76 protein-coding genes and 2 tRNA genes (1 of these 78 cut by a window edge) are annotated in these 81,600 nt (G+C 66.8%); 46 read left to right on the top strand and 32 right to left on the bottom strand.

What is annotated here, in order from left to right; all coding sequences use genetic code 11:
• Window positions 1-421: 421 nt before the first annotated feature.
• The 4 genes from rpmH to yidC all read left to right on the top strand — a co-directional run bounded on the left by rpmH (window position 422) and on the right by yidC (window position 3,048).
• The gene (gene rpmH, locus CFB47_RS18045) at window positions 422-556 is read left to right on the top strand and encodes a 50S ribosomal protein L34 (protein WP_004198824.1); all 135 of its coding nucleotides are present in this window, start codon (window positions 422-424) and stop codon (window positions 554-556) included.
• Window positions 557-571: 15 nt separating this feature from the next.
• Window positions 572-1,033, top strand: a complete 462-nt coding sequence (gene rnpA, locus CFB47_RS18040; RefSeq protein ID WP_039364627.1) for a ribonuclease P protein component — start codon at window positions 572-574, stop codon at window positions 1,031-1,033.
• A 75-nt stretch (window positions 1,034-1,108) separates the two neighbouring features.
• Window positions 1,109-1,375 (top strand): membrane protein insertion efficiency factor YidD, encoded by a 267-nt coding sequence (gene yidD, locus CFB47_RS18035; protein ID WP_006750110.1) that lies wholly within the window; start codon window positions 1,109-1,111, stop codon window positions 1,373-1,375.
• A gap of 8 nt (window positions 1,376-1,383) precedes the next feature.
• Window positions 1,384-3,048: a membrane protein insertase YidC gene (yidC, locus tag CFB47_RS18030; protein WP_089461808.1), complete on the top strand. Its 1,665-nt coding sequence runs from the start codon at window positions 1,384-1,386 to the stop codon at window positions 3,046-3,048.
• Between the two features lie 105 nt (window positions 3,049-3,153).
• On the opposite strand, the gene CFB47_RS18025 is transcribed toward yidC, so the two are convergent.
• Window positions 3,154-3,585 (bottom strand): helix-turn-helix domain-containing protein, encoded by a 432-nt coding sequence (locus tag CFB47_RS18025; RefSeq protein ID WP_089461807.1) that lies wholly within the window; start codon window positions 3,583-3,585, stop codon window positions 3,154-3,156.
• A 345-nt stretch (window positions 3,586-3,930) separates the two neighbouring features.
• Here CFB47_RS18025 and mnmE point away from each other — a divergent pair, with 345 nt between their 5' ends.
• From mnmE to CFB47_RS18010, 3 genes are all read left to right on the top strand, one after another.
• Window positions 3,931-5,325, top strand: coding sequence for a tRNA uridine-5-carboxymethylaminomethyl(34) synthesis GTPase MnmE (gene mnmE / locus CFB47_RS18020; RefSeq protein WP_089461848.1), 1,395 nt, complete (start codon window positions 3,931-3,933; stop codon window positions 5,323-5,325).
• Between the two features lie 171 nt (window positions 5,326-5,496).
• Entirely contained in the window at window positions 5,497-6,198 is a 702-nt protein-coding gene (locus tag CFB47_RS18015; RefSeq protein WP_089461806.1) for a hypothetical protein, read from the top strand.
• 186 nt (window positions 6,199-6,384) lie between these two features.
• Window positions 6,385-7,161, top strand: coding sequence for a hypothetical protein (locus CFB47_RS18010; protein ID WP_256946700.1), 777 nt, complete (start codon window positions 6,385-6,387; stop codon window positions 7,159-7,161).
• Window positions 7,162-7,256: 95 nt separating this feature from the next.
• Here CFB47_RS18010 and CFB47_RS41765 read toward each other — a convergent pair whose 3' ends face one another.
• The 4 genes from CFB47_RS41765 to CFB47_RS41220 form a co-directional block, all read right to left on the bottom strand.
• A complete protein-coding gene (locus CFB47_RS41765; protein ID WP_256946705.1) occupies window positions 7,257-7,385 on the bottom strand; it encodes a hypothetical protein in 129 nt (42 codons plus the stop codon).
• 162 nt (window positions 7,386-7,547) lie between these two features.
• Window positions 7,548-8,906 carry a diguanylate cyclase gene (locus tag CFB47_RS18005; RefSeq protein ID WP_089461804.1) on the bottom strand — a complete coding sequence of 453 codons (1,359 nt, stop codon included), beginning with the start codon at window positions 8,904-8,906 and terminating at the stop codon, window positions 7,548-7,550.
• Between the two features lie 109 nt (window positions 8,907-9,015).
• Entirely contained in the window at window positions 9,016-9,264 is a 249-nt protein-coding gene (locus tag CFB47_RS18000) for a DUF2795 domain-containing protein (RefSeq protein WP_089461803.1), read from the bottom strand.
• A gap of 135 nt (window positions 9,265-9,399) precedes the next feature.
• Window positions 9,400-9,570, bottom strand: a complete 171-nt coding sequence (locus CFB47_RS41220; protein ID WP_039364617.1) for a hypothetical protein — start codon at window positions 9,568-9,570, stop codon at window positions 9,400-9,402.
• 139 nt (window positions 9,571-9,709) lie between these two features.
• Here CFB47_RS41220 and speG point away from each other — a divergent pair, with 139 nt between their 5' ends.
• The 3 genes from speG (at window position 9,710) to CFB47_RS17985 (ending at window position 11,846) form a co-directional block, all read left to right on the top strand.
• Complete coding sequence (gene speG / locus CFB47_RS17995) at window positions 9,710-10,267, top strand: spermidine N1-acetyltransferase (protein ID WP_089426678.1); 558 nt, start codon at window positions 9,710-9,712, stop codon at window positions 10,265-10,267.
• Window positions 10,268-10,754: 487 nt separating this feature from the next.
• Window positions 10,755-11,102: a surface attachment protein Sap1 gene (sap1, locus tag CFB47_RS17990; RefSeq protein ID WP_011353606.1), complete on the top strand. Its 348-nt coding sequence runs from the start codon at window positions 10,755-10,757 to the stop codon at window positions 11,100-11,102.
• A gap of 189 nt (window positions 11,103-11,291) precedes the next feature.
• Complete coding sequence (locus CFB47_RS17985; RefSeq protein ID WP_089461802.1) at window positions 11,292-11,846, top strand: YaeQ family protein; 555 nt, start codon at window positions 11,292-11,294, stop codon at window positions 11,844-11,846.
• 21 nt (window positions 11,847-11,867) lie between these two features.
• Here CFB47_RS17985 and CFB47_RS17980 read toward each other — a convergent pair whose 3' ends face one another.
• Window positions 11,868-12,281 carry a VOC family protein gene (locus tag CFB47_RS17980; protein WP_089461801.1) on the bottom strand — a complete coding sequence of 138 codons (414 nt, stop codon included), beginning with the start codon at window positions 12,279-12,281 and terminating at the stop codon, window positions 11,868-11,870.
• Window positions 12,282-12,714: 433 nt separating this feature from the next.
• Here CFB47_RS17980 and ada point away from each other — a divergent pair, with 433 nt between their 5' ends.
• The 3 genes from ada (at window position 12,715) to gshA (ending at window position 16,902) form a co-directional block, all read left to right on the top strand.
• Window positions 12,715-13,806, top strand: a complete 1,092-nt coding sequence (ada, locus tag CFB47_RS17970; protein ID WP_089461799.1) for a bifunctional DNA-binding transcriptional regulator/O6-methylguanine-DNA methyltransferase Ada — start codon at window positions 12,715-12,717, stop codon at window positions 13,804-13,806.
• Window positions 13,803-14,762: a DNA-3-methyladenine glycosylase gene (locus tag CFB47_RS17965; protein ID WP_089461798.1), complete on the top strand. Its 960-nt coding sequence runs from the start codon at window positions 13,803-13,805 to the stop codon at window positions 14,760-14,762. The genes ada and CFB47_RS17965 overlap by 4 nt, the downstream gene beginning before the upstream one ends.
• A 526-nt stretch (window positions 14,763-15,288) precedes the next feature.
• The gene (gene gshA, locus CFB47_RS17955) at window positions 15,289-16,902 is read left to right on the top strand and encodes a glutamate--cysteine ligase (RefSeq protein ID WP_179258957.1); all 1,614 of its coding nucleotides are present in this window, start codon (window positions 15,289-15,291) and stop codon (window positions 16,900-16,902) included.
• Window positions 16,903-17,004: 102 nt separating this feature from the next.
• Here gshA and CFB47_RS17950 read toward each other — a convergent pair whose 3' ends face one another.
• Window positions 17,005-17,316 carry a DUF4148 domain-containing protein gene (locus CFB47_RS17950; RefSeq protein WP_089461847.1) on the bottom strand — a complete coding sequence of 104 codons (312 nt, stop codon included), beginning with the start codon at window positions 17,314-17,316 and terminating at the stop codon, window positions 17,005-17,007.
• A 495-nt stretch (window positions 17,317-17,811) separates the two neighbouring features.
• Between CFB47_RS17950 and CFB47_RS17945 the strand changes: the two genes are divergently transcribed.
• A complete protein-coding gene (locus CFB47_RS17945; protein WP_089461795.1) occupies window positions 17,812-19,452 on the top strand; it encodes an L-lactate permease in 1,641 nt (546 codons plus the stop codon).
• 95 nt (window positions 19,453-19,547) lie between these two features.
• On the opposite strand, the gene CFB47_RS17940 is transcribed toward CFB47_RS17945, so the two are convergent.
• On the bottom strand, window positions 19,548-20,465 hold the full coding sequence (locus tag CFB47_RS17940; RefSeq protein WP_089461794.1) for a LysR family transcriptional regulator: 918 nt from the start codon (window positions 20,463-20,465) through the stop codon (window positions 19,548-19,550).
• A 228-nt stretch (window positions 20,466-20,693) separates the two neighbouring features.
• Between CFB47_RS17940 and CFB47_RS17935 the strand changes: the two genes are divergently transcribed.
• Both CFB47_RS17935 and CFB47_RS17930 read left to right on the top strand, forming a co-directional pair.
• Window positions 20,694-22,868, top strand: a complete 2,175-nt coding sequence (locus tag CFB47_RS17935; RefSeq protein ID WP_089461793.1) for a phosphocholine-specific phospholipase C — start codon at window positions 20,694-20,696, stop codon at window positions 22,866-22,868.
• A 206-nt stretch (window positions 22,869-23,074) separates the two neighbouring features.
• Complete coding sequence (locus CFB47_RS17930; RefSeq protein ID WP_089461792.1) at window positions 23,075-23,803, top strand: phosphonate utilization associated transcriptional regulator; 729 nt, start codon at window positions 23,075-23,077, stop codon at window positions 23,801-23,803.
• 124 nt (window positions 23,804-23,927) lie between these two features.
• On the opposite strand, the gene CFB47_RS17925 is transcribed toward CFB47_RS17930, so the two are convergent.
• From CFB47_RS17925 to CFB47_RS17905, 5 genes are all read right to left on the bottom strand, one after another.
• Window positions 23,928-25,316, bottom strand: a complete 1,389-nt coding sequence (locus CFB47_RS17925) for an FAD-dependent oxidoreductase (protein WP_089461791.1) — start codon at window positions 25,314-25,316, stop codon at window positions 23,928-23,930.
• 92 nt (window positions 25,317-25,408) lie between these two features.
• Window positions 25,409-26,539 carry a 2-aminoethylphosphonate--pyruvate transaminase gene (locus tag CFB47_RS17920; RefSeq protein WP_089461790.1) on the bottom strand — a complete coding sequence of 377 codons (1,131 nt, stop codon included), beginning with the start codon at window positions 26,537-26,539 and terminating at the stop codon, window positions 25,409-25,411.
• A gap of 48 nt (window positions 26,540-26,587) precedes the next feature.
• On the bottom strand, window positions 26,588-28,315 hold the full coding sequence (locus CFB47_RS17915; RefSeq protein ID WP_089457143.1) for a putative 2-aminoethylphosphonate ABC transporter permease subunit: 1,728 nt from the start codon (window positions 28,313-28,315) through the stop codon (window positions 26,588-26,590).
• Window positions 28,312-29,403: a putative 2-aminoethylphosphonate ABC transporter ATP-binding protein gene (locus CFB47_RS17910; protein WP_089461846.1), complete on the bottom strand. Its 1,092-nt coding sequence runs from the start codon at window positions 29,401-29,403 to the stop codon at window positions 28,312-28,314. The genes CFB47_RS17915 and CFB47_RS17910 overlap by 4 nt, the downstream gene beginning before the upstream one ends.
• Window positions 29,404-29,500: 97 nt before the next feature.
• A complete protein-coding gene (locus CFB47_RS17905) occupies window positions 29,501-30,556 on the bottom strand; it encodes a putative 2-aminoethylphosphonate ABC transporter substrate-binding protein (protein WP_089461789.1) in 1,056 nt (351 codons plus the stop codon).
• 208 nt (window positions 30,557-30,764) lie between these two features.
• Between CFB47_RS17905 and phnA the strand changes: the two genes are divergently transcribed.
• The 5 genes from phnA to CFB47_RS17880 all read left to right on the top strand — a co-directional run bounded on the left by phnA (window position 30,765) and on the right by CFB47_RS17880 (window position 35,899).
• Window positions 30,765-32,003, top strand: coding sequence for a phosphonoacetate hydrolase (gene phnA, locus CFB47_RS17900; RefSeq protein WP_089461845.1), 1,239 nt, complete (start codon window positions 30,765-30,767; stop codon window positions 32,001-32,003).
• Between the two features lie 29 nt (window positions 32,004-32,032).
• On the top strand, window positions 32,033-33,487 hold the full coding sequence (phnY, locus tag CFB47_RS17895; protein ID WP_089461788.1) for a phosphonoacetaldehyde dehydrogenase: 1,455 nt from the start codon (window positions 32,033-32,035) through the stop codon (window positions 33,485-33,487).
• A 179-nt stretch (window positions 33,488-33,666) separates the two neighbouring features.
• A complete protein-coding gene (locus CFB47_RS17890; protein WP_089441346.1) occupies window positions 33,667-34,449 on the top strand; it encodes an amino acid ABC transporter substrate-binding protein in 783 nt (260 codons plus the stop codon).
• Window positions 34,450-34,463: 14 nt separating this feature from the next.
• Window positions 34,464-35,144, top strand: coding sequence for an amino acid ABC transporter permease (locus tag CFB47_RS17885; protein ID WP_071335259.1), 681 nt, complete (start codon window positions 34,464-34,466; stop codon window positions 35,142-35,144).
• On the top strand, window positions 35,141-35,899 hold the full coding sequence (locus CFB47_RS17880) for an amino acid ABC transporter ATP-binding protein (protein ID WP_089441285.1): 759 nt from the start codon (window positions 35,141-35,143) through the stop codon (window positions 35,897-35,899). The genes CFB47_RS17885 and CFB47_RS17880 overlap by 4 nt, the downstream gene beginning before the upstream one ends.
• A gap of 37 nt (window positions 35,900-35,936) precedes the next feature.
• Here the strand turns inward: CFB47_RS17880 and CFB47_RS17875 are convergent, their stop codons facing one another.
• The gene (locus CFB47_RS17875; RefSeq protein WP_089461844.1) at window positions 35,937-36,752 is read right to left on the bottom strand and encodes an alpha/beta fold hydrolase; all 816 of its coding nucleotides are present in this window, start codon (window positions 36,750-36,752) and stop codon (window positions 35,937-35,939) included.
• Window positions 36,753-36,833: 81 nt separating this feature from the next.
• On the opposite strand from CFB47_RS17875, the gene CFB47_RS17870 reads away from it, so the two are divergent.
• On the top strand, window positions 36,834-37,448 hold the full coding sequence (locus CFB47_RS17870) for a CGNR zinc finger domain-containing protein (RefSeq protein ID WP_089461787.1): 615 nt from the start codon (window positions 36,834-36,836) through the stop codon (window positions 37,446-37,448).
• 54 nt (window positions 37,449-37,502) lie between these two features.
• On the opposite strand, the gene CFB47_RS17865 is transcribed toward CFB47_RS17870, so the two are convergent.
• Together CFB47_RS17865 and CFB47_RS17860 are read right to left on the bottom strand one after the other, a co-directional pair.
• Window positions 37,503-38,552, bottom strand: coding sequence for a DUF3592 domain-containing protein (locus CFB47_RS17865; protein ID WP_089461786.1), 1,050 nt, complete (start codon window positions 38,550-38,552; stop codon window positions 37,503-37,505).
• 187 nt (window positions 38,553-38,739) lie between these two features.
• Window positions 38,740-38,815: transfer RNA gene (locus tag CFB47_RS17860), tRNA-Lys, on the bottom strand.
• A gap of 190 nt (window positions 38,816-39,005) precedes the next feature.
• Between CFB47_RS17860 and CFB47_RS17855 the strand changes: the two genes are divergently transcribed.
• Together CFB47_RS17855 and CFB47_RS17850 are read left to right on the top strand one after the other, a co-directional pair.
• Window positions 39,006-39,410 carry a PaaI family thioesterase gene (locus tag CFB47_RS17855; RefSeq protein ID WP_006477449.1) on the top strand — a complete coding sequence of 135 codons (405 nt, stop codon included), beginning with the start codon at window positions 39,006-39,008 and terminating at the stop codon, window positions 39,408-39,410.
• 8 nt (window positions 39,411-39,418) lie between these two features.
• Window positions 39,419-40,285, top strand: a complete 867-nt coding sequence (locus CFB47_RS17850; RefSeq protein ID WP_089441282.1) for a patatin-like phospholipase family protein — start codon at window positions 39,419-39,421, stop codon at window positions 40,283-40,285.
• Between the two features lie 49 nt (window positions 40,286-40,334).
• Here CFB47_RS17850 and CFB47_RS17845 read toward each other — a convergent pair whose 3' ends face one another.
• On the bottom strand, window positions 40,335-41,348 hold the full coding sequence (locus tag CFB47_RS17845; RefSeq protein ID WP_089461785.1) for a D-2-hydroxyacid dehydrogenase family protein: 1,014 nt from the start codon (window positions 41,346-41,348) through the stop codon (window positions 40,335-40,337).
• A gap of 425 nt (window positions 41,349-41,773) precedes the next feature.
• Between CFB47_RS17845 and CFB47_RS17840 the strand changes: the two genes are divergently transcribed.
• Window positions 41,774-42,823: a LysR family transcriptional regulator gene (locus CFB47_RS17840; RefSeq protein WP_089457125.1), complete on the top strand. Its 1,050-nt coding sequence runs from the start codon at window positions 41,774-41,776 to the stop codon at window positions 42,821-42,823.
• A gap of 136 nt (window positions 42,824-42,959) precedes the next feature.
• Here the strand turns inward: CFB47_RS17840 and CFB47_RS17835 are convergent, their stop codons facing one another.
• The 3 genes from CFB47_RS17835 to dprA all read right to left on the bottom strand — a co-directional run bounded on the left by CFB47_RS17835 (window position 42,960) and on the right by dprA (window position 47,513).
• Entirely contained in the window at window positions 42,960-45,557 is a 2,598-nt protein-coding gene (locus CFB47_RS17835; RefSeq protein WP_089461784.1) for a DNA topoisomerase III, read from the bottom strand.
• A gap of 192 nt (window positions 45,558-45,749) precedes the next feature.
• Window positions 45,750-46,130, bottom strand: a complete 381-nt coding sequence (locus CFB47_RS17830) for a thioredoxin family protein (protein ID WP_039353754.1) — start codon at window positions 46,128-46,130, stop codon at window positions 45,750-45,752.
• A 36-nt stretch (window positions 46,131-46,166) separates the two neighbouring features.
• Window positions 46,167-47,513, bottom strand: coding sequence for a DNA-processing protein DprA (dprA, locus tag CFB47_RS17825; RefSeq protein ID WP_089461783.1), 1,347 nt, complete (start codon window positions 47,511-47,513; stop codon window positions 46,167-46,169).
• A gap of 185 nt (window positions 47,514-47,698) precedes the next feature.
• On the opposite strand from dprA, the gene def reads away from it, so the two are divergent.
• The 14 genes from def to CFB47_RS17755 all read left to right on the top strand — a co-directional run bounded on the left by def (window position 47,699) and on the right by CFB47_RS17755 (window position 60,530).
• Window positions 47,699-48,202, top strand: coding sequence for a peptide deformylase (def, locus tag CFB47_RS17820; protein WP_006477461.1), 504 nt, complete (start codon window positions 47,699-47,701; stop codon window positions 48,200-48,202).
• A gap of 34 nt (window positions 48,203-48,236) precedes the next feature.
• Window positions 48,237-49,220: a methionyl-tRNA formyltransferase gene (gene fmt / locus CFB47_RS17815; RefSeq protein ID WP_089461782.1), complete on the top strand. Its 984-nt coding sequence runs from the start codon at window positions 48,237-48,239 to the stop codon at window positions 49,218-49,220.
• Window positions 49,221-49,340: 120 nt separating this feature from the next.
• Complete coding sequence (locus CFB47_RS17810) at window positions 49,341-49,976, top strand: LysE family translocator (protein ID WP_089441278.1); 636 nt, start codon at window positions 49,341-49,343, stop codon at window positions 49,974-49,976.
• A gap of 102 nt (window positions 49,977-50,078) precedes the next feature.
• On the top strand, window positions 50,079-50,936 hold the full coding sequence (htpX, locus tag CFB47_RS17805) for a zinc metalloprotease HtpX (protein WP_011353570.1): 858 nt from the start codon (window positions 50,079-50,081) through the stop codon (window positions 50,934-50,936).
• A 232-nt stretch (window positions 50,937-51,168) separates the two neighbouring features.
• Window positions 51,169-52,560 (top strand): 16S rRNA (cytosine(967)-C(5))-methyltransferase RsmB, encoded by a 1,392-nt coding sequence (gene rsmB, locus CFB47_RS17800; protein WP_089461781.1) that lies wholly within the window; start codon window positions 51,169-51,171, stop codon window positions 52,558-52,560.
• Window positions 52,557-53,147, top strand: coding sequence for a DUF4390 domain-containing protein (locus tag CFB47_RS17795; protein WP_039353770.1), 591 nt, complete (start codon window positions 52,557-52,559; stop codon window positions 53,145-53,147). The genes rsmB and CFB47_RS17795 overlap by 4 nt, the downstream gene beginning before the upstream one ends.
• Window positions 53,137-55,551 carry a sensor histidine kinase EsaS gene (gene esaS, locus CFB47_RS17790; RefSeq protein WP_089441276.1) on the top strand — a complete coding sequence of 805 codons (2,415 nt, stop codon included), beginning with the start codon at window positions 53,137-53,139 and terminating at the stop codon, window positions 55,549-55,551. Before CFB47_RS17795 ends, esaS begins: the two co-directional genes overlap by 11 nt.
• Window positions 55,552-56,253: a response regulator transcription factor EsaR gene (esaR, locus tag CFB47_RS17785; RefSeq protein ID WP_089441275.1), complete on the top strand. Its 702-nt coding sequence runs from the start codon at window positions 55,552-55,554 to the stop codon at window positions 56,251-56,253.
• 61 nt (window positions 56,254-56,314) lie between these two features.
• Window positions 56,315-56,390, top strand: a tRNA-Phe gene (locus tag CFB47_RS17780).
• 358 nt (window positions 56,391-56,748) lie between these two features.
• Window positions 56,749-57,483 carry a 7-cyano-7-deazaguanine synthase QueC gene (gene queC, locus CFB47_RS17775; RefSeq protein ID WP_089461780.1) on the top strand — a complete coding sequence of 245 codons (735 nt, stop codon included), beginning with the start codon at window positions 56,749-56,751 and terminating at the stop codon, window positions 57,481-57,483.
• Between the two features lie 75 nt (window positions 57,484-57,558).
• Window positions 57,559-58,191, top strand: coding sequence for a 7-carboxy-7-deazaguanine synthase (queE, locus tag CFB47_RS17770; protein WP_011353564.1), 633 nt, complete (start codon window positions 57,559-57,561; stop codon window positions 58,189-58,191).
• A gap of 18 nt (window positions 58,192-58,209) precedes the next feature.
• On the top strand, window positions 58,210-58,662 hold the full coding sequence (gene queD / locus CFB47_RS17765) for a 6-carboxytetrahydropterin synthase QueD (RefSeq protein WP_011353563.1): 453 nt from the start codon (window positions 58,210-58,212) through the stop codon (window positions 58,660-58,662).
• 309 nt (window positions 58,663-58,971) lie between these two features.
• Window positions 58,972-59,757, top strand: a complete 786-nt coding sequence (locus CFB47_RS17760) for an HpcH/HpaI aldolase/citrate lyase family protein (RefSeq protein ID WP_089457119.1) — start codon at window positions 58,972-58,974, stop codon at window positions 59,755-59,757.
• Window positions 59,754-60,530 (top strand): tetratricopeptide repeat protein, encoded by a 777-nt coding sequence (locus CFB47_RS17755; protein ID WP_089457118.1) that lies wholly within the window; start codon window positions 59,754-59,756, stop codon window positions 60,528-60,530. The genes CFB47_RS17760 and CFB47_RS17755 overlap by 4 nt, the downstream gene beginning before the upstream one ends.
• Before the next feature lie 104 nt (window positions 60,531-60,634).
• Here CFB47_RS17755 and rodA read toward each other — a convergent pair whose 3' ends face one another.
• The 5 genes from rodA to CFB47_RS17730 form a co-directional block, all read right to left on the bottom strand.
• The gene (gene rodA / locus CFB47_RS17750; RefSeq protein ID WP_089461779.1) at window positions 60,635-61,783 is read right to left on the bottom strand and encodes a rod shape-determining protein RodA; all 1,149 of its coding nucleotides are present in this window, start codon (window positions 61,781-61,783) and stop codon (window positions 60,635-60,637) included.
• A gap of 11 nt (window positions 61,784-61,794) precedes the next feature.
• The gene (gene mrdA, locus CFB47_RS17745; RefSeq protein ID WP_089441270.1) at window positions 61,795-64,080 is read right to left on the bottom strand and encodes a penicillin-binding protein 2; all 2,286 of its coding nucleotides are present in this window, start codon (window positions 64,078-64,080) and stop codon (window positions 61,795-61,797) included.
• 112 nt (window positions 64,081-64,192) lie between these two features.
• The gene (gene mreD, locus CFB47_RS17740; RefSeq protein WP_009687274.1) at window positions 64,193-64,705 is read right to left on the bottom strand and encodes a rod shape-determining protein MreD; all 513 of its coding nucleotides are present in this window, start codon (window positions 64,703-64,705) and stop codon (window positions 64,193-64,195) included.
• Window positions 64,702-65,778, bottom strand: coding sequence for a rod shape-determining protein MreC (mreC, locus tag CFB47_RS17735; RefSeq protein ID WP_089461778.1), 1,077 nt, complete (start codon window positions 65,776-65,778; stop codon window positions 64,702-64,704). The genes mreD and mreC overlap by 4 nt, the downstream gene beginning before the upstream one ends.
• A 125-nt stretch (window positions 65,779-65,903) precedes the next feature.
• Window positions 65,904-66,947: a rod shape-determining protein gene (locus CFB47_RS17730; protein WP_004189550.1), complete on the bottom strand. Its 1,044-nt coding sequence runs from the start codon at window positions 66,945-66,947 to the stop codon at window positions 65,904-65,906.
• 367 nt (window positions 66,948-67,314) lie between these two features.
• Here CFB47_RS17730 and gatC point away from each other — a divergent pair, with 367 nt between their 5' ends.
• The 5 genes from gatC to CFB47_RS17705 all read left to right on the top strand — a co-directional run bounded on the left by gatC (window position 67,315) and on the right by CFB47_RS17705 (window position 72,426).
• A complete protein-coding gene (gene gatC, locus CFB47_RS17725; RefSeq protein ID WP_089426585.1) occupies window positions 67,315-67,614 on the top strand; it encodes an Asp-tRNA(Asn)/Glu-tRNA(Gln) amidotransferase subunit GatC in 300 nt (99 codons plus the stop codon).
• 69 nt (window positions 67,615-67,683) lie between these two features.
• A complete protein-coding gene (gene gatA, locus CFB47_RS17720; RefSeq protein WP_089461777.1) occupies window positions 67,684-69,174 on the top strand; it encodes an Asp-tRNA(Asn)/Glu-tRNA(Gln) amidotransferase subunit GatA in 1,491 nt (496 codons plus the stop codon).
• A gap of 4 nt (window positions 69,175-69,178) precedes the next feature.
• The gene (gatB, locus tag CFB47_RS17715) at window positions 69,179-70,654 is read left to right on the top strand and encodes an Asp-tRNA(Asn)/Glu-tRNA(Gln) amidotransferase subunit GatB (RefSeq protein WP_089461776.1); all 1,476 of its coding nucleotides are present in this window, start codon (window positions 69,179-69,181) and stop codon (window positions 70,652-70,654) included.
• Window positions 70,655-70,773: 119 nt separating this feature from the next.
• Complete coding sequence (locus tag CFB47_RS17710; RefSeq protein ID WP_089457114.1) at window positions 70,774-71,613, top strand: polyphosphate kinase 2 family protein; 840 nt, start codon at window positions 70,774-70,776, stop codon at window positions 71,611-71,613.
• A gap of 39 nt (window positions 71,614-71,652) precedes the next feature.
• Complete coding sequence (locus CFB47_RS17705) at window positions 71,653-72,426, top strand: exodeoxyribonuclease III (RefSeq protein WP_089457113.1); 774 nt, start codon at window positions 71,653-71,655, stop codon at window positions 72,424-72,426.
• Between the two features lie 109 nt (window positions 72,427-72,535).
• On the opposite strand, the gene CFB47_RS17700 is transcribed toward CFB47_RS17705, so the two are convergent.
• Window positions 72,536-73,588, bottom strand: coding sequence for an NAD(P)-dependent alcohol dehydrogenase (locus tag CFB47_RS17700; RefSeq protein ID WP_089461775.1), 1,053 nt, complete (start codon window positions 73,586-73,588; stop codon window positions 72,536-72,538).
• Between the two features lie 227 nt (window positions 73,589-73,815).
• On the opposite strand from CFB47_RS17700, the gene CFB47_RS17695 reads away from it, so the two are divergent.
• The gene (locus tag CFB47_RS17695; protein WP_089461774.1) at window positions 73,816-74,760 is read left to right on the top strand and encodes an AraC family transcriptional regulator; all 945 of its coding nucleotides are present in this window, start codon (window positions 73,816-73,818) and stop codon (window positions 74,758-74,760) included.
• 30 nt (window positions 74,761-74,790) lie between these two features.
• On the opposite strand, the gene CFB47_RS17690 is transcribed toward CFB47_RS17695, so the two are convergent.
• The 3 genes from CFB47_RS17690 to metW all read right to left on the bottom strand — a co-directional run bounded on the left by CFB47_RS17690 (window position 74,791) and on the right by metW (window position 77,977).
• Entirely contained in the window at window positions 74,791-75,849 is a 1,059-nt protein-coding gene (locus tag CFB47_RS17690) for a M48 family metallopeptidase (RefSeq protein ID WP_373453144.1), read from the bottom strand.
• Window positions 75,824-77,245 (bottom strand): AmpG family muropeptide MFS transporter, encoded by a 1,422-nt coding sequence (locus CFB47_RS17685; RefSeq protein ID WP_089457110.1) that lies wholly within the window; start codon window positions 77,243-77,245, stop codon window positions 75,824-75,826. The genes CFB47_RS17690 and CFB47_RS17685 overlap by 26 nt, the downstream gene beginning before the upstream one ends.
• A 123-nt stretch (window positions 77,246-77,368) precedes the next feature.
• The gene (metW, locus tag CFB47_RS17680; protein ID WP_006755281.1) at window positions 77,369-77,977 is read right to left on the bottom strand and encodes a methionine biosynthesis protein MetW; all 609 of its coding nucleotides are present in this window, start codon (window positions 77,975-77,977) and stop codon (window positions 77,369-77,371) included.
• A gap of 86 nt (window positions 77,978-78,063) precedes the next feature.
• On the opposite strand from metW, the gene CFB47_RS17675 reads away from it, so the two are divergent.
• Window positions 78,064-79,116: an RNA-guided endonuclease TnpB family protein gene (locus CFB47_RS17675; RefSeq protein ID WP_089461773.1), complete on the top strand. Its 1,053-nt coding sequence runs from the start codon at window positions 78,064-78,066 to the stop codon at window positions 79,114-79,116.
• Between the two features lie 13 nt (window positions 79,117-79,129).
• Here the strand turns inward: CFB47_RS17675 and CFB47_RS17670 are convergent, their stop codons facing one another.
• From CFB47_RS17670 to CFB47_RS17655, 3 genes are all read right to left on the bottom strand, one after another.
• Window positions 79,130-80,275 carry a homoserine O-acetyltransferase gene (locus CFB47_RS17670; protein ID WP_089457109.1) on the bottom strand — a complete coding sequence of 382 codons (1,146 nt, stop codon included), beginning with the start codon at window positions 80,273-80,275 and terminating at the stop codon, window positions 79,130-79,132.
• 266 nt (window positions 80,276-80,541) lie between these two features.
• Window positions 80,542-81,207, bottom strand: coding sequence for a nucleoid occlusion factor SlmA (gene slmA, locus CFB47_RS17660; RefSeq protein ID WP_089441258.1), 666 nt, complete (start codon window positions 81,205-81,207; stop codon window positions 80,542-80,544).
• Window positions 81,174-81,600 carry the 3' portion of a pyrimidine 5'-nucleotidase gene (locus CFB47_RS17655; protein WP_089461772.1) on the bottom strand. 365 nt of this gene lie beyond the right edge of the window, so 427 of the gene's 792 nt are visible here — the last part of the coding sequence; its start codon lies beyond the right edge, outside the window; it ends in the stop codon at window positions 81,174-81,176. The genes slmA and CFB47_RS17655 overlap by 34 nt, the downstream gene beginning before the upstream one ends.

Genomic DNA, 81,600 nt, shown 5'->3' with positions numbered 1-81,600 from the left:
CAAGTAACTGTCGTTTTTTGCGTGCACAGCGCGGCTCGCCGGCGCCCTTGTCGCGGTAGCGCAACAAGGCCCGAAGCGGTCGTGCGAGCGTGCCTCGGACGCCTGCGTCACAGTGTTGGAGGGGCAGGCGCGAGCCGAAGCGGCGTGCGGGATTCTTGGAGATAAGGCGAGATTCTACCGCCAAACGCGGCCACAGCGCGAGTTATCCACAGGCCGGTTGTGTGGGGCGCGGGGGCGGATCGCGCGGGGCGGGCACAGGCGATCGACTCCTAAAGTATTGACCGTCAACGGAAAAACGGTTTAAATAGCGGGTTCCGCGAAAACCAATCCTGTATTCCCGGCGATTGCGTTCGCCCGAATGCCTCCGGTTAAGGGCACGCGGTCCCCTGAATTTCGACATTCTCGAACAAGTGAGAACATCATGAAACGTACTTACCAACCGTCCGTGACGCGCCGCAAGCGCACCCATGGCTTCCGTGTCCGCATGAAGACGGCAGGTGGCCGCAAGGTCATCAACGCTCGCCGCGCGAAGGGCCGCAAGCGCCTCGCCATCTAAGGCAGGTTGCGCGCTGTGTCCGCCGTCCGCAGTCCTGCGGAAGGTGCCGTCGAGCCGGGTGCGAATCCGTCGCAGACGAAAGCCGCCTTCCCGAAAGCTGCGCGACTTCTGAAAACGGATGAATTTTCATCCGTTTTTCGTTTGCGCCCCTGGCGGCGCTCCGCGCACTTCGTGATTTACGGCAAGCCGACCGGTCAGCCCGCGCGTCTGGGGCTCGTCGTCGGCAAGAAGTATGCGCCGCGTGCAGTAACACGTAACCTCGTGAAGCGGCTGGCGCGCGATCAGTTTCGCCTGCGCCGGGCCGAATTCGCCGGTTACGACCTGCTGCTGCGGCAGCACACGCGCTTCGACAAGAAAGCGCTGCCGAGCGCGGCTTCCGCCCCGCTCGCGGCGATGTGCGCGGCCGAGATTCGCGAACTGCTCGACAGGGCAGTCCGGGAGATCGCCCGCCGTGCGTCGAAGCCCGCGTCCGAGTGACGCATCCGTGCCCGGTGCGGCGTTCGCGCCTGCCCGGCCGGTTTTGACGCGGCGCCGAACGGCGTCGCCCAAGGTATGGAAACGGTATTGATCGCCTTGCTGCGCTTCTACAAGGTTGCCGTGAGCCCGATGCTCGGCAACCGTTGCCGTTTTTATCCTTCCTGTTCGGATTACGCGCGCGAGGCAATCCAGTATCATGGCGCCGCGCGCGGCACGTATCTCGCCGTCAGGCGCGTGTGCCGATGCCATCCGTTTTCCGCGGGCGGCATCGACCTCGTCCCGCCGCCCAACTCCGACACTCGCGCTCGCGGCGAAGCCGACGCGCGGTCCCATCGACTCTGAGACAACGCATGGATATCAAACGCACCGTCCTATGGGTGATCTTCTTCATGTCAGCTGTCATGCTGTACGACAACTGGCAGCGGGACCATGGACGCCCGTCGATGTTCTTCCCGAGCGCCACGCAGACGGCCCCCGCGGCCGCTGCCGGCGGTGCATCGGGCACGGGCGCGACGACGACCGCAGGTGAAGTGCCTGCCGCCGCAGCCGGCGCCGCACCGTCGACGACGGCACCGGCCGCCCAGGCGCAGCTCGTGAAGTTCTCGACCGACGTGTACGACGGCGAAATCGACACGCGCGGCGGCACGCTCGCGAAGCTGACGCTGAAGAAGCAGGGCGACGGCAAGCAGCCCGACCTGTACATCACGCTGTTCGACCACACGGCCGGCCACACGTATCTCGCACGCTCGGGCCTGCTCGGCGGCGATTTCCCGAACCACAACGACGTCTACACGCAGCAGAATCCGGGCACGACGTCGCTGACGGGTGACCAGAACGCGCTGAAGCTGTCGTTCGAATCGCCGGTGAAGGGCGGCGTGAAGGTCGTGAAGACCTACACGTTCACGCGCGGCAGCTACGTGATCGGCGTCGACACCAAGATCGACAACGTCGGCACGGCACCGGTCACGCCGACGGTCTACATGGAACTGGTGCGCGACAACACGGCCGTCGAAACGCCGATGTTCTCGCATACGTTCCTCGGGCCGGCGGTCTACACGGATGCGAAGCACTTCCAGAAGATCAACTTCAGCGACCTCGACAAGAACAAGGCCGACTACGTGACCTCCGCCGACAACGGTTGGGTCGCGATGGTGCAGCACTACTTCGCGTCGGCCTGGATTCCGCAGCAGGGCGTGAAGCGCGACATCTACGCTGAAAAGATCGATCCGACGCTGTACCGCGTCGGTGTGAAGCAGCCGGTCGCCGCGATTGCGCCGGGCCAGTCGGCCGACGTGCAGGCCCGCCTGTTCGCCGGTCCGGAAGAAGAGCGCATGCTCGAAGGCATCGCGCCGGGCCTGGAACTCGTGAAGGACTACGGCTGGGTGACGATCATCGCGAAGCCGCTGTTCTGGCTGCTCGAGAAGATCCACGGCTACATCGGCAACTGGGGCTGGTCGATCGTGCTGCTGACGATCCTGATCAAGGCCGTGTTCTTCCCGCTGTCGGCGGCGAGCTACAAGTCGATGGCGCGGATGAAGGAAATCACGCCGCGCATGCAGGCGCTGCGCGAACGCTTCAAGAGCGATCCGCAGAAGATGAACGCCGCGCTGATGGAGCTTTACAAGACCGAGAAGGTCAATCCGTTCGGCGGCTGCCTGCCGGTCGTGATCCAGATCCCGGTGTTCATCTCGCTGTACTGGGTGCTGCTCGCGTCGGTCGAAATGCGCGGTGCGCCGTGGGTGCTGTGGATTCACGACCTGTCGCAGCGCGATCCGTTCTTCATCCTGCCGGTGCTGATGGCTGTCTCGATGTACGTGCAGACGAGCTTGAACCCGACGCCGCCGGACCCGGTCCAGGCGAAGATGATGAAGTTCATGCCGATCGCGTTCTCGGTGATGTTCTTCTTCTTCCCGGCCGGCCTCGTGCTGTACTACGTCGTGAACAACGTGCTGTCGATCGCACAGCAGTACTACATCACGCGCAAGCTCGGCGGGGCCAAGAAGAAACCGGCCTGACGCCCGTTGCACACGCGGGGCGGCGCGTTCGCCCCGCGATGCACGAAAAAAAGCCGCATGGTTCGCCCATGCGGCTTTTTTGCTTTTTGCGGATCCGGTGCGGGCTCAGCCCTTCTTCGCTTCGCTCGCGTCGCCGTAGAACTGCTCGACCAGTTCCTGCACGAGGTAGCGATGATGCGGCGACAACGCTTCGATCTTCGACGCGAGTTCGATCGTCTCGGGCGTCGGCGGATAGCGCTCGTCGCGTGGCAGCGGTTGCGGCGTCGGGTGTTCGATCACGCTCGGCGACGGGCCGTAATGCAGCCAGTGGACTTCGACGCGCAGCCATTCGGCGAGCGTGACGAGTTTGTCCGACGTCGGGATCGTGCGGCCCGTCAGCCATTTGTGCGCGGTTTGCGGCGAAACGGGCTGCGCTCCGCGGTGGCGCAGATTGAATCGGTTCGCCAGCTCCGTCGCACCGGTGACCTTCTCCGGGCTGCGCCGCAGGGCGAATTTCAGGCGTTCCGAGAACGCGGCTTTTTCTTCGGATGTCGGCATGGGAGAGATTGTGCAATTCCACCGTCGTGTCCCAGACAACCATTCAGGATAAACATAACTCGTTCAGACGAATCCCGGTCTTGATCGAGGTGGGTGCTGGAATTAAGGGCCGCAGCGTTAGGCCGCTCCAGCAGGCATACTCGTCCGAAATGGTGGCTGCGACATGGCGCCTGGATGATACCTGGCTTATCCCCGGCGGGATAAATTCGAGCGTGTCCGAATCCTGAGCGGCGGCCGGTGACGGGTGTGCCGGCACGCTACAATGCCGGCGTTCCGATGCCCGAACTGTTGCGCGGGCGCACCATATTCACCGATTACCTGATTCATCCAATTCATCCGATTCCCATGCTTGCTACCGATTCCGATCCGATCGTCGCCATTGCCACTGCTGCCGGCCGGGGGGGCATCGGGGTCGTCCGCGTGTCGTTCGGGCGCGGCGGCGAGGCGGCCGCGTTGCCGCTGATCGACGCGTTGTGCGGGCAGAAGCTCGCGCCGCGCCATGCGAGCTATGTGCCGTTCCTCGACGAGCACGGCGCGCCGCTCGACCGCGGGATCGCGCTGTACTTTCCGGCACCGCATTCGTACACGGGCGAGCACGTGCTCGAGCTGCAGGGGCACGGCGGGCCGATCGTGATGCAACTCCTGTTGCAGCGCTGCCTCGATGCGGGGCGCGGTTTCGGGCTGAGGCTTGCGGAGCCCGGCGAATTCACGCGACGCGCGTTCCTGAACGACAAGCTCGACCTCGCGCAGGCCGAGGCCGTTGCCGACCTGATCGAGGCGAGCACCGAAGCCGCCGCGCGTTCGGCCGGGCGCTCGCTCGACGGCGCGTTCTCGCGGCAGATCCATGCGCTTGTCGACGACGTGATCACGCTGCGGATGCTGGTCGAGGCGACGCTCGATTTTCCGGAAGAAGAGATCGATTTCCTAGAGGCGGCCGACGCGCGCGGCAAGCTCGCGAAGATCCGCACGCAGCTCGCGCACGTGCTGGGTGATGCGCGGCAGGGGGCGTTGCTGCGCGAAGGGTTGTCGGTCGTGCTCGCCGGGCAGCCGAACGTCGGCAAGTCGTCGTTGCTGAATGCGCTGGCCGGCGCGGAGCTGGCGATCGTCACACCGATCGCGGGCACGACGCGCGACAAGGTTGCGCAGACGATCCAGGTCGAAGGGATTCCGCTGCACATCATCGATACGGCCGGGCTGCGCGAGACGGAGGACGAGGTCGAGCGGATCGGTATCGCGCGCACGTGGAGCGAGATCGAGCGGGCGGATGTCGTGCTGCATCTGCTGGATTCGCGCACGGGGATGACGCCGGATGACGAGACGATCGCAGCGCGGTTCCCGGGCGGCGTGCCGGTGGTGCGCGTGCTGAACAAGACGGATCTGACCGGTGTGGCGGCGTGTGTGGAGCATCCGGCGGCGGAGGGCGATCTGACCGAGGTGCATCTGTCGGCGAAGCGCGGCGACGGGATCGACATGCTGCGTGCGGAGTTGCTGCGGATTGCAGGGTGGCAGGCGGGGGCCGAGGGCGTTTATCTTGCGCGCGAGCGGCATCTGATCGCGCTGCGGGCCGCGCAGGAGCATCTCGCGCAGGCAGCGGATCATGCGGAGCAAAGGGCGCAGTCGCTCGATCTGTTTGCCGAGGAATTGCGACTCGCGCAGGAACAGCTCAACGCGATTACCGGGGAATTCACTTCGGATGATCTGCTGGGGGTGATTTTCAGCAGGTTTTGTATTGGGAAGTAACGCGTGGGCATGTGAAGTTCGACGCATCCCGCGCGGCGCGTCATTCGTTTTTAACCGAAACATCCGATCACGATCGCTCTCCCGTTCGCCTCACCCGGCCTGTCGTAAAATCGTCCGGCCGGGCAATCTCGACATAACAAATCCCGGCGTCAAAACAAAGAGAGGGCATGTATGGGATTCGGATTCGGAAAGCGCCGCGAGTCATCCGGCAACTCGACCGTCGACCTGACGAAAAACCAGCACTCGCGAGCGAATGACCGCTTCGCCGTGGATCTCGCGTTACGTCGCGCGTTGGCAGTCTTCGAGTGTTGCGCATCGCACGGCGCTTATATTGAGCTCAACGATGCCAACGTCGGGTGGGACTATCTAAAAGAAAAAGGCCTGATTTCGACCGATCTGGATGTCGAATGGAACGAATTGGAGCGCATCCTGCTGGCCTACTACAACGCTGGCGTTCTCACCGCATCGGATAAAGACCGCGTCCGACACCTGGTGGACGTCATCGAGGCACAACTCCGGGCCGTGCGTGGCGAGGTGGTGGGCGTCGTGGATGCCGTTTCCGCACTCAATCTCGCGCAGCTCAAATATCCGTCGAAGAGCTGGATTGGCGATGGCATATTCGCTGCCGTGTTCGGCGCGATGGGCGGCGCGATCATCGGTACCGCGGCTGGCAGGTTCGCAGACGATACGACGGCCGTGACCAATGTCGTCTTCGTCCTCGTGATCCTCGGTTCGATTCTCTTCGCGCGCTACCGCCACCAGAAGCGCATTGTCGCGGCCGACGCGAAAATCGCGGCGGCACGAGCCGAGGTCGATCGGCTCGTCGTCCGGAATCTGTCTCCTTCGGCGGAAGTCTCGTCCGTCGCCGCCTGACAGTCTTGCCAGAGGGCTCGCCATCGCACCGGATGCGACATTGCGCCGGGCCGAACGAGCCGACACCCGACGCGGTCGCGCTTGCCTGGCGAGTGCATCCGCGCCGCGCGATCGCCATCGGGCGACGTGCGGTGCCGAGCGTCGTAGCAAGCCGACCGATCCTGCTTTCTCGCACGACCGCCAACCATGCCCCTGTCTCGCCGCCATTTCCTTGCCACCCTTCCCATGCTGCTGGGACTGGCTGCCCGCGCGGCATCGGGTGCGCCCACCCCGCCGCGATCGATCGACCGCAACGCGATCATCCGCGCTGTCTTCGCCGAGGGTGCGGCACGTCCCGACCTGGCCGCGCGTCACGTCGCGCTGATGAACCGGCTTCGCGTGATGTGGGTGCCCGTCGAATCCGGTGCGCCCGGTATCGATCCGTCGCAGCCGCTGATCGGCGAAGGGCCGCCGATCGCGCTGGCCAAGGCGGCACTCAAAACCGACGACGAGGCGCTCGCCATTCGCACGCTGGCCGAACTGGGTCAGCTCGTGCCGCAGTTCGTGGCGAAGGCCGGCTCGCTTGCACCGGGGCAATACACGATCCCGCCGGCGCTGCGCAAACTGTTTGCATTCAAGGAAAGCGGTGTCGACGCGTCGGGCCGTTTCCAGTTTCGCGCCGCGCATCTCGCCGTGCTGAGGGGCGCCAACTGGAGGGCGGTCGATTCGGATGCGATCGAGGATGTGCTGGGCGAAGGGGATTTCTGGCCGATGCCCTACATTGACGGCAAGCGGCCGTATGGCGACCGTACCTACTATCAGTTCGACATGGCCGAGCTACTGGGCGAGCCATACAAGCGGGATGGGCGAGGCAATCTGGTCGCGGAAGCGAAAAAGGATGCGCGGCTCGAACGTCTGCACTACGAAACGCTCGCTGCGCTGCAGGTATTTCTGATGCACGCCAGGTTGACCCGCCCGGCCTGATCATGTTGCGGTTAAGAGTGTCGATGCAGGCGAATCGCCCGCTCGCGACGACGCTTCAGCCATCCGTCTGCTGAAGCGTGCCGCGCTTCACGGCATCAATCCCAGTCCCAATGATGATGGTGGTAGTAGCCGCCACCACCGTAATACCCGCCACCATCCGGCACCACGATACAGCCGCTCAACAGCACGGCGACACCGGCAATCAGCAAAAGGGTCTTCTTCATCGCGTTCACCTGCATGGGTTCAATATGAAACCCAGCATAGCGAGCGCCCGCGACACCGGCTGTAAGCGATCGTTTCCCTGGTCAGCAATCCGTAACGGCGGATTATTCCGGTCACAATGACCGTAACAAATCCCCGAAGAACCCCTGAAACCGCAGACGTTTTCAGGCGGTGACGACCCTGTTTCGCCCCGTATCCTTCGCACGATACAGCGCGGCATCGGCGGCTTCGATCAACGCATCGGGTGTCGACAGATCGTCGGGCGACACGGTCGCGCAGCCGACGCTCACGCTCACGCGTCCGGCGGGTGCGGTCGGCATCGCGAGATCGAGCCGTAGCACCGCTTCACGCGCTTCCTCGGCGACCAGCCGCGCACCGCGCGCGCCTGTGTTCGGCAGCACGATCGCGAACTCCTCGCCGCCGTAACGCGCGACCATGTCCGCCGGCCGCCGCACCGCGCCGGCCAGCGCATTCGCGACCGCGATCAGGCACGCGTCGCCCTTCACGTGGCCGAACGCGTCGTTGTACGCCTTGAAGCGATCGACGTCGACCATCAGCAGCGACAGCGGTTCGCCTTGCCGTCGCGCCTGCAGGAACAGCGTGTGGAAATGATCGTTGAAGTGCATGCGGTTGAACGCGCCCGTCAGGCCGTCGCGGGCGGACGAATGGATCAGTGTCGCGTGCGCCTCGAACAGCCGCTGGTACAGCATCGTCACTTCCCACGCGAGCACGCATACGAGCACGCCCGGCGTGAACATGCTGAACACGCGCGCGAGGTACCAGCCGACCGTGAAGCGATGGGTGCTCATCAGGTTCAGCGTCGTGTCGGTGAGGCATGCGAGCACCGCGATCGCGAGCCACAGGTCAAGCGTCGTACGCAGCCGGCCGGTGGCCAGCACGGCCACGAGCGCCAGCGCATTGAGCAGCCACACGATCAACGCGACGGTGTTGACGGGCAGCAGGGCCGCGTCGCCGGGCGGATGAAACGCGGGCGGCAGCGACACGTTCAGCGCGAACAGGCACAGCAGCCCGGCGACGACCGCCGGCCCGCCGATCAGCACGACCGTCCACCAGCGTGTCTGCTGCGCGCCGATCGGGGCGCGCGCCAGCCGCTCGCGCGCGAGCAGCGCGACCATCACGAATCCCGGGAAGCCGGCATGCCAGAAGATCCACATCCACGCGGCGCTTTGCGGTTGCGCGCCGAATAACCCGTGCGGCGCGAACACGCCGGGAAAGGTGAGCAGCTGTAATGCGACGGCGAGCGCGGTAAACGCGTAGGCGCCGCCGAGCGCGCCGAGCACCGGCTGGCGCGTCACGGTGAACTGAGCTCCGAGAAAGAACGCCGCGATGCTCGCGGTGGTGAACACGGTGAGCGCGCACATCGGCATGAACGGCTCGACGGCCGGCAGCTCGACGTTCGCGTGCGGCGCGGCGATCCCGAGCGCGAGCACGATGACGAGCGCCGTCAGTGCGCCGAACCAGAGCTGACGGCGTGTCGTGTGCTGGATCAGGATGCCTTCCATGGAATTCCCCGGGCACGTAGGCGGAAACACCCGGTCTTGCGCCGGGCGACAGGCAGCCGGCCGCTGCGCGACCGGTGCGGCCTGATCCTATCGCGTTATGGGGGCGCGCTCAAACCCCGAGGCCGGGGCCGAAGTTGCCGGCGACCCATTGCGTGACGGCGTTGACGTCCGCGTAGTCCTGTTCGGGCAGGCCGTCGAGCATCGCGAGCACTTCGTTGCTGGCGCCGGCGTCGCGCGCGGCATCGACGATCGCATCCTTGTTGGCCGGGTAGCGGATGGCTGCCAGCACGTCGGCGATCTGCAGGTCGATCGTTTCGCTGGGAATGTCGTGCGGAGGTTGGGCGGGCTGGTCGTTCACGGCGGCGTCTCGCGGAGTGAGCGGATCAAGTGGGAATCGGATCGAGGCGAAATTCGGGGGCTTAACAGGGTGCGTCACGCGTTCGCGTGCCAAGGCGGCCGGGCCGGCACGCCTCGCGGATGAACGGCAATCGACTCAATGCCCGCGTCGCACGCGGCGCCACGGATGCTTCCAGTCGATGTGCGGTGCGTTTTCGTCGCGCGGATGCTGGCGCCGATGTTCCTGCCAAAGTTCGTCGGAAAACAGTGCCGCGACGATCACGAGCGGCAGCACGAGGAATATTCCGAGTATGACTTGCTCGAACACGATAGCCTCCTTGCGGTGGCAGGAACCCTTGCTCCCATTCTAGGCTCTGAACGTCGCCCGCGTTCAATTTCTTACAGTGCGAAACAGGCCCGGATGCGGCCTTGCCGCACGTACGCCGGCATCAAAAAAGGACATGAACATGCAACTCCAGAACGATACCAACACGCTCGCGCTGCGGCCGCTGGAGCGCCAGGACCTGCGCTTCGTCCACGAGCTGAACAACGACGCGAAGATCATGCGCTACTGGTTCGAGGAGCCGTACGAAACCTTCTCGGAACTGTCACAACTGTACGACCGCCACGTGCACGACCAGCGCGAGCGCCGTTTCGTCGCGGTCGATGCGCAAGACGAACTGGTCGGCCTCGTCGAGCTGATCGAGCTCGACTACATCCATCGACGCGGCGAGTTCCAGATCATCATCGCGCCGCAACGCCAGGGGCGCGGCTATGCGGGCCAGGCGACGCGCCTTGCGATCGAGTACGCGTTCAAGGTGCTGAACATGCGCAAGCTGTACCTGATCGTCGATACGTCGAATGCGGCGGCGATTCACGTGTACGAGAAATGTGGATTCCAGCACGAGGCGGAATTGAAGGAAGAATTTTTCGGAAACGGCGCGTATCACAACGCTTATCGCATGTGCATTTTTCAGCGCGATTATTTCGAGCGCCAGCAAGCTACCCAGAATAAGGCAGGGTAAACACGCTGGCGAAAGGCGCTTGCGGCGGGGCTTCGCGGGCGCTGAAACCATGCGGAGGACTACGGATAAATACGGATTCGCTTATACCTGGCATTTTTCTTGTATCAGGTAAATGCGATTCCGCGTTGCGGTAAAGTCGAATCGTTTCGGATGACTTTATGTGCGGCGCATCAAAATGATCCGGATAGCGAAATGGATTATCCAAACCGTTCAATCGCCGCATTGTAACTTTGATGAAAGTCTTGCTGAGTAACGCTTTCCGCCCGGCGGCGCGAGCCGGTTCGTCGGGCGGTGCGCGTCGTCGTGTCTGCGCAGGGTGACAAAACCAGGCTGCGCACGGGGTGCGACAATCCGCCGCTATTGCGGTCGCACAACAAATGTGCTTGCTATCGCTTGCCGGTCTTCTAAAGTGAAAAACGCGGGTTCACGATCACCTTTAAACACATAGCTAACCCAAGCCTGGTGCCCGCAAGCCTGGAGACAGAACATGATGAAACGTACCGGTATCCTTTTTGCCCTCGTCGGCGCATTTTGCGCGGTGTCGATTGCCCAAGCCGGCGGCGATTCGGCCGTCAAGCCGAAGCAGGAAATCCAGTTGACGAAGAACGCATGGGGCTGCCTGTCGAAAGACAATCTGGACTCCGTACTGAGTCATGAGCGTGACGGCAAGTCGCAGGCGAAGCAGCAATACTTCGACGATTACCGGTGCCTGTCGGTACCGGAAGGCCAGCGTTTCCGCGTGGTGTCGGTCGACCAGGGCGACGTGCAGTTCGTCAGCGCCGACAACAGCGACCAGCAAGGTCTCTGGACCGATTCGCGCTTCGTCAAGCAATAACCGTCCACTCACCGCGCCGTCACACGACGCGCGAGCGCGCCGGCCCGATGAGCCGGCGGCGCGAACCGAACACGGCCCGGCCCATGCCGGGCCGTTGCGCTGTGGGTGGCGCATGACACGCGCCGGACGGCCCGCATTCGGTATCATCACGGCCCGACCGAACCGAATGCCCGCCCGGGCTGACTCCGCATGGCGCTGAAATCCACGATCTACAAAGCCGAACTGCAAATCGCCGACATGGATCGGCATTACTACGCCGATCACGCGCTGACGGTGGCGCGCCATCCGTCCGAAACCGACGACCGGATGATGGTGCGCATCGTCGCGTTCGCGCTGTTCGCGCACGAGCGGCTCGAATTCTGCAAGGGGCTGTCGGACGTCGACGAGCCCGATCTGTGGCAGAAGGACCTGACCGGCGCGATCGACGTCTGGATCGAAGCCGGCCAGCCCGACGAGCGGCGCATCTCGAAGGCGGCCGGCCGCGCCGGGCAGGTCACGGTGATCGCATATGGCGGCAAGACGTCGGATATCTGGTGGCAGGGCGTGCGCAGCAAGGTCGAGCGGCTGCGCAACGTGCAGGTGCTGTCGCTGAACGACGGTGTCGCGGCCGCGCTCGGGAAACTCGCGGAGCGCACGATGCGTCTGCAATGCACGGTGCAGGACGGCGCCGCGTGGATCTCAAGCGCCGACCACGATCCGGTGGCGGTCGAGTGGACGGTGCTGAAGCCGCGCGCGGACGCGTGACGGCCCGCGTGCCGGCCGCGTTCAGCCGATCGCGGCCGGCGGCCCCTTGAATTCGAGCATGTTGCCTTCCGGGTCGAACAGGTAGATCGACGGCCCGTAGCCGCCGGCGCCGTAGCGTTCCGCGGGCGCGCCCGGCCGCGCGCCATGCGTGGCGAAATGGGCGGTCAATGCGTCGGGATCGAACGGCTCGACGCGCAGGCACAGGTGATCGAGATTGCGTCCCGTGCCGGGCGGGCCGCTGTCGGGACGGTCGATCGGGCCGCCGACCGACAGCAGGTCGATCAGCGCGTCGCCGGCGCGCAGTTGCACGAGGCCCAGATCGGGCTGTTCCTTCTCCACATGGCAGCCGACGGCGTCGCAGTAAAAGCGTGTCATCGCGGCCATGTCGGTCACGCGCAGCACGATGTGATCGATCGCGCGGATGGTCGGTTTCATGGGCAAGGCTCTCCTTCGCAGTCCACGAGCATCGAGTGTAGACGCATCGCGCCTGCGCCGCCCGCCGGAACGCGGCACAATCGACGGACGAAAAAAAGCCCGTTCACGCAGAGCGGAACGGGCTTAATCCATATCAGGAGGAGACATGGAGGAGACAGTTCCAACTATACACACGGCGATGGTGCGACGCAATATTCCCAATGCAAAAAAACGTCAGGACGGCGATTTGTCGCATCCGCACTGCAGCAAAAGGGTGACGGAATGATGACGAAAACCGCGCCGGAACAGCCGGCGCGCGTGTTTTGTCGGATTTATTTTCAGGCGATGCGCCCCCGATTATCGGAGCCCGAATCACAGAGCAAGATTCAGGGCGCGACGGCACGTGCCGATGTCTAGAGTAGGCACCATCTACACTAGAGAGTGCGAGGTTCAGATGAAAACCGCCTATCCGACCGATGATGCCCGCTGGGGCGCCGTCACCGAGCGCGATCCGCATGCGGACGGCGCGTTCTTCTACGCCGTGAGCACGACCGGCGTGTTCTGCCGCCCGACCTGCGCGTCGCGGCTGCCGCGTCGCGAAAATGTGTCCTTCTTCGCCGATACGGCCGCCGCGCGTGCGGCCGGCTTCCGGCCCTGCAAGCGCTGCCAGCCGGAAGGGCTGCCGCGCGAGCTCGAGATCGTCAACCGCGCGTGCGCGGTGCTCGACGCGCAGGCCGAGCGGCTCACGCTGCAGCAACTGAGCGATGCCGTGCACGTGAGCCCGTTTCATCTTCAGCGGCTCTTCAAGCGCGTGGTCGGCGTGTCGCCGCGGCAGTACCAGGCCGCGCAGCGCGGTGCCGCGCTACGGCAGGCGCTGCAAAGCGGGCAGCCGGTCACGCAGGCGGCCGTCGACGCGGGCTTCAACTCGCCGTCGCGGCTCTATGCGTCGGTGCCGCGCGAGCTCGGGATGGCGCCGTCGGCGTTCCGTCGGCAGGGCGCCGGTCTGCGGATCGACTATGCAACCGCATCGACGTCGCTCGGCACCGTGCTCGTCGCCGCGACCGAGCAGGGCATCTGCCGGATCGCGTTCGGTGACGAACCGGCAGCCCTCGTCGGCGAGCTGAAGGACGCGTTCGCGCGCGCCGAGCTGGTCGAAGCGTCGGCACGGCTCGCGCCGTTCGTCACGCAGATCCGCGCGTACCTGGACGGCACGCGGCACGCATTCGACCTGCCGCTCGACATCGCGCCGACCGCATTCCAGCAGCGTGTATGGGAAGCGCTGACGCATATTCCGTACGGCGAAACGCGCAGCTACTCGGAGATCGCCGAGGCGCTGGGTGCGCCGCGCGCGGTGCGTGCCGTCGCGTCCGCGTGTGCGTCGAATCCGGTCGCGCTCGCGATCCCGTGCCACCGCGTCGTACAGAAGGGCGGCGCGCTTTCCGGGTATCGTTGGGGTGTGCGCCGCAAGGCGACGCTGCTCGCGGCCGAAGCGCGTCATGTGCACGACGATCAAACCGAATCCGTTGCGGAGGGCAGCGCAGTTTGAGCATCGCAAAAACAACCATCACCTCCATCGTGAACGGCGGCCATGTGCCGCCGTCCGCGCAAATGGAACTGCGCTTCCATGCGCCTTACGACTGGGCGCGCGTGTTGCGCTTTTTCAGCGGGCGCGCGATTCCGGGTGTCGAGCAGGTGGCGGACGGCGTGTATCGCCGCATCGTCGACCTGCACGGCGATGCCGGCCGGCTCACGGTCGCGAAACATCCGCGCAAGCACTGCCTGGTCGCGACGGTCGAAGGCGCGGTCGCGCGTCACGTCGACGATGCGTTCGCCATGCGCGTCGCGACGATGTTCGACCTCGGCGCCGATCCGGCCGCGATCGGCAGCGGGCTCGCGCGCGATCCGTGGTTCGCGCCGCTCGTCGAGGCCGCGCCGGGGCTGCGTGTGCCGGGCGCATGGTCGGGGTTCGAGCTGGCCGTGCGCGCGATCGTCGGCCAGCAAGTGAGCGTGAAGGCCGCGACGACGATCGTCGGCCGGCTCGTCGAACGGGCCGGCGAGCGTGTGGTTCAGGAGGACGACGGCATGCCCGCATGGCGTTTCCCGACGCCCGATGCGCTGGCCGCGTGCGCTCTCGACAAGATCGGGATGCCCGGCAAGCGGGTGGCGGCCCTGACGGGCGTGGCGCGTGCGGTGGCGGCCGGCGACGTGCCGGTCGATCGCGAGCACGCCGATCTCGCGACGCTGCGCAGTGCGTGGCTCGATCTGCCCGGCATCGGCCCGTGGACCGTCGAATACATCGCGATGCGTGCCTGGCGCGATCCGGACGCGTGGCCGGCCTCCGATCTCGTGCTGATGCAGTCGATCGCCGCGCGCGATCCGGCGCTCGACCGGCTCGCGACCCAGAAGCACCGCACCGAAGGCTGGCGGCCGTGGCGCGCGTACGCGGCGCTGCATTTGTGGAATGAGGTGGCCGACCGGGCGGGCGGCGCGCGCGGCGGGTGACCGCTGTGGCTGCGGCCGGGTGCGACCGGGCGAGGCCGCGATGCAACCCGTTGCGCAGGTCATGCCGACCTGCGTAGGCTCACCGCCGGACACCGGACACCGGACACCGGACACCGGACACCGGACACCGGACACCGGACACCGGACACCGGACACCGGCCGTCACGGCAATTCCGCGCATCCGTCGTCGGCCGGATACCGTGCGCGCGATGCCCACTTACCCCGCTTTCCGCGATCGGTTCAGCGGCAGGGTTGCACCTGCCGCCACCCGTTCGCGCATCACGTTCCGTCCGACGAATTCGCGTAACCGGCGTGCCCGTGGCCGCCGGATGGAACCGGTCGCAGAGGCGGCGACCGCCGCGACCGGCCCGTCCGGCGGCCCGCTCCGGCCTGCGCATCATGCCCCGCGCCACCTCAAGCGCGTGTTTCGGCGAGATGTTAAAGTGCCCGCTACCAACGAAGCGACCAACAATCCAGCCGGCCGCGCGCGGCGTTCTGCGCGCGGCCGTCACGCACTTGCGTCTCCATGTCGAACACCATGACTCACCGCCAGTCCGAACTGCTGCTGAATCGCCTCGACGCGCTGAGCTCGGGCCCGACGCGGCAGCATCTGCCCGACGGCCTGCGCGGCATCGAAAAGGAAAGCCTGCGCGTGACGCGCGACGGGATGATCGCGTTCACGCCGCATCCGCGCGCGCTCGGGTCGGCGCTCACGCATCCGGCGCTGACGACCGACTATTCCGAAGCGCTGATCGAGCTGATCACGCCCGCGGAAGGCGACGCCGCGATCACGCTCGAACGTCTCGACGATCTGCATCGCTACGTGTACGCGTCGCTCGGCGACGAGATGCTGTGGAACGACTCGATGCCCGGCCTGCTGCCGGCCGACGACCAGATCCCGATCGCCGACTACGGCACGTCGAACATCGGCCGCCTGAAGACGGTGTACCGGCGCGGCCTCGCGTACCGCTACGGCCGCACGATGCAGTGCATCGCGGGCATCCACTACAACTACTCGCTGCACGAGGAAGTGTGGCGGCGCCTGCATGCGGACGAGGGCTCGACGGCCACGCTCGTCGATTACCAGTCGGAGCGCTATCTCGCGCAGATCCGCAACTTCCGCCGCCGCAGCTGGCTGCTGATGTACCTGTTCGGCGCGTCGCCCGCGCTCGACACGAAGTTCCTGCGCGGCAAGCCGCACAAGCTCGACACGTTCGATGCCGATACGCTGTACCTGCCGCATGCGACGAGCCTGCGGATGAGCGATCTCGGCTACTCGAACACGACCGCCCAGGCCGCGCTGCACGTCGACTACAACACGCTGCCCGGCTATCTCGACGCGCTGTCGAAGGCCGTGAGCGAGCCGTATCCGGCGTATGAAGCGATCGGCACGCATCGCGACGGCGAGTGGATTCAGATCAACACGAACGTGCTGCAGATCGAGAACGAGTTCTACTCGACGATCCGGCCGAAGCGCGTCACGTATTCGGGCGAGCGGCCGCTGCATGCGCTCGCGTCGCGCGGTGTGCAGTACATCGAGGTCCGCTGTCTCGACATCGATCCGTTCGAGCCGACCGGCATCGCACTGGAAACCGCGCGCTTCATCGACGCGTTCCTGCTCGCGTGCGCGCTCGACGAGAGCCCGGCGCTCGACTGCCCCGCGTACAAGGAAGCAAACGCGAACTTCGGCAGCGTGACGATGGAAGGGCGCAAGCCGGGGCTCACGCTGCAGCGCGACGGCCAGCCGGTCACGCTGCAGGCTTGGGCGGACGACCTGATGGCCGATATCGAAACCGTCGGCCGTCGTCTCGACGAAATCCGCGGCGGCGACGAGCATGTGCGCGCAATCGCCGCGCAACGCGAGAAGCTCGCCGATCCGGAGCGCACGCCGTCCGCGCGCGTGCTGCGCACGATGCGCGAGCGTGGCCAGTCGTTCCTCGGGTTCGCGCTGGCGCAGAGCGAAGCGCATGCCGCGCATTTCCGTGCGCGTCCGCCGTCGGCGGAGACGCTGCGCACCGAGCAGGCGCTCGCCGCGAAATCGCTGGCCGAGCAGGCCGAGCTCGAAGCGAAGGAGGCCGGATCGTTCGATGCGTTCGTCGCGGCCTATCGCGCCTATACGCTGAACCGCTTCAGCGTGTGATGTCTGCGCACGTGCATCGCGCCGGTCGGCGCGGTGCGCGATGCGTCTCTCCGTCGCCGGTCAGCGCGCACCGTTGTGCGCTCGATCCGGTCGATTCTGCCGTCAGTGATGCGCGTAGGTGCCGCGGTCGATCGCGTGCGGCAGCGCCGGCTTTGCCGATTCCACGTTTGCCCCGCCTGCGCTGCCGTAGCCGGCATCCTCGCCGCGCGCTTGCGCGGCACGGCGCATGATCGCCTGCATGTGGTCCGGAAAGTCGGGACTGCTCGCGAGGCTCGTCCGGTAGCCGGCGGCCTGCAGCGCCACGAGTTCCTGGCGAACCTGGGCGCGCGTCAGCGTCGACGCGGCCTGCGCGTGAGCGGCGAAGGCCGCGCCGATCAGCACACAGGCGCACGCCGCCCGTTTCATCGTCTTCATCGTGTTCACTCCGTGAGGTTCCGGTGCCGTGCCTGCCGTGGCCGGCGCGGGCGGAATCGATGCGACGAGTGTAGGCTTCGGACGCCAAACGAAACATCCCGGCCGCCGTCAGGCACCTTTGCCGCATGTGCAACATTGCGTGGGGGATGGCGCCGTGCTGCGCCGGTGAGGCGCGCGTGACGGGCTTCCTGTCGAACGCGACAGCGGGCTGCCCGCTGCGGGCCAGCGTGTGGCGGCTGGTTCGTATCGGGTCGGCACGCATCGGGCTTGTCCCCCCTTGTACAAGCGCCGTGCGCCTCCTAACCTCATTTAAGCAACCGATCGGTTGGGCGTGCGACGTCGTTGCGTGCGCAAGCGCTTGATCCCGGTCGTGACCGCAGGACATCGCCTTGTACCGAACCCGGGGCATCTCGATGCCAGCTCGGGTCGTCAGCGCAAGGCATGGGACCCGAGTAAGCGCTAAAGCGCCAACTCGGGTCGACATCTGGAGACACGATGAACCCCACCGACGCCCTACCGCCCGGCATCGTCTTCGCACAGCCGCTGACGCCGGTCGCCCACTCGCTGCTGCTGTCCTTCCTCGTCGCCGCGATCCCGATCGCGGTTGCGCTGATCGCACTCGGCGTGCTGCGCCGCCCCGCGTGGCAGGCGTCGCTCGCCGGGCTCGTCGCCGGCCTCGCGGTCGCGATCGGCGCATGGGGCATGCCGGCCGGGCTCGCGTTCAACGCGGTCGGCGCGGGCATGGCGCTCGCGGTCGTGCCGGTAATGTGGATCGTCTTCAACGCATTGCTGCTGTACAACATCGCGGTGAAGTCGGGCCGCTTCGACCAGTTCCGGCAATGGATGCTCGACAACCTGCCCGACGATCGCCGCCTCGTGCTGCTCGTCGTCGCGTTCTCGTTCGGCTGCCTGCTCGAAGGGATCTCGGGATTCGGCACGCCGGTCGCGATCACGAGCGCACTCTTGATCGCGCTCGGCTTCCCTGCGCTCGAGGCGCTCACCTACACGCTGCTGTTCAACACGGCGCCGGTCGCGTTCGGCGCGCTCGGCGTGCCGATCACCGTGCTCGGCGCGGTGACGTCGCTGCCGCCCGCGACCCTCGCGCAGATGGTCGGCCGCCAGTTGCCGTTCTTCGCGTTGCTGCTGCCGTTCTACGTAGTCGGCGCGTACGGCGGGCTGCGCTCGATCTCGAAGCTGTGGCCCGCGCTGCTCGTGTCGGGCGGCAGCTTCGCGATCGCGCAGTTCGTCACGTCGAACTTTCTCGGCTACCAGCTCACCGACGTGCTGTCGTCGCTCACGTCGCTGATCGTCACGATCGGCTTCCTGCAGGTGTGGAAGCCGCAGCCCGATCCGCAATACGCGCTTGCGCGCAGCGTGCCGGCAACGGCCGGCGCCGCGCGTGCGGGCTTCGGCGGCTGGCTGCCGTGGCTCGTCGTGTCGGTGGTCGTGATCGTATGGGTGCACGCGAACATCGCGGCGATCGGCGACGTGAAGATCAAGTGGCCGGGCCTGCACAACGCGGTGTTCGTGTCGCTGTACCACAAGCCGTATGCGGCGATCTGGGACTTCCAGCCGCTCGGCACGGGCACCGCGATCCTGCTCTCGGCGATCATCACGGCCGCGCTGACGCGCACCGGCGTGGGCGATTTCTTCGAATGCGTGGTCAAGACCTGGCGGCAGACATGGATCGCGATCGTCACGGTGATGATGATCGTCGGGCTCGCGTACCTGCTGAACTACTCGGGGATCAGCTACACGCTCGGCACCGGCGTCGCGTCGACGGGTGCGCTGTTCCCGCTGGTGTCCGCGTCGCTCGGCTGGATCGCGGTGTTCCTGTCCGGCAGCGACACGTCGGGCAATGCGCTGTTCGGCAACCTGCAGGTCGTCGCCGCGCGGCAGCTCGGCCTCGATCCGGTGCTGATGGCCGCGACCAACTCGTCCGGCGGCGTGATGGGCAAGATGATCTCGCCGCAGAACATCGCGACGGGTGTATCGACGACGGACCTGAAAGGACAGGAAGGTGTCGTGTTCGCGCGCACCTTCTGGCACAGCGTGATTCTCACGCTGCTGCTCGGCGTGTTGGTATTCCTCCAGCAGCACGTGCTGACGTGGATGATTCCGGCACTGCCGAAGTGAGGTGAGCGCGACGACGGAAGGAAGGCACGAGGAAAAACGAGGGAAGGCGCGGGAAAAGCGCCAGCAAAGTGCGGAACCGGTGAGCGCGCGGCAGTTCAGCGCGCGTTCACCCGCCGCGCCGTTCGTCCGGCGTCATCCGTTCCGGCCGTATCACCGCCGGCCGGCAGGATGCACGCGAGGAAGGCGTCGATCGCCGGGCTCTGGCGGCGCGCCTTCAGGTAGTACACGTATTCGTCGATCGTCGTGTCGACGCCGCGCAGCGCGATCACGCGCAAATCCGGATGACGTTCGGCCTCGCCGAGCGGAAACAGGCTGCCGCCCACGCCGTGCAGGATCGCCTCGCGGATCGCTTCGCGGCTGCCGATCTCGGCAACCGATACGGCCGCGATACCTGCCGCCGCGAGAATCGTCTCCGTGCAGCGGCGCGTGACCGAGCCGTCCTCGCGAATCAGCAGCCGCACGTCGGCGAGCTGCGCCGGCTCGATCGCGTCGAAGCGCGCGAGCGGATGGTTGCGATGCACGACGAGCACGAGCGGATCGGTCGAGATCACCTTGCGTTCGAGGCCGTCGGCATCGTTGCGCTGCGACGAGACGGCGAGGTCGATGCGGAATTCCTGCAACGCCTGCAGGATCTCCTCGGAGTTGCCGATCCGGCACGTGAGCGCGATCGACGGATGCGCGTTCGAGAAGCGGCCGACCGCGTCCATGATGTAGTACGGCCCCGTCGCACCGATCCGCAGGTGGCCCTCGAACAGGCCGCCGACGTTGCGCAGCATGATGTCGGCCTGCGCCTCGAGCGCGATCATCTTCTCGACGAGCGGCAGTAGCTCGATGCCCGTCTCGGTGACCTCGAGCTTGCGGCCGCTGCGGTAGAACAGCTCGACGCCGTACACCTGCTCGACCTGCCGGATCTGCGCGGCGATCGTCGGCTGGCTCACGCCCAGGTGGCGCGCGGCGCGCGTGATGCTGCCCTGCCGGACGGTCGCGTGGAACGCCTTCAGCTGATCGAACACGACTCGGCTTCTCCCCTCTGTATCGCGCGTCAGCGTAGCGCATGCATATGTCGGTCGGATGAAAGACGCGTCGTGCGCCGCTTCGAAAGAATTTCTGTGGGTAACCCAAAGAAACCTGCGGTAACCGGTCACGGCCGGGACACGCCGGTGCGGGGTAATAACGGCAACGCACCACCGCCGGCCCCGCTCGACCGGCGCCCCACTCCTATCGACAACAGGGTTCTCTTCATGTCCTCGAACAATCGACGCGATTTCCTGCGCCTCGCCGCGCAGTCGGCCGGCGCGATGGCCGCCTACGCGGGCTTCCCGCCCGCGATCCGCAATGCGCTGGCGATGCCGGCCGCCTATCGCACGGGCACGATCCGCGACGTCGAACACGTCGTGATCTTCATGCAGGAAAACCGTTCGTTCGACCATTACTTCGGCGGGCTGCGCGGCGTGCGCGGCTTCAACGACCCGCGCCCGCACCTGCTGCCGAGCGGCGCGCCGGTGTGGCAGCAGCCGCCGGCATCGGTGTTCACGAAGAACTACCATTCGCGCGGCCTCGATCCGTCGGCGCCGTACGTGCTGCCGTTCTACCTCGATCCGAAGCAGACGACCGAATTCCAGCCGGGCACCAACCACGGCTGGAGCAGCGGCCACCTGTCCTGGAACAACGGCCAGTGGGACCAATGGGTGAACCAGAAGCAGGACGTGCTGACGATGGGCTACCTGAAGCGCCAGGATCTCACGTACCACTACGCATTGGCCGACGCGTTCACGATCTGCGATTCGTACTTCTGCTCCGCCCACGCCGACACCGCGCCGAACCGCATCTACCTGTGGACCGGCACGGTCGACCCGCGCAACATCTACGGCAACCCGCCGAACGGCCCGGGCATCGGCGAGCGCGACGACGTGAACGGCTACACGTGGACGACCTACGCGGAACGCCTCGAGAACGCGAAGATCAGCTGGAAGGTGTACCAGGGCGGCACGGGCATTCCGGGCGACCCGACCGACAACTACACCGACAACTCGCTGATGTTCTTCAAGCGCTTCCAGGTGAAGGAAGGCGCGAGCGGCCCGCTGGTCGACAAGGGCGCGTCGGACCACACGCTCGCCGAGCTGAAGGCGGACGTGCAGGCGAACCGGCTGCCGCAGGTGTCGTGGATCGTGTCGCCGTACAAGTACAGCGAGCACCCGCAGGCGTCGCCGACCGACGGCGCGTTCTACATCAACATGGTGCTCGAGGCGCTCACGTCGAACCCGGAAGTGTGGGCGAAGACGGTGTTCATCCTCAACTACGACGAGAACGACGGGTTGTTCGACCACGTCGTGCCGCCGGTGCCGCCGGTCACGAGCGGCGTGGGCGGCCAGGGCATCGTGTCGTCGAACCTGCTGTCGAATCTCGGCGACGAGCTGCTCGACCTGAACAAGTACCCGGGCGAAATGAGCCCGCTCGTGCCGGGCGCGGACCCGGGCGGCATCCAGCCGATCGGCCTTGGGCCGCGCGTGCCGCTGATCATCATCTCGCCGTGGACGAAGGGCGGCTGGGTGTGCTCGGAGACGTTCGACCATACGTCGGTACTGCGTTTCCTCGAAGCGCGCTTCGGCGTGAAGGAGCCGAACATCAGCGCATGGCGCCGGTCGATCTGCGGCGACCTCACGTCGGCCTTCGACTTCTCCGCGCGCCCCGACACGCGCACGGTCAGCTTCACGGTGCCGCAGCACATCGCGACGGCCGGCCAGGCGTACCAGGTGCCCGCGCAGCAGTCGATGCCGACGCAGGAGCCCGGCACGCGTCCGGCACGTGCGCTGCCGTACGAGCTGTTCGTGCACAGCCGCGTGAGCGGGCACGACGACAGCGTGTCGCTCGATTTCGCGAACACCGGTGATGCAGGCGCCGCGTTCTACGTGTACGACCGCCGCAACCCGACGACGCCCCCGCGCCGCTATGCGGTGTCCGCGCACGACCGCTTCGTCGACACGTGGAACACGTCGGCCGCGCGCGGCGACTACCATCTCGCGGCGTATGGCCCGAACGGCTATCTGTGCGAGTTCCAGGGCAACACGCGGCTCGCGGCGGACGGCCGCCACGCGAACCCCGAAGCGCGGATCGGCTACGACGTGCGCAACCGCCACGTGTATCTGCAACTGCGCAACAGCGGGCGCGCGACGTGCCGCGTGACGGTCGACAACGCGTATAGCCACAAGCATGCGCGGACCTACACGCTGGAGCCGGGCGAGCGCATCGAGGACCACTTCGAGCTGGCGTCGAGCCACGGCTGGTACGATTTGACGATCACCGCGACGACGCTGCGCGGTGGCGACGACAAGGTCGTGCGCCGCTTCGCGGGCCACGTCGAGACGGGCCGGCCGAGCCAAAGCGATCCGGGGCCGGTGAAGCACCCGACGGCCTGACGGCCGACAAGTGTCACGCAAGGCGGGCGAAGTCGGCCCGCCGCGCGAGCGCTGCCTGCCGGTCGCGCTTCGGAGGCATTCCGGCAGGCGGAATTGGTTTTTGGAAACTGAAAACTGTTGACAATGTGTCGGGCCGAGGGTATACAAGGATCATTCGCCGATATGGCGCCCTCGTTTTCTACCGCAGCCCTGCTGCCCGCCCGACCATGACAGCCCCGAACGCGCTCAGCGCCATCGAACTCCTGCAAAGCCAGTCGCTTGCGATGATCGTCCAGGACATGCTCGAGCGCGCGATCGTCTCCGGCGAATACGCTCCTGGCGAGAAGCTCAACGAAGTCGAGATCGCGACCAAGCTGAACGTGTCGCGCGGCCCCGTGCGCGAGGCATTCCGCGCGCTCGAGCAGGCCGGCCTGCTGCGCAACGAGAAGAACCGCGGCGTGACGGTGCGCGTCGTGCCGCTGCGCGAAGCCGAGGAGATCTACGAAGTGCGCGCGATGCTCGACGAGTCGGTCGCGCGCGCGCTCGCGAAGCGCATCTCGCCCGACACGCTGAAGGTGCTGAAGGGCATCATCCAGTCGATGAAGGATGCCGCGAAGACGCACGACGTCACGCGCTATACCGAGCTGAACGTGCAGTTCCACGACGCGATGGTCGTCGGCGTGGGCAATACGCACCTCACCGATACCTACCGCCGGCTCGTGCGCCAGCTCGGCCTGCTGCGCCAGGCGGCGATCGAGGCCGAGGAGGATGCGATCGCCGTGTCCGCGGCCGAGCACGACAAGATCGTGCAGGCGCTCGCGGGCGGCGACGAGGAGCAGGCCGTGGCGCTCGTGCGCGAGCACTTGTCGCACGGCCTCGAGCGCATGCGCCGCACGCATGAGCAGGGCCTGCCCTCGACCGGCAAGTCGGCGCGGGAAAAGCCAGTGCGCGCGTAAGTGCGCGGCAACGCCTGCGCGGGTTGCCGCGAAATGGTTGCCGCACGACGGCAAAGGGACGCTTCGCAGCGTCCCTTTTTCATTGCGGCTTCGGGTCATTCAAGCCACGCAAGTCAACGCATCGTCACGCCTTGTCGGCTTTCCCGGCCGCGCTCGCGAATTTCGCGAGCCACGTGTCGACAACTGCCGGCGGCCGGCTCTCGTCTTCCGCGCGCTCCTTGCGGCGGATCGCATTGCGCACGACGTGCGCGCCGACATAGCGGATCGGCTCCGGCGGGAAATGACCCAGCGGGCCGCGCACGATCGGGCTGCGCGTCCACGCGTTGTCGAGGCCGAGCACGAGCGACGACAGGATCTGCCCGCCCATGTAGGTCGGCCCCACACCGTTGCCCGAGTAGCCGAAGCCGTAGAACACGTTCGGCGCGTCGTCGAGGCGGCCGAAGAACGGGAAGCCGGTGACGGAGCGATCCGACGGCCCGTTCCAGCTCGCGGTGACCGGCACGCCGGCAAGCGACGGAAAGAATTCGCGCAGGCTCTGCGTGAGTTGCGCCTCGTACGGCGAGCGCCGGTCGAACACGGGTGCGATGCGGCTGCGCCACGAGAACGTGTTGCCGCCTTTGCCGAGCATCAGCCGCCCGTCGGCGGTGGTGCGGTAGTAGTAGACGAAGATCCGCGAATCGAGCACCGACACGCCGTCCACGAGCCCGGTCTTTTCGAGCAGCTCGGGGCATTTCTCGGTGATGACCATGTCGCTCGACACGACCGCGATCGTCCGTTCGAACTGCGGGAAGCGGCTCGCCATCCACGCGTTGATCGCGAACACGAGCTTGCCCGCACGCACGCTGCCGGACGGCGTGCGCACGACGGCCGGCTGCCCGGGCGTGAAGTCGAGCATCGGCGTGCGCTCGTAGATCCGGATGCCCATCGCGAGCGCGACGCGGCGCAGCCCGCGCACGAGCTTGCCGGGATGCACGGTCGCGGCGATCGGCGAGTAGACGCCGTCGAGATTGCGGGCGGACCCCGAGCGGCGCGCGACTTCGGCGGGCGGCAGCGGTTCGTAGCTGTGGATGCCGCACGCGGCGAGCGCGTCGAGCACCGGCGCGAGCGTGCCGACCTGCGCACGCGACGTCGCGGTGTACAGCGTGCCGTCGAGCCGCAGCTCGGCATCGATGGCGTGCGCGCGGCAGAAATCGGCGATGTGCTGCACGGCCGCTTCGGAGGCCTTCACGAGCCGGATCGCCTCGGCTTCGCCGAACAGCCGCCGCAGCGTCAGGAACTTCGCGGACCACGTGAGCAGGCAGCCGCCGTTGCGGCCGCTCGCGCCGGCGCCGCACAGGTCGGCCTCGACGATCGCGATGTCGAGCGCGGGGTTCTGCTGCTTCGCCTGGATCGCGGTCCAGAGCCCGGTGAAGCCGCCGCCGACGATGCACACGTCGGCCTGCGTCGCACCTTGCAGCGCGGGGGCGAGATCGCCGTCGTTGAACAGCGCTTGTTCGATCCAGAAGGGTCGCATGGGAGGGTTCGTCGAAAAGGGGGCGTGCCGCGCACGGCCCGAAAAAATGACGGCCGCCGCATGCGCACGTGCATGCGGCGGGTTACGTCACGTCACGCTGCCGCTTCCGCCGACACGCGACGCACGCCCATCGCGCGCAGCGTGTCGGCGATCGCGGCGACCGCGCCCGGGATGCCGGCTTCGCCGAAGTGGCCGATGCAGCCGACCCGGAACGTCTCGACCTCGGTCAGCTTGCCCGGATACAGGATGTAGCCGCGCTGCTTGACCTCCTGGTAGAACCGCTTGAAGTCGTAGTTCGGATCGTCCGGCGCATGGAACGTGACGATGATCGGCGCCTGGATCGCCGGATCGAGGAACGGCCGGAAGCCGAGCGCGAGCATCCCGTCGATCAGCGCGCGATAGTTGCGCTGGTAGCGGCCGCCGCGCGCCGCGAGCCCGCCTTCGTCGACGTATTGCGCGACGGCCGCGTCGAGTGCCGCGACCACGTGCGTCGGCGGCGTGAAGCGCCACTGCGTCGTGCGTTGCATGTAGACCCACTGGTCGTACAGGTCCATCGCGAGCGAGTGGCTGTTGCCTTCGCAGCGTTCGAGCGCACTACGCTTCGCGATCACGAAGCCGAGCCCCGGCACGCCTTCGAGGCATTTGCCGGATGCGGCGATCACCGCGTCGAACGGCGTCGTGCGCGCATCGATGTCGATCGCGCCGAACGAGCTCATTGCATCGACGATCAGCGCGCGGCCGTGCTTCGCGACGACCTGCGCGATGTCGTGCAGCGGGTTCAGCACGCCGGCGCCCGTTTCGCAGTGCACGAGCGCGACGTGCGTGATGGTCGGATCGGCGGCGAGCGCGCGCTCGACGTCGGCCGGATCGACGCGGCGATCCTCGCTGTAGTCGATCGTCGTCAGCTGGCGGCCGAGCACGCGGCAGATCTTCGCGATGCGCTGGCAGTACGCGCCGTTGTTCGGCACGAGCACGTGGCCGTCGCGCGGCACGAGCGTGCCGAGGGCCGCTTCGACCGAGAACGTGCCGCTGCCTTGCAGCGGCACGCATTCGTGCGTGCCTTCGCCGTGCACGATCTGCAGCAGGCGCTCGCGCAGCCGCGCGGTGATCGCGTTGAAGTCGCTGTCCCATGATCCCCAGTCGCGCAGCATTGCGTCGCGCGTGGAGTCGGAGGTCGTCAGGGGGCCAGGGGTGAGCAGGATGGGCTGGGCGGCGAGCGTCATGGTGTCTCCTTGATGAAGTCGGGACGTCACGTGAATACGGTCAAAGAATCAACGGCGATGCGGATTGCGCCAGGCCTGCGTACGGCGCAACAGTCGATGCGAGATGCATGCGAACAGCACGCACGCGAACGACGAGGTCGCGAGCACGAGCGTGGCCATCGCGGCGGCCGGGCCCATCTGGCCCGCGTCGTCGAGGTTCAGGATCGCGACCGATGCGGGCTGCGTGTCGGGCGAGTAGAGGAACGCGACGGCCGAGACAGTCGTCATCCCGTTGACGAACAGGTAGCGGGCGATCAGCAGGATCGCCGGCAGGCACACGGGCACGGTCACGCGCACGAAGGTCTTGTAGAACGGCACCTTCAGCGACGCGGACACGGCCTCGAACTCGCTGTCGATCTGCCGGAGCGCGGTGACGGCGGTCAGGTGGCTCGATGCGTAGTAGTGCACCACCGTGACGATCGCGAGCAGCCACAGCGACCCGTACAGCCCGTTCAGCGGATTGCCGGGCGCGTTGAACAGGAAGATGTAGCTGATGCCGAGCACAAGCCCCGGCACGCCCATCGGCAGGATCGCGCACAGCGCGATGAAGCCGCGCAGCCAGCGTGCGCCGCGGGTCTTCTCGATCAGATAGGCGCCGCCGAACACGACGATCGTGCCGCCGAGCGCCACCGTCGCGGCCATCCGCAGGCTGTTCTTGTACGCGTCGAAGATGCCCGCGCCGATCAGCCCCATCTCGTAGTGCTGCAGCCCGAGCGTCATCTGGTACGGCCAGAACTTCACGAACGACGCGAACACCGAGATGCCGACCACCGCGATGAAGAACGCGCACACGATGCCGCAGTACGCGAGCATCGCGGCGTCGAAGCCGCGCGACGGCTTCGGCTGGTACGGCGTCGAACGTGCGCCGAGCTGCGACTGCTGGCGGCGGCGGATGAAGAAGTCGACGCCGAACGCGACGAGGGCCGGACACAGCAGCATCAGGCTCACGACTGCGCTGCGGTTGAAATCCTGCAGGCCGATGATCAGCTTGTAGATGTCGGTCGACAGTACGTTGTACGAACCGCCGATCACCACCGGCACGCCGAAGTCGTTGATGCACATCGTGAACGCCACCATCGTCGCGCTGATCAAGCCGTACTTCGCGCCCGGCAGCGTGATCGTGAAGAACTTGCGGATGCGGCTCGTGCCCATCGCGTCGGCGGCCTCGTAGAGCCGGCCGTCGGCCAGCGACAGCGCGGTGACGAGGATCATCAGCACGTGCGGGAACGACGCATACACCATGCTCAGCACGATGCCCGGCAGCCCGTAGATCGAATGGCCGTGCAGCAGCGGCTTGAGCAGCCCCGCGTTGCCGAACCAGTAGATGAACGACACCGCGGACAGCAGCGTCGGCGCGAGCAGCGGCAGCAGCGCGATCGTGCGCGCCGCGTTCTTCAGCGGCATGCACGAGCGGGTCAGTGCGTAAGCGAACGTGAACGCCATCGGCACGACGATCGACGTGACGAGCGCGCCGACCGTCAGCGAATGCAGCATCGAGCGCAGTACGCCGCTGTCCTCGAGATACTCGACGAAGTTGTGTGCGCCGACGAAGCGTCCGTCCGCATCGACGAAGCATTTCTGCACGACGAGCGCGAGCGGCAGCAGCAGGAACATCGACATCAGCGCGGCCATCGCGACGAGCGCGAGCTGCGCGATGCGGTCGTGCCAGTGCGTGATCTGCCGCACGTCGGCGGGGGCGGAGGCGCCGCGGCGGCGCTCGGTCAGGACGGTGCTCATTGCAGTCGCTCCTTCGCGCTCGGGAACACGCGGACATGCTCGCGATCGAGCGCGAGGTCGATGCGCGCGCCGGCCTGCACGCCGGTGCGGTCGACGTCGTGATACGACAGGTCGGCGACGATCTCCTGGCCGTCGAGCCCGTCGATCCGGAAGCTCACGCGGCAGAACGCGCCGAGGAATTCGAGCTTCTCGACGCGGCCGGCCAGCACGTTGTCGGCCGTCTCGCCCGGCACGCGGATGCGCAGGTCCTCGGGCCGCACGTAGACCGAGACCGCCGCGCCCTGCGCGGGGCGGGCCGCACCGTGGCGGCAGTCGAGGCCGACCGCGCCCGCGCGCAGCGTGCCGTCCTGTGCGACTTCGGCGGGAATCGTGTTGACGCGGCCGATGAAGTCCGCGACGAACGGTGACGCGGGCTGCCGGTAGATTTCGAGCGGCGTGCCGATCTGCTCGATCACGCCGTGGTTCATCACGACGATGCGGTCGGCCATCGACAGCGCTTCTTCCTGGTCGTGCGTGACCATGATCGTCGTCACGCCGAGCCGCTGCTGCAGCGCGCGGATCTCCTGGCGCAGCCGCACGCGCACCCGCGCGTCGAGCGCCGACAGCGGTTCGTCGAGCAGCAGCAGGCCGGGGGAGGTGGCGAGCGCGCGTGCCAGCGCGATGCGCTGCTGCTGGCCGCCGGACAACTGGCCCGGATGCTTGCGATGGCTGTCGGGCAGGCCGACCAGCGCGAGCAGCGTGTGCACGCGCTCGTGGATCGCGTCGCGCTTCATCTTGCGGTTCACGAGCCCGTACGCGACGTTGTCGTACACGGTGAGGTTGGGGAACAGCGCGTACGACTGGAACACGATCCCGTAGTCGCGCAGTTGCGGCGGCAGCCGCGAGATGTCGCGGCCGTCCTGCATGATGTGGCCGGCGTTCTGCGTCTCGAGCCCCGCGATGATCCGCAGCAGCGTGGTCTTCCCGCAGCCGGACGGCCCCAGGAAGCAGATCATTTCGCCCTTCATCACGCTCAGGTTGATGTCGGTCAGGACCTGCGTGTCGTTGTACCGCTTCTCGATGCGTTCTACGCTCAGATAAGGTGCCATGCGCGCCTCCATGCTGGGGCGGCCCGGGGGCCGGATTCGACGATGGAAAGGGTGGCGCGGGGCGGCGCGCGGCGCGGCCCCGCGGCGGGTCGCGACGTTACTGCTGCGCTTTCGCGCCGTAGCGCTTCTGCCACGTATCGAGAATCGACTGGCGGTTCTTCGCCGACCATACGAAGTCGTTCTTCACGAGCAGGTCCGAGTAGTTGTCGGGGATGCCGGCGAGCTTGCGCGCGACCCCCGGGTACGCGACGATCGCCCACCAGCGCGCGGTGATCTGGTTCGCCTCCTTGCTCGCCATGAAGTCGGCGAGCTTCTTCGCGGCGTCGGGCTGCTTCGTCGTCTTCATGATCGCGGTGCCTTCCATGTCCCAGCCGAGCCCTTCCTTCGGGAACACGAGATCGATCGGCGCGCCCTGCGACTGCAGTTCGTGGCCGCGGAACTCGAACGAGATGCCGATCGGGAATTCGCCGGTGCCGGCAAGCGTGCACGGCTTCGAGCCCGAGTGCACGTATTGCGCGACGTTCTTGTCGAGCGCGTCCATGAACTTCCAGCCTTTGTCGTCGCCGAAGGTCTGCAGCCACGCGGTCACGTCTAGGTAGCCGGTGCCGGACGAAACCGGGCTCGGCATCACGATCCCGCCTTTATAGACGGGCTTCGTCAGGTCTTCCCACGACGTCGGCTTCGGGATGCCCTTCGCCTGCGCGGCGACGCGGTTGTAGCAGATCGTCGCGCCCCACACGTCCATGCCGACCCAGTGCGGCGGCGTGTTCGCGTCGCTGTACTTGCGCGTGAGCTGGTCGAAGTCCTTCGGCGTGTAGGGCATCAGCATGCCCTGCAGGTCGAGCAGCGTGAGGCTCGACGCGGCGAGGCCGAGCACGACGTCCGCGCGCGGGTTGTTCTTCTCTGCAAGCAGCTTCGCGGTGACCGAACCGGTCGAGTCGCGCACCCAGCGGATCTCGATATCGGGGTTCGCTTTCTCGAACGCGTCCTTGTAGGGCTTCATCGCCTCGTCTTCCAGCGCGGTATAGACGAGCAGCGACGTCTTCGCGTGCGCCGCCTGCACCGCACCGAGCGCGACCGCCGCGGCCAGTGCGAAGCGGGCCGCGCCCGCCGCCCATGCATTCAAACGCTTGTTTACCGGCACTTCGTTCATCTTCAGACCCCTTGACTGTGGCGCCGCGGCACGCGGCGGATGAGTGGAGACCAGCCCTCTTGCTGCACCGTTGTTTTGCTTTCTGTTCTCTGCATGTTGTTGACAATCTACAAATCATCAATTTTAATGTCAAGCATGGAAAACACCTCCCTTCGGCGCGGCGCGGGCGCCGACGGCTCACCCCTTCGACCTGAAAGGAATGAACGTCATGAATGAAACGCCTGTATCCGTGGAAGTGAACGGCCGCCGCTACAACTGGATGAGCCGGCCCGTGGTGGTCGTGTGCGTCGATGGCTGCGCATACGAATATCTGGAGGAGGCGGCCGAGGCCGGCGTCGCGCCGTTCCTGCGCACGCTGCTGAAGCCGGGCACGGCGCTCAAGGGCGAGTGCGTGGTGCCGAGCTTCACGAACCCGAACAACCTGTCGATCGTGACAGGCGTGCCGCCGGCGGTGCATGGGATAAGCGGCAACTACTTCTACGACCGCGACACCGGCGCCGAAGTGCTGATGAACGATCCGAAGTACCTGGTCGCACCGACGGTGCTCGCGACCTTCGCTGAGCAAGGGGCGAAAGTCGCGGTCGTCACCGCGAAGGACAAGCTGCGCCGCCTGCTCGGCAAGGGGCTGAAGGGCATCTGTTTCTCGTCGGAAAAGGCCGACGAGGCGAGCATCGAGGAAAACGGCATCGACAACGTGCTCGAGCTGGTCGGCAAGCCGGTGCCGAGCGTGTATAGCGCGGACCTGTCGGAATTCGTGTTCGCGGCCGGCGTGCGCCTGCTCGAGACGCGTCCGATCGACCTGATGTACCTGTCGACCACCGACTACGTGCAGCACAAGTGCGCGCCCGGCACGGAAGGCGCGAACGCGTTCTACGCGATGATGGACACCTACCTGCAGCGCCTCGACGCGCTCGGCGCGATCGTCGCGATCACGGCCGATCATGGAATGAACGCGAAGCACGACGATGAAACCGGCGAGCCGAACGTGATCTACCTGCAGGAGCTGTTCGACGAGTGGCTCGGCGAGGACGCGGCGCGCGTGATCCTGCCGATCACCGATCCGTACGTCGTGCACCACGGCGCGCTCGGCTCGTTCGCGACCGTCTACGTGCCGGCGTCGGCCGATACCGAAGCGCTGCGCGCACGGCTCGCCGCGGTCGACGGCATCGAGGTCGTGCTGACGGGCGCCGAGGGTTGCGCGCGCTTCGAGCTGCCGCCGGCGCGGATGGGCGACCTGATCGTGATCTCGAAGCAGGACGTCGTGCTCGGCACGCGCCGCATCAAGCATGACCTGTCGGGCCTCGACGTGCCGCTCCGCTCGCACGGCGGGATCTCCGAGCAGATCGTGCCGCTGATCTTCAGCAAGCCGGTCGCCGGCGACGTCTCGGGCCGCGCGCGCCTGCGCAACTTCGACATCATCGACATCGCGCTCAACCATCTGCAGTGATGCGCACGCATCCGTAAGGGGACACACTCATGAACGCCATTGCAGCATCGACGGACGTCCGCGAGATTCGTCGCGAAGCACTGCGAATCGATGGGGAACGGATTCATCGGGACGCGGTAATCGAAGTGCGCAACCCGTACGACGGCGCGCTGGTCGGCACCGTGCCGAAGGCGACGCTGGACGACGTGCGGCGCGCGTTTGCCGCCGCACGTGCCTACCGGCCGACGCTCACGCGCCACGATCGCGCGGCGATCCTGCGCCGCGCGGCCGACATCGTGCGTGCGCGCACCGCCGAGATTGCAGCGCTGATCACGGCCGAGGCCGGCCTGTGCATCAAGGATTCGACGTACGAAGCGGGGCGTGTGGCCGACGTGCTGACGTTCGGTGCCGGTGAAGTGCTGAAGGACGACGGTCAGATCTTCTCGTGCGACCTGACCCCGCACGGCAAGAAGCGCCGCGTGTACACGCAGCGCGATCCGCTGCTCGGCGTGATCTCGGCGATCACGCCGTTCAATCACCCGATGAACCAGGTCGCGCACAAGATCGTGCCGTCGGTCGCGACCAACAACCGGATCGTCGTGAAGCCGTCGGAGAAGGTGCCGCTGTCGTGCTACCTGTTCGCGGACATCCTGTACGAAGCCGGCCTGCCGCCGCAGATGCTGCAGGTGCTCACCGGCGACCCGAAGGAGATCGCCGACGAGCTGATCACGAACCCGGCGATCGACCTGATCACGTTCACCGGCGGCGTGTCGATCGGCAAGTCGATTGCGTCGCGCATGGGCTATCGCCGTGCAGTGCTCGAACTCGGCGGCAACGATCCGATCATCGTGATGGAAGACGCCGATCTCGACGAAGCGAGCACGCTCGCGGTGTCGGGTTCGTACAAGAACTCGGGGCAGCGCTGTACCGCGATCAAGCGGATGCTCGTGCACGAGTCGGTGGCCGATCGCTTTACGGAGCTGGTGGTCGAGAAAACGCGTGCGTGGTCGTACGGCAATCCGTCCGATCCGTCGGTCGACATGGGCACGGTGATCGACGAGGCCGCCGCGAAATTCTGCGAGCAGCAGGTGAACGACGCGATCGCGCGCGGCGCGCGGCTGCTGGTCGGCAACGTCCGCAGCGGCGCGCTGTATTCGCCGACGGTGATCGATCGCGTGACGCCCGACATGCCGCTGGTGAAATACGAAACCTTCGGCCCCGTGTCGCCGATCATGCGCTTTCGCGACATCGACGAAGCGATCCGGATGTCGAACAGCACCGACTACGCGCTGTCGTCGTCGGTCTGCACGAACCGCTTCGATCACATCACGCGCTTCATCACCGAGCTGGAAGTCGGCAGCGTGAACGTGCGCGAGGTGCCGGGCTACCGGCTCGAACTGACGCCGTTCGGCGGCGTGAAGGATTCGGGGCTCGGTTACAAGGAAGGCGTGCAGGAAGCGATGAAGAGCTTCACGAATACGAAGACGTATTCGCTGCCGTGGTAAGTGATGTGTAAGCCGCGCACACCGGTTTCGCGGCCGGTGCGCGCGTTATTCGATCGGCTCATATCGATAGCCGATTTGCGTTTTTGCCGGGCCTCGACGCGTCGGTAGAATTCGCGGACCTCTCGAACGGCATGCGTGTGCCGCGGGAATATTTCGTCCAATCATTCGGGGTCCGCACCATGAAATTCCTTCGCTCCATCCTGGTCGTCGCCATGCTGCAGGCCGTTTCGGTCACGAGCGCACTGGCTGCCGACGACCTGTCGCAGATCAAGTCGTCCGGTGTGTTCCGGGTCGGCACCGAAGGCACCTACGCGCCGTTCACGTACCACGACGAAACCGGCAAGCTGACGGGCTTCGACGTCGATATCGCGACCGCGATCGCGCAGCGCCTCGGCGTGAAGCCGCAGTTCGTCGAAGGCAAGTGGGACGGGCTGATCGCCGGCCTCGACGTGAACCGCTACGACGCGGTCGTCAACGAAGTGTCGATCACCGACGCGCGCAAGGCGAAATACGATTTCTCGACGCCGTACATCACGTCCCGCGCGGTGCTGATCGTGCGCGCGGACAACACGACGATCCACTCGTTCGACGACCTCAAGGGCAAGAAATCCGCGAACACGCTGACCAGCAATTTCGGCAAGCTCGCGGCCGCGCACGGCGCGGACGTCGTGCCCGTGCAGGGCTTCAACGAATCGATCGACCTGCTGAGCTCGGGCCGCGTCGACGCGACGATCAACGATTCGCTGTCGTACCTCGATTTCCGCAAGCACAAGCCGGACGCGAAGCTGAAGATCGCGGCGACCGACACGGGCGGCGCGAGCGACGCATCGGGCGTGCTGCTGCGCAAGGGCAGCCCCGCGCTGGTGGCCGCGATCGACAAGGCGCTCGCGGACATCAAGGCCGACGGCACCTACGCGAAGATCTCGCAGAAGTATTTCGGCCGCGACGTGTCGCAACCGTGACGCGAGGCTGAACGATGCCGGCCTGGCTTCACCTGATGGCGGAATCGCTGCGGCCCCTGCTCGTCGCGGGGCTCGTGTTCACGGTACCGCTCACGCTCGCGTCGTTCGCGATCGGCCTGCTGCTCGCCTTCGGCGCGGCGCTCACGCGGCTGTTCGGGCCGCGCTGGGCGCAAGCCGTCGTCCGTTTCTACATCTGGCTGTTTCGCGGTTCGCCGCTGCTCGTGCAGCTGTTCGTGATCTTCTACGGTTTGCCGAGCGTCGGCATCGTGCTCGATCCGCTGACGGCCGCGGTGATCGGCTTCTCGCTGAACGTCGGCGCGTACAACGCCGAGGTGATCCGCGGCGTGATCGAATCGATTCCGAAGGGGCAGTGGGAAGCCGCGTACTCGATGGCGATGACGCGCCCGCAGGCGCTGCGTCGCGCGATCCTGCCGCAGGCCGCGCGCGTTGCGCTGCCCGCACTGTCGAATTCGTTCATTTCGCTCGTGAAGGACACGTCGCTCGCGGCCGTGCTGACCGTGCCGGAAATCTTCCAGGCCGCGCAGCGGATCGCGGCCGTGACCTACGAGCCGATGATTCTCTATACGGAAGCCGCGCTGGTCTATCTGCTGCTCAGCTCGGTGCTGTCCACGCTGCAGCGTCGCCTCGAAATCCGCTTCGGCCGTCATGCGCTGTTCCAGGCGGAACTGCGATGATCAGGCTCGAACGCATCGACAAGTCGTTCGGCACGCATCGCGTGCTGCAAGGGATCGACCTCGCGTTGCAGCCCGGCAGCGTGACGGCGCTGATCGGGCCGTCCGGCAGCGGCAAGAGCACGCTGCTGCGTTGCGTGAACCTGCTCGAAGTGCCCGAGGCGGGCACGCTGACGGTCGGCGACGCACGCATCGACTTCTCGCCGGCGCAGCGGCCGGCGCGCGACGCCGTGTTCGCGGTGCGCCGCCAGACCGGCATGGTGTTCCAGAACTTCCAGCTGTTTCCGCACCTGAGCGTCGTGCAGAACGTGATGGAAGGGCTCGTCACCGTGCAGCGCTGGCCGCGCGAGCGAGCACGCGAACGCGCGCTCGCGCTGCTCGAGAAGGTCGGCATCGCGGACAAGGCCGACGCGTGGCCCGGCACGCTGTCGGGCGGCCAGCAGCAACGCGTCGCGATCGCGCGTGCGCTCGCGCCGTCGCCGCAGGTGCTGTTGTGCGACGAGCCGACGTCGGCGCTCGATCCGGAACTGTCCGTCGAAGTGGTCGAGGTGCTGCGCCAGCTCGCACGGGAAGGCACGACGATGCTGATGGCGACGCACGACCTGCGTCTGGCCGCGTCGATTGCACACGACGCGGTGTTTCTCGCGGAAGGCCGTATCGTCGAGGCCGGTGCGTCGCGCGACCTGTTCGGCGACCCGCGCGATCCGCGCACCGCAAAATTCATCTCGACACTCGCGCAGGGCGTGCCGGTGTTCTGACGCGGCACGCGAAGAGCGACATGCGCGACAGCGGGCGTCAACCTTGCCCTGATGCGTCGAGCACTGCCGCGACGATCGCCTCCGGCGCATCTTCCTGCACCAGGTGGCCCGCACACGTCACCCTGATCAGCCGGCCGTTCGCGATGCGATCGGCCAGCGCCTGTCCCTGTTCGAGCGGAATCCACGCGTCGTCCTCGCCCCATACGATGCGCACGGGAAAGTCCGGCGGCGCGTAACGCGCCTCGGCTTCCTCGATGTAGCGCGGGCGCATCTGCGCGATCTGGCGATAGAACCCGGCCTGCCCGTCGGGCGTGAGCCATGGCGCGCGGTAGATCGACAACGCGTCGTCGCTCAGCGGCCGCGCGACGGCATTGCCGAGATAGGCCGACACGAGCGCGTGATGCGCATACGCAGGCAATCCGGTGAATGCGGCTTCGTGCTGCGCGACATGACGCACGAACGGCGAACCCTGCGGCGCGATGGCGACCGGATTCACGAGCGTGAGATCCGCATAGGCGACGCCGTCGAGGAAGTGCGCGCGCAGCACGGTTGCGCCGCCATAGTCGTGAGCGAGTACGCGGGGGCGTGAGATGTTCCACTCGTCGAGCAGCGCGCCGAACAGCCTGTTCTGGCGGCCGAGCGACACGTCCGCGTCCGGCATGTCGGACTGACCGTAACCGAGCAGGTCGTAGAAGAACACGCGATGACGCCGCGCGAGCCACGGCGCGATCCGGCGCCACACCTGCGACGAAAACGGCGTGCCGTGCACGAGCACGAGCGGCGGCCCGTCGCCGAACGTTCCCCACGCAATCCGGTGGCCTTCGAAAATGAAGCGGTTGGCGAGTTCGAGCATCGGCATCTCCATGCTAACCTGTTTTGGTTGTTAACAGGTTACGCCGGATTGTCCGGATGTGAAACCGATAGGCGAAAATAAATGGTTACTCGACACGAACCCGCGCAACCCGCGCACGCATGGGGCGCAGCCGATTTCGTCGGCGGCCATCCGGCGCTCGATTTCCTCAACACGGTGGCCGACACGGGCAAGACGCGCGACGGGGACAAGCTCGTCGACTGGCCGGCCGTGCATGCGTGGGCGGAACGCTCGGGGCTGCTGGCGCCGGCCGATCTGGCGCGGCTGCTGCGCTATGCGCGGCAGGACGACGCGGATGCGCTGGCGGCGCTGCTTCGCTTTCGCGAGGATGCCTACACGGCAATCTTGCACCTGACGGCCGGAGGTGGCGGCACGGCCGGCGCGCGCGCGGCGGACCGGCTCGCCGTCGCGATTCGCGACGCGATCGGGCGCAGCGTGTTCGAGGCGGTCGACGGCCGGTTCGCGTGGCGGCCCGACGCGCGCGCCGCGTCGCGCTGGGTCGACGCGGCCGCACTCGGTTTCGAGCAACTGCTGCGCAGCGACGATTTCGCGCGGGTGAGGCAGTGCGGCCGGTGCACGTGGTTCTTCGTCGATCGCGGCCGCGGCGTCGGACGCCGCTGGTGCGACATGCGTACGTGCGGAAACCGCGCGAAGGTGGAGGCGTTCAGGGAGCGATGACGCGCGCGCCGTACCGGTTGTCGCGCCGGGCGGTGCGCGGCCGGCGCGCGAGCGTCATGGGGCGATTTCGTGCGGCCGATGCTCCGGCCACAGCGTCGCGGCGACGAACAGCCCGGCCGCGAGGAACGGCGCACCGATTGCGAGCAGGATGGCCGTGAGGCCCCAGCGATCCCAGAAGCGGTCGACGACCGCGCGCTCGGGGGTGACGGGGTCGTACAGCACGTTGACCGCTTCGCCTTCCTGCAGGCCCGGATGCGACGCCGCCGCGCCCTGGGCGAACGTGATCTGGCGTCCGCTGTCGGTCGTGAACGCGACGATCGCCGAATACAGCGACGTGCGCGAGCGGGCTGACCGCGCACTTTTGGCGATCTCGACGACGTGGCCGGTTGAGCGCGCGTAGTGGTGGGCGATCTGCCACTGACGCAGGCCGGCCGCACCGGCGCCGGCAATGAAGCCCGTGCCGATCGTGATCGGAATCAGCACGATCGCGATATCCCAGCGGCGTCGCGCCTGCTTGCGCTCGGCGCGGGTGGGCGGCGCATCGGATTGCATGCGGTGGCGCTTGCCGGCGATCAGCAGAGCGCCGATCGCGAACGACGCGACGGCGAGTAGCGCCGCCACCGCCGCTGGAAACCAGCGTTGCGCGAAATCGTCGATCAGCGCGGGGCGCTCGGGATGGACGGGATCGAGCAGGACGTCGACGTTCTCGCCGATGTCGTAGGCGGGGATGGTCGACGCGGTATTGCCGGCGATCTCGCGGCGCTGGCCGTCGTTCGCGAGATACGCGACGATCGGCCGGTATGCGCGCATCGCGTCGCTGTCCTGCACGATACGGACGACCGTGCCCGGCGTGCGCACGAGGTGGCCGGTCGCGTGGCCGGTCGTGACGGCGAGCACGCCTGCCAGTACGAGCAGCACGGCGCCGAGCGCCAGCGCGACGAGCGCGTCCTTACCCGGCATGACCGGATCCGGTTCGTGCGTCGCACTGCGGATGCCGGTGTGATCGTTGGAGTGGCGTGTCCCGACGGACCCGCCGATATCGGCGCAACCAGGCTCTCTGAATGGTCGCGTCTCGGTTACATGCTTCCATGACTGACGTCCCATGTTCTCTCAGTGCCGGCGGGCAAACGGCAGTGCCTGCGCCGGTCGTGTGATATTTGTCGGACGATTCTAGCGGAAACGATGCGGAGCGGGCGTGTGGTGGCGTACTGCGACAGGGCGCGCGCCGCGCGTGCGACGGCGGAAAAGGAAAAAGCCCGGTCAGCTTTCGCTAACCGGGCTTCGGAATTCCTGGTGGGGCGTGAGTGACTCGAACACTCGACCTACGGATTAAGAGTCCGCTGCTCTACCAACTGAGCTAACGCCCCCAACAGAAGAAAGATTATGCACGGGTATTTCGGGTCTTGCAAGCCCTTTCTGCAAATTTCCTGAAAATATTTCGTCACCACGACGGCAGCTGTCGGCCCGATAACGAGCGATCGTAGTTTCCGCGCTCCCGGTATGATGACGCCACACGTGTTGCGCGACGGTCGCGCAACGCTTTCTGGGCTTTCGAAGATGGACGAAAACGCAGTCCGCGAATTGCTGGATCGCCTGCTGGCCCCCTGGGTCCGCTCGCTCGGTCTGGTCCCCGTGTCGATCGGCGACGACAGCGTCACGCTGCGTCTGCCGTTTTCCGGCGAATTCCGCCATTCGGGCGGCATCATCTGCGGCCAGGTGTTCACGGCGGCCGCCGACACGGCGATGGTGGTCGCGATCTCGGCCGCGCTCGGCGAGTTCCGGCCGATGACCACCGTATCGCTGAACACGAACTTCATGCGGCCCGTGCGCAAGGGCGACGTGCTCGTCACCGCGCGCGTGCTGCGGATGGGTCGCAATCTCGTATTCGGCGAAGTCGAGCTGTTCGACGAGGACGGCAAGATGGCCGTTCACGCGACGTCGACCTACGCGCTCGTCAGCTGAGCGGCGCGATGTTCGACCAGATCGTCTTTGCGGGCGGCGGCAACCGCTGCTGGTGGCAGGCTGGCTTCTGGGACGTCGCGCAGCCGGCGCTCGGCCTGCGCCCGCGCGTGATCACCGGCATCTCGGCCGGCGCGGCGACCGCGTGCATGCTGTATACCCGCGACGCCGCCTGGGTGATGCGCTATTACGAAGAGGCGCTGCGCCACAACCGGAAGAACGCGTACTGGGGCAACCTGTTCGGGCGCGAGCCCGTGTTTCCGCATTACCGGATTTACCGCCAGGCGCTGCTCGACATCTACGGCGAGCCGTTCGCGAAGCTGGCCGCGGCGCCGGAGATCCGCATCGGCGTGTCGCACGTGCCGCGCTGGCTCGGTGCGCGCAGCGCGGTGGCCGCCGGCCTCGTCGCGTACAACATCGAGAAGTACGTGCGCAAGACGCTGCATCCGACGCTCGGGCGCTCGCTCGGTTTTCGGCCGGAATTCGTGCGCGCGCAGGCCTGTACGCGCGTTGACGATCTCGCCGACCTGATCCTGCAGTCGTCCTGCACGCCGCCGTTCACGCCGGTGCTGCGCCGCGGCGGCCGGCCCGTGCTCGACGGCGGGATGGTCGACAACGTGCCGGTCGACGCGCTCGATCCGACGCCGGGCGACGTGCTGGTGCTCGTCACGCGGCTGTACCCGCGTCCGCAGATGTTCACGGTCGCGCATGGCGAGCAGCGGCGGCTGTACGTGCAGCCGTCGAGCAAGGTGCCGATTTCGAGTTGGGATTACACGAGCCCGTCGCAGATGCGGCATGCGTACGATCTCGGGCGGCGCGACGGCGAGCATTTCCTCACGCGCGTCGGCGCGATGACGGGCGGCCGCGTGGCCGCCTGAAGACGGGAAGCAGGAAGCGGGGCCGCGCGGCGGGCGCGGCCCGCGGCGCTCAGCGCACGCGGCGCGGCGTCAGGGCTTCCGGGTTGACGACGCTCGACATGTCGCCCTGGTCGAACGCCAGGATGTTCCGGAATGCCGCACTGAAGTAGAGCTCGTAGCTTTCGCGCTCGACGTAGCCGATGTGCGGCGTGCAGATCACGTTTTCCATCCGCAGCAGGCTGTAGCCCTGCAGGATCGGCTCGCTCTCGAACACGTCGATCGCGACCATGCCCGGACGGTTGTGCGACAGCGCGTTGACCAGTGCGTTTTCCTCGAGCAGTTCGGCGCGGCTCGTGTTGACGAGCAGCGACGTCGGCTTCATCCGCATCAGGTCTTCCTGCTTCACGATCCCGCGCGTGTCGTCGTGCAGGCGCAGGTGCAGCGACAGCACGTCGCTCTGCTCGAACAGCGCTTCGCGGCTTTCGGCGGCCGTATAGCCGTCGGCGCGCGCGGACTCGAGCGAATGCTCGCGGCCCCAGATCAGCACGTTCATCCCGAACGCCTTGCCGTAGCCGGCGACGAGCCGGCCGATCTTGCCGTAGCCCCAGATGCCGAGCGTCTGGCCGCGCAGCACCTGGCCGAGGCCGAAGTTCGGCGGCATCGCCGACGTCTTCAGGCCCGACTGTTGCCACGCGCCCTGCTTCAGGTTCGCGACGTATTGCGGAATGCGGCGCTGGGCAGCCATCACGAGCGCCCAGGTCAGCTCGGCGGGGGCAATCGGCGAGCCCGTGCCTTCGAGCACGGCGATGCCGCGGTCGGTACACGCTTCGAGATCGATGTGGCTCGAAATGCGGCCGGTCTGGCTGATCATGCGCAGGTTCGGCAGCTTGGCGAGCAGTTGCGACGAAATCGGGGTCCGTTCGCGAATCAGCACGAGCGCCTCGACTTCCGCCAGACGGCTGGCGAGTTGTCCCAATCCGCGCACCGTATTGTTGAAGACCTTCACGTCGTGGTCGGCAAGCATCTCGAAGCAGTTCAGCTTGCGGACGGCGTCCTGGTAGTCGTCGAGGATGGCAATTTTCATGTGAGCGGGTGTCGCACGTTGAAAGCGGCGGTGGCGGCGGCGCACGTCGCGCACCCGTCCCGCCCGGCCGGGGCCGACATGATGCTACGTCGGCCGCCTTCATGGTGCCTTTTTAACAGGTTGTTACGCTCCGCCGCAATTGGCGGCGGCCTGACCCGGCGCCGCTTGCGCGATGGGTGCGGGGGTGCGCTGTTGTGTCGCATCAAATACGTCCTTCCTGATTCGGCCACATACTCGACGAGGTTCACCCAATTGTTGCTCCAATCAGAATAATTGGATCAACTATCCGCAGAAGGCGAGGATTTTTGACTATTTTTATCGTCAACCGGCGCTTTGTTGAGCAACTCTGCATCATTTCCGCTGTCGTAGGAGAATTACGCATTTGCTTCATCTTTTTGAAGTTGTAACAGCGGCAGGAGTCGTTTATGGATCATTTGCAGTCGATGCGCGTGTTCGTCAAGGTTGCAGATCTCGGCAGTTTTGCGCGGGCCGCGAGTGCAATGGATATCTCCAACGCGGTCGCGACGCGTCACGTCGCCGATCTGGAAGGCCGGCTCGGCACGCGTTTGCTGAACCGCACCACGCGCAGCCTTTCGCTGACGGAGTCGGGCCAGGTCTATCTGGAGCGGGCTCGCCAGATCCTCGATGAGCTCGAGGACGTCGAGCAGATGGTCGTTGCGCGCAATCACGAGCCGGTCGGAACGTTACGCATCGTTGCGCCGGTCGTGTTCGGCCTGCACAACCTCGCGCCCGTGTTGCAGTCGTACACGGAGAATTTCCCGAAAGTGGTGCCGGATCTCACGCTGGTCGACCGGCAGGTCGATCTCGTCGAGGAAGGTTTCGACGTCGGCATCGTCGTCACGCGCCAGATGCGCAGCGCGAGCATCGTCACGCGGCGCCTGACCACCGGCTGCATGACCGTGTGCGCGACGCCGAGCTATCTAGAGAAGCACGGCGTGCCGACCCATCCGGAGCATCTCGCCGAGCACCCGAGCCTGAGCCTGCCGACCGAATACTGGGGGGACGAGCGTGTGTTCACGGGGCCGGACGGCGAAGTGCGCGTGCGCCCGACCAACGTGATCGTCGCGAACAACACCGCGATGCTGCGCCAGTTCGCGCTGCTCGGGATGGGGGTCGCGATCCTGCCGAGCTACCTGATCGGCGGCGATATCGCGCGCGGCGCGCTCGTGCGGCTGCTGCCGGATTTCCGGCTGCCGCAGGTCGAGATCAACATCGCTTACCCGAGCCGGCGCCATCTGCCCGCGAAGGTGCGCACGTTCATCGATCACCTCGTCGAGCATTTCAGCCACTCGACCGACGCGACGATGGGCGAGCAGTGGGCCACGCAGAGTTCGGCGCTCGCGCCGATCGGTGTCGAGACGCGTGCCGAGCAGCCGGAAGCGGCCGACCCGAACCTGTCGCCGCGCCTGCCGCGTTCGCCGCGCACGCGCGTCGCGGCGCCGTCGCCGTTGTAACGATGCGACGGCCTGGCGGCCTGGAAGTGGTTGCCGCCGGCACAAAGAAAAACGCGGATCGAGCAATCGATCCGCGTTTTTTTATGGGTGCCTGCCCGAGTTCGGCATGGCCGGGGGAGCCCCGGCCGTCAGGCCGTTAAGAGCTCGTCTTGCGCGCCGTCGTCTTGCGGGCGGCGGTCTTGCGAGCCGGTGCCGGTTTCTCTTCGGCGCCTTCCGTCACGGTTTCGGCATCCTTCGTCGCTGATTTTGCCGTCTTCTTCGCGGCAGCGGCCTTCGGCTCCTTCTTCTCGAACTCGAAGCCGATCTTGCCGTCCGGCTGCTTCACGAGGAAGGCCTTGAAGTTGCGGCCCGTGCGCGACGACTTGAAGTTCGGCAGCAGATCCGTGCGGCCGTCGGCCAGCAGCTTGCCCATCTGCTCGCGGGTGATTTCCTGCTGCAGGATCACCTTGCCCGAGCGGAAATCGCAGGTCTTCGGGTTGGCCACCGAGTGCTCGCACACGTAGCTCATCCCGTGCTCGAACACGCGGCCCTTGCACTTCGGGCACGCGCCGACCGGCTCCTGTGCGGAAAAGTCGGGCGCTTCGCCTTCCTCACCGCCGGTGTCCTGGCCGAAGTCGAATTCGAGCTTGTAGTTTTTCGTCTCGTCGTCGAAGGACAGCTTGAGGATCGCCGAGAACGGGCGGCCCATCTTGCTGCGGAAGCCGGACAGCGGGCCGATCGTCTTCTCGCGCAGCAGCTCCTCGACTTCCGCGATCTCGAATTGCCGGCTGCCCGGGATCTTCGAGATCGAGAACTCGCACTTCGTGCATGCGAAGCGGCGGTAGTTTTCCTTCACCTGGCCGCCGCAGTTCGGGCACGGCGTCTCGAGCGTCGCGTAATCGCCGGGGATCGTGTCCGAATCGTATTCCTTCGCGCGCTTCACGATCTGCTGCGTCATGCGGGCGATTTCCTGCATGAACGCTTCGCGCCCGAGGTTGCCGCGCTCCATCTGCGACAGCTTGTATTCCCATTCGCCGGTGAGCTCGGGCGCGGTGAGTTCCTTCACGCCGAGGCCGCGCAACAATGTCATCAGCTGGAATGCCTTCGCGGTCGGAATCAGTTCGCGGCCTTCGCGCACGAGGTATTTCTCGCCGAGCAGGCCTTCGATGATCGCCGCACGCGTGGCCGGCGTGCCGAGGCCCTTCGCGGCCATCGCCTCGCGCAGTTCGTCGTCCTCGACGAGCTTGCCCGCACCTTCCATCGCGGACAGCAGCGTCGCTTCCGAGTAGCGTGCGGGCGGCTTCGTGACGAGCGCGACGGCGGCGATTTCGTCCGTCTTCACCTTCTCGTCCTTCTGCACCGGCACGAGGTTCGCATCCGCGCCTTCGGCGTCGCGGCCGTACACCTGCAGCCAGCCCGGCTCGACGAGCACCTTGCCTTCGGTCTTGAAGTGATGGCCGGCGACTTCGGTGATCCGCGTCGTGACGCGGAATTCGGCGGCCGGGAAGAACACGGCGAGGAAGCGCTTCACGACCATGTCGTACAGCTTCTGCTCCGGCTCGGACAGCGACTTCGGCGCCTGCAGCGTCGGGATGATTGCAAAGTGGTCGCTGATCTTCGAGTTGTCGAAGATCCGCTTGTTCGGCTTCACCCAGCCCTTGTCGAGCACCTGCTTCGCATGCGGCAGGTAGTTGTTGCTCTCCTTGAGCATCTCGAGCGTGGACTCGACCGTCGACAGGTAGTCTTCCGGCAGCGCGCGTGCGTCGGTACGCGGGTAGGTCAGTACCTTGTGCTTTTCATACAGTGCCTGCGCGAGGCCGAGCGTGTTCTTCGCGGAGAAGCCGAAGCGGCTGTTCGCTTCACGCTGCAGGCTCGTCAGGTCGAACAGCAGCGGCGACAGCTGCGTCGACGGCTTCGATTCCTCGGAGACCGTGCCGACCTGGTCGCGACACGCGGCGACGATCGTCTCGGCAGCCGGCAGGCTCCACAGCCGGGAGTCGCGCTTTTCCGGATCGAATTCGTCGCGCTTGAATTTCGGGTCGTACCACTTGCCTTCGTAGAAGCCGCCCGCGCACGCGAATTCGGCCTTCACTTCCCAGTAGTCGCGCGGGACGAAACGGCGGATTTTCTCTTCGCGTTCGACGACGATCGACAACGTTGGCGTCTGAACGCGGCCAACTGTCGTCAGGAAGAAGCCGCCGCCCTTGCTGTTGAACGCGGTCATCGCGCGGGTGCCGTTGATCCCGACGAGCCAGTCGGCTTCCGAGCGGCAGCGTGCGGCGTCGGCGAGCGGCAGCATGTCCGCGTCGCTGCGCAGGTTTGCGAAGCCGTCGCGGATCGCCTGCGGGGTCATCGATTGCAGCCACAGGCGCTGGACCGGCTGTTTCGCCTTCGCGTGCTGCGCGATCAGGCGGAAAATCAGCTCACCCTCGCGCCCCGCGTCACATGCGTTGATCAGGCGGTCGACATCCTTGCGCTTCAACAGCTTGGTGAGCACCTTGAGGCGCGACTCGCTTTTTGCGATCGGGTTCAGGTCGAAATGCGGGGGGATGACGGGCAGATGCGCGAAGCTCCATTTCCCGCGCTTGACCTCGTACTCTTCCGGGGCGGCGATTTCCAGCAGGTGGCCGACAGCGGACGAAAGGACGAAATCGTCGCTTTCGTAATACTCGTCATGCTTGGTAAAGCCGCCCAAAGCGCGTGCGATGTCGTTCGCGACAGAAGGCTTTTCCGCAATGATCAGTGCTTTGGACATGACAGGTGTGTGTTGGTAGACCGGGTTCGCCGGTTGTGGGTCCCTTTTACGACCGCTTTATAGCACACGCCGCAGCGATGGCGGCTCGGCGTGCAAAAAGCGGCCCATCATAGAGGGGGGCCGCAACGGCGGCAAGCGCCCGGCGCGGCGGGGCGCGCAAATGTGCGCGAAATCACCGCGCCGGCTCGCGATTCAGGCTTCGACGGCCAGGATGTTGCGCAATTTCGGTGCGTGCGGCGCACCGGGTACCGCGCTCAGGTCGGACAGCATCCGCTCGACGATCGCCGCATGCGGCAGCACCGTGCCGAAGAAGCGGGCGGTGTGGGTATCTTCGATCAGGATCGTCGGGAAGTTCTCGACGTCGAGATCGTCGAGCTGGTCGGCATGCGTTTCGATGTCGATCCAGGCGAAGCAGGCGTCCGGATGCGCGTCGGCGAGCTGGTCGAACGCCGTCCGGTAGTCGCGGCACGTGCCGCACCACTCGGCGCACAGGCAGGCGACGAGCAACGTGCCGGGATCGGCGAGGCGCTCGGCGATCCGATCCGCATCGGTGTCGAGATTCAGCGCGGGCATGGGTTTCCTTGAGTATCGTCGGCGGCCTGGCCGCCCCTATGCGGGGGAATGTAGCACGCCGTCCACGGGCGGGGTGCGCGCCACGTCAAGCCGTGCGAAGCGTCCGCCGGGAAGGCTGGCGACGCGGCCGGCCAGTTCCAGCGCCAGCAGCGTGCGGTGCAGCACGTCGTCAGGCAGGCCGCTGTGCTCGGCGAGCCATTCGTAGGTGACGGGGCCGTATCCCAATGCGGCCAGCACGGCCTGTTCGGCCGGGGTGGCGGGCAGCGGTGGCGCTGTTGGCAGTGCTTCGTCTCGGGCGGACGCGATGGCCGGAACGGCATCGCCAGTGTGGTTCACACCGGCAGCGGCGTGCCGAGTGGCGGTTTCGGTTTCGCGAAGGTCGCCGGTGCCCGCGCGCGGATGCCCGGAACACGCCGCACCGCTCGCCGTGCCGGCTTTCGATTCACCCAGCCCGTATTCCTCGAGCACGTCGAGCGGCGCCGCCGTGAGCTTCGCGCCGTCGCGGATCAATGCGTGGCAGCCCTGCGCGAGCGGCGCGTGGATCGAGCCCGGCATCGCGAACACATCGCGCCCCAGTTCGTTCGCGAGCCGCGCGGTGATCAGCGAGCCGGAGCGCGGCGCGGCCTCGACGACGAGTGCGCCGACCGCGAGCGCGGCGATCAGCCGGTTGCGCTGCGGGAAGTGGGCGGCGCGGGCCGGCGTGCCGAGCGGCCATTCCGACACGATCGCGCCGTGCGCGGCGATCTCGTGGGCGAGTGCGCGGTGGCGCGCCGGATAGACGAGATCGGCGCCGGTCGCGATCACCGCGACCGTGCCCGACCGGCCGTCGAGCCCGCCACGATGTGCGGCGGCGTCGATCCCGAGCGCGAGGCCCGACACGATCGGCAGCCCGGCGTCGGACAGTTCGCGTGCGAAGTGCGTTGCGTCGGCGAGCCCTTGCGGCGTGGCGTGCCGGCTGCCGACCACGGCGAGACTGCGCGCGTGCAGCAGGTCGAGCCGGCCCTTTACATATAGCAGCAGCGGCGGATCGTGCAGGTCGCGCAGCCGCGGCGGGTAGGCAGGATCGTTGAGCGTGACGAGCGCATTGCCCGGCGCGTCGAGCCACGCGAGCGCGGCGTCGGTGCGCGCGTCGAGATCGCCGCGCTCGCTTGCGCGTATGGCCAGGGCGGCGGCGGTGCTGGTGACGGCGGCGATGGCGTGGTCGGGTGCACGCAGCAGCGCGTCCGGCGAGCCGAACGCATCGAGGAGTGCCTGCAGCACGGCGGGCGCGAGGCCGGGCGCATGCGCAAGCTGCAGCCACGCGCGCACGGCGGAGGTGGTCAGCGCTTGCGGCGACATGAGGCGCCCCTCGAATGCGGTGGCCAGCGGACCGCGTGGCGCCATGATAAAATTTTCATCATCCGAAATACTCGACAGGGCCGCGCGCGCAGGCGCCCGGCCAATTGCAGGAGGCGTGATCCGCGGCATTGATTCGCCGCGCGTCCGCCTCATCTTCATTGCATCCCGGCAGCAGCGCCAGCCGGCCGGATGGCCGATGCGGCACGCCGCTCCACCGAATACCGAACGCCATGGCTTTACTCAATATTCTTCATTACCCCGACAAGCGGCTGCACAAGGTCGCGAAGCCCGTCGACAAGGTCGACGACCGGATCCGCAAGCTCGTCGCCGACATGGCCGAGACCATGTACGCGGCGCCGGGCATCGGCCTTGCGGCCACGCAGGTCGACGTGCACGAGCGCGTGATCGTGATCGACGTCTCCGAGGAGAAGAACGAGCTGCGCGCGTTCATCAACCCCGAGATCGTGTGGTCGAGCGATGCCAAGCAGATCTATGAAGAGGGCTGCCTGTCGGTGCCCGGCATCTACGACGAAGTCGAGCGTCCCGATCATGTGCGCGTACGCGCGCTCAACGAGCAGGGCGAGACTTTCGAGCTCGACTGCGAGGGCCTGCTGGCCGTGTGCGTCCAGCACGAGATGGATCACCTGATGGGGCGCGTGTTCGTCGAATACCTGTCGCCGCTCAAGCAGACGCGCATCAAGACGAAGATGAAGAAACTCGAACGCGCGATGTAACTCGCGTTCGCCCAGCCCGACCCCGAACGCTGTCATGACCCATACGTTGCGCGTAGTTTTTGCCGGCACGCCGGAATTCGCCGCGGCTGCCCTCGCCGCGATCCACGAGGCCGGTTTTCCGGTGCCGCTCGTGCTCACCCAGCCCGATCGCCCCGCCGGGCGCGGGATGAAACTGCAGGCGAGCGCGGTGAAGCGCTACGCCGTCGAGCACGGGATGTCCGTCGCGCAACCGCCATCGCTGCGCCGGGCGGGCAAGTACCCGGCCGAGGCGGCCGACGCGATCGAGCTGCTGCGCTCGACGCCGCATGACGTGATGGTGGTTGCCGCATACGGCCTGCTGCTGCCGCAGGAAGTGCTCGACATTCCGCGCAACGGCTGCATCAACATTCACGCGTCGCTGCTGCCGCGCTGGCGCGGCGCCGCGCCGATCCACCGTGCGATCGAGGCCGGCGACGCCGAGACGGGCGTCACGCTGATGCAGATGGACATCGGCCTCGACACCGGCGCGATGATCGAGGAAGCGCGCATCGCGATCGCGCCCGACGAGACGACCGCGACGCTGCACGACCGGCTCGCCGCCGAAGGCGCGCGACTGATCGTCGACGCGCTCGTGCAGCTCGAGCGCGACGGCGTGCTGCCGGCGACGCCGCAACCGGCCGACGGCGTGACCTATGCGGAAAAGATCGGCAAGCACGAAGCGGCGCTCGACTGGCGCAAGCCGGCCGACGTGCTTGCGCGCCAGGTGCGTGCGTTCGATCCGTTCCCGGGCGGCATCGCGACGCTCGACGGTGCGGCGATCAAGCTGTGGGCAGCCGAGCCGGTGGCGGCGCGCGGTGACGCGGCGCCCGGCACGATCGTCGAAGCCGCGCCGGAAGGTGTGGTCGTCGCATGCGGCAGCGGTGCGCTGCGTGTCACGCAGTTGCAGAAGCCGGGCGGCAAGCGGCTGCCCGCGCGCGAATTCCTGGCCGGCTCACCGCTCGCCGCGGGCCAGCGTTTCGCGCTGACCGACGTTGCCTGACGCGGCCTGACCGCCATTCGACACGGCCTGCCGGGCGTGCGCAATCGGCCGGATGGCCGAGTCGCGCGGCGCGGCAGGCGCGCGTAGAATTTCCCTGCGCTCCCCGGTTTCGAGGTTTTCATGTTCGGCATCACCCACTTCGGCTTCTTCGTGCTGGCAGTCTTCCTGCTGAACGTCACGCCCGGCCCCGATACGGCCTATATCGTTGGCCGCAGCGTCGCGCAGGGCCGCGGCGCGGGGCTGATGTCGGCGCTGGGCATTTCGGCCGGCTGCTGCGTTCACGCGCTCGCCTGCGCATTCGGCCTGACCGCGCTGCTCGCCGCGTCGGCTGCCGCATTCACGGTGATCAAGCTGGTCGGCGCCGCCTACCTGATCTACCTGGGCGTGCGGATGATCATCGCGAAGCAGGCGGCCGAACCGTCGGGCACGGCGGCCGCGCAAGCCGCGAAGCCGCTGCGCCAGCTGTTCATGCAGGGCTTCTGGACCAACGTGCTGAACCCGAAGGTCGTGCTGTTCTTCGTGTCGTTCTTCCCGCAGTTCGTGTCGGCCGACAGTCCGCACAAGGCATGGGCGTTCCTGACCCTCGGCGGCGTGTTCGTCGCGATGAGCACGGTGTGGACCAGTTTCGTCGCATGGGTCGCGGGCAGTGTCACGGCCCGCTTCTCCGGCAAGCCGGGCGTCAAGAAGTGGCTCGACCGCACGGTCGGCAGCGCTTTCGTCGGCCTCGGTCTTCGTCTTGCAACATCGCAACGATGAGATTGAATTTTTCCGCCAAGACCTTATCTAACAAAACGCTTACAATTCTCCGTCGCGCCCTTTTTGATGCGCGGCGGGTCCCCTGACGGATAAGGAGTGGGTATGTTCAATTGGGTCAAAACGGCGATGCTGATGGCCGCGATCACGGCCCTGTTCATCGTGATCGGCGGGATGATCGGCGGCTCGCGGGGCATGACGATCGCGCTGCTGTTCGCGCTCGGCATGAATTTCTTCTCTTACTGGTTCTCGGACAAGATGGTGCTGCGCATGTACAACGCGCAGGAAGTCGACGAGAACACGGCGCCGCAGTTCTACCGGATGGTGCGCGAGCTGGCCACGCGCGCGAACCTGCCGATGCCGCGCGTCTACCTGATCAACGAGGACGCGCCGAACGCGTTCGCAACGGGCCGCAACCCGGAGCACGCGGCAGTCGCCGCGACGACGGGCATCCTGCGCGTGCTGTCGGAGCGCGAGATGCGCGGCGTGATGGCGCACGAGCTCGCGCACGTGAAGCACCGCGACATCCTGATCTCGACGATCACCGCAACGATGGCGGGCGCGATCTCGGCCATCGCGAACTTCGCGATGTTCTTCGGCGGGCGCGACGAGAATGGCCGGCCGGCCAACCCGATCGCGGGTATCGCGGTCGCGCTGCTCGCACCGATCGCAGGCGCGTTGATCCAGATGGCGATTTCGCGGGCACGCGAGTTCGAGGCCGACCGCGGCGGCGCGCAGATTTCCGGCGATCCGCAATCGCTCGCGACCGCGCTCGACAAGATCCATCGCTATGCGGCGGGCATCCCGTTCCAGGCGGCCGAGCAGCATCCGGCCACCGCGCAGATGATGATCATGAACCCGCTGCACGGTGGCGGCCTGCAGAATCTGTTCTCGACGCACCCGGCCACCGAGGAGCGCATCGCGCGCCTGATGGAGATGGCGCGTACCGGCCGCTTCGACTAAGCCACGGCACACCGTGCGGCAGTTGCCGCGCGGGAGCCGTCACACCACCCCGCACGCTCCGCGCTGCGGGGTGTTTCATTTGCGCGTGCCGTAAAGGGGCCAAAGGGCCTGCTGCATCGCACGCTACAATGCCCGGTTTGGGATGGCAGCGCCCACGGGCGCCGCGATCCCGCCGTTTGCCGCAGTTGCTTGCTGTGCCCGCTGGCCGCGCTTGTTTGCCGAATTTGCTCCGATGACACGAACCCGTTCTACCGCTCCGTCTTCTTCCGGCCGCCCGGCGCGCCTGTCCGCGCTGCATCTCGCGCCCGATTCGCTCGGCTTCGCACTCGATGCGGCCGCGCAGGCGGTCGATGCGGTGCGGCGCGGCACCGCGCTGCCGGCGGCGCTGTCGGCGGTATTCGCGCAGATGCCGTCCGGTGCGCAGGCGCTCGCGCGCGGGGCGACGCAGGACGTCGCTTACCGGACGATGCGCCGCCTCGGCAGTGCGGACTGGCTGATCGGCCGGCTCATCAGCAAGGCGCCGCCCGCCTACGTGCACGCGGTGCTCGCCGGTGCGTTCGCGCTGCTGCTCGACCCGGCGGAAGAGGCCGCGTATCCGGCGTTCACGGTGGTCGACCAGGCTGTGACCGTGATCGGCGCCCGCCGCGAATGCGCGTTCGCGAAGGGGATGGTCAACGCGGTGCTGCGCCGTTTCCTGCGCGAGCGCGACGCGCTCGTCGCGGCGCTGCAGGACGATGTCGTCGCGCGCTGGAACTACCGCGCGTGGTGGGTCGACTCGGTGAAGCGCGCGTGGCCCGACGCATGGCAGGCGATCCTCGCGGCCGGCGAGCGGCAAGGGCCGCTGACGCTGCGCGTGAACGCGCGCCGCGCGAGCGTCGACGCGTATCTCGATACGCTGCGCGAGAACGGGATCGAGGCGACCGCCATCGGCCGGCATGCAGTGCGGCTTGCATCGGCGCTGCCGGTCGATCGCATTCCGGGGTTTGCCGACGGCGTCGTGTCGGTGCAGGACGCCGGCGCGCAGTTCGCAGCCGAATGGCTCGGTGCGCGCGACGGCATGCGCGTGCTCGACGCATGCGCGGCGCCCGGCGGCAAGACCGGCCACATTCTCGAGCTGGCCGATGCGGAAGTCGTCGCGCTGGAAAGCGATGCCGCGCGCGCGGCACGGATCGGCGAGAACCTCGTGCGGCTGTCGCTCGAAGCGGACGTGCGTGTCGGCGATGCGGGCGCCCCCGACGCCTGGTACGACGGGCGCCCGTTCGACCGCATCCTTGCCGACGTGCCGTGCTCGGCGTCCGGCATCGTGCGTCGGCATCCCGACATTCGCTGGCTGCGCCGCGAGGCCGACATCCCGGCGCTCGTCGCGGAACAGCGCCGCATCCTGGCGGCGTTGTGGCCGCTCGTGAAGCCGGGCGGCGAACTGCTTTACGTGACCTGTTCGGTCTTCCCCGAGGAAGGCGAATGGCAGGCCCGCTGGTTTGAAGCGGCCTGTGAAGATGCGGTACGATTGGACGCCCCCGGCCAGCTGCTGCCGGGCGGAGTGCAGGGAGGGGCGGCCGCCGGCGCACTCGACCAGAACACCGATCACGACGGATTTTTCTACGCGCGGTTTCAGAAACGGTGACGATCAAACACCTTTTTCCACTTCGGCTCGCGGCCGTCCTGATGGTCGCGTTGACGCTGTGCCTGGCTGTCGTCCGGCCGGCGCATGCCGAGTCGATCGCCGTGCAGCGCGCGTCGCTCCAGTCCGACGGAAGCGGCTGGGCGCTCGACGCACGTTTCGATTTCGAGCTGAACCCGAACCTCGAGGATGCCGTCAACAAGGGCATTCCGCTTTATTTCACGACCGACTTCGAGTTGAGCCGGGCGCGCTGGTACTGGTTCGACGAGCAGCCGGTGGCGGTGACGCAGACGATCCGCCTGTCGTTCCAGCCGCTCACGCGCGAATATCGCGTGTCGACGGGCGGCCTGCAGCTCGGTTTCCCGTCGCTGAAGGACGCGCTCGCGGTGGTCCGTCACATCACGTCGTGGCACGTGATCGACCGCAACCAGGTGCGCGCGGGCGAAACCTATACGGCATCGGTGCGGATGCAACTCGATACGGCGCTGATGCCGAAGCCGTTCCAGGTCGATGCCGTGAACAACCGCGACTGGACGCTCGGGTCGGACTGGAAGCGCTTCAACTTCACGGTGACCGAACGTGCTAAATAAAGTGCGCCGCGCGGCCAGCGGGAAGAGCCTCCTCATTCGCGTGATCGTCTCGACCGTCGCGCTCACCGCGCTGCTGCTGCTCGTGCTGCTCGCGGCCGCGAGCGCGAACACCGAATTCTTCGACCGCTATTACTCGTGGCTGTACGCGACGAACATCGTCGTCGCGCTCGTGTTCCTGCTCGTGGTGCTCGGGCTGATCGGGATGATCGTCGTGCGCCTGAGGAAGGGCAAGTTCGGCACGCGGCTGCTCGCGAAGCTCGCGGTGTTCTTCGCGCTCGTCGGCGTGGTGCCGGGCGGGATCATCTACATCGTGTCGTACCAGTTCGTGTCGCGCAGTATCGAGTCGTGGTTCGACGTGAACGTCGAGACGGCGCTGACGGCCGGCCTGAACCTCGGCCGCGGGATGCTCGATGCGTCGCTGTCCGATCTGCAGACGAAGGCGCGGCTGATGTCCGACCAGCTCGCGAGCGTCGATGCGAACACCAACGGCACGACGCTCACGCTGCTGCGGCTGCGCGACCAGTTCGGCGTGCAGGACGCGACGATCGTCGAGCCGAGCCGCGGCGGCTCGGGTGCGTCCCCCGACCTGCACATCGTCGCGCAGGCGTCGGGCAATTTCGCGGCGCTGATTCCGGACGACCTGCCGACGCCGCTGATGCTGAACCAGGCGCGCGAACACGGCGCGTACGCGGCGATCGAGGGTGAAGTCGACGGCGACCCGCGCGCGCACGGCGCGAAGGGTGCGCTGCGGTTGCGCGTCGTGCGGCCGATTCCCGATGCATCGACGTCGTTGCTGCAGCCGGCGGAACGGTTCCTGCAGCTCACGCAGCCGGTGCCGCCGACGCTGGCCCACAACGCGGACGCGGTGCAGCGCGCGTATCGGGAGTACCAGGAAAAGTCGCTCGGCCGCACGGGGCTGCGCAAGATGTACATCGGCACGCTGACGCTGGCGCTGTTCCTCGCGACCTTCATCGCGATGATGCTCGCGCTCGCGCTCGGCCAACAGCTCGCGCGGCCGCTGTTCCTGCTCGCGCAGGGCACGAAGGAGGTCACCGAAGGCGACTACACGCCGAAGCGCGAGATCAAGACGCGCGACGAGCTGGGCTTCCTCACGCAGTCGTTCAACGCGATGACGCGTCAGTTGTCGGAAGCGCGGCTCGCGGTCGAGAAGAACCGCGTCGCGCTCGAGCATTCGAAGACGTATCTCGAGAGCATCCTCGCGAACCTGACGGCCGGCGTGTTCGTGCTCGACCGGCAGTTCCGGCTGACGACGGCCAATCGCGGCGCCGAGCGGATCTTCCGGCAGCCGTTCAACGCGCTGATCGGCACGACGCTCGACCGGATCGGCGTGGCCGCCGGGTTCGGCGCGATGGTGCGCAAGGCGTTCGCCGATCGCGAGGCGGCGTCCGACGGCGGCAGCGGCGATCGCGGCCACTGGCAGCAGCAGTTCGCGATCGAGGTGCCGGGCGAAGCCGATCCGCTGACCTTGCTCGTGCGCGGCACGCGCCTCGTGTCGACGGTCGAGGGGCAGGCCGACGATCCGCAGACGTCCGGTTACGTCGTCGTGTTCGACGACATCTCCGACGTGATTTCCGCGCAGCGTTCGGTCGCATGGGGCGAGGTCGCGCGCCGGCTCGCGCACGAGATCAAGAATCCGCTGACGCCGATTCAGCTGTCGGCCGAGCGGCTGCAGATGAAGCTCTCCGACAAGCTCGCCCCGCCCGATGCCGACGTGCTCAAGCGCGGCGCGACGATGATCGTCAATCAGGTCGCCGCAATGAAGCGGATGGTCGACGATTTCCGCGAATACGCGCGCACGCCGCCGGCGGTGCTCTCGAACCTGCAGTTGAACGAACTGGCGAGCGAGGTGCTCGGGCTGTACGGGGTGGGCGAAGGCAAGAGCGCGATCGTCGCCGAGCTCGCGCCGTCGCTGCCGGTGATACGCGGTGATGCGACGCAATTGCGCCAGGTGATTCACAACCTGCTGCAGAATGCGCAGGATTCGGTCGCGGAGTCGGCGCATCCGCGTGTGTTGATCGAAACCAAGACAGTAGAATATGGCGATCCCGACGCCGAGGGCAAAACGCGCGTCGCGGTACGTCTTACCGTGTCCGACAACGGGCCCGGTTTTCCGGCGCGCATCCTGACTCGCGCGTTCGAGCCTTATGTGACGACGAAGGCGAAGGGCACGGGTCTGGGGTTGGCCACGGTCAAGAAGATCGTCGATGAGCACGGTGCGCGGATCGATCTGCGCAATCGCATGCACGGCGAGACCGTCGAGGGTGCGCAGGTGTCGATCCTGTTCCTGCAGATGGCGAGCGATGCGCCAGGCGCCGAATCGGGCGTGCAGGACGGGGCGGCCCCCGCCAAGACAAAAGCAAGTGAGCAGACAAAGGCAGCGTAAATGGCAACCATCCTGGTGGTAGATGATGAAATGGGCATCCGGGAATTGCTCTCGGAGATCCTCAGCGATGAAGGACACGTCGTCGAGGCGGCGGAGAACGCGCAGGCCGCGCGGGAATACCGGTTGAATCAGGCGCCCGATCTCGTGCTGCTCGATATCTGGATGCCCGATACCGACGGCGTGACGTTGCTCAAGGAGTGGGCAGCGCAGGGGCTGCTGACGATGCCCGTGATCATGATGTCCGGGCACGCGACGATCGATACGGCCGTCGAGGCGACGAAGATCGGCGCGCTCGATTTCCTCGAGAAACCCATCGCGCTGCAGAAGCTGCTGAAGTCCGTCGAGCACGGTCTCGCACGCGGTGCGGCGCCGGTGTCCGCGAACGCGGCGGCGAAGGCCGGTGCGGGGCAGGCGGCGGGGCCCGCGGCGGTGGCGTCCGCGGCTGCGCTGCCGACGCTCGGCGACGACATGGCTGCGGCACTCGGCCTCGCGGGCCAGACGGCCGCGATCCCGTTCGACATCCCGTTGCGCGAAGCGCGCGATGCGTTCGAGCGCGCGTACTTCGAATATCACCTCGCGCGCGAAAACGGCAGCATGACGCGCGTCGCGGAGAAGACGGGCCTCGAGCGCACGCACCTGTATCGCAAGCTCAAGCAGCTCGGTGTCGAGCTCGGCAAGAAGCCGTCCGAGGGTGCCGTATAAAATATTTTGCGAAAGTACTTGATCAAGTAACGGAGGGTGGATATACTTTCTCTTCTTCGTTGGCCCGGTAGCTCAGTTGGTAGAGCAGCGGATTGAAAATCCGCGTGTCGTTGGTTCGATTCCGACCCAGGCCACCAGAATTAAAACCCCAAGAATCGGAAGGTTCTTGGGGTTTTTCGTTTGTGGTGAGGTTTGCGTGACGGGTGGCGTGGGATGGCGTGCCCGGCAGTGTTCATGAGGGCATGATAAAATCCGTGTCCGCTCAATAACTTAGCGCATCGCTTCATGCGCACGGCAGGCTGCCAGCGTGGCGCCGCCGTGGCGCGCGGCAACGATGCCGCGCGATGGGCGGTATAAGCGCTCCGCCGCGTTCGCGGCCGATGGCGCTGCCTATACTGGTCGAGCCGGCCCAGGCCGGCACGCGTCGGGCCGCCCGGCGGCAGCCGGCCCCGGCGCGCAGCGCGACGCGAGCCTACACATTCACGGAGTATCACGGTGATTCGGACAGACGCTAAAGACGGCGCGCTCGTGTTGTTTTCCGGCGGGCAGGACTCGGCCACGTGCGTGGCATGGGCCCTCGAACGCTACCAGACGGTCGAGACGCTCGGCTTCGATTACGGCCAGCGCCACCGCGTCGAGCTCGAATGTCGCGAAGGCGTGCGCGAAGCGCTGAAGCGTGACTTTCCCGCCTGGTCGGGCCGCCTCGGCGACGATCACATGATCGACCTGTCGGTGCTCGGCGCGATCAGCGATACCGCGATGACGCGCACGATCGAGATCGAGACGGCGGCGAACGGCCTGCCGAACACGTTCGTGCCGGGCCGCAACCTGATGTTCATGACGATCGCCGCGGCGATCGCCTATCGCCGCGGGCTGCGCGTGCTGGTCGGCGGGATGTGCGAGACGGATTTCTCGGGCTACCCCGACTGCCGCGACGACACGATGAAGGCGCTGCAGGTCGCGCTGAACCTCGGGATGGATACGCGCATCGTGCTCGAGACGCCGCTGATGTGGCTCGACAAGGCGCAGACGTGGCAGCTCGCCGAACAGCTCGGCGGCGAAGCGCTCGTCGAACTGATCCGCGTCGAGACGCACACGTGCTACGTGGGCGAGCGCGCGGAGCTGCACGAGTGGGGCTTCGGCTGCGGCGAATGCCCGGCCTGCAAGCTGCGCAAGCGCGGTTACGAGGCCTACCTGAAGGGCGAGCTGGTGACCGAAGCGCCGCTGTGATGCAGCAGCAACGGTAGCGCCTGGTGATTAACGGATTCTGATCGACAACGAGCGGCGCGAGCCGGACGAAGCACGATGACTTACGCGGTCAAGGAAATTTTCTACACGTTGCAGGGCGAGGGCGCGAACGCGGGCCGGCCGGCCGTGTTCTGCCGGTTCGCCGGCTGCAATCTGTGGTCGGGCCGCGAAGAGGATCGTGCGGAGGCCGTGTGCCGCTTCTGCGATACCGACTTCGTCGGCACCGACGGCGAGAACGGCGGCAAGTTCAAGGACGCCGAAGCACTCGTCGCGACGATCGCCGGCCTGTGGCCCGAGGGCGAGGCGCACCGCTTCGTCGTCTGCACGGGCGGCGAGCCGATGCTGCAGCTCGACCAGCCGCTCGTCGACGCGCTGCACGCGGCCGGCTTCGAGATCGCAATCGAGACCAACGGCTCGCTGCCGGTGCTCGAATCGATCGACTGGATCTGCGTGAGCCCGAAGGCCGACGCGCCGCTCGTCGTCACGAAGGGCAACGAGCTGAAGGTCGTGATCCCTCAGGACAACCAGCGGCTGGCCGACTACGCGAAGCTCGACTTCGAGTATTACCTCGTCCAGCCGATGGACGGCCCGTCGCGCGACCTCAATACGAAGCTCGCGATCGACTGGTGCAAGCGTCATCCGCAGTGGCGGCTGTCGATGCAGACCCACAAATATCTGAACATTCCCTGAGCCCCGGCTTTTGACATCGTGCTGATTACCCGAAAACTCGAATTCGACGCGGGCCACCGCATTCCCGACCACCGCAGCCAGTGCCGGAACCTGCATGGCCATCGCTATGTGCTCGAAGTCACGCTGCGCGGCGATCTTGTCGATACCGAGGGGGCGCCCGACCGCGGCATGGTGATGGATTTCGCCGACGTGAAGGCGCTCGCGATGGAGCACCTGGTCGGCAAGTGGGACCACGCGTTCCTGGTCTATGCGCGCGACGACGTCGTGCGCTCGTTCCTCGAGCAGATGGCCGACCACAAGACGGTCGTGATCGACCGGATTCCGACCGTCGAGAACCTCGCGGCGATCGCGTTCGACATCCTCGCGAACGTGTACGACGCGCACTACGGCGTGAACCTGCGGCTCGAACGCGTGCGTCTGTACGAAACGCCGAACTGCTGGGCCGACGTCGAGCGCCAGCCCGGCCGCTGATCCCGCCTTCCCGGCAGCCCCGCCAGCCGGTGCGGGCTGCCTGACGCCGCCCCCCGCGGCCCCGTCCCGCCTCGCTCCCCGTCCGTTTCCACATTCCGCGTAACGCCGCGCTATGATCGTTGCGTGGCGCCGAAAAACGCTGTCACGCGTCATTGCGCGACCGGCGCTGTCAGATCGGCCGCCCACGGCCGACCAACGTTCCAGGGCCCGGTCCCGGCGCCGCCGTGCAATGCTTGCCCGGCGTGTCGCGCGCCGCTTTGCCCGTTGCTTGTCCCGTTCGATTGCCGTTCCGTCCAGGAGGCCGTATCGATGAGCACGCTCACCAATTCCCTCAAACAACGCCTGCGCGACGGCGACGAGCCGCTGTACGGCCTGTGGCTGTCGCTCGGCAGCGACTCGGCCGCGGAAGCGCTCGCGCATGCCGGCTACGACTGGCTCTGCATCGACATGGAACACGCGCCGAACGACAGCCGCGATGTTGCATCGCAGCTGCGCGCGATCGCAGCCGCCCATCTGCCGAGCGAGCCCGTCGTGCGCGTGCCGGCGCGTGAGCCGTGGCTCGTGAAGCGCGCGCTCGATGCGGGCGCGCGCACGCTGATGTTTCCCTGCATCGAGACGCTCGACGACGCCGCGCACGCGGTGCGGCTCACGCGCTATCCGTCGCCCGATTCGCCGGACGGGCTGCGCGGCGTCGCCGGCATGGTGCGTGCGGCGGCGTTCGGCATGCGTCGCGACTACGTGCAGACGGCGAATGCGCAGGTCGCGGTGATCGTGCAGATCGAATCGGCGCGCGGCGTCGACGAAGTCGAGCGGATTGCGGCGCTGCCCGGCATCGATTGCCTGTTCGTCGGCCCGGCCGATCTCGCGGCGAGCCTCGGGCACCTCGGCGACATCCGTCACCCGGACGTCGAAACCGCGATGGCGCGCGTGCTCGCGGCCGGCCGGCAGGCCGGCGTCGCGGTCGGGATCTTCGCGGGCGATACGGCTGCCGCCCGCCAGTATCGCGAGGCCGGCTACCGGATGATCACGGTGTCGGCCGACGTCAGCTGGTTGTTGCGCGCCACGCGGCAGGCGCTGCAGGAGGTGCGGTCATGAACGGTGGCGATGGCGCGAGCCGTGGGCGCGCGCAGGGTGGGTTCGGGAGGCGCCGGCAGGTCGGCGCGGTGGTCTGCCTGTGGGCCGTGTGGATCGCGGCCGCCGCGCAGGGCGCGCCGCAAGCGAAGCCCGATCCGTCGCACGAGACGCAGTCGGCGGTCGCCGACTACAACGCCGGCGACTTTCGTGCGGCGCTGGTGCAGTTCCACGACGCGGCCGAGCGCGGCGACCGTCTCGCGCAATTCAACTACGCGATGATGCTGCTGACGGGCGAAGGCGTGACCGCGAACGTCGACGAAGGGCTGCGCTGGCTGAAGCGCGCGGCCGACGCGAACATGTCGCATGCGCAGTACGTATACGGCCGGATGTTCGACGACGGCGAGTTCGTCGCGCGCGATCCGGCCGAAGCGCACCGCTGGTTCCTGCGGGCGGCGAAGCAGGGGCACGTGCAGGCCGAGCTGTCGCTCGCGAACCAGTTCCTCGACGGACGCGGCACGCCGCGCGACAACCGGCAGGCGTTCACGTGGTACAAGCAGGCCGCCGACGCGGGCGAGCCGACTGCGCAGTACGTGACCGCGTCGTTCTACGAGCGCGGTGGCGACGGCGTCGCGCAGAACCTCAACATCGCGCGCGCGTATTACGCGGCGGCGGCCGCGCAGGGCGACGAGACGGCCGGGCTGAAATTCAAGGAGCTGAGTGCGCGGCTGAAGGCGCAGGGGCCGGCATCGGGCGCCGGCACGGAGCCGGGCGGGGCGCACGCGCCGCCGCCGTGAGCGGGGGCGGGCGCCGCGCGGCACTGCGTGGCCGCGTTGTCATCCGCGGTCGAAAAAAACGGCGCTGAAGCGCCGTTTTTCTTTATGCGGTGCGTGCTGCGCGGTCAGCTCTTCATCAACCGCCGCTGCCGCCCGACGCTCATGATCATCCCGATCGCGATGCCGAGTGTCGTGAGCGCGGTGCCGCCATAACTCATGAACGGCAGCGGCACGCCGACGACCGGCAGCACGCCGCTCACCATCCCGATGTTGACGAACGCATAGACGAAGAACGCGAGTGTGAGCGAGCCCGCGAGCAGGCGGCCGAACAGCGTCGCGCCCTGCGCGGCGATATAGAGCCCGCGCGCGATCAGCGCCATGTACAGCGTCAGCAGCACGAGCCCGCCGACGAGCCCCCATTCCTCGGAGAACACCGCGAAGATGAAGTCGGTGTGCTTCTCCGGAATGAATTCGAGGTGCGCCTGCGTGCCTTTCAGGTAGCCCTTGCCGAGCACGCCGCCCGAGCCGATCGCGATCACGGCCTGGATCGTGTGGAAGCCCTTGCCGAGCGGGTCGGAAGTCGGGTCGAGCAGCGTACACACGCGGTGCTTCTGGTAATCGTGCATCAGCGGCCACTGCACTTCGGGCTGGCAGATGCGCTCTTCGAACACGGCGATCGAGCCGACCGCGATCACGCCCGCGACGAGCACCGGCACGATCAGCTTGAACGACAGGCCGGCGAGGTAGATCACGAAGAAGCCGGCCGCGAACACGAGCAGGCCCGTGCCGAGGTCGGGCTGCTTCGCGATCAGTCCGACCGGCACCAGCAGGATCCCGAACGCGGCGATGAAGTCGTACCAGCGCAGCCCGCCTTCGCGGCGCTGGTAGTACCACGCAAGCATCAGCGGTGTCGCGATCTTGAGGATTTCCGACGGCTGGATCACCACGCCGACGTTCAGCCAGCGCTTCGCGCCCTTCTTGGTCATCCCGAACAGCGCGACCGCAATCAATAGCGCGACCCCGAACGTGTAGAGCGGGACCGCGAAGCGCATCAGCGTCGTGGGCGGGATGTTGGCGATCACCCACATCAGCACGAACGTCAGCAGGATGTTGCGCAACTGGTCCTCGACGCGGCCCGGCATGTCGATCGCCGCGCTGTACAGCGTGACGATGCCGACGCACAGCAGCAGGAACACGATGAGGGCGAGCGGGCGGTCGAAGCCCGCGAACATCTGCTTGATCTTGTCGAGCCAGGCGCGCTTGTCGAATTGCATGCCTTTCTCCGTTAATGAGCGGTGCCGGCGTCCGCCGCTTTCGCGGGGGCCGTTGCACGGTGATTGTCGTCGCGCGGCGTGGCGACGAGCGGCTGCGCATCGCTGGCGGGCCGGCGTGGCCGGTGCGGGCGCCGGATCGGCGGCAGGCTCGCGGCCCTCGGCGCAGCGGCACTGGCGTTGGCCGGCGGGGCAGCGCTGGCGCTGGCGGCAGCCGCTGCTTCGGAGGCGGCCGCGGCCGATGCCGCTTCCGCCGCGCTGGCCGCGCTCGGCACGACCGGCTGCGGCAGCGCGGTGAAGCCGGCCGCGACGGCAGCCGGCTTGTTCGCGTCGCCGATCACCGGCGCGTTGATGGGTTCGGTCGCCGACGCCGCGGCAGCCACGGCCGCGGCCTCGTTCTGCGGGTTCTGGCGGTCGACGAGGTAGAAGTCGAGCACGCGGCGCGCGATCGGGCCGGCGGCCTGCGCACCCCAGCCGCCGTTCTCGACGACCAGCGCAACGGCGATCTGCGGATGGTCGACCGGCGCGTACGCGATGAACAGCGCGTGGTCGCGCAGGTGCTCGGCGAGCAGGTGGCCCTTGTAGTTGGAGCCTTGCAGCGAAAACACCTGCGCGGTACCGGTCTTGCCGGCGGCGAGGTACGGCGCGCCGCGGAACACCTTGTACGCGGTGCCGGACGGGTTCTCGATCACGTTCTCCATCCCGCGCTTCACGACGTCGATGTCGGCCTGCTTGAGCGGGATCGTTTCGCTCTCCTTCGGCACGGTCAGGCGGCGCCCGCGCGTGATCGGATCCTCGACTTCCTTCACGAGGTGAGGCTTCATCACGACGCCGTTGTTCGCGAGCGTCGCGGTCGCGTGCGCGAGCTGCAGGATCGTGAACGAGTTGTAGCCCTGGCCGATCCCGAGGCTGATCGTCTCGCCGTCGAACCACTTCTGCTGCGCGGCCTTCTTGAACGCCTTCTTTTTCCAGTCGGTCGACGGCAGGATCCCGCGCGCCTCGCCCTGGATGTCGATCCCGGTGATCTGGCCGAAGCCGAACGGCTTCATGAAGTTCGCGATCGAGTTCACGCCGAGGTCGCGCGCGAGCATGTAGAAGTAGGTGTCGTTCGACACCATGATCGCCTTGTTCATGTCGACCCAGCCCTGGCCCGAGCGCACGTCGTTGCGGAACGTGTGGCCGCCGAACGTGAAGTAGCCGGGATCCTGGAAGCCCCAGCCCGGCGTGCGCTTGCCGAGTGTCAGGCCGGCGAGCGCCATGAACGGCTTGTACGTCGAGCCGGGCGGGTAGGTGCCGTGCAGCGGGCGGTTCAGGAGCGGCTTGTCGGTCGAGTTGTTCAGCTCGTCCCAGGTCTGCTGGTCGATGCCGTCGACGAACGAGTTCGGGTCGAAGCTCGGCGACGACACGAACGCGAGCACGTCGCCCGTCTTCGGCTCGATCGCGACCAGCGCGCCGCGCTTGCCGGCGAACGCCTGCTCGGCCACCTGCTGCAGCCCGATGTCGAGCGACAGCACGAGGTTGTTGCCGGGCGTCGCCTGCGTGCGCGACAGCGTGCGCACGGGCCGGCCGCCGGCCGTCACCTCGACTTCCTCGAAGCCCGTCAGCCCGTGCAGCTCGGTCTCGTAGCTCTGCTCGACGCCGATCTTGCCGATGTAGTCGGTGCCCTTGTAGTTGTTCGCGTCGCGGCGCGGATCGTAGTTTTCCTGATCGCTGTCGTTGTCGTCGCTCATCGCGTCGATGCGATCCTGGTCGCGCTTCGAGATCCGGCCGATGTAGCCGATCACGTGCGCGGCCGTCGTGCCGAGCGGATATTGCCTGAACAGCCGTGCGCGCACGTCGACGCCGGGGAAGCGGAAGCGCTGCGCGGTGAAGCGCGCGACTTCGGCGTCGGTGAGGCGGGTGCGGATCGGCAGGCTCTCGAAGTTCTTCGAGTCTTCCTGCAGCTTCTTGAAGCGGCGGCGGTCGCGCGCGTCGATCGGGATGATCTCGGACAGCTTGTCGATCGTGTTGTCGAGCGTGTCGTCGAGCTTCGACGGCGTGATCTCGAGCGTATAGGCCGAATAGTTCTTCGCGAGGATCACGCCGTTGCGGTCGGTGATGATCCCGCGGTTCGGCACGATCGGCGCAACGGAGATGCGGTTTTCCTCGGCCTGCAGCGCGTATTTGCCGTGCTGCATCAACTGCAGGTAGAAGAAGCGGCTCGCGAGCAGCCCGAAGCAGACGAACACGAACACGCCCGCCGCCGCGACGCGCAGGCGGAACTTCGAGAGCTGCTGTTGAGTGTCGTTGAATTCGGTCATGCGGTTAGGAGCGATCTGACACGCGCACGCCGTGCGGGCGCGGGCGAGGTGCCGCCGGAGCGCGGCGCGCGGCGGGCGTGGAGGCGGCGGGTATTCAAGGCAGGCCCCTGGCTCAGATGGGGCGCGTATCGTCCGGATCGACCGGGCGGCGTTGCGGCATCAGCAGCAGGTGGCTCGCGATCGGCCACAGCGCGGCTTCGACGAAGCCGTCCACCAGGTAGCGCCAGCCCGGGAACGCGGCGCCCATCACGAGGCGGATCACGAACGGCACGAGCTGCGCGACGACCAGGAGCGGCGTGACGTACAGCACCTGCACGCCGATCGGCATCCACAGCACGCGGCGGTGGATCGTGATCGCGCCGTACGACAGCAGCGTATAGGCGAGCGCATGCTCGCCGAGCAGCCCCGCGTCATGCACGTCCATCAGGATGCCGAGCGCGAACGCGACGCCCATCCCGACCTTGCGCGGCTGGTGGATGTTCCAGAACAGCAGCACGAGGGCGACGAAGTCGGGCACGCCGGGCAGGCGGCCCCACGGCATCAGGTTCAGCAGGAACGCGGCGGCGAGGCTGAAGACGATGAAGTACGGATTGACCGGCTGCAGGATGTATTGCGGGCGATTCATCGCTGGGCTCCTGATTGCCCGGCCGCGGGCTTCGCGGGCGTGGCGGCGGGCTTGGCCGGCGCGGCCGGTGCCGCAGGCGCGGGCTTCGCGCCGGACTGGGCCGCGGCGGCCGGCTTCGCGTTCGCGTCAGCCTTGTCGGCCTTCTCGCTCTTTTCGCCTTTGGCGGCGGCTTTCGCGCCTTTCTTGCCCTTCGCGTTCTTGTCGGCGGCCGGATCGGGCTCGGCCGGGCGCGGCGGGATGTCGTTCTGGTAATGCAGCACGAGCATCTGGCGCGCGCCGCGCACGGCGGCGATCGGCGCGCAGGTCACGCGTGCGAACGCCGTATCGGCGAGCTTGTCGACGCGCACGACCTTCGCGACCGGCAGGCCGGGCGGGTAGACGCCGTCGAGGCCGCTCGTGACGAGCTCGTCGCCGACGACGAGATCCGCGCTGGTCGGCACGAAGCGCAAATCGAGCGAATCGCCCTTCGGCGTGCCGTAGATCACGCTGCGCAGGCCGGTGCGCAGCACCTGCACGGGAATCGCGAGATCGCGGTCGGTGACCAGCGTGACTTCGGACTGCAGCGGGAACACGCGCGTGACCTGGCCGACCACGCCGTTCTCGCTGACGACGGGCGCGCCGTTCTGGATGCCCTGCTGCGAACCCTGGCCGATCACGATCTTCTGCGTGAACGGATCGCTCGTGTCGTACTGGATCTCGGCCGGCGTCGATTGCGTCGCGATGTGCTGGCGCAGCTCGAGCACCGCGCGCAGGTGCGCGTTCTCCTGCGTGAGCACGGCGGCCTGGTTGGCTTGAGTGGACAGCTGCAGGTTGCGCTTGCGGAGGTCGTCGTTCTCGTGGCGCAGCGATGCGCCGGTGACGGCGATGTCGGCCGCGCCCATGAACAGGTCGCGCGGCACGAGCGCGGCGCGCTGCAGCGGATAGAGCACGGTGCCGAGCACGCCGCGGACGATTTCGAGCGTGCTGAAGCGCGCGTCCGAGACGAGGAGCGCGATGGCGAGGGCAACGAAGAAGATGAGCCGCGCGAGCGCGGGCGGACCTTGCTTGAAGAGGGGCGGCGGACTGTATTCCATGGTCGGCGCCGGGCGCGAATGATCGGTTAAATGATGCTCAGACGCGCAAACGGCGCGGCGGTTCGTTCTAAACGAGCGAGCCGGCCACGCCGCGGTTGCGTCATGTCAGGGAACTGCCTGGACGATCACTCGTACGAGAAGATGCTGCCCAGCTTGTCCATGCGCTCGAGCGCCATGCCCGAACCGCGTACGACGCAGGTGAGCGGATCTTCCGCGACGAGCACCGGCAGGCCGGTTTCTTCCGCCAGCAGGCGATCGAGGTCGCGCAGCAGTGCGCCGCCGCCCGTCAGCATCATCCCGCGTTCGGCGATGTCGGCGCCGAGTTCCGGCGGCGTCTGTTCGAGCGCGATCTTCACCGACGACACGATCTGGTTCAGCGGATCGGTCAGCGCTTCGAGGATTTCGTTGCTGGAGATCGTGAAGCTGCGCGGAATGCCTTCCGACAGGTTGCGGCCCTTCACTTCCATTTCCTTGACTTCGGAGCCCGGGAACGCGGAGCCGATTTCCTTCTTGATCGCCTCGGCGGTCTGTTCGCCGATCAGCATCCCGTAGTTGCGGCGGATGTAGTTGACGATCGCCTCGTCGAACTTGTCGCCGCCGACGCGCACCGAACCCTTGTACACGATGCCGCCGAGCGAGATCACGCCGACTTCCGTCGTGCCGCCGCCGATGTCGACGACCATCGAGCCGGTGGCTTCCGACACCGGCAGGCCCGCGCCGATCGCAGCGGCCATCGGCTCTTCGATCAGGTAGACCTGCGAGGCGCCGGCGCCGTGCGCGGCTTCCTTGATCGCGCGGCGCTCGACCTGGGTCGAGCCGCACGGCACGCAGATGATGATGCGCGGCGACGGCGAGAACATGCGCGACTCGTGGGCCGTCTTGATGAACTGCTTGATCATCTGCTCGGTGACGGTGAAGTCGGCGATCACGCCGTCCTTCATCGGGCGGATCGCCTCGATGTTGCCCGGCACCTTGCCGAGCATCTGCTTGGCTTCCTTGCCGACTGCCTGGATGGTCTTCTTGCCGTTGGGGCCGCCTTCCTGGCGGATCGACACGACGGAGGGCTCATCGAGCACGATGCCCTTGCCGCGCATGTAGATCAGGGTGTTTGCGGTGCCGAGGTCGATCGCGAGATCGTTGGAGAAGTAGCTGCGCAAAAAACCGAACATTCAGAATCCTGTTTCGCTCTGGGCCGGCCCTGCATAGCGAGCGCTGAGGGCGGCAGCGGAAAAAATAACAGCCTCGGGAAGCGTGGCGGAAGCGGCCGCCGCGGCGCACGAAGCTGCGAGTGATGTCTACCGGGGATCGCACGATGCACGCACGGCCTGCCGAAGCGGGGCGAAACGGTGCGGGAAAAGGCTGCCGGGTTTGGGTCGAACGCGTAATGATACCTTATAATTTCACGGTATTTGAATCGAAACGGGCGGTATTTTTGCCGCTTCGGCCCCGATTTTTGAGGGTGGGATCGCACCCTCCAACCCCCCGCCGCAGCGCTGCTTTCGATGCGCTGCGCAGCCTTGTTTTTCCGGTGATCGCATGGCCCTGACCCTGACCGATGTGAAACGCATCGCGCACCTGGCGCGACTCGAAATGGCCGACGCCGACGCCGAGCACATGCTCGGCCAGCTCAATGAACTCTTCGGCCTCGTCGAGCAGATGCAGGCGGTCGACACCGCCGGCATCGCGCCGCTCGCCCACCCGATCGAACAGATCCAGGCAGTCGCGCAGCGCCTGCGCGACGACGCCGTGACGGAAGTCGTCAATCGCGACGACAACCAGCGTCCGGCGCCGGCCGTCCAGGACGGCCTCTATCTCGTGCCGAAGGTGATCGAGTAAGCATTCGATGACAAGCGCGCCGCCGCGTTTGCGCCGCGCGCCACCCAGAATTCCCAGGAAAACCACTCAATGCACGCAAAAAGCCTGACCGAACTGCGCGCCGCGCTCGCCGCCAAGGAATGCTCGGCCGTCGAGCTCGCGCAGCTCTACCTGAAACGGATCGACGCCGCGCGCGACCTGAACGCGTTCGTCCACGTCGACGCCGATCTCACCCTCGCGCAGGCGAAAGCCGCCGATGCCGAGCTCGCGCGCGGCGCGGGCGGCGCGCTCACCGGCCTGCCGATCGCGCACAAGGATGTCTTCGTCACGCGCGGCTGGCGCTCGACCGCCGGCTCGAAGATGCTCGCGAATTACGAGAGCCCGTTCGACGCGACCGTCGTCGCCCGCCTGCAGGCGGCCGGCATGGTCACGCTCGGCAAGACCAACATGGACGAGTTCGCGATGGGCTCGTCCAACGAGAATTCGGCGTTCGGCGCGGTGAAGAACCCGTGGGACACGAACGCGGTGCCGGGCGGCAGCTCGGGCGGCAGCTCGGCCGCGGTGGCCGCGCGCCTCGCGCCGGCCGCGACCGGCACCGACACCGGCGGCTCGATCCGCCAGCCCGCGTCGTTCGCGGGCGTCACCGGCATCAAGCCGACCTACGGCCGCGTGTCGCGCTACGGGATGATCGCGTTCGCGTCGTCGCTCGACCAGGGCGGCCCGATGGCGCAAAGCGCGTCCGACTGCGCGCTGCTGCTGAACGGGATGGCCGGCTTCGACGAGCGCGACTCGACGAGCCTCGAGCGTGACGACGAGGATTTCACGCGCCACCTCGGCCAGCCGTGGGCGGCCGGCAACGACGCGGGCAAGCCGCTCGCGGGCCTGCGCATCGGCCTGCCGAACGAGTATTTCGGCGATGGCCTCGCCGACGACGTGCGCGCGGCGATCGACGCGGCGCTCAAGCAATACGAAGCGCTCGGCGCGACGCTCGTGCCCGTGTCGCTGCCGAAGACGGAACTGTCGATCCCCGTGTACTACGTGATCGCGCCGGCGGAGGCGTCGTCGAACCTGTCGCGATTCGACGGCGTGCGCTTCGGCCACCGCGCCGCGCAGTACGGCGACCTGCTCGACATGTACAAGAAGTCGCGCGCGGAAGGCTTCGGGCCTGAAGTGAAGCGCCGGATCCTGGTCGGCACGTACGTGCTGTCGCACGGCTACTACGACGCGTACTACCTGCAGGCGCAGAAGATCCGCCGCATCATCGCGAACGATTTCCAGGAAGCGTTCAAGTCCTGCGACGTGATCATGGGCCCGGCGTCGCCGACGGTCGCATGGGATCTCGGCTCGAAGGGCGACGATCCGGTGCAGATGTATCTCGCGGATATCTACACGTTGTCGGTGAGCCTCGCCGGCCTGCCCGGCATGAGCGTGCCGTGCGGCTTCGGCGCGGGCGCGAATGCGAAGCGCCCGGTCGGCCTGCAGATCATCGGCAACTATTTCAACGAAGCCCGGATGCTGCAGGTCGCCGACGCGTTCCAGCGCGCGACCGACTGGCACAAGCAAGTTCCGGCAGGGGTGTAAGCACATGGCTACTCAGTGGGAAGTCGTTATTGGTCTCGAGACGCACGCGCAACTGTCGACCGTCTCGAAGATCTTCTCGGGCGCATCGACGCAGTTCGGCGCCGAGCCGAACACGCAGGCCTGCCCGGTCGACCTGGCGCTGCCGGGCGTGCTGCCGGTGCTGAACCGCGGCGCGGTCGAACGCGCGATTCGCTTCGGCCTCGCGATCGGCTCGACCATCGCGCCGCGCAGCATCTTCGCGCGCAAGAATTATTTCTACCCCGATCTGCCGAAGGGCTATCAGATCAGCCAGTACGAGATTCCGGTCGTGCAGGGCGGCCAGATCACGATCCAGGTGCCCGCCAACGAGAAGGCCGGCAAGGAAGCGTACGAGAAGACGGTCAACCTGACCCGCGCGCACCTCGAGGAAGATGCGGGCAAGTCGCTGCATGAAGACTTCGCCGGGATGACGGGGATCGACCTGAACCGCGCGGGCACGCCGCTGCTCGAGATCGTCACCGAGCCGGAAATGCGCAGCGCGGCCGAGGCGGTGGCCTACGCGAAGGCGCTGCACGGGCTCGTCGTGTGGCTCGGCATCTGCGACGGCAACATGCAGGAAGGCTCGTTCCGCTGCGACGCGAACGTGTCGGTGCGCCCGGTCGGCCAGGAGAAGTTCGGCACGCGTGCGGAAATCAAGAACCTGAACTCGTTCCGGTTCCTCGAGGAAGCGATCAACTACGAAGTGCGTCGCCAGATCGAACTGATCGAGGACGGCGGCGAAGTCGTGCAGGAAACGCGCCTCTACGATCCGGACAAGCGCGAGACGCGTTCGATGCGCAGCAAGGAAGACGCGCACGACTACCGCTATTTCCCCGACCCCGACCTGATGCCGCTCGTGATCGGCCAGGACTGGATCGAGCGCGTGCAGTCCGGGATGCCCGAGCTGCCGGCCGCGATGCAGCAGCGCTTCGCCGACGAATACGGCGTGTCCGCGTACGACGCGGGCGTGCTGACGTCGAGCAAGGCGATGGCCGCGTACTTCGAGGCCGTGGTCGCGAAGGCAGGCACCGCGAACGCGAAGATCGCCGCGAACTGGCTGATGGGCGACGTTTCGTCGCAGCTGAACCGTGACGGCATCGAAATCGACGCGATTCCGGTGTCGGCCGCGCAGCTCGCGCTCGTGCTGCAGCGCATCGCCGACGGCACGATCTCGAACAAGATCGCGAAGGAAATCTTCGCGACGATCTGGGACGAGAAGGCCGACGACGAAGGGGCGGCCGACCGCATCATCGACGCGAAGGGGCTGAAGCAGATCTCCGACACCGGCGCGCTGGAAGCGATCATCGACGAGGTGCTCGCGGCGAACGCGAAGTCGGTCGAGGAATTCCGCGCGGGCAAGGAAAAGGCGTTCAACGCGCTGATCGGCCAGGCGATGAAGGCGACCAAGGGCAAGGCCAATCCGCAGCAGGTCAACGAACTGCTGAAGAAGAAGCTCGGCTGAGCATGACCGCGCGCCTGAACCGCGCATGACGACGGGCCGCCCCGAACCGGATCGGGGCGGCCCGTTGCGTTTTGGTGGATGCGTTATCGTATGCACCACAGCGTCCAACGGAGGAACGAATGGCGAAACAACCGTCGCTCGACGATTTTCGCGTGCCGTACAGCACGCGCGAGAAGGAAGCCGCAGCATTCAAGCTCGATGCGTTCGACCCGGCCGCGAAGCCGTTCTCGTCCGGTTCGAAGGACGACGACCGCGCGCGGCTGTCGGCCGTGTCGACCGAGCTCGACGTGCAGCAGGAGCGCCTGCACACGCAGCAGAAGAAGCGCGTGCTGCTCGTGCTGCAGGGGATGGATACCAGCGGCAAGGACGGCACCGTGCGCGCGGTGTTCCGCGAGGTCGATCCGCTCGGCCTGCGCGTCGTGCCGTTCAAGGCGCCCACGCCGATCGAGGCCGCGCACGACTTCCTGTGGCGCGTGCATGCGCAGGTGCCGGCCGCGGGCGAGCTCGCGATCTTCAACCGCAGCCACTATGAAGACGTGCTCGTGCCGCGCGTGCTCGACCTGATCGACGCGAAGGAGTGCGAGCGCCGCTACCGGCAGATCCGCGATTTCGAGACGATGCTGGTCGAGAACGGCACGACGATCATCAAGTGCTTCCTGCACATCTCGAAGGACGAGCAGCGCGCACGGCTGCAGGCGCGCATCGACGATCCGACCAAGCACTGGAAGTTCGACATCTCCGATCTCGACGCGCGCAAGCACTGGGACGCGTACCAGTCCGCCTACCGCGACGCGCTCGCCGCGACGTCCGCCGAGCATGCGCCGTGGTACGTGATCCCGGCGAACTCGAAGACGCACCGCAACGTGATGATCGCCGAGCTGCTGCTGCGCACGATGACCGACATGAAGCTGGAATTCCCGCCGCCGAAGCCCGAGCTCGAAGGCGTGAAGATCCGCTAAGCTGCCCCCTGAAAAACATCGAACTCAACGGAATCCGACATGATGCGAGTGATTACCGCCAACCTGAACGGCATCCGCTCCGCCGCGAAGAAGGGCTTCTTCGAGTGGCTCGGCGAACAGAACGCCGATTGCGTGTGCGTGCAGGAAATCAAGGTCTCGGCCGACGACCTGCCGGCCGAATTCGTCGAGCCCCACGGCTTCAAGAGCTATTTCCACCACGCCGAGAAGAAGGGCTACAGCGGCGCGGGCGTGTACAGCCGCCGCGAGCCCGATGACGTGATCATCGGCTTCGGCAGCAGCGAATTCGATGCCGAAGGGCGCTATGTCGAGGCGCGCTACGGCAAGCTGTCGGTCGTGTCGGTGTACGTGCCGTCCGGCTCGAGCGGCGAGGAGCGCCAGCAGGCGAAGTACCGCTTCATGGACGAGTTCATGCCGCACCTCGCCGCGCTGAAGAAAAAGCGCGAGGTGATCCTGTGCGGCGACGTGAACATCGTCCACAAGGAAATCGACATCAAGAACTGGAAGAGCAACCAGAAGAACTCGGGCTGCCTGCCGGAAGAGCGCGAGTGGCTCACGAAGCTGTTCGACGACGTCGGCTACGTCGACGTGTTCCGCACGCTCGATCCGCGCCCGGAGCAGTACACATGGTGGAGCAACCGCGGCCAGGCGTATGCGAAGAACGTCGGGTGGCGGATCGATTACCAGATCGCGACGCCGGGCGTGGCCGGCACCGCGAAAAGCACGTCGATCTTCAAGGACATCAAGTTCAGCGACCATGCGCCGCTGACGGTGGACTACGACTACAAGAAGTGACGTTCCGCGCTGCGCCGCGCGCGCAGCAGCCGGAGGCGAAAACGGGCCGCATGTCGAACATGCGGCCCGTTTCGTTTGGGGCGGCGATCGTGCGTGTCGCCTTCGGCGCTTACTGCTTGAGCGACGCCATGTCGATCACGAACCGGTACTTCACGTCGCTCTTCAGCATCCGCTCGTAGGCCGCGTTGATCTGCTGCATCGGAATCGTTTCGATGTCCGACGTGATCCCGTGCTCCGCGCAGAAGTCGAGCATTTCCTGCGTTTCCGCAATCCCGCCGATCAGCGAGCCCGCGAGGCGGCGGCGCTTGAAGATCAGGTTGAACACCTGCGGCGACGGATGGTCGTGCTCCGGCGCGCCGACCAGCGTCATCGTGCCGTCGCGCTTGAGCAGGTGCAGGAACGGGTTCAGGTCGTGCTGCGCGGCGACCGTGTTCAGGATGAAGTCGAAGCTGTTCAGGTGCGCGTTCATCTGCGCCTCGTCCTTCGAGATCACGACTTCGTGCGCGCCGAGCCGCTTGCCGTCCTCGATCTTCGACGGCGACGTGGTGAACAGCACGACGTGCGCCCCCATCGCGCGCGCCAGTTTCACGCCCATGTGGCCGAGGCCGCCGAGCCCGACGATGCCGACCTTCTTGCCGGGGCCGACGTTCCACTGCCGCAGCGGCGAGTAGGTCGTGATCCCCGCGCACAGCAGCGGCGCGGCGCCGGCCGGGTCGAGCGTCTCGGGCACGCGCAGCACGAACGCCTCGTCGACGACGAGTTGCGTCGAATAGCCGCCGAACGTGATGTCGCCCGTCACGCGATCCTGGCCGTTGTAGGTGCCGACGAAGCCGTTTTCGCAATATTGCTCGAGGCCTTCTTCGCAGCTCGCGCAGGTGCGGCACGAATCGACGAGGCAGCCGACGCCGACCAGCTCGCCGACCTTGAAGCGCGTTACTTCCGGGCCGGTCGCGGTCACGCGGCCGACGATTTCATGGCCCGGGACGACCGGATAGATCGTGTTGCGCCATTCGTTGCGGGCCTGGTGCAGGTCCGAGTGGCAGACGCCGCAGTAGAGGACGTCGATCTGGACGTCGAGGTCGCGCAGCGCGCGACGCTGGAATTCGAACGGGGCGAGCGGCGAGCGCGAATCGGTCGCCGCGTAGGCATAGGTAGTGCTCATGCGATGGGCTCCTTGTCCGGAAAGCATCCGGCGAAACAGACTGCCGTCGCATCATGTGGCGATGCGGCGAGGCAGGACGTCATCGTAAGGAGCGCGGCGCCGCAGTGAAATACCCGAAGGTCTGGAAGATTTGCCTATTCCTCTCGAACTGCGTGCAAACAGCCGTCAAAACACGTTCAAGGTGCTACATTGCGAGCCAGATTCTCTTGCCGGACAGGACCACGCAGATGAGCTTCGAGCCCCTTTTCACCGAGACGGGCGACCGTGTGCAGCGCCGCATGGTCGAGCTGCATACGCGCCTCGCGCCGAACGAGGGCGACACGCTCGCGGCGCTCGACGGCGTGCGCTTCATCCGCGTGAGCCGTCCGGCGCCGCGCATGCCCGTGTTGTACGAGCCGAGCATCGTCGTCGTGTGCCAGGGGCGCAAGCTCGGCTATCTCGGCGAGCGCTCGTTCGTCTACGACGCGCAGCAGTATCTCGTGCTGTCGGTGCCGCTGCCGTTCGAATGCGAAACCTTCGCGAGCCATGACGAACCGTTTCTCGCGATCTCGATCCGCGTGGATCTCGCGGTGATCGCCGAGCTCGCGATCCTGCTCGACGAGACGCTTGGTGCGCCCGTCAGCGAGCCGCTCGGCGTGGATTCGACGCCGCTCGACGCGCCGCTGGCGGATGCCGTGCTGCGACTGCTCGAAGCGCTCGCGTCGCCGCACGACACGCGCGTGCTGGGCCCCGCGATCATGCGCGAGATCGCGTATCGGGTGCTGACGGGCGAGCAGGGCGACGCGATCCGCGCGGCGCTCGTTCAGCAGCATCACTTCGGCCGCATCGCGAAGGCGCTGCGGCGCATCCATGCGGACCTGAAGGCCGACCTCGACGTCGAGACGCTCGCGCGCGAGGCCGGCATGAGCCTCGCGGTGTTCCACGCGCAGTTCAAGCACGTGACGGCGACGTCGCCGATGCAGTACGTGAAGGCCGCCCGGCTGCACCAGGCACGGTTGATGATGGTGCAGGACGGGCTCGGCGCCGGTGCGGCGGCCGCGCGCGTCGGCTATGCGAGCGCGTCGCAGTTCAGCCGCGAGTTCAAGCGGCTGTTCGGCCGCAGCCCGGGTGACGAGGTGCGCTGGATGCGCGAAAGCGGCGCGCGGCCGGTCGCGGCGGACGTGGATGCGTAGGGCGGCGTCGCGACCGGCCGCGCGGGGCGCTCAGCGCCGCACGACCTTGCGACGCTGCGCGCTGATGCCCGCGTAGTCGGGCAGTGTGTCGACGCGCTTGCCCACGGCCTTCGCGTACAGCGGCATGAGATCCGGCAGGCGGTTCAGCAGGTCCTGGCGGCGGGCGGTGCTGTACGGGTGCGTATAGATGAAGCCCGTTGCCTTGTTGCCACGTGTCGCGACCGCGAGCTTGTCCCACAACGTGATCGCCGCGCGCGGATCGAAGCCCGCACGTGCGGCGATGTCGCCGCCGATCACGTCGGCTTCGGTCTCGTCGGTCGGGTCGTAATGGAGCGACTGCAGGCGTTCGCCAAGGTTCAGTGCCTGCGGCAGCGGCTCGCCGACGCCGAACAGCGGCGGCAACGCGGCCGCGCGCAGCGACGTCTGCGAGGTCGCGCTGAAGTTGCTGCGCGCGTGTTCGCGCAGCGCATGCGCGATGCCGTGCGCGAGCAGCACGCCGAGCTCGTCGTCGTTCAGGCGGACGCGATCAAGCAGGCCGCCGTACACGAGCACCTTGCCGCCCGGCAGGCAGGTCAGGCGAATGTCGCGCGAGCGGATCGCGTTGACGTCCCACGCCCAGCTCTTCACGCGGTCGTTCCATTTCACCGAATACGGCGCGAGCTTCGCGACGATCGCGCGCAGGCGCTTCACGCGTGGCTGGTTCGCCGGCAGCAGGCGGTTGCTGTCGGCGGCCGCCTGCACGATCTGCGCGTATTCGTTCGCGGTGAGCTGCTCGAGCAGCGGCGACGGAATCAGCGTGCGGAAGGCAATGGTGTCGCCGTAGCGGACCTGCTGCGATGTCTGCGCATAAGCCTTCGTCGACGCGGCGCCGCCGGTCGGCTGCGCGGGTTCGGCGGTGGGCGGCTGAGCGGGGGCGGCGGGGGTTGAATTCGCCGACGGCGAAGCGGGTGCCGCGGCCGGCGCGGAGCCCGCGGCGGTGTCGGTCGCATGGGCGAACCCCGCGGCGAGCGCCGCGGCGCCGACGCTCAACGAAGCCGCAACGCGCACGAGGCGGTGCCGGCCGTTACTGCGCACGGCTGGCCTCGCCATTGCGGGCGGTCCCGTTCCACGGCGCGATCTTGAACAGCAGCAGCATGCCGGGAATCGCGAGCGCGGTGCACACGATGAAGTAGTCGAACCAGCCGATCTTCGCGACGATGAAGCCGCTCGCGGCCGACGCGAGCGTGCGCGGCACCGACGCGAGACTCGTGAACAGCGCGAATTGCGTGGCCGTATAGCGCGGGTCGGTCGTGCTCGCGATATACGCGACGAACGCGGCCATCGTCAGGCCCGTCGTGAAGGTTTCGAAGCCATAGACGAGCGCGAGGGCAACCGTCATCGGGCTCAGCTTTGGCGTGATCTCGATACCGAACACCGACATGAACGAAGCGAGCGCGTGGCTGGCCGCGACCGTGAAGTCGTAGAGCATCGCGAGCACCGGCGAACCGGGGCCGAGCTGAGCGAGCCACGCGAAGCCGAGCGTCGACACCATCTGCAGCGCGCCGAAGATCCACAGCCCGCGGCCGATGCCGATCTTCACGAGCCAGATGCCGCCGATGATGCCGCCGGCGACGCTCGCGACGAGCGCGGTGGTCTTCGCGACGATCCCGATCTCGGTGCGCGAGAAGCCGATGTCGAGGAAGAACGACGTCGACAGCGTGGTGGCCATCGTGTCGCCGATCTTGAACAGGAAGATGAACGCGATGACGAGCAGCGCACCGGCCCAGCCGTCGCGCTGGATGAATTCGCGGAACGGCAGCACGATCGCGTCGCGCAGGTTGCGCGGCGGCGCGCCGACCACTTCGGGCTCGCGCACGACGAGCGTCATCAGGATGCCCGGCAGCATGAACGCGCCGGTGAGTGCGAACACGATGTCCCACGGCAGGTGGTCGGACAGAATCAGCGCCAGCGAGCCGGGGATCAGCGCGGCGAGCTTGTACGCGTTCACGTGGATCGCGTTGCCGAGGCCCTGCTCGGTGTCGCGCAGCAGCTCGCGGCGGTACGCATCGATCACGATGTCGGCGCTTGCACCGAAGAACGCGACGAGCGTGGTGAGCGCGGCGACCGTCCAGATCGAGTCGCGCGGCGACACGAAGCCGAGCGCGGCGATCGCACCCGCGACCAGCAGCTGCGTGAGCAGCAGCCAGCCGCGCCGGCGGCCCGGCCGCCAGCCGGGCAGGCGCGGGACGTAGCGGTCCATCAGCGGCGCCCACAGGAACTTCCACGTGTACGGGAACTGGATCAGCGCGAACAGGCCGATTTCCTTCAGGTTCACGCCCTCGGAGCGCAGCCATGCCTGCACGAGGTAGACGAGCGTGAAGAGGGGCAGACCCGACGTGAAACCGAGGAACACGCAGATCAGCATGTGCGTGTTCAGGTAGGCGCGCCAGCCGGGGTGATCCTCGTGAGCGGTGAGGGCGGGCGCCTCGTGTGGCGTTTTCGACATGGGCTGGAACTGGATAGCGTTGACTGATTGCGGCGGCAGCGCAGGCGGCGGCGCGGGTCGTGCAGCGGCGCGGCCGCACGTGCGTGCGGGCGCGCCGACGGCGTCCGTCAACGGCTCCCCGGCTCAGCTGCGCTTGACGCGGTAGACAGCAAGACTACCACGCCAGTTCGCTCCCCATCGAATCGGTTGGCCTTCATGCAGCACCACGCGGTCGAGGATCGTCACGCCGACTTCGGGCGCGAGCGCCTCGAAATCCTCGATCGTCAGCACCCGGACGTTCGGCGTGTTGTGCCACTGGTAAGGCAGCGACTTCGACACCGGCATCCGGCCGTTCAGCACCGACAGCCGGTGCGGCCAGTAGCCGAAATTCGGGAACGACACGATGCATTCGCGCCCGACCCGCGCGGTTTCGCGCAGGATCGCGGCCGTCTGGTGAATCGTCTGCAACGTCTGCGACAGGATCGCGATGTCGAAGCTGTGGTCCTCGAACAGGCGCAGGCCGTCTTCCAGGTTCTGCTGGATCACGTTGATGCCGTTCTTCGCGCTCGCGAGCACGCCCGCGTCGTTCAGCTCGATCCCGTAGCCGGTCACGTCCAGTTCTTCCATCAGCAGCGCGAGCAGCGAGCCGTCGCCGCAGCCAAGGTCGAGCACCGTCGAGCGCGGTTCGACCCAGCGCGCGATCGTGCGGAAGTCCGCGCGAGCGGACAGGGAATTCAGCGCTTGCTGGTTCATCAGATGCTCCGAAGAGTCCCGACCTTCAGGACGGGGAGAAAATGAATGCCTTTGAAGGGCGGCACTCGAACGTTAAAGTGACCAGCATGATTATTGTTTACCGCTACCGCGTGAAGTCGCTCAACGGACTGCTTAACAAGCAATGCCGTGCGGTGAACTACGTCTGGAACTTTTGCAACGACACACAGAAGCACGCGCTCAAGTGGGGCAAGAAGTGGCCGACTGGCTTTGATCTGAACGTGCTGACGGTCGGCAGCAGCAAGGCGCTCTGTATTCACTCCGGCACCGTCAACGCAACCTGCGAGCAATACGCGAAGTCGCGGAGCCAGCACCGACGACCTTACTTGCGCTATCGCGGCAGAAAATCGCTCGGCTGGGTGCCGCTGAAGGGCCGTGATCTGAAACGCGAGGGCGACGCGTTTCGTTTTGCCGGCAACACGTTCCGCGTGTTCAGCAGCCGTCCGCTTCCCGAAGGCAAGATCAAAGACGGAACCAATTTTGCGCAAGATGCGCGTGGCAACTGGTTTCTGAACATCGTGATCGAGATGCCGGATGTGCAGGCCCGCCCGATCCGTTCCGGCGTCGGCATCGATCTCGGCCTGAAAGACTTCGCCACACTTTCGACCGGCGAGAAGTTGCCGAATGACCGGTTCGGCCGACGCGCGGCGGAAAAGCTCGCGAAAGCGCAGCGGGCGCGAAAGGACAAACGGCATATCGCAAAGCTGCATGCCAAGGTGGCGAATTCCCGTGCCGATTTCCAGCACAAGCTCGCGCTCGATTTGGTGCGGCGCTTCGATTACATCGCAGTTGGCAATGTGTCGGCTGCGAAACTCGCCAGGACCAGGATGGCGAGAAGCGTCTACGACGCGTCCTGGTCGTCCTTCCGAAACAAGCTCCGTTACAAAGCGATGGCGCACGGGGTCACATTCGAGGAAGTCGACGAAAGTGGTTCTACCCAGTCCTGTTCGTCGTGCGGGTCGAAAAACAGCACGACGCGGCCGAAAGGTATCGCGGGGCTGCGAATAAGAGAGTGGGCCTGCAGTGAATGTGGTGTCGTGCATGATCGTGATACCAACGCTGCGTTGAACATTCTCCGATGCGGACGTGCATCGCCGGTAGCGGGAATCGCCCCCCTTTAAGCGGGCGAGGACGTCAAGCGCCCACCTCGTTGGCGATTCGTTCGTAATACGCGCGGATCAGGTTGTGATAGCGCGCGTCGTCGAGCAGGAACGCGTCGTGGCCGTGCGGCGCGTCGATTTCCGCGTAGCTGACCGTGCGCTTGTTGTCGAGCAGCGCCTTCACGATCTCGCGCGAGCGGGCGGGCGCGAAACGCCAGTCGGTCGAGAAGCTCGCGATCAGGTATTTCGCCTGCGTGTGCGCGAGCGCGGCCGTCAGGTTGCCGTCGAACGCCTTGGCCGGATCGAAGTAGTCGAGCGCGCGCGTGATCAGCAGGTACGTGTTCGCGTCGAAGTAGTCGGCGAACTTGTCGCCCTGGTAGCGCAGGTACGACTCGACCTCGAACTCGACGTCGAAGCTGAAGTTGTACGCGTCGAGCGCGCCGTCGGCGCGGCGCAGCGCACGGCCGAATTTCTCGGCCATGTCGTCGTCGGACAGGTACGTGATGTGGCCGATCATCCGCGCGACGCGCAGGCCGCGCTTCGGCTTCACGCCGTGCGCGTAGTAGTCGCCGCCGTGGAAATCGGGATCGGACAGGATCGCCGAGCGCGCGACCTCGTTGAACGCGATGTTCTGCGCGGACAGCTTCGGCGTCGACGCGATGTCGATACAGTGCGCGACGCGCTCCGGATACATCAGGCTCCACGCGAGCGCCTGCATCCCGCCGAGACTGCCGCCCATCACGGCGGCGAAGCGCTCGATGCCGAACGCATCCGCGACGCGCGCCTGCGCGTGCACCCAGTCCTCGACGGTGACGACCGGAAAGCTTGCGCCGTACGGCTTGCCGGTGGACGGGTCGACGCTCATCGGGCCGGTCGAGCCGAAGCACGAGCCGAGGTTGTTCACGCCGATCACGAAGAAGCGGTTGGTGTCGAGCGGCTTGCCCGGGCCGACCATGTTGTCCCACCAGCCGGTGCTGCGCGGATCGTCCGCGTAGACGCCGGCGACGTGGTGCGACGCGTTGAGCGCGTGGCAGACGAGCACCGCGTTCGAGCGCGCGGCGTTGAGCTCGCCGTACGTCTCGACGACGAGCTGATAGTTGCCGAGCACGCTGCCGCTTTGCAAGCGCAGCGGTTCGGCGAAGTGCATGGTCTGTGGAGCGACGATGCCGATCGATTCCATTCGTTCCGCCTTATGACTGGGCAGCTAAATGGTGTCGGCGATGCGCGGAGTCGGAGATGCGCGGCTGACGACCTCTTTAGCCGCATTTGTAGTGAACCGCCGGGCGAGGACGAATCAAGGCCCTGGCTGGTTCGCGCGCCCGCAATCGAGTCAGCAAATCGGCGCGTGTCTGGCTGCCGCCCGAGGGGCGACAGTCGGCAAAGTATAGCGGAAATCGCGGCGCGCGGATTCGGGCGCAGAGGTGGGGCCGCCGCGCCCGCGTCATCTCACTGCAGGATCAGCCGCAGATGCGCATCGGCCTGTTCGCCCGGCGGTTTCTGGAACCCGCCCTTCGCGAAACGGTGCCATCGGCCGATCACGTAGCTGACGAGCAGGCTCGCGCGGGCAGCCGGATCGTAGTCGGCCGGCAGCACGAACGGCAGCGCGCCGTCCTGCGGCGTGTTCGCCTCGGTGCGCGCGACGCGCAGGCATTGCTTGACGGTCGCCTCGATGCGGTCGAGCAGCTGGTTCACGCGCTCGGTGAGCCGTTCGTCCTCGCCGACCAGCGCCTCGCCGGTCAGCACGCGTGTCATGCCGGGGTTCTTGGCGGCGAAATTGAGCATCGTCAGTGCGATCGTGCGTGCCTGTTGCACGCCGTTCGGCTCTTTCGCGACGATCTGGTTGACGAGCCCGAAGAGGGCCTGCTCGATGAACTCGATCAGCCCTTCGTACATCTTCGCCTTGCTGGGGAAGTGCCGGTACAGCGCGGCTTCCGACACGTCGAGCCGGGCCGCGAGCGCGGCGGTCGTGATTTTCTCGGGTTTCGGCGCCTCGAGCATTGCCGCGAGCGTCTGCAGGATCATCACGCGGCGCTCGCCCGGTTTCGGGCGCGCGCGGGTGGGTGTGGCCTGGTCTTCCTTTACGGCTTGGTCCTGCGGGTAAGTCGGCTGCATTTTTGTCGCCCCGATCGTGTGCCCAGTCGCAGCGATTTTAACGAACGAATGCGCTGGTCGACATAGTGGGGGCGTCCGGTAACCGGCAGATGGCCCGGCAGGTGCCCCGTGATCCATACCGTGCCGATGCCGAGACGCTTGTAGCGCTTCAGGTGGCCGCGCGTATCTTCGACGAGGATCGTGTCGGCCATGCGTGCGTTCGCGGCACGCAGCGTCCGGCGCAGCATAGTGTGATCGGGCTTCGCGCGCCAGGTGCGGCGGTCGCGCATGTGCTCGATCGCGATCACGCGCTCGAACAGCCGCTCGATGCGCAGCTCGCGCAGCACCGCGCGCGCATAGTTCTCCGGCGCGTTGGTCAGGATCAGCTTGCGGCCCGGCAGCGCGGCGACGATG

It is taken from the genome of Burkholderia sp. AU27893, assembly GCF_002223205.1.
Classification (GTDB): Bacteria; Pseudomonadota; Gammaproteobacteria; order Burkholderiales; family Burkholderiaceae; genus Burkholderia.
Note: the sequence above shows the minus strand (reverse complement) of the source record. Positions and strands in the feature narration are given on the sequence as shown.

Excerpts from the sequence above, each read along its gene's own strand:
- mreD (WP_009687274.1), bottom strand. The coding sequence starts at position 64,705 with ATGAATCGCCCGCAATACATCCTGCAGCCGGTCAATCCGTACTTCATC.
- CFB47_RS17730 (WP_004189550.1), bottom strand. The coding sequence starts at position 66,947 with ATGTTCGGTTTTTTGCGCAGCTACTTCTCCAACGATCTCGCGATCGAC.
- CFB47_RS17760 (WP_089457119.1), top strand. The coding sequence starts at position 58,972 with ATGAGCACGCTCACCAATTCCCTCAAACAACGCCTGCGCGACGGCGAC.
- CFB47_RS17670 (WP_089457109.1), bottom strand. The coding sequence starts at position 80,275 with ATGGAATCGATCGGCATCGTCGCTCCACAGACCATGCACTTCGCCGAA.
- speG (WP_089426678.1), top strand. The coding sequence starts at position 9,710 with ATGCAACTCCAGAACGATACCAACACGCTCGCGCTGCGGCCGCTGGAG.
- CFB47_RS17910 (WP_089461846.1), bottom strand. The coding sequence starts at position 29,403 with ATGGCACCTTATCTGAGCGTAGAACGCATCGAGAAGCGGTACAACGAC.
- ada (WP_089461799.1), top strand. The coding sequence starts at position 12,715 with ATGAAAACCGCCTATCCGACCGATGATGCCCGCTGGGGCGCCGTCACC.
- CFB47_RS17810 (WP_089441278.1), top strand. The coding sequence starts at position 49,341 with ATGTTCGGCATCACCCACTTCGGCTTCTTCGTGCTGGCAGTCTTCCTG.
- CFB47_RS17885 (WP_071335259.1), top strand. The coding sequence starts at position 34,464 with ATGCCGGCCTGGCTTCACCTGATGGCGGAATCGCTGCGGCCCCTGCTC.
- CFB47_RS17925 (WP_089461791.1), bottom strand. The coding sequence starts at position 25,316 with ATGCGACCCTTCTGGATCGAACAAGCGCTGTTCAACGACGGCGATCTC.
- phnY (WP_089461788.1), top strand. The coding sequence starts at position 32,033 with ATGAACGCCATTGCAGCATCGACGGACGTCCGCGAGATTCGTCGCGAA.
- esaR (WP_089441275.1), top strand. The coding sequence starts at position 55,552 with ATGGCAACCATCCTGGTGGTAGATGATGAAATGGGCATCCGGGAATTG.
- phnA (WP_089461845.1), top strand. The coding sequence starts at position 30,765 with ATGAATGAAACGCCTGTATCCGTGGAAGTGAACGGCCGCCGCTACAAC.
- CFB47_RS17700 (WP_089461775.1), bottom strand. The coding sequence starts at position 73,588 with ATGAGCACTACCTATGCCTACGCGGCGACCGATTCGCGCTCGCCGCTC.
- gatC (WP_089426585.1), top strand. The coding sequence starts at position 67,315 with ATGGCCCTGACCCTGACCGATGTGAAACGCATCGCGCACCTGGCGCGA.
- yidD (WP_006750110.1), top strand. The coding sequence starts at position 1,109 with ATGGAAACGGTATTGATCGCCTTGCTGCGCTTCTACAAGGTTGCCGTG.
- queE (WP_011353564.1), top strand. The coding sequence starts at position 57,559 with ATGACTTACGCGGTCAAGGAAATTTTCTACACGTTGCAGGGCGAGGGC.
- CFB47_RS18025 (WP_089461807.1), bottom strand. The coding sequence starts at position 3,585 with ATGCCGACATCCGAAGAAAAAGCCGCGTTCTCGGAACGCCTGAAATTC.
- CFB47_RS17850 (WP_089441282.1), top strand. The coding sequence starts at position 39,419 with ATGTTCGACCAGATCGTCTTTGCGGGCGGCGGCAACCGCTGCTGGTGG.
- slmA (WP_089441258.1), bottom strand. The coding sequence starts at position 81,207 with ATGCAGCCGACTTACCCGCAGGACCAAGCCGTAAAGGAAGACCAGGCC.
- rsmB (WP_089461781.1), top strand. The coding sequence starts at position 51,169 with ATGACACGAACCCGTTCTACCGCTCCGTCTTCTTCCGGCCGCCCGGCG.
- dprA (WP_089461783.1), bottom strand. The coding sequence starts at position 47,513 with ATGGCGCCACGCGGTCCGCTGGCCACCGCATTCGAGGGGCGCCTCATG.
- CFB47_RS17980 (WP_089461801.1), bottom strand. The coding sequence starts at position 12,281 with ATGAAACCGACCATCCGCGCGATCGATCACATCGTGCTGCGCGTGACC.
- def (WP_006477461.1), top strand. The coding sequence starts at position 47,699 with ATGGCTTTACTCAATATTCTTCATTACCCCGACAAGCGGCTGCACAAG.
- CFB47_RS17865 (WP_089461786.1), bottom strand. The coding sequence starts at position 38,552 with ATGGGACGTCAGTCATGGAAGCATGTAACCGAGACGCGACCATTCAGA.
- CFB47_RS17705 (WP_089457113.1), top strand. The coding sequence starts at position 71,653 with ATGATGCGAGTGATTACCGCCAACCTGAACGGCATCCGCTCCGCCGCG.
- rpmH (WP_004198824.1), top strand. The coding sequence starts at position 422 with ATGAAACGTACTTACCAACCGTCCGTGACGCGCCGCAAGCGCACCCAT.
- CFB47_RS17675 (WP_089461773.1), top strand. The coding sequence starts at position 78,064 with ATGATTATTGTTTACCGCTACCGCGTGAAGTCGCTCAACGGACTGCTT.
- sap1 (WP_011353606.1), top strand. The coding sequence starts at position 10,755 with ATGATGAAACGTACCGGTATCCTTTTTGCCCTCGTCGGCGCATTTTGC.
- CFB47_RS17835 (WP_089461784.1), bottom strand. The coding sequence starts at position 45,557 with ATGTCCAAAGCACTGATCATTGCGGAAAAGCCTTCTGTCGCGAACGAC.
- CFB47_RS17840 (WP_089457125.1), top strand. The coding sequence starts at position 41,774 with ATGGATCATTTGCAGTCGATGCGCGTGTTCGTCAAGGTTGCAGATCTC.
- CFB47_RS17845 (WP_089461785.1), bottom strand. The coding sequence starts at position 41,348 with ATGAAAATTGCCATCCTCGACGACTACCAGGACGCCGTCCGCAAGCTG.
- CFB47_RS17905 (WP_089461789.1), bottom strand. The coding sequence starts at position 30,556 with ATGAACGAAGTGCCGGTAAACAAGCGTTTGAATGCATGGGCGGCGGGC.
- CFB47_RS17880 (WP_089441285.1), top strand. The coding sequence starts at position 35,141 with ATGATCAGGCTCGAACGCATCGACAAGTCGTTCGGCACGCATCGCGTG.
- gatA (WP_089461777.1), top strand. The coding sequence starts at position 67,684 with ATGCACGCAAAAAGCCTGACCGAACTGCGCGCCGCGCTCGCCGCCAAG.
- CFB47_RS17875 (WP_089461844.1), bottom strand. The coding sequence starts at position 36,752 with ATGCTCGAACTCGCCAACCGCTTCATTTTCGAAGGCCACCGGATTGCG.
- mrdA (WP_089441270.1), bottom strand. The coding sequence starts at position 64,080 with ATGACCGAATTCAACGACACTCAACAGCAGCTCTCGAAGTTCCGCCTG.
- CFB47_RS17945 (WP_089461795.1), top strand. The coding sequence starts at position 17,812 with ATGAACCCCACCGACGCCCTACCGCCCGGCATCGTCTTCGCACAGCCG.
- CFB47_RS18015 (WP_089461806.1), top strand. The coding sequence starts at position 5,497 with ATGGGATTCGGATTCGGAAAGCGCCGCGAGTCATCCGGCAACTCGACC.
- CFB47_RS17890 (WP_089441346.1), top strand. The coding sequence starts at position 33,667 with ATGAAATTCCTTCGCTCCATCCTGGTCGTCGCCATGCTGCAGGCCGTT.
- fmt (WP_089461782.1), top strand. The coding sequence starts at position 48,237 with ATGACCCATACGTTGCGCGTAGTTTTTGCCGGCACGCCGGAATTCGCC.
- CFB47_RS18010 (WP_256946700.1), top strand. The coding sequence starts at position 6,385 with ATGCCCCTGTCTCGCCGCCATTTCCTTGCCACCCTTCCCATGCTGCTG.
- gatB (WP_089461776.1), top strand. The coding sequence starts at position 69,179 with ATGGCTACTCAGTGGGAAGTCGTTATTGGTCTCGAGACGCACGCGCAA.
- rodA (WP_089461779.1), bottom strand. The coding sequence starts at position 61,783 with ATGCAATTCGACAAGCGCGCCTGGCTCGACAAGATCAAGCAGATGTTC.
- CFB47_RS17690 (WP_373453144.1), bottom strand. The coding sequence starts at position 75,849 with ATGGCGAGGCCAGCCGTGCGCAGTAACGGCCGGCACCGCCTCGTGCGC.
- mnmE (WP_089461848.1), top strand. The coding sequence starts at position 3,931 with ATGCTTGCTACCGATTCCGATCCGATCGTCGCCATTGCCACTGCTGCC.
- metW (WP_006755281.1), bottom strand. The coding sequence starts at position 77,977 with ATGAACCAGCAAGCGCTGAATTCCCTGTCCGCTCGCGCGGACTTCCGC.
- CFB47_RS17935 (WP_089461793.1), top strand. The coding sequence starts at position 20,694 with ATGTCCTCGAACAATCGACGCGATTTCCTGCGCCTCGCCGCGCAGTCG.
- CFB47_RS17920 (WP_089461790.1), bottom strand. The coding sequence starts at position 26,539 with ATGACGCTCGCCGCCCAGCCCATCCTGCTCACCCCTGGCCCCCTGACG.
- CFB47_RS17855 (WP_006477449.1), top strand. The coding sequence starts at position 39,006 with ATGGACGAAAACGCAGTCCGCGAATTGCTGGATCGCCTGCTGGCCCCC.
- CFB47_RS18005 (WP_089461804.1), bottom strand. The coding sequence starts at position 8,906 with ATGGAAGGCATCCTGATCCAGCACACGACACGCCGTCAGCTCTGGTTC.
- mreC (WP_089461778.1), bottom strand. The coding sequence starts at position 65,778 with ATGGAATACAGTCCGCCGCCCCTCTTCAAGCAAGGTCCGCCCGCGCTC.
- CFB47_RS17930 (WP_089461792.1), top strand. The coding sequence starts at position 23,075 with ATGACAGCCCCGAACGCGCTCAGCGCCATCGAACTCCTGCAAAGCCAG.
- CFB47_RS17710 (WP_089457114.1), top strand. The coding sequence starts at position 70,774 with ATGGCGAAACAACCGTCGCTCGACGATTTTCGCGTGCCGTACAGCACG.
- CFB47_RS17985 (WP_089461802.1), top strand. The coding sequence starts at position 11,292 with ATGGCGCTGAAATCCACGATCTACAAAGCCGAACTGCAAATCGCCGAC.
- CFB47_RS17915 (WP_089457143.1), bottom strand. The coding sequence starts at position 28,315 with ATGAGCACCGTCCTGACCGAGCGCCGCCGCGGCGCCTCCGCCCCCGCC.
- CFB47_RS17685 (WP_089457110.1), bottom strand. The coding sequence starts at position 77,245 with ATGTCGAAAACGCCACACGAGGCGCCCGCCCTCACCGCTCACGAGGAT.
- htpX (WP_011353570.1), top strand. The coding sequence starts at position 50,079 with ATGTTCAATTGGGTCAAAACGGCGATGCTGATGGCCGCGATCACGGCC.
- CFB47_RS41765 (WP_256946705.1), bottom strand. The coding sequence starts at position 7,385 with ATGAAGAAGACCCTTTTGCTGATTGCCGGTGTCGCCGTGCTGTTGAGC.
- CFB47_RS17755 (WP_089457118.1), top strand. The coding sequence starts at position 59,754 with ATGAACGGTGGCGATGGCGCGAGCCGTGGGCGCGCGCAGGGTGGGTTC.
- CFB47_RS17695 (WP_089461774.1), top strand. The coding sequence starts at position 73,816 with ATGAGCTTCGAGCCCCTTTTCACCGAGACGGGCGACCGTGTGCAGCGC.
- CFB47_RS17830 (WP_039353754.1), bottom strand. The coding sequence starts at position 46,130 with ATGCCCGCGCTGAATCTCGACACCGATGCGGATCGGATCGCCGAGCGC.
- yidC (WP_089461808.1), top strand. The coding sequence starts at position 1,384 with ATGGATATCAAACGCACCGTCCTATGGGTGATCTTCTTCATGTCAGCT.
- gshA (WP_179258957.1), top strand. The coding sequence starts at position 15,289 with ATGTCGAACACCATGACTCACCGCCAGTCCGAACTGCTGCTGAATCGC.
- CFB47_RS17870 (WP_089461787.1), top strand. The coding sequence starts at position 36,834 with ATGGTTACTCGACACGAACCCGCGCAACCCGCGCACGCATGGGGCGCA.
- CFB47_RS17950 (WP_089461847.1), bottom strand. The coding sequence starts at position 17,316 with ATGAAGACGATGAAACGGGCGGCGTGCGCCTGTGTGCTGATCGGCGCG.